This is a genomic window from Bdellovibrio sp. SBM16 (genome assembly GCF_056175625.1).
Genome location: NZ_JBJKJG010000008.1, coordinates 57,027 through 168,503 on the forward strand (window position 1 = coordinate 57,027; position 111,477 = coordinate 168,503).

Sequence of the window (111,477 nt, forward strand, 5' to 3'; positions counted from 1 at the left end):
TAATTTAAAATCCTTAGCGGTAAGGGTTTGGCCCGTGTAGTTTTGTCTGCGGGAATAGGATGAAACCGAGTGATATTGCACTCTTACAGGTGCTACTTCACCTAGGAGGCTAGAGAGAAAAGCCGGCTCTAAAGTGCCGGAAACCTCAGGGGAAAACGTGTCTTCCGACTCGTTTTCAGAGGTGATTTTCTCCAGAATTTCGGCAAAAGAAACGTCTCTCATAGAGACGTTATCGGGATAAATTCCCCGATTCCCGAGTAGAGAAAATGCTTTCTCCGACTGAAAATAATGAAAAAAAAGTGAAACTAGTTGTTTTTTTCTCTCGACAAAGGGTTTTTTCTAGACTTATGCTTAGGAACATCGACTTTGATATTAAGACGTAAAGCTCGAGTGAATGAGTCACAAAAGCTTTAAGTCATGATTTAAAAACAATGCCTTAACAATACCTTACGGAGGGATATAACATGGCAAAGAAAACAGCGAAAAAAGCTACAAAAAAAGCAGCTCCTAAAAAAGCTACAGCAAAAAAAGCTCCTGCGAAAAAAGCAGCTCCTAAAAAAGCAGCTTCTAAACGTAAACCAAACGCAGCTTTCATGAAAGCTTTAACTCCATCTTCTACTTTAGCAGCTATCGTAGGTGCTTCTGCATTACCTCGCACTGAAGTTGTTAAAAAATTATGGGCTTACATCAAAAAGAACGGCTTACAAGATTCAAAAAATCGCCGTAACATCAACGCTGACGAGAAACTTAAACCGATCTTCGGAAAAAACACAGTTTCTATGTTCGAAATGACTAAACTTGTTTCTAAACACTTAAAAGGTTAATTAGACCGACAAGTTAAGCATCTTAAGGCTGTAAAAGCTAAGAGCAAACAGGGTCAACCGCAGGGTTGGCCCTTTTTTTTGGCCTGTGGGGGCAGCTTAGGCTCAAATTGGAACTCTCACTGCGGCAACCCGGGGGCAAAATTTTCAAGCCCTTTGCCTATTTTCTCTCGGGGGAGTATAATTTTGCCCATGTCCAAATCTTCTCGTACTCCGGTTCCTATGACTCCGGCGGAAATTGAAAAAATGCGTATCGTCTGCAAAATGGCAGCGAAAGTTCTTAATTATACCGCAGGCAAAGTAAAACCCGGAATCACGACCCTCGAATTAGATAAGATAGCTCACGACTACACTGAAAAACTGGGCGGCACTTCGGCCTGTGTCGGCTACTACGGTTATCCGTTTGCGACCTGTATTTCGGTTAACGAAGTGGTGTGCCACGGAACTCCTTCGGATTACGTGATTAAAGAAGGGGATATTTTAAATATCGACGTCACGGTTAAAAAAGACGGCTTCTTTGGCGATACGTCTAAAACCGTCATGGTGGGCAAGGTTTCTAAAGAGGCTGCAGATCTTGTCGATGCGGCTTACAATGCCATGATGGTCGGTATTGAAGCGATTAAGCCCAACGGTTACACTGGTGACATCGGTTTTGAAACCAACAAGTACGTGCAACGCCGCGGATACTCGACAGTTAAAGAAATCGGCGGCCACGGTATCGGTAAGACGTTTCATATGGACCCGTTTGTCCCGGCCTTCGGTAAACGCGGTAAGGGCGAAAAAATCATCCCGTGGACTTGTTTTACGGTTGAGCCTATGGTGAATGAAGGTGTTGAGGATTTTGATGAGTACTCGATTCCGAATTCGGATATTAAGTACTACATTACTTCTGATAAAAAGTTATCAGCCCAGTTTGAACACACCGTGCTGATTACTGATACCGGTTACGAAATTTTAACGATTGAATAATTAAACCCATAAAAAGGAAAGAACCAATGCGCACACAAGCAACTTCTGTAAAAAACAAAACTGCCGCTCAAAAAGCAATCGCTGCAGCTGCCGCTAAAAACAAAACTCAAGCAAAAGGTAAAACCCCTAAAAAAACTGCGGGTCCAGATTACCGTGTTTGCAAAGAGGCGATGGAAAATCCAAAAGTGTTCGCAGAACTTGCTCGCTGGGGCCGCGAAGAAATTAAAATTGCTGAAAAAGAAATGCCAGGCTTGATGGCGTTAAGAAAAGAATTCGGAAAATCACAACCGTTAAAAGGTGCAAAAATCGCTGGCTGCTTACACATGACAATTCAAACAGCGGTGTTGATCGAAACCTTAACTCACTTAGGTGCTGAGGTTCGCTGGTCTTCGTGCAATATCTTTTCGACACAAGACCAGGCAGCCGTTGCCATTGCAGCGGCTGGTGTTCCGGTTTTTGCTTGGAAAGGTGAGACTGAAGCTGAATTTAACTGGTGTATCGAGCAAACTATCGAAGGATGGGGTAATGATGGTTACAACATGATCTTAGATGATGGTGGTGACTTAACAAACATGATGCACGAACCACGTTACGCGCATATGTTAAAAAAGATCATCGGTCTTTCTGAAGAAACAACGACCGGCGTTCATAATTTAGAAGTCATGCTTAAAAATAAAAAATTAAAAGTTCCGGCGATCAACGTAAATGACTCGGTAACGAAATCAAAATTCGACAACTTATACGGTTGCCGTGAATCTTTAACAGACGCCTTAAAACGCGCAACTGATGTGATGATGGCGGGTAAAGTTGCTGTTGTTGCTGGTTACGGCGATGTAGGTAAAGGTTCTGCATTTTCAATGCGTGGCCTGGGTGCGCGCGTGTTAGTTACTGAAGTTGACCCTATCTGTGCTTTACAGGCGGCGATGGAAGGTTTTCAGGTCGTTACGATGGAAGAAGCGGCTCCGATCGCTGATATTTTCGTAACAGCTACCGGCTGCTGCGATATCATCACTGAAAAACACTTTAACAAGATGAAAGACAACGCGATCGTTTGTAACATCGGTCACTTCGATATCGAAATCGATATGGCTTGGTTAAACAAAAACTCTAAGATCCGTGAAATCAAACCTCAAGTTGATGTTCATACACTTAAAAACGGTAACGAGATCGTGGTATTAGCTAAAGGCCGCTTAGTAAACCTAGGCTGCGCGACAGGACATCCGTCATTTGTAATGTCTAACTCATTTACTAACCAAGTATTGGCGCAAATCGAGTTATTCACGAACCGTGCAAAGTACAAAGAAGTGGCGATTTACCGTTTACCTAAACACTTAGATGAAAAAGTGGCGGCTCTTCACTTGGGTCAAATCGGTGTGAAGCTTTCTAAACTTACAGCGAAGCAAGCTAAATACTTACATTTAGACGAACAAGGACCATTTAAGCCGGAACACTACCGTTACTAGGAGTGTTCCCTCAGGCGAGAGGGATATTTATGATCGCTCAGATTTTCGTAGCCTTAGCAATTATGCCTTTAAGCGCACTGGTTTTCGGTGCGCTCTTTTTTCATAATAAAAATAAACTGATTCACATTCCGTCGTTTTTAGCTTTCGGGCTTTTAACGATGTACGTCGATATGCACTACTTCTACCGTGCATACGAAGTAACACTTGCAAACGGGCAGTGGGGGCCGGCGGCCGGCACAATGGGGCTGTTTTCGGTGTTAACTTCGCTGAACTCATTTGCGTTTGCCTTATTAGGTGCTGCGGTTTATTCACTGTTCAGTAAGTTTACCAAAAAGCAAGATACCTATGGGGCTATGTCATACACTAAAATCCTGGCCTGCTTTGTTTTGGCGGCCTCGACGGCGATCTACATGATCACTGACCACCACAAACAATCGGCAAGCCAGAAGATTATCGCCAAAGCATCGGGTCAATTAACACCGGAGCTTGCGAGTGAGTTGATTCAAATCGGGCAGGGGGCGAAAGATAAAACAATGATTCAGACGCTATTGATGAACCCGACTTGTCCAGAGGCGGTGTTAAAAGATTTCGCGCAAAAAGAAGAAGTGGTTTACCGTGCGACGGTGTTAAAAAACCCGAACGTGCCGCAGGAAATCGTCAATCAGCTGGCGACAGATAAAAACGAAGTCGTTCGTTACCATGTCGTGATCAATAAAAAAGTGACACTCGAGCTACTTGAACAGTTGGCGCAAGATCCGGCAAAAGACGTACGTAATAAGGCGCAGTCTGAGCTGGAGAACCGAAAAACTAATTAGGCTAAAACATAAAGAAATAATAAAAATAAAAAAAGGCTGTGCAAACACAGCCTTTTTTATTTGTCTTTTTAGATTAAATTCTTACTTATCCGTTTTGATCTGATCTAAGTAGTAACGTAATTCGCCGATGCTTTCGCGGATGTCGCCCAATGCACGGTGGGCATTTTGTTTACGGTACACTTTATCAAATTTGTTGTTAAAGATAATTTTCCAAGAGCTTACGTCTAACATACGGTAGTGCAGGCGCTCGGCAATTTTCGGAAAATACTTATCGACAAACAAACGGTCCTGAGTAATTGAGTTTCCGGCCATGATCGGCTTAAATTTTTTATCTTCTCGCCATTGCGGAAAATGACGGTCGATCATTGAAGTAATGTGAAATTCAACCGCATCTGGCTCCATACCGTTAGGTACAGCGGCCGTTAAACCCGATGCCCCGTGGTGTTCGGTATTCCAGGCATCCATTGCATCCAGGTACTTTTGCGGCTGTTTAACCACGGTCTCAAAAGACTCTAGTTCTTTAAAATCTAAGTCGGTGATGATGCAGGCGCATTCGATGACAACTTCTTTGTTAACATCAAGGCCGGTCATCTCCATGTCTAGCCATAAAAGCTTGGTGATTTTATCCAACATGATTATTTCTTTTCAGTTTTAGTTTCTTTGGGAAACTGAACTTTGTAATCACCGGCTGACTGAACCGCAGTCGTAATCGCTGCTTGGTCTAAAGTTTTACCTTCTTTTAGGCGAACCGAGATTTTGCCGAGTTGTTTTTTGCCATCAACTACAGTTACACCGCACGTCTCAAAGCTTTCAGCTAATTTTGTGTCAGCGCATACCGTTTTGCTGATCATTTTAGTGCAGGCAGCGCAGTGTACACCTTCAACCATTAAGTCTGTGGTCGCATCTGATTTTGCCGCTGTCGCAAGCGCCATTGTCGCAGTCAAAGAAATTAGAGTAAAAATTAGCTTTTTCATTGGGGTCTCCTCAGTAATTTTTATGAAAAATCCATTATGAACTAAAGTCAGCCCTCTGGGAAACGGGAAATTCTCCCCAAGGCATCAATATATTGCTATTTTATTACGCAGGCCAGAAAAAACAGTTTACTTTAAACCGCGTTTCCCAATATATTAACTCCACTACGAATTAATACTTAACGGAGTTGTAGTTAAGTTGGTTATAACGTCCGCCTGTCACGCGGAAGGCCGCGGGTTCGAGTCCCGTCAACTCCGCCATTTTTCTTCTTAAATAATTTCACATAATTACTGATCATTTTTGGCGTTTGTCTCAACGGGGCTAGAACTTTTTTTATAATTTTAAGTCTTCTTTGTTTAATCCAACAGTCATAACTGCGGCTAAAGAAGATAGTAGCGCGACCTCATCATTGAAAGTCATAATTTTTTTCAAACTTAACTGCACAGGTTCGGGTTTTAAATTAAATCCAAAAATTTCAAGTTCTTCGCCATCGCCGATCACACCACCAATTTTTTTAATTTGTGGTAGTAATGCTTTATTCTTTGAAAAATAAAAGATACGTCCTTTTTTAATGTCTGATTGGCCAGCCAGTTCAACGGCTGATCTGTCGTCAGCGTTAATGATAGTGTTCACATGAGGCCCGATATGTGAAAATAAATTTAAGTAATTTTTCTGGTTTTGGTCTGAATGTTCGCCAAGATTATTTACGACAATAACATCGGGTTCAAGTTTTTGAATTTGTTTTGAGCTTAGCTCTTCTTCTTTAATTATAAGAATAAATGGCTTACTTTCGGGAATTGTGAATCCTTCCTTCCAATTGTGAATTGGAATATCTTGTCCAGCATTTTTAAAATGCGATTGGATATATTTTGCTGTTTTTTGGTGACCGTTGTACCCAGTCACAGCGATAAATACTTGTCCGTATAAACTCATGATTGCTCTCCTTTGTTGAGCCTTAAGTGGCTCTGATTTTTTATTTAAGGAGATCAGAATTTCTTTAATTTGATTTTTTTGTGAATTTAGCTTTTCAACCTGAGAAGAAATTAAAATGAGTCGATTCCGCATAGATTCAGCGATTTGATCACTGCTCAGCTGAATGTCGATTTGTAGTAACGATTTAATCTCTGTAAGGGTAAAGCCTAGTTTTTTGAAATCATTCAGTCGTAAAGCTAATTCAACCTGATTGTCATGATAATAGCGGTAACCATTTTCACCACGAGCATGGGATTTGATAAGCTGCATTTTTTCGTAAAGTCGCAGTGCCTTGGCAGACATTCCAACTTTTTTAGAAAATTGACCTATGGTATTCCAATTCTTCATTCTGACCTCGAAAGTAGGATGGAGGTTGCCCTTGGGGCAAGGTCAAAAGGATTTAATTACGAATACAAGCCGATTTTATGAGCACCTATTGCGGCAATAGGTGCTAAACTCGTCCCATTGGGTCCGCCATTTTTCTTCTTAAATAATTTCAAATACTTAGATACGATTTTTTGGGTGACCCTCAACAGGTCTCGAATTTTTTATTTCGGGGGGCAAACAGTTCTAAGTCATATTGCTTTGTTAGTTTCTTCTGTAGAAAAGTCGGCTCAGTTTTTGTCAACCCAAGGAATTAAATGTGGTGATGCAGAAGTGTTTGAGTCGGAAGGAACAAAAGAAATTTATGTTGGTAATTATCACGATCAAAGCGGACTGTTACTTTTGCTAGAGCCAATCGGTGATGGTCCGTATAACAAAGCTATGAACAAACGAGGCCCATCTTTGCACCACATCGCTATTGATGTCTTAGATATACGGGAATTCTTAACTGAAGCCTAAAAAGTTGGTTAGCAGCTTCATCCAATAAGTAATTCAAAAACTGCATGATTATTTATTAAAGTTTACCGCTTATAGAAGTTCATGAGCGAAAAATTTTGTCTGATGAACCTGTTAAAATACCCGAAATACAATTCCCATCTCAATTTAAAGAGCAGGTTGCTCTTTATTGGGTTTTGGGCAATAGAGTATCTTATAAAGATGAATTAAACTTAGTTATGCGACGTGAAATCTAAATCTATGAAAAAGCTCAACAATCTTAGTCGTTTGATGCATCTTCTTTATATTGAATAACCCAACCGTTTGCTCAATTAAGTCTGGGTCAAATGGTGAAGTGTCAACTAACGCCATTGACCAATTCGGAAAAAGTCTCTCACTCGCCGATGCTGAATGAATCAAGGTCACTGAAGAGTGTCTTTTGTCATCACGAATTTTTTTGAATGTGGCTGCGACATTGAACATTTCACCTTCTAATATTTGTAGAAAAAATCCGTCACGGTAAATAAGCATCCCCGTAATATTATTTTCCTTATTATGTCTTGCCGCTCTATCAACAATCTTTCTAACTTCGTCCTCAGACATAAAATTTTGAGATCGACTAAAATAAACCAATTGATGAATTTCATTAGTTTCTAACATTCGGCACCTGTCCAATCTGAAAATTGTTCTAGGGGATTTAGCTATATATCTTCTAATGTAACCGAACTTTGCTTGCTGTCGCTATTTTTAATCAATTATTAATATTCAGTCTCGGAACGAGACTGATTTGTTTTTAAACATTAAGATTCAGGTATTTCAATAGGGATTTCGCATAGTGCCCTCCCCGAAACGCTTAAACCTAAACAACGAACGGGGAGGTGGGGAAATTAAAACAATAATATGCTTTCGATAACGCTAGTCTTCTTCAGAAAATTCAATAATGGCTTTTGCGACTGCTTCAGGTTGTTCTCTTTGCACAGATGAGCCACAATCGTCGATTTCGATGTAGTCAAAATCAGGACGCAGTTTTTTAAATAGATATGCAGTTGATAATTCGTTATCTGCAAAGGCTTCGTAATTACGGCCAAAAATATTCAACACTGGTATGAAGACACCCTCTGCAGATTCTACAAAGGGGCGGTAAAGTTGGCCGCCGACAAAGCTGATTGATAAATACTTCTGAGAAAAATTGTTTCTAAGTGCACGGTAATCATCCAAAAGTTTATCATTAACTAGTTCGTCATTGTAAAATGCAAATGGTAGAAAATATTTTAAAGAATTGTCTTGCAACAGGTTTTGGTAAAACACATCACTTGCAGTCTCGTCGTTGTAAAGCCGATCGTAAAGTTTTTGCTCGCGATCTGAAGGTGGTTCATTTAGCGATGTGACACCTGTTGGGCTAAGAAGCACAAGACGTCGTACTAAATCTGGTCTTTTACTTGCAACCTTCAATGCAGAAGCAGACAGAAGGGATTCACCTACTACTGTGGTTCTTTTTTGAATAATCTCAGTTATGAATGTTTCAATAAACAGATCAAAGTCTTCGATTTTGTAGCTGCGTTTTGGCTTCGAGCTTTCGCCAGCCCCCGGTAAATCAACAATGTATACGGCTCTTCCGGCCTTGTCTAAAAGTGGTAACAGCTCTCGAAAAGTACGATGGCTTGCTCCGCCATAAACGCCGTGCACGAGCAATATAGGCAGACCTTTTGTGCCTTCGACAGGTTTACGCACACGAATGTCGCCGAATTCAGATAAGGTAACGGTTTGATTAAGTAAAGAGTTTGAAGTCGCATCAGATGCGTAAGCCAGTAGTGGAGCCAATAGCATCAATAAAAGTAGTTTCATATTTTCTCCTTTAATACGGTTAGAAGACTACTCATACTGAATAATAAATTAAAGATCAAAAATAGTTCATGCATATATGAACTATTTTTGCATTGAGCCAGTTCTAGCAATTCAAAACAAACAAAAGCGGGTTTAAGTGTTTTTCTGTTCTCAATGAATGTTGGCTTTCTTTAGGCTAAAGAAGAATGTTGATCCTTGATCGATTGCAGACTCAACCCAAATGTTGCCTCCATGTAGTTCCAGATCCACTATGTTTTCCGCTAAGTTTTTTATACATAGTAAAAATTTCTTCTTTATATTTTGGATCAATACCGATGCCATTATCTTTAAGAGCAATGATAAAATTATCATCTTTTTCTTCATTAGAAATTTTAATGTGTGGAGGATTTGTACTTTTAAATTTTATCGAATTGGCGATAAATTTTGAAATGGTTCTGTTAATAAATCTTTGTCGCCCATAACCACGGGCAAACGGGCAGCCTCAATCGATGCCGAATTTGTCTTTATCGCGTCAGCTAAATTCATTTTAGTAAAATCTAAAATTTCGCTTAAATCTATGAGCTCAAGTTCTTTCTGATGTGTGGAAAGTTTAGCAAAAGATAATAAACTATCTATCAAGCTGCGCATTCTGGCCGATGCCCCTAGGCAGAGTTCAATGTATTGGACCTCATCTTTATTAGACCCATCTTTTAAAAGATTAAGAAAACCTGTAATCGTAGCTAGGGGTGATTTTAAATCATGGGCTGCAATCGCAGCAAAATGTTCAAGGGCTTGATTGCTTTGCTGAGTTTTAAGCAGAGCCTCTTCGACAGCATTTTTTTGAGTCATAGTAAACTCTGTGGCTGCCTGTGAAATTGATTCATCTAATATCCTATCGATTATGAATCTAACATCGTAGCCCAAAAGATATTCGTTTTGCAGTGAGCTGTTCAAGACTTCGCGCAGAATACTAAATTCTTTCAGGAGCTCAGGTAAAAGTACCCTGAAAAGCTGGCGCGATGCATGCCATGGTCTTTTGACATACCTGTCTCTTCTGATGGATTATAAATATAATAACCTTGCTCGACATATTTTGCTAATTCTTCTAAAAATTTATCTAATGAATTGATCAATGATTTAGATGTTTGTTGATTAGAATCTAAAATGTTTTCTCGAACTTGATCTACCCATTTTTCTTTGATCAACGCATGGTTGCGTCGGATATGTTCTGCTGCTTTTGCAAACTGTTCGGCTGATGTTTTGTCTTTGGCTGATTCGAGGTTGTTTACCAACATAAAAACTCCTTAACCTTATTGTTTTGCTCAATTTAGATTTACTGCAATAGAGGCGCCGCTGATGCGTGTTGTTCTATGGGGCTTTTCGGCTCAGATGCGCCGTAAACGATCTGAAATCGATTATAAAATAAATTATAAAAAATTAGGTAATTTGGCAAAAGTAGCTTACAGTAAAGACTCCACAGGTCACTTTCGATCAATCAGCATTCGGCTTTTTCTTCTTTAGCGACAATTAAGTTTCATAAGGAGAAAATATGAACAATAAATTATACGTTGGAAATCTATCATTTAACATGGACGAGCAAACATTGACTGAGCTATTCACAGCGTTTGGTTCTGTGCAAGCTATGCGAATCATTACAGATCGCGAATCAGGCCGTAGCAAAGGTTTTGCTTTTGTTGAAATGAGCACTGATGCTGAAGCTGAAAAAGCAATTGCATCATTAAATGGTTCTGAGCAAATGCAAAGAGCGATGACAGTGACCATTGCAAAACCGATGGAGCCGCGCCAATCGAATAATCGTGGTTTTAATAAAGGTAGCCGTTATTAATGGCTAAAGATGATTTATTAACCATTAAAGGTAAAATTCATGACTTGTCAGGTGGTGGCGTATATCACATCACCCTTGATAATGGTGTAAAAGTGCAAGGCCGCCTTTGTGGTAAAATGAAAAAATTTAACATCAAAGTCGTTGTCGGTGACTCTGTTGATGTCGGGTTGTCTCCGTACGACCCAACTCACGGTCTTATCACGCATCGACATAAGAATATTCGGTAATAGTGCGAAACCACCAACAGCTGTTTATTCAGTTACTGACTGATAAGAAATTGCCTGAAGGCAATCAAGAATTTCAGACAGAGTTACATGAAATCACAGCTGTTGAGTTGGCAAATTACTATGTCAAAATTGTTTTTCTGAGTACTGCTCTTAAATTTATTCAAGAGCAGTACTGGATAGCAAATAAAGACCGGTCAGAAGATCTGCATTTTGGCCAATTCGTAAAAAAGTTTTTTAAATCTGAGTTAAGCCCAATCTTATTCTTACATTCATATTTAGAGCAGTTAACCGTGCAAGAAATTGAAGATCTGCGCTTGCGGTCGTTAAGCTTGCAGCCGCTTTTAGTTGATTACATTAAGTCGACACAGACTGATATAAAGCTACTTCTATCCAATGCCTTGCGTTTGATTTCTGATTATTATGAATTCGAATATCAACTGCACATGAAAAAAAATGACGAAGGCTCGCATTTGGGTTTTTCGTTGTACCGAACATTTGATGTTCTCGACGAGTTGTTTAATTTAGATTTTAAACCTGAAAGAAAAAAAGAACTTGCGCCAAGCAATGAACGCCTTTTTTTCGGAAGCGGCGTCGCCGCTCAGTCAAGCTACATGACAATTTTGATGTTTTTAAAATATATCAAAATTAACTCGAAATCGAGTTTCGTTGATTTAGGATCCGGTTTTGGCCGTGTCGGAATGGTCGTAGGACTTTTGCGGCCGGATATTTCATTTAAGGGATACGAGTTTGTTGAAGATCGAGTCGCGATGGCTAATGCTTCTAGTGAGTACCTGCAAATCGATCTGAATGCCAATTTCTTTCACCAGGACTTATCAGCTGCAGATTTTAAGATTCCAGAGGCGGATGTTTATTATTTATATGATCCGTTTAATGCCGATACCTATACCCATGTTTTAGAACAGCTGAATGTTATAGGTAAACATCGAAAAATCACCGTGATTACCAAGGGAGATGCTCGTCAGCATTTCTTAAGTTTAACACAGCGGGGACAATGGTTACCCCCTCAGATCTTCGAATACGCAGATTTTTGTGTATTTCGTTCTTACGGAAAATAAGAAATTCATTCGACGCTTAAGTTTTATGCCTTTGTTCTAAGCCCAGGCTGTCAAATCCGTATTTTTTTCTTAATTTAATTCAAAAAATTAGTTTTAATAAGCGTCATGAAAAAAGTCATCTTTGCCTGTGTGCACAGTGCGGGTCGCTCGCAAATGTCAGCGGCATTTTTTAGAAAGTATGCAGATCCAGCAATTGTTACGGCGATCGCTGCCGGTACTGAACCTGCGGCCAGTGTGCATCCCGAGGTCGTGCACGTGATGGACGAAGTCGGGATAGATTTATCGAAGGCCAAACCTGTATTGCTGACTGAAGCATTGGCGCAAGAAGCCAGTTTACTGGTGACGATGGGGTGCGGAGAAAAGTGCCCTTATGTGCCAGGGCTTCGGCTTGTGGACTGGGCGCTTAAAGATCCCAAAGGGCAGGGGTTAGACAGTGTTAGAAGCATACGTGATGAAATTGAGGGCCTTGTTTTGCAGCTGATCAAAGCAAATGGCTGGGGCTAATCACTGTTCATGGTTCAGATATTTCTTACTTTTTTTAAACTGGGACTTACTTCCTTCGGCGGGCCGATCGCCCATATCGGTTTTTTTCATAACGAATTTGTTACCAGAAAAAAATGGCTGAACGAGCACGAGTACGCCGATTTAGTGGCTTTGTGTCAGTTTTTGCCCGGGCCAGCCAGTAGTCAGGTCGGCATGGCTATTGGTTATTACCGTGGTGGAATCTTAGGATCTGTCTTGGCCTGGTTGGCGTTTACGTTGCCATCGGCTTTGTTGTTAATTTTGTTTGCCTTAAGCATGACCTCGCTGGCCGGTGTATTGGGAAGTGATTGGCTGCACGGCTTAAAGATCGCAGCCGTTGCAGTTGTTGCCCAGGCAGTTTTTGAAATGGCCAAGAAATTCTGTGCGCGTACAAAGACTGCGTTAATCGCTTTCTTGTCAGCCTTAATCTGTCTGTACAGTCAAAATTTATGGGTGCAGATGGCTTTGATTTTTTTGGGCGCTCTTTTGGGTGTTCTGTTCTTACAGCCTGCTGGATCAGTGCCGCATCAGCCGCGGTCAAGCAAAGCTGATTACCGATTGAGTTCGACATTTTTAGTTTTGTTTTTTGTTGTTCTGCTTGGGCTTGCGATAGTAGCGCCAAGCTTTGTTTCATATGAATTACAGCTGGCCAATATCTTTTACCGGGCAGGGGCGTTGGTTTTTGGTGGTGGTCATGTTGTGCTGCCATTGCTGCAAACTTCATTAGTTGATACGGGCTTGATAACCAAAGAGGCCTTTGTCGCAGGTTACGGCGCGGCTCAGGCTGTGCCAGGTCCGTTATTTTCGTTGTCGGCTTATTTGGGTTATATGTGTGCACAGTGGAAGGGGGCAGCTGTTTCCTTATGCATGATCTTTTTACCATCGTTTTTTCTGGTCATCGGCATTTTGCCTTACTGGGAAAAAATCCGCTCGCACCGGCAAATGAAGACAGCTTTAGTAGGAATAAATGCCGTCGTGGTCGGTCTGCTGCTCGCTGCGCTTTATAATCCCGTCTGGACAGCGGCCATTTTCAGTTGGAAAGACTTTGTGTTGGCCTTGCTTGCGTTTGCACTTTTGGCTTTTAAAAAGGTGCCAAGTTATCTTATTGTAATCGCTTTAGCCGTGATAACGGCGATGCCTTTTTATTAAGCTATTGTAATAATATTGCTTACTAAATCCAATCAGATTCAGTTACGATTTTTTTGATGTTAAAACAGACTATTCGTTTTCTTTTATCCAGAATTGCAGAAGTTATTACTGTTGGGTTTCCGTTTTGTGGCTTTAAGATTTTAAGCGGCATTGTGATTCAGTCGCATGCAAACTCGGTTGTCAGCGGGGTCGGGTTCGTGCTCTTGGCTCTTGGCGCGGTGGATCTGCTGGTTAATCTGATCAATTTTGCAGCCTTAGTGTTCCTGCGCCGCCGATTACTAGAGACCTGCACGTTTGCGCTTATCCTTAAGCTGATCAGCAAAAACGCCTCACCAAACGGGCTGAATTTTCAGGACCTCGGCAACTCCGTAGATGTGCTCCTGTCGTTCGTATTGGTTGCCGTGATGATCGCCTTTGGCAAGCTTGCTTTGTTAAGCCCCCACGAGCTCTTTATCTGGAACCTGTGTGTGATCTTTAATGTCCTAGGCGCCGGTTTGAGCCGTTTCGGTCAGTCAATCAAGGCGCATCTGGGAGCATAGACTTTGCTCTCTGAGGGGCTGTTATTTTTTACAAAATGGCCATAGGCATTTGCGCAATTCCTTGATTGTAAGCTCAACTGGCTGCTATCTACTCGAGTATGCAAAGTTCAGTGTTCGCCTTTACATCTTTTATGGTTCTATCTAGTACAGCCTATGCCGGTAACTGCACCGCCCAGAATTTAGTTGGCGAATGGACAAGGCAAACTGAATTAGCGGCAGCACCCGATGCTAAATGCGGGGTAGCCCGTGAAGTAGAAAAAACGGTGTACAATTTTGTCTATAAGAACGGAAAAGTCTTAGGCAGTGGTTCGCGTGCGACCGCTAAAACTTTTCAGAAGAATTCGCCCTGTGCACCAAAAATTAGAACTTCTAAGTACCCGTATGTAGAGTTGTTCGCCAACGGCACCTTAAGCATCGTTTCTGAAAACGGGGCGCAGGCGATTTCGGAATGTCATGTGACTTCTGATCGTTCAAATCTCAAGATCGGTATTCATCTTTATCATAGAACGAAGTAAGTATTATTTCAGCGTTACTAAAAATAACGAAACCAGCGTGGTGCCGAAATACGTAAACATATTCGCCGAACCCTGAAAATCGTAAGTGATTCTTAAGCCAAATAGTAACAAGCCAAATAAAAACAGTGAGCCGATTAGTGCAAACGGTAAAAATGCAAAATTAAATGCCGAGGCGACAAAGGCAAAAGTTAAAAGAGCTTCTGCGGATGCGATCAACCAATAGCCGACCGAGGCCTTGCCCGGAAGTTTGTGGATGATCGTGTTTTCAAACTGTTTGCTAAACCAATCCGGAGTCGATAGGGTTTTCCATTTATCCAGAGCCGCAGTTCCGAATAATAACGTATAAATAAAAATGATTGCGTAGTTCAGTACGGTTTGAAATTCAAGCATGGGGTTTCCTTTGTTGCTGTTAGGATAATCTGATTCGTATTTTTTTGGCGAACATCTACACGGCGCACCAACAAGTCAGAGCGTGGTGTTTAAAAGTTTGACGAAAACCGTAAAACAAAAATCACCGTTTATCAGAAGCCGGTGTTATGATTAAAAGACTATGCTGCAAGAAACATGGATCACGTTTCCGCGACAGATTGTGCAAAGAATCAATGGACTGCTGGATCAGGCACGGCCTACGCAGCTTAAGGCCTTTCATCTTTATAAAATGTGTAAAACCGAAGAGCTCTGGGATAAATCATTTTCGGAATTTTCGTATCTATTAGACTGTTACTATCAGACCCATCCCGCCGAACGCAGTAAAAGCCAGTTCGATCAGTTTTTAAACCGCCCGATGGATTGGCGCAGTTATGAATCCGTGAGTTTAAATTTTTATACCGCTGATATCGGCTATACTGAAGTTCGTAATGTGGCCAGTTGGGCGCATCATATGCTGCGTTTGCATTACAAGCGCAGTGCCGAGTTTGCAAGTATTGATACCTTAACGAAGACTATCTTTGATCTGACCCACCCAGGCTATGGCGGTAAAGAACAAAACATCGATTTTGAAGATTTTTGTAATGCCTGGAAAGCTGCGGCCGATAAACTCTTCGGTAAAAAGTTTGAGGCCGAACACCAGGCGGTGATTGCAGAACTTCGCCAGTTAAATCACAAAATGGAAACTGCAGCCCTCGAAGGTCCGCGCCGGAGTATGCTGGACCGGATCTATTTAACCCAGACTGAAATCACCTGGGTCGAGCGCGTGCTTGAAGCGGTGACCAAACAATTAAAAATGCCAAAGTACCCGTTATCAAAAGGGCCGGATAAAACCCGACTGCTCGATCTACTAAAATGGCTCACACTCTGGGAAATCTCTAAAGACGTGCCGGCACCGGCAGTGCAGGCCAAGGTGATACGCCTGCGCGATCATATCCAGAATGACTGCGAAGAATTACTGGCGACCTGCAGACGGTAGTGGCATAAAACTATCAATGTGATGGAAATCAGGCTCGCTTCCTGTGTGCTTATGCGCTAGGTAATGGATCAAGCCGGATTTTTCTTTTAACACGGCGGTTAGGCTTACTTCGTATTTTTTCTGGGCGAAAAAGCCAGCAAGCATAATTTCTAAATTAGTTCCGTCCCAGGAAAAACTCTCGAGCGTATAATCATGACTGGCCGTGGGCGGTTGCGGATTACGGTAGCTGCTAAATACATACTGGTTCCAGGCAGGTAACAGCGAGAAATTAAATTCATGGTAGGATGTTTTTCCGACAGGACGTAAAAACAGTTCAAAACAGGTGTCATTCCACAGACCATCTACGCGCGCAATAGCCTCAGGATCTGCAGTAAAGGCCTGCGGAAGCGCGAGCAGGTTTTTCGGATCAAGAAGTTTGTAAGTTAATTTTAGCTTTGCGCCTATAAGTACAGCACTGCCGGTAAGGTCAAAATCAGTCGTCACATTGTTAAAAGAAATTAAAGCCTGCACCAGACTATGCTAATGGGTATTTTACCCCGTGGACAAGACGAAAAAGATAAAAAATGCATAAAAGCAAAATTGCTGCTGGAATTCCTTAAACCTTTACGCTATCACAGCTAGCAACTTTGAGGGGGTTGTGGTGTTTTCTAAGTTTGTATCTGCTGCAGCAGTTTTATTTTCAGTATTAGTTTTAAACTCTTGTTCGCCAGCGCAGAATTTTTCTCAAAAGTTTATCGCACCTGAACCAGTGGCCATCGTGAACGGTAAACCGGTATTAGCCTCTGACTTGTACGCGCGTCATACGGTTGCGGTTATGCCTGAAGGAGCTACGCCTTGCACCGGTGTGATCATTGCCCCGCATTTTATTTTATCGGCCGGGCACTGTGCAAAGTACTTTGCCGAGGGAAATATTTATTTCGGCCTAGTGGCTAAGAAAGACAAAGCTGTGGTGTACAAAGTTAAAAACGTAACTCCACACCCTAGATATTGTGATTCTTGTTTTTTCGCTGATACGGAGCCAGCAGATTTTAAAGATTATGCGATTGTCGAATTTGCGGAAGAATTACCTGCGGGCTTTGCGCCGGTTAAATTTGCTACGCACAATCAAATTAAAAAAGGCACGATCATGCACCTGGCTGGTTATGGCTTGGATGAAAACCGTAAAGTTGATTTCGTCATGAAAAAGACACAGGTGCCGGTGATAGCGGTCGGTGACTTTGAGTTTATGACCGACGAAACAAAATCAGGATCTTGTCAGGGAGATTCAGGCGGTCCGGCCTTTATCATGGTCGATGGCAAAATTTATCTGGCCGGCATCACCAGTCGTGGCGATGCGCTTTGTCGCGGGCATGGCTTATACGGCATCGCTTCGGTAGAAGCTGAGTGGCTTAAGTCGGTCGTGCTGAAGCAATAATTTTTGTAAATTACGCAATAAGTTAGATTTTATTTGCGTGAAAAATCCGATCCTTTCTTGCGCCTGTGGTTAAAAGATTTCACAATGTTTAAAACCACAAGAACTAAGAGAGGATTTTTCATGTTCAAACAATTAGGTTTATTAGCCAGTGCGGTGATGATTGCCGGCTGTGCCAGTTACAAAAAAGCAGAAACCCCTGCTCATCATTCTACACAAGCTACCCCAGTGCATGACGAAGCGGCGCATGCGGCAGTCAAATCAGCGACAACTAAAATGATCGCCAGACAAGGCTTAAAACTTAAAGGTCAAATCGGGCTTGAGCAGAAAGAAAGCGGCGTAAAACTTGTCGTCAGTTTTTCCGGCGTAGCCCCGGGGGCGCACGGCTTTCATATTCATGAAAAAGGTGATTGCTCAGCAGCGGATTTTACCAGTGCCGGTGGTCACTTTAATCCCAAAGGGCACAGCCATGGCGCTTTAAATGCACCAAACAGCCATGCCGGTGATCTTGGTAATTTAGATGTGCCTAAAAGCGGAAAAGTAAAAAAAGAAATCATGCTTGAGGGTGCGCATTTACACGACTTTATCGGTAAATCGGTGATCTTACATGAAAATGCTGATGACTACACGACACAACCAACCGGCAATGCCGGCGGCCGTATCGCTTGTGGTATTATCGAAGTTAAATAATTACTCAGTTGTATCTAAAATATCGCTGCCTTGCCAGTGCGGAATATCATTGGTTAGGCCTGCGAGCAGACTATCAAGGTAGGCTTCGGCTTCATCACGGCGTTCTGGATCGCTCACGCCGTGAGCTGTGGCGCGCCACTCTGGCGAAAGCGCAAGGCGGCTGCGTAAAGCTGTGATGAATAAATCAATATAGGTCGGTGCCGTGAAGGTAAAATTTAAAGCCATCGCTTCGCTTTGGGCTTCGGTTGAATGCCAGTAACCACGCGGAACAACTAATAACGAACCGGGTTTTAATTCAATGGTTTGCGCATTGGCAGGCATTACTTTAGGCAGATCATCTTCCAGATAACTATCTAACTCAGGATCAGGCTCACAACCCATGGTGTGACGGGTGAGTGGGTTGAGCACATGTTCGTTTGGCGCAAGCTTCCAGATTTTAGTGCCCTTGATCTGTAAGACAAAATTAATATTCTGATCAAAATGCGGGGCTGTGCCTTTGCCATCAGGAGTTGCGTAAATAAGGCAACGTGCATAGGTCTGGGTTGATAGGCCGAGATCGGCCCGGATTTTTTCTAACCAGTCCAGTAAAAGCGGGGAGATGCGCTGGGCTTCGTTAAAAAGTAAGCCCATGCCGTTTGCGAATAATTTTTTTGCATCCTGGGCATTGGTATCAACTGAACTTGCTTCATCACGCAGATCCGGCAGGTGTGCCTGAATTTTATAAGGCCAGCAAGTCAACAGCCGCTCAAGTGAGTTGACAAACTCGAGGGTGCGCAGTTCTTGTAAGGCGGCCTGCGGATGATGGACAACAAATGGTTTGTTTTGTTCAAACTGAGGTAAAAAGTCTGAAATCGCTGTCGGGTAAATAAGTGCGGCTAGGCCTGGTTTTGTCATAGACGCATAATGCGGTAAGTGCCTTTGTTTTGTCACCGGTTAACTCTGAGGTAGAATTCCTTTCAGGCTGTGTTAGGCTTAATCCATGAAATTTGTATTTATTATCACGCTGTTAGTCGGAGTAAACGTAAACGCGCAGTCGTTCGAGCCGGGGCTGTGGAAGTCAAAAGAGTTGCTTAATATCGCGGGCATTCCATTGCCTTCGAGCAGCGACGAAGAGTGTATTGATAAAACCCAGGCTAAGGATGCCAAAGCCACCATCGCAAAAGAACTTAAGCGCAAAGGCTGTTCGTTGGATAAGTGGTCGGTCGTTAAAAATGTTCTTGATGCCAAGATGACCTGTAAAAACAAAGACCTTGATGCCAGAGGTGAATTGCGTGGACCGTTTACGAAAACCAAGTATGACTTGACCGGCGAAGCGTACGGCACGTACAAGGGGGCAATCCCTGCGGTGGCAGAACTTAAACTAAGTGGTGAATGGGTTAAAGCCCATTGTAAGAAAAAGTAAGGCAGCAATTGAATCAGTCAGCGCATCCGTTTATTTCGTTTTCAGGAAAAATTCACTATATTCAAAATGACCGCGAGCTGGAAGCTGTGATGAGTGAGCTTTCATCTATAACCGCTTTTGGCTTTGATACTGAAACCCGTCCGGCTTTTAAAAAAGGAGAAGTGCACCAGGTGGCTTTGTTGCAGTTAGCGACTGAAACCGACGCCTATGTGGTGCGTCTGCACCGGATCAGCCAGTTTGCTGTCTTTAAAAGAATTTTTGAAAACCCACATGTGCTTAAAGTGGGATTGGCTATTCGTGATGATTTAAAGGCGTTACAAAAGAGGTTTCAGTTTACCCCGGAAAACTTCGTTGAGCTGCAAACACTGGCCAAAGAAAAAGGCCTGCAGAACTTTGGATTAAAAGGCATGACCGAAGAGGTTTTAGGCGCAACTATCACCAAAGGGCCTAAAACAACGAATTGGGAGGCGTCAGAGCTAACCGATAGGCAGATTCTCTATGCGGCCACCGATGCCTGGATCGGCCTTACCCTGTATAAGAAATTAATGTCGTAAAAGTTGCAAACCCGAGAGAAATAGCTACGAATTTTACGTCGTTGCGGTTACATTTTAGCCCTTATGAATACATTTCCTGAATTTGGCTTACTGCCATCGCTATTAAAGACCTTAAAAACCTTAAAAATTCATACTCCCACCGAGATCCAGCGTAACGCGATTCCGATGTTGATGTCGGGCCAGTCGGTTGTCGGTGTATCGGAAACCGGAAGTGGTAAAACCTTAACTTATGCACTTCCGATTTTACACTTGGTTAAAACTTTAGAAGAAGAGGGAAATCCTGCCGACGAGCCGGGTCGCCCGCGGGCGATCGTGCTGGTGCCATCACGTGATTTAGGTGAGCAGGTTTCAAAAGTTTTTAAAACCTTTACCCACGACACACGTGTTCGCGTGCGTCCGGTATTGGGTGGTACGACCTTTGAGCAAAGCCGCAGAAGTGTTGCCAGTGATTTTGAAATTTTACTGGCGACGCCGGGAAGACTGATTCAATTATTAGAAAAAAGTCTGGTCGATCTATCGGATGTTCGCCTGATCGTGTTTGACGAGGCTGACCAGATGTTAGATGACGGTTTTATCGGCGAGTCGAAAATGATCGTTAATGCCTGTGATGAAGATGTGCAATTAGCGCTATTCTCGGCAACGGTTTCGCAGGCGGTTCAGGATTTAATGAATGCTTTATTTAAAAAAGCAGAAGTGGTGCGCTCAAGTGGGGCCGGTAAAGTGGTAAAAACCCTGGTCACCAAAAACGAAACCGTGATCGATGGTCTTCGCTGGCCGATCTTTGAAAAACTGATCAAGCAAAAACCAGAAGGCGGAACGATTGTGTTTACCAACACGCGTGAGCAGTGTGACCGTCTGGCAAGAGAGATTGAAAAAGCCGGCTTTCAGTGTGTGGTCTACCGCGGAGAAATGGATAAAGGCCAGCGCCGCAATAATTTAAAAAGCTTCCGTAACGGTGAAGTTTCGCTTTTAATTTCAACTGACTTGGCTGCCCGTGGTTTAGATCTGGATTATGTCGGCCGTGTTATTAACTATCACTTACCGCAGGAAATGGCGAATTACCTACACCGTGTAGGCCGCACGGCCCGTGCCGGAAAATCAGGTTTAGTCGTAAACCTGGTCACTGAGCGTGATCTTGAATTGATCGCACGTCTTGAGGGTAAAGGTCAAAGTGCCAAAGATTTAAAAGCGCGTTTTAAAGATAAAGACGGTAAACGTTTGCACGTGGCTGAAGAGTTACGAAAACCTAAGCGGGTGAAAAAGCCTGAGGCAGGAAAACCGGCCGCAGGAAAGCCTGCTGCGGGTTTTAAAAAAAGCTCACGGCCAAAGTTTAAACCTAAGCCGTATACTCCTAAATAATTATTTTCGGACTGCCGTTTTTCTTAAAGCGGCCGCTTTGCGGTCAGATTCTTCTTCGCCATCGTAATCAACATCGGCTTCGTCATTAATCGATTTGTCTTCGATTATTTTTCCGGTCTTTAAGGCCTGCGCATGTAAGTCTTTATGGTAGGCATACACAATACCGCCATCGGCAAAAGTTGCATTAATACGCTTCATCAGCTCAGCTGATACTGCCGGGCATCCCCAGCTGCGGCCCAGTCGGCCTGTTTGTTTTAAAAAATTTGCTGACACGTATTTTGCCGAATGCATGACGATATCACGCTCTGCAGATTTATTATTTGATGGATCTAACCCATGTAAACGCAGCGATGCGCCATGACCACCACGGTAAACGCTACCGGCGATATACATCCCTAGAGAAGACATTTTTGAATTATTTATGTTTGAAAATTTTGTCGCAAAGCGCACGCCCGAACCTTTGCCGTGGGCCACGTGGTGTGAAGAAAATTGTCCGTTTTTTACATTCATGACGTAAAGCCTGCGTACATCAGATGGTTTAGAAAAGTCGATGATTGCGATCCAATCGCCATTGATAGATATACTCTTGGTGGTCATCACGTACTTTTTGCCTTGGCGTTCTTTCGAGGCCACTGTGACGTGAGAGTTTTGTTTTGCATTTAAATAATCATAAATTCTTTTTAACGGAACCGACGGAGCCCCTTTTTTAACAAAGCTGTTAAAGATGTTTTCGCCATTGGCTTTTAACGCATAATAGTCGGTGGCAAAGCTTTGTAAGCTAAAAAGTAGGGTAGTTAATAACACCAGTTTTTGCATATACGTTCCTTATGGGTAGGGTTCCAAGAACCTTTGTAGTTGCGAGAAGTGTTCCGGGCTCTAATCTGGCTTAAGCGAATAGAGATCAAGCAGATGTATAAAATCTAGACAGACAGACGCCGTCAGTCACTTTTTGTTAAGTTTTTTAAGTTGCAATAGGCTCTGAAAAAGGTACCGTTTATTTACAAAAATTAATCATTGGATGAGGGATTATATGACAAAAATGTTAGTTATTTCAGCTTTATTATTATCATCAGTTGCAGCTTCTGCGGTTCAAGTTCGTGGGAATGGTCGTTACTACACAAATGGTAACAGCATTATGACAATCAAAGATGCTTGCTCTTCAGCAGTGGCAGCGGCGAAGTTATCACTATCTGAAAAATGCACGATCTTAGGTGGTAAACTAAATTCTGAAGTTAAAATCACTCTAGATCCAGTAGCCTTGTCTTCGCAAAATTCTTGCACAGCTTTCGCTGAAGCAAACTGCGAATAGGCTATAGGATCGGTCGGTGTAAACATTTTTTGTGGTCATAAGGAGGGATTACCCCTAAGCTTTATCTATGACTGCAAATAATAATGCCCAATTAGTTCGTCGTATTTCTTTAGCTTCACTTATTTTTTACGGTATCGGAGATATCTTAGGTGCCGGCATTTATGGCCTTGTCGGTAAAGCAGCTGGTATAATGGGAAACGGCGTGTGGCTGGCTTTTTTAATCAGCGCCCTGGCTGCGATTTTTACCGGTCTAACTTATGCTTCGTTGGGATCACGTTATCCGCGCGCCGCCGGTATTGCATATATTCTTAAAAAATCTTTTGGTTCAAATTTTTTAGCCTATGTCTTTGGTATCATGGTGCTGTGCTCAGGATTGGTTTCAATGGCCACGGCAAGCCGGGCTTTTTCTGGTTATCTGACCGGCCTGGTTCCGGCGCTTTCCTTAAACCTGGGTATCTTGGTGTTTATGGGTCTACTTACTTTAGTGGTCATAAAAGGTATTAAAGAATCAATGTGGGCCAATATCGTCTGCACAACTATCGAATTATCGGGTTTATTACTCGTGGTCATAGTCGGTTTTTCGTTCATTGGAGATACCTCGTTATTTGATTTTACATCTGAAAAAAATCCGACCGGACAATTTCAGATGCCACTGTTTTTATCCGGTGCCATTTTAACTTTTTATTCGTTCATGGGTTTTGAAGATATCATGAATGTGGCCGAAGAAGTCGAAAACCCGCAGCGTAATTTGCCGATTGGTATCTTGGTTGCTGTTGCGGTGTCGTCGGTGATTTATATGTTAATCAGTGTCATTGCGGTATCAGTCATTCCTGCCGGAGTACTGGCAACGAGTTCACAGCCGTTGGTTGATGTGGTGGCTAAAGCTGCACCGTGGTTTCCGAGCAAAATTTTTAGTTTTATCTCGATGTTTGCCATTGCAAATACCGCGCTGTTAAATTTTATTATGGCCTCACGCCTGGTGTACGGGATGTCACGTGAGAATTTAATGCCTAAGTTTTTAGGTTATGTTTCGCCTAAAACCCATACGCCGATTTCTGCGATTTTTCTGTGTATCGGTGTCGTGTTGTTAATGGCCTTTACCGGCGAAATCGCCGTGCTGGCCAAATCATCAAGTCTTTTATTGCTTGCCGGATTTTTCATGATGAATTTAAGTTTAATCATTTTAAAGCGCCGTAAATCCGAAGAAAAAGGGCGTTTTGAAGTTCCGACACTGATTCCGGCTTTTGGCTGTCTGTTGGCCGCAAGCCTGGTTTTTTCGGCAACTTTTGAAGAGGCCCAGCGGGCAATGGGAGTGTTTGTTGTAGCCTGTATTTTATTTTTTATCCTGCGCCCTAAAGGCGATGCGATTGAAACTATGCAAGGGTAGTTTGCTACTGCTTACAGGTAAATTCGACAAAGTTATACATGGTCGTGCTTGGGCCTGAACCGCCAACCATAATCGCGCCATGGCCGATGCCAATGCCGGTGGCGACGCCGGTTGAGGTCGTGCTCTCGGCCCGGGCCTGGTACTCTTTGGTGATGGTGTATTCGCCGCCACAAAAGCTGGTGGCTTTCTTTTTTAGATCTTCGCGGTAATTGGCTTCTTTATCTGGTTTATCGGTGGGGTAGTAGCGAACGATTGCCTGCCTTACGGGAGAAGTGTCACGTCTGACAAATTCAACCGTATGTGAACATCCCGAGACTATGAATACTGATAAAATAAAAAAGCCATGCGTTTTCATGGCTTTTTAAAACAGCAAACTGTATTCCAGTCCGTTTGAGACGATATGCCCCAAAAAACCTAATCCTGCACGCAGTAGTAAGAAAAACCCTCGTCAGGTTGGTTTACTTCTGTGCGTGAGCGGACCGGTGAAGGGTTACGTAGTTGCGGGTGGTAGACATAGTCATTAGCCAGCGCCCACACAGCAGTATTAATGCTCACGCCACCGTTCCAGTCGCCGTAAGCGTCGATCATTTCTAGTTCTAAGCCGGTCGGTAAACGACCGCCTAACGTATCACATGCACGTTCTGCATTTTTTGGCGAAAAAGTTTTTTCCACTGAACCGTTCATTGCACCTAAAAGTGTTAATGTTTTTTTGCCAACCTTTAAAGTCGACGGAAATTTTGTGCGCTGAAAATCTTCAAACATACGCGAGGCGATCTGGCTCATCACCACGGCAGGTTGGCCGTGACCTACGTAAGAGATTTCTTCGCCGTCGCTTCCGATCATGTGTAAAGTGACCTGAATATCGCCCTGGCAGTTCGGGGCTAGGGCATAAGTTCCGTAGGCGATATAATCCAATTTATTTACCAAGGCTTGATCTAGATAACCATCACGTTGGCCGTTAGCTGCGGCACGCACCACACTCATCACGTCATTGACGCGGGTAAAACTTAAACGCTGAACGCGCGGGCGTAGGTTGCGGTAGTAATCACTCATATAAGATTTTAGTGTCGATTCTAAGGTGACTTCCATATATTTGTATTGGTTTGCGGCGGCCAGGTTTTGATCGTAGAGCTTATTAAAACCTACAAGCATAGGTAAAACTTCAGACCCTTTAGCACCTGCTTGCATCAGATCTTTGGCGTAGCCGACCATCCTGTTCATGTACTGGGTACGGGTCTGGCTGTAGGCGTCTTTGTAAACACAAAGGTCAGCACCGCGGATAAACGGGATCGTTGGCCAAACATTAACCTGTTCTTTTTTTACAATTGCTTGAGCTGAAAGAGCCGAAAATGTTAAGGCTGCCGTCAAAAATAAAGAATTCAGTTTCATAGAGTCCTCTTTTTAGGTTGGTCCACCGGCAAGGGTTATGCAATTTAATGGCTTACGGGAAATAGCCTATATTTTAGATAAAGTCTACGTCGTGTTGAAGGCTTAGGTATTTGCCATTTTAAGTCACTTAGGCAATGCTATAGGCCATCTTATGTCAGTAAAAAAACACTTAAAATATGATCCCCAGTTAGAACTGCCCAAGCCTTACCCCGGTGATAACCAGGGGGCGTTTTTATTATCTTCAACCCAGTTAGAAATGGTTTTGCTCAAATCGCATATCCACCACGAGCTTAATGCCGAAGTGTGGTTTGGTGCGGCGACGGCTGGGCCACCGGGGCATGTACACGGCGGCTGTCAGGCCGCTGTGTTAGACGAAGTGATGGGTTCAACCGGCTGGGCGCACGGCTACGGCGTCGTTGCGGCCAAGATCGATGTAGCCTTCATGGAAATGGTTCCGGTTTTGCGACAGTACTCGCTGCGCGGAAGGATCACCTCGATTGATAAACGTAAGATCTTTATCGAAGCTGAGCTTTTTGACGTAGATAAAGTTTACGCTAAATCTACGGGGCTATTTATTGTACTCACAAAAGAACAAATGCAAGTGTTGGGAACCAAAAATAAAACGTAAAACAACTAGTGGTTAGCTTTACGTTTTTCTAAATATTCGTCATAGGTGGTTTTATCATCAAAAATCACAGTCTCGTCGATTTCGATAATTTTATTGGCCACTGTCTGAACTAACTGATGATCGTGTGAAGTAAAAAGAATAGTGCCTTTGTAGCGCTCCATACCTTCATTGACGGCCGTGATACTTTCTAGGTCTAAATGGTTTGTCGGGCCATCGATAATTAATACGTTGGCACCTGATAACATCATCTTAGAAAACATACAGCGCGCTTTTTCGCCGCCGGATAAAACATTTGGCTTTTTTAACGCATCATTGCCGCCGAATAACATTTTACCCAAGTAACCGCGTAAGAATGTTTCGTCTTTGTCTTCTGAGTACTGGCGTAACCAGTTAACTAAGCTGTCTTCATCGCCCTGAAAATACTTGCTATTATCATTCGGGAAATAACTGGTGGTCGTTGTGATGCCCCAGTTGATTGTTCCTGAGTCAGCTTTTCTTTCGCCGGCTAAGATGTCGAATAAAATCGTTTTCGTTAAATCGTTGCGGCCGACAAAGGCCACTTTTTCGCCTTTGTTAATTCTAAAGCTTACATTTTTTAAAATTGTCTGGCCGTCTAACGAGTAATTAAGGTTTTCAACGGCTAACACGTCATTACCTAATTCACGCTTCATATCAAAACCGATAAACGGCACTTTGCGTGATGAAGCAGGCAAGTCGTTGAATTCCAATTTTTCTAACTGTTTAGAGCGCGAAGAGGCCTGACGTGATTTAGAAGCGTTGGCACTGAAGCGGGCGATAAACGCTTTAAGTTCTTCGGCTTTCTCGGCTGATTTTTTGTTTTGGTCAGCCAGTAGGCGCTGCTTTAACTCGCTCGATTGGCGCCAGAAATCGTAGTTGCCGCTGTAGCAGGTTATTTTGCCATAATCGATATCCGCCATGTGAGTGCAAACTTTGTTTAAAAAGTGACGGTCATGGGAAATCACGATCACCGTGTTTTCAAAGTTTAATAAAAAGTCTTCTAACCAGGCAATCGCGTAGATATCCAAGTGATTCGTCGGCTCATCCAGCAGTAAAATATCCGGTTTTCCCAACAGGGCCTGTGCTAAAAGTACTTTAACTTTTTCACCGCCGTTTAAGTCTTTCATTAAACGTTGGTGGTAAGAATCATCTAAATTTAAACCGGCTAACAATACACCAGCATCTGATTCAGCTTCCCAGCCGTTAAGTTCGCCGAACTCGGCTTCTAGTTCCGAAGCGCGTTCGCCGTCGGCATCAGAAAAATCAGGCTTGCTGTAAAGCTCTTCTTTTTCTTTCATGATTTTATAAAGGCGTGAGTTACCCATTAACACGGTGTTCATTACGGTAAATTCGTCATAGGCAAAGTGATCCTGCTTTAAAACCGACAGGCGGGCTTTCGGTGGAATGATCACTTCACCGGTGTTCGGTTCTAACTCTTTAGAGAGAATTTTTAAAAACGTTGATTTGCCGGCACCGTTGGCTCCGATTAAACCGTAGCAGTTACCCGGAGTGAATTTAACATTTACTTCATCAAATAATTTTTTGCCGCCAAAACGAAGGCTTACATTGCTTGTCGAAATCATTTTTGTTTAAACCCCAAAATATCAACATAGGTAATGCCGCGGGCAATGCCCGAAGATGGTCTTGCATTTTGACCTTTGATCTGGATTTTTCCGGCATTAAATAATTCTTTAAAAGCTGTGCGTGAGATTTCACGTAATGTCAGATTTTCGTTCTGGGCTTTGATGGCCTGAAGAAGAACCACATCTAAGCGGCCGGCAGGGCGCATAAGATCTAAAGTGATGCGGAACGAATTGGGTGGTTTGGGTGGTACATGGTCTGTCATGGAAAGATCTCCGTAAGCTCATCAATCATTTTTAGGAAAGCTGGATTTTGTTCGATAATGGTTAAATAATCAAATGCTAACGCATCAAGAACATTCGCATTGATGCCGTTTAGGCGTAAATAGAATTCAGTGGTGTTAAAGCGAAAGCCGGGACTTAGTTCAAACGCATTTTTGCTTAAGGCTTTAAGCGCTTTATGCTCGAAAGTTAATTTGCTAACTCGCAAAAACTGTTGGGGCGTGAAATGTTCGTTTAAAAAATTGCTATGCAGGTAAGCGAATAGCATAAACCGGCATATTTTTTTTAGTCCGACATCCTGGATCAGGTTTTTAAGATGGGTGCGGTCGTCAAAACGGGTAAAAAAAGAATTGGTCTCCAGAAAAGTCATGTGGGTTGCATCATGAGCTTCCGCGATGGCTAAGAATTCGCAGGTGTTGGCAAAGGATTCTTCAAGCAGCATGGCCGTAAGTTTCGTTTTTTGATCTTTGTTTGCGGCTAGTCCCAGACGGGAAGAAACAGTTCTGGCGATGGCATGGCAGGATTCATGAAAAACGTAGTTTGGTTTTAAATTGCCGCCGATATGGTCCCAGCTGATCTGTTGCGGAATTTTTTGATCCAGTTCCGATAAAATGCTGGTGTTATCCTGAAAGTAGATGGTTTTTGCTGCCAATAAGTTTTCTAATTGGCTCATCGGAAATGCCAGATAGGCCAACGTTGGGCTTGAGGAAAAATTAAAATCAAGGGTCTGAACCTTTTTACGTACAGCACCATAAACACTGTTGTTTAAAACCAAATAACCATCACCCAAACTCAAAAGAAGTCCGGAAGCTTTTGTGCTTTCATGTTTTTGCAAAAGGGCGGTTAATTTCATGATTTTCATGGGAGAATACGTCACAAATACTCATTGCACACGGGGCTTTTTTGGGTTTAGATTTTTTACACGGAGGAATTTAATATGAAACTCGTAATGGCCGTTTTCTTGCTTTTAAGCACATGGATGATCACTGAAAGCACTCTGGCAAGCGATGTAAAACTCAACGAGGCAGCTCCGGTTTTTAAAGTAAAAACTCATACCGGCGCCGAGTTTGATTTAAAGTCGCGCAAAGGCAAATGGACGATTTTGTATTTTTACCCGAAAGCGGGTACGCCGGGATGTACCAAACAGGCCTGCGCTTTCCGTGACAGTATCGGAAAAATCCGCGAGCTGGGTGCTGAAGTTTATGGCGTGAGCACTGACACCATTGAAGATCAGAAACTTTTTCATAAGGAACAGAAATTAAATTTTGATTTGTTGGCTGATACCGACGGAAAAGTAACCCAGGCTTATGGTTCGAAAATGCCATTGATGAACATGTCCAAACGTTGGACTTTTATCATTGATCCGGATTTAAAAATCAGAAATATCATGAAAGAAGTTGACCCTGCATTAGATTCAGAAAGAGTGGTTGCAGAACTCAGCAAATTAAAGAAAATCTCAAAGTAAAACGGCGAGACTCTCTTCAGTTTTAGCTAACTTTTTGCTTAAGGCGTACGTCTGGCACACCGATAAATATAGAGTGGAGTCGTCTGGTGCGTTAAGCTGTTTTATTCAAAAAACACTTGCGATAAGAAACCTATTGGTTCTTATCGCCCTGTCATTTTCTTTTACTTCATGTCACAAAGTTTTATTCGACCAGATGTCGTTAAAGTTACCGGTCGATATCGCCGGTATGCAGCCCTTGATTGTTTCCGGTAAGGTTGAGGGTGCACTGACCGGCCTAAACTCTAAAGTGTCTTCTAAAACTGTAGCCCAGTCCGTATCGGCACATTGTGATGTGGTGCAGGTTAAACTTTACCGATTACAAAACGATGGCAGCATCGATGCGACAGCGCCACTGGCTACGACGAGTGTTGATGATAAGGGTTATTACCTCTTTGACCTTAACGAGCTTAAAATTGACGATTCGGCCTCGACAGTGGGGCTAATAGTCAGAGCCGAAGACTGTACGGGAGCGTTTTTAAATCGTCCGATCACGGGCTATAACACCTCTCAACACATTGATGTTAAGTCGACAGTGATTTCGCAGATCGTAAATGCGGGTTCGTTGGTTAATAAACAACTTAACGAGGCACTGAAATCAGAAGTTGAGACTTTAATCAGTACGGTGACCGGTGCAACGAACGAAGACGTGATTGACTCTTTAACAAACTCGGCACAGCCGGCGGCGATCTTTACCCAGATTTTCGGAGCTTCGCCGGAAGTGATTAAAAATGTCAGACCGGAAGTGCAGTTTACCGTACCAGTAAATATTTTTAACGAACAACAAATTCATCCGTTAACAGTCAGTACATTTCATGTCGATCCGAATTATTCATTTGTTTACAAGTGGAAGTTAAACGGGGTGGTGCGGTCATCGGCTAAAACATGGCACTACACTCCGCACGCCAATGCAGCCGGAACACACCAGATTGATATTTATGTAGGTAAAGATGATGGCCTGGGCGAGATTGATTTAAGCAAACCTTATTACACAAAATCGTTCATGATTACGGTCGGCAATAACATCCAGCCGGTGGCGCCGAATTTGTCCATTGATGTATCAACACCATCACCGCGCACGACAAATTCGATTCAGTTAAATATTTCTACCGGTGTGAATATGGCTAATTGCGATAGCTTTTCACACATGGCGATCACGGAGTCAGCTACAGCTCCGGGGATTATGCAATTTAACATTGATTGCACGACCAGCGGAACCCAAACCCTGAATGTTAATTTTGACTCGACTGACGGAAACAAAGAATTGTACTTGTGGGCCATTGATGAACTCGGTGTGATTTCACTTTCAAAATCGGTAAGCTTTGTTCTGGATTCGCAAATGCCAAATGCTTCGATTAATTTGGCCGCTGGTGCAAAACGTGGTGGCAGTTCTGAGACAGTGACATACACTGTGTCTGATGCGACTACAGGCATTGCCAATGTGACATTACAATATGCTGTTGATGCCGGAAGTTATACAACGATAACCTCAATGGCTTCAGCTACTTCAGGAAATTATGAGTGGGCATTGCCACTGATAAATACAACCAGCGCAACAGTTAGACTTATAGCTACAGATGCTGCTGGACTATCGCGTACTGTGTATTCAGGTCAATTTGGTATTGATTCATTGGCGCCGACAGCTCCAGGTCTTATCTTAAATTCTGATGTTAATACGCAAAATGCAACTGTGCTGATGACTTTAGGCTCCTGTACCGATACCGAATCGGTGTTGATTACGGAAACAAACGTTAAACCACTGCATTCGGTAGCCGGCTGGCAAGCCTGCAACACCAATTCATCTGGAATTTCAACACTTGTAACCAGTAACGGCAGTCACACGCTGTATGCCTGGGCTAAAGATGCAGTAGGTAATGTGGCAAATTCAGCATACAGCGTACAAATGTTTTTAGATACGGAATCACCGATAGTAACGGCGGGACCTACGATTGTTAGCGCTGTGTCGGGTGGTACGTCTTCGGTTGCGATTACCTGGGCCGTATCAGATGCAAGTCAGGCAGCCATTCAGTTAGAAGCCTACGATGGATCTTCGTGGTCAACGCTGGCAACAAGCCAGACGAAAACCGGAAGCTTTAATTGGACATCGGTACCAATGGTTACAACTGACCAGGCCCGCCTGCGTTTAACGGCAGTGGATTTAGTCGGAAACTTCGTGCAACAACTATCGTCGAATTTTATTATTGATTCGACCGCACCGGTAGCAACTGCACTGGTTATTAACGGTGGTGTATCAAGTACCAATAATAAAAACGTATTAATTAACTTCAGTGCAAATGACGATATCGCCAACATTACGGCATTTTGCCTGCGTTACAATAATACCGCTCATCCTGCAGCTAATGATGCCTGCTGGACCACGCTTCAGGCGATCAGTGTTCCTGAGAGTAAAAACATCGTAATTAACAATTACCAGTTTCAGGTTGGTTCAGTTGTCGGTGAATACAATGTAACGGTCTGGTGGAAAAACACGGCGGGCTTAATCAGTTCTCTGTCTGGCCAAGGCACAGCCAATGTCGACTCATTTGTTGTCAATTTCACGCCGGACCCTCCGCCGAATTTATCAAATATTATTGCAGCAGGTTTTGACAGTTCAACGTCGCCTTTAGGGGTAAGTGATACCACTGTATTATACGGTGAGGATTTATACATTAAATGGACCATCGATGATAATTTAGCAATTCCCGCCGGCAATGTTTCTTTACAATATACGACTAATGACACAAGCTTTACGACGCTGGCAAGTGGTCTTAATAATGCCATTAATGGTGATTGTACAATTTCCGGTGCTGAAACCGGTTGTTATAAGTGGGTAGCGGCTTCGCCGACCAACAGTTATTACCGTATCCGCTTAGTTGTCACCGACGCTGTAGGTTCTATTGTGTTTGATGTTTCTAATCCATTAAATACCGGAAAAATTAAATTTTTATCAGGAAATACAAGTATCGGTATCGGCGGAGCTGCGACAAAAGCGGTGCTATTTTCACCGAACGAATCAAGCTATAATGATAATAATGATAATCAGGCTTTAGTGGTTACTAAAACCGGGTATGTTTTTTTTAGAAGTCAGGGGCGTGGATTAGTTTATGTGTCGCCACAAGATGGTATTATTCGTGATGTTGCCTTAGAGACTGGAACGACGTCTACCGGTGATGGTGGCAGTGTATTTGCAGCTACTTTCAGAGACATCCACCGTATGACGATTGACTACGACGACAATGTAATTGTCTGGGACTATAATAGAGTTAGAAAAATTAATACAAGTACCAATCCATGGACTATTTCAACTTTATTCGGGGGCGGTGCAGATTCTTCTGATGGTGCTGACGCTTTATCAGCAAGTATTTCGTCATCCTACAGTGACCAGATCACTGTTACTCCGAATGGCCGTATCTACTTTAATAAATCTAATCAGATCTGGTTCTATGATCCGTCGGATTCAAAAGTGAAGCTGCACATCACTATGACGGGGACGGGTACTGATGATATGGTGAGCTGGCGGGCAACGTTTGATAACGTGGCTTGTTCTGGTTCAAACGCGGCTTTTACTTTTACCAAGGCCGATTCACAAATAACTAAAATCATGCGCCGGATGAGTTCAAGCACAAGCGCCTCGTGTGGTTCAGCAGCGGCAAGTTATCCGTACTATAATACCAATTTTGATTTAACAACTGGTGTGGCGACAGCGCCACATCCCCCGCAAACAGTTTGGTCATCACATAAATTTACCGGACTTGATGGCAATATCTATGTGTTGAATCAGGGGCGCGGGTCGCTCAAAAAGTATAATGCAGCTACAAACACCTTTGATACCGTTCTTGGTAATGGTGTAAATGGCCGCTGTGAAGACGGAACGCCTGCTTTGTCATGTCCTGTAGTTGTGATGGCCGCTTTTGTCTCTGAGTTCGGACGAATTTATTTTGTCGATTTAGGAGTGATCAGAACGGTCGATAGCAGTGGTTTAGTGCAGACCATTGCCGGCCAGCCGCGTAACTTCGGTGTTGGTTTTAATCCAATCAGTGCCCGCTATTCACAAGTCGCCTTTTTTGAAAAAGCAGGTGACGATATTTATGTAAAGAATGAGCAAGAAAATATGCTTGTTAAGTTTTCCTTAACTGGCGGAAATTTAGTGCATGTTGCTGGTAATACCGAGCGTGGTACACCTGCTACAGCAGTTAGTGCGACCGCTACCAGAATGCCGAGCTGTAGTTGGGGCATGCCGTGTAGTTTTATCGTTGATAGTGTGAATAACCGCATTTATCACTATGCAGCCGCAAATGATATTTCGTATATCGATTTGGCGACTGGTGTATGGGTCTTGCAGGGAGACGATGTCGTGCAGGATTCAGCTACGCGCGTAAGTTATGTCGGTCTTAATGCCGGTGAATTACTAATCTACGCGCCAGCGCATCACGGTGTTTCTGGAGATAGAGTCACTGTCCGTTCGATTAATCAATCAAGCTTAGCCAATACTATCGTCTACGGTACGACCGCTATCTCCAACACCTTAAGCGGTACCGTTTGTGTTGGGGTAAGTTCTACGACGTGCACGATTGCCCATACGTCTTCGGATTCAGTTCAGACCCGCTATAAATACGACACTAACACCAGTAGCTGGCTGTTCACGATGCGTGGCAAGAACAGCCTGTACACGCTGCCAACTCTGGGCGGAGTAGTGAATTTATTTGAAACCATGGACAATAATTTTATCTCGTATGACTATTATAAGAATGGTGCAGATGAGTTTGTCTTTTACTGTTCGACGTCTGGCAATTTGTATAAACGCAATGTGGTCACCGACTCGGAAATTCAATTAACACTACCGATTTCAACAATGAGTTGTGCATCGAACTCATTGTTTTATGATTCCGGCCGTGATTCGCTGTTCTTTGTCTATAAGCAAAACAATATGTTCGGTATAGCTGAATACACAGATCCGTAAGTTTATTCTTTTAGATTTCCGTTTTGAATCGATTCCTGAATCATTTTTTGTGCGACTAACCACAGCTCCGGAAGCCCACCGTTGATCGGGGATTCACATTTTCCGATCACTTTATCGGCTTTGACACCGTGGTTTTTCCAGGAATAACCGCCGTTTAAGTAGTTTGAATACAGCGGTAAAAAACGGTCGATGGCAGAAACGTATTTTGCCTCAGGTGATTCGCCGGCTTCAAATTCATCCCAGATCGCTTTAAATTCAGTGGCAAGGGATTCTGGCAAAAGGCCGAATATGCGGTCACGGGCCAGGGCCTCTTTATCTTTTTTGCTCGATTGGTCGCCGTAGATAATCACATCGCCGGCGTCGATTTCGACCACGTCATGCAAAAGTGCCATTTTAACGGCTTTGTTAATATCAAGTTTTACCGGCGACATTTTTTCAAACACCAGAACTGTCATGGCTAAATGCCAGCTGTGTTCGGCGGTGTTTTCAACGCGGCCACCAGCATGAATCGGGGTGTTGCGGTCGATTAATTTTAGTCGGTCGATTTCTTTAATAAACGGAAGCAATGATTCGATACTCATGGTAACCACTTTTGTAATAGTTTGTTTAAGGCATTAATACTAACAGGTTTAGAAATATAATCATCCATACCAACGGCAAGACAGCGATCTTTATCACCGGATAATGCATTTGCGGTCATGGCAATAATCGGAACCTGCATTGGGATTTTCGTGTTTTTTCCGCTGCGGATAACAACGGTCGCCTCAAAGCCATCCATTTCCGGCATCTGGCAATCCATTAACACTAAATCATACGGAAATTGTTCCAATGCCTGCAGGGCTTCTAAGCCGTTACCGACGGTATCTACACGATGGCCGATTTTTTCCAGCATTGCGCGCGCTACTTTTTGATTTACGAAGTTATCTTCAACAACCAAAATGCGGCCGATTTTAAGACCTGTTTGTTCTTGTTCAAAGCTTTGCGCCTGAATGGCATGTTTATTCTGTGATTTATCAAGCGTGATTTCAAACCAGAAGGTAGAGCCTTTGTGTTCGGTGCTGTTTACGCCGATTTGACCGTGCATCAGTTCAACTAGGCGCTGACAGATCGATAAACCAAGCCCCGTACCGCCGAATTTACGGCTCATTGTAGAATCTGCCTGTGTGAACGGTTGGAATAATTTTTTTAAATTCTCATCCGAAATACCGATGCCGGAATCTTCGACTTCAAAACGCACTCCGATTTTATTTTCGTTGTTGCTGATAACACTACCACGGATAACTACTTCGCCTTCAGGAGTAAATTTGATGGCATTAGCGATTAAGTTTATTAAAATCTGTCGGATACGGCCCGGATCACCGATCACATTCTCAACTAAGCCTGGCTGTAAGATCGTGCGCAGGCCTAAACCCTTTTGCATCGCCGTTAAGTTCAAGGTTTTGGTCAGGTCGTGCACTAAACTGGAAATTTCAAAATCGATCTTTTCAAGCTCCATCTTTCCGGATTCGATTTTTGATAAATCTAAAATATCATTAACAATCGATAGTAAACTGTCGGCTGAGCTGCGGATGATATCAATATATTCACGCTGTTGCGGCGAGAGGTTGGTGTCCAACACCAAAGAAGACATGCCGATTACACCGTTGATCGGCGTTCGGATTTCGTGGCTCATATTGGCTAAAAAGTGACTCTTTAGTTCAGAGGCCTGTTTGGCTTCGCCGGCTGCTTTTTCCAGTTCGATATTCAGGTTTTTTAATTTCAATTCATCGTCTTTACGCTGGGTGATGTCTGAAATAAATGCGGTAAAAATATAGTGCTCATCGGATTTAAGCGGCGTAATCGATAACTCAACCGGAAATTCAACACCTGATTTTTTGAGTGCTGAAATTTCGAATTTTTTATTAAGAACAGGTCCATCGCCGGTGTCGGTAAAATGTTTAAGTCCTTGTTCATGTCTCTGGCGGTAGCGTTCAGGAATAATTAAATCCGACATTCTGCGGCCGACGGCTTCAGCTTTGCTCCAGCCAAAAATTTTCTCGGCCTGTGGATTCCACTCGGTTACTATGCCTGTATGATCCATGCCGACAATCGCATCAAAAGCAGACTCTAAAATCGCACGCACTTTGGCTTCGTTTTTGACTGCTGCTTCGGTACGTTCGATAACCCGTTGTTCAAGATTAAGGTTGGCTATGACCAGTTTATTTTCGGTTTCGGCCTGTAGGGTTTCGACCTTATCTAAGTTATGAGCCATTTTCCAGATGATAATAAAAAAGAAGACAACGCTTCCCATGACGCGGATTAAAACGCCGAAATTAGAATCTACTAATTGCAGCTGTTCTAGTTTGAGCTGAAAAAAGTTAACAAGTGGCGGAACCAGAATAGCGGTAAAAATCAGTAGTCGGGTTGTGCGTCCGGCGGTGGTAGTTGCGGTGATGATGCGCATGATGCCGGTTGTTTTACGAGCCAGTAAAAAGCCTGCAGTTAATATGATAAATACAATCGACGTATGCACGGCCATTTGTGTGTAATAAGCTGTGCCAAACGTGTAGGTTACTCCCATGAAATAGCCGATCAGGGCCTGAAACGAGATAAGAAAGGCAAAAAAGAACAGCGACAGGCCAAGACCTTTAAACTTTTCTTTGTGATTTAAGCAAAGAAAGACTCCTAGGGTGATCAGGATAAAATTGATCGCCGTAATCGGAGCCAGTCGCCCAGGCGGGAAACGGGCCCCTGCAGGAACCGGGTCAGGAAACAACAATTCGTCAATTCCGAAATTTAGATCAAAGAAATATTGCAGAAGCGTTGCAGCTCCAATGAGTAACGTAAAACTCGCGAAAATAATTGTCAGGCGTCGATGCCAGGTCGGGCGGATTAAGCGATCGTGATCAGCAAAGAAAAAAAGTGTCAGTGCCAGCGAAAACATACCGATGGCGGTATTGGCTTTCATGGAAATATAACCGGGAAGCACGCTTTTTAAGATCGAACTGTCGATGGCCCAGCCAATAAGTACCAGCGTTGAAATCAGGACCGAAGCGGCGACACAGATCCTGATAAAGGTAAAATTTTTGCGGAAAAACCCATCGTTCATACTCATCCGAATTTAGATGAGTTTTTCCGTAAGGTATAGGTTAAATTTTAGCCGTTACTTGATAATTGAGACCCAGGTGCCGGCAATGCCGTACTGGCGAACCAGACGGTTAAAAATTTTGCCGTTATCAGGGTGTAAACGCACACAGCCGTGTGAAGCTTTTTTGCCAAGTTTTTTAAAGTTAGATTCAACCGTACCGTGAATCGCGTAGCCACCGTGTAAAAACACGGCATACGGCATATTACCTAACCCTTTATAGTCGCCGCCCGGGTTGGCTTTAGAGGTATAAACATCGTAAATGCGGCCGTTCGGATGACCTTCCCAAAGCGGTGTTTCAGATTTTGGGGCACCGGTTGATACTAACCATGTGTGGGCTAAAGCACCACGAACATATAGATACATGCGCTGTTCGCTTTTTCTGACTTCGGCGTAAACCGGGCAGTCAAAACGCTGACAAGATCTTTCTAAGAAATCCGGCATAAGATAAGGAAGTTGTCCGGTTGCACGGATATATTCTTTATCCATCTCCTGAAGAATTTCTTCAATGTTTGGCGCTGATGGATCTAATTCCTCCACCTCTGCTGTTTGTTCTTCTGTCAGTTCAGTTGTTAGTTCAGTTTCTTGTTGAACAACTTCTTGCGCTTGTGCCTCACCGTAAATCAAAGCCACTGTTAAAAAAGCAGTGATCACAGCGAGAGTTTTTAAAATGTGTTTTTTCATAATCATCCCCTTAAGACGTGAGTCTTGTAAGATGAGTGAAGTTAAAAAGCAAAGACTTTAATACGGGCAGTGTCTGCAGCCGCTACCGCAACAGTAACCGCGTTTTAAATGGTAAGATTTTGAAAACACCATCAGTCCGTTGGTGTCAAAATAGTAATCTGCTTCTTCAGTTTCAGAGTTGCTATGTGCAGTTTCTTTGTTTGCAAATTCATTCAAACACTTAGCGCATAAACAGTCGTTGAATTCTGGTGGGATATTTTTAACCGTCGGTAGGCTGGTGCACCAACAAGGCGTTTTGTCCCCATCGGTTACACCGCAAAAAAACTCAGAATGGCACCGCTCACAAAACTTCTTCACTGGCTACTTCGCCGTGCGGCACGCACTGGTGGGTCCACTGACCAGATCTGTAGTAAGCGTAAGCATAAAACCAAATAAGTTCGGTTTTTTGTGCATCGATATTAATTTTATGAACAAAATCTTCCGGCACACTTCTGTTTACGGAATAACACCAGCCGTAAGCTTTCATTTCGCTGTCAGAAATTAAATCCATATCAGAACCTAAACCATGAATACTGACGATACCGTCGATATCACCGACAAAAGGAATTTTTGCAGCATTAAAAAAATCAATCGAGATCTGGCCCACGGTTTGTGGCAAGTTAGCCAGGTGTTCGCCAGCCGCTAAGACTTCGCCGTTTTTGCCGATCACTTTAAAACTAACCGCCTGGGCTAACTGGGTATAAAATAAAACGGCAAAAATTATTTTTAACATTATTGGCTGACCTTTAAGTACATTTTTACGTTGAAGGGAGCAACGATATTACCCATGTGGCCGCCGTAAGGGTATAAGAACAATCTTTCACCAAAGTTTTTACGTAACATCGGGATATCTTCGGGCTTAAGTAAAAAGTCATCCTGATTGGTAAAGACAAATACCCGCGGATCTTGGCGTAGGGCTTCCATCTGCGAATACAGGCTGGTGTCATAGGGAATGTTGCCGTGGGCATAGCTTGCCGGTAACGTCGGGATAACCCAAAGGTTCATATAATCTAAAAAGTTGTATGTGCGGGCTTCGGCTTCAAGCGCATTTAATTTAAATTTTGAAAACGGTGATTTTAAAACACGTGGTTTTACAAAGTGTGAGCCCACAATAATCCAGCGAAGAGATTCGCGGTACGTATCACCGATAATCCACTGGATATGGTTTGGCTTGATTTTTAGATCGTTGATCATTTTAAACAGTGCCTGTACCGGATCTTTAGCTGCGGTAATATCTCCGGCATGGGTGTAAATAGCACCCTTGATATGATTTTTCCAAGCCAGTGAAATGCCGCCACCCACGGTGTCGTTTAAATAATCCAGCTGCTGGATACCGTAAAGAACATCAATACCAGGATTAATTAATAATACTTTTTTAAATAACGGTTTAGCCTGTTTTTTATCAAGCGGTGCTAAAAAGCCGGCTAAGACGCCGCCATTAGAATAGCCGACTAAATTAATCGACGAGTATTTAAGGCCTTTTTTAGTTTTGGCGTAGTCTAAGATCCACTGCATGAATTTGTAATATTCGACGGAGTCGGTCGGCATAAAGCCGGGCACACCGGTTTCAGAAATAGCCTGTGTATATGACCATGACATATTGTTAGGTAAACAGATCACATGGTAGCCGGCTTTAGCATACACATCACCTAAGGCAGCAGAATTTGTCGAAGAGCTGTCGCCGCCAAGGCCGGCAATAATCATAACGAGCGGGGCTTCTTTTTTCTGTAGAAACGCCTGTAGGTTGATCTTTGGTTTTTGCAGCGGAAAATTCATCTTTAGACGTTCAGGGCGATAGGTTAACGTCCATTCATCATATTTTAGTTCTGATGGAGAGAAGGTAGACAGCACGGTGGCCATGTACGGATCTTTGCTTGGAAACGGGTATTGTTCTGGTGTCAGCTCTAAAGCTTGAGCTGTTTGTCCGAAACTTAAAAAAATAATAAATAAGCACGTGAGCCACGTACGTAACCCTGCTTGAAAAACACTTTGCGTTTTCATAATTCCCTGATTTCCTTTTTTAGAGCTGCTTTTCTAAGTAATCTTAGGCCTAAAGGGAACGAGAAAATCATAATTGTGACAAAATCTGTGTCTGGCTGCGAAATTGTTTCATATCTGAGGTAAGTAGAGGTAAAAAAACATCAGTGGAAAATGACCTGTTTGCAACCCAAGTTGATCCTGAATTACTGCCGTTGGCAGAACGTATTCGTCCTAAAACGTTTGACGAAGTTCTGGGGCAGGGACATGTGCTCTCGGGAAAGTCCGCCTTCTATCGCATCCTAAAAAGTGAGCAGTTGTTAAATCTGATCTTCTGGGGGCCACCGGGCACCGGTAAAACCAGCTTGGCCGTAAGCCTTGCTAAAAACTTAAAAGCGCATTTTATCCAGATGAACGCAGTCGATGCCGGCGTTAAAGACTTAAAAGCAGCCTGTGAAGCCGGACGTACCAGAAAACTTCAGTACCAGCAGCGAACTTTACTTTTTGTCGACGAGATTCATCGATTTAATAAATCCCAGCAGGATGTGCTGTTACCTTATGTTGAAAAAGGCGATGTCTATCTTATCGGGGCTACTACCGAGTACCCAAGCTATGAATTAAATAAAGCTCTTTTAAGCCGCTGTCAGGTGATTGAGTTCAGAAAGCTGACACCTGAGGCGTTAAGTAAAATTTTAGAAAAAGCCGCCAAAGAATTAAATATTACCACCGATGATTTATTCTTACCGGAAACTAAGGATTTATTAATCAACACCGCTGATGGTGATGCCCGCAGATTATTAAATATCACTGAGACGGTGATTAAGTTTTACAAAGTTAAAACCGATGAAGACCCGTTTCCGTTATCCGTCGAAGAACTTGAAAAACTGATGGGAAGAAAGATTATTCCCTACGACAAAAAATCTGATCAACATTACGACTGTATTTCAGCTTTTATTAAATCAATGCGTGGTTCAGACCCGGATGCGGCTCTTTATTACTGTGCGCGCATGCTTGAAGGCGGCGAAGACCCGGCCTTTATCGTGCGCCGGATGATTATTTTTGCCTCGGAAGATATCGGTAACGCCGACCCACGGGCCTTAACCATTGCCACGTCTTGTTTGCAGGCCGTTGAAGCGATCGGCATGCCTGAGGCCAGAATCAATATCGGCCAGGCCGTCACCTATTTGGCGAGCTGCCCGAAATCGAATAAAGCCTATCTGGCAATAAATGCAGCCATCGAATACGTGCAAAAAACCGGAACGCCTGAGCTTCCGGTGCACTTACGTTCAGCCTCTAAAGGTGAAGGGTATAAATACCCGCACAATCACCCAAAAGGTTGGGTTAAACAAAATTACTGGCCGCCGCAGGCTAAACCAGAAGTTTTTTACGAGCCTTCAGCGAGCGGTTTTGAAAAAAATATCTCTGAATATTTAAAATGGCTTAAAAGTGATAGCTGATTTTGATCTGCTTCGAGCAGAACCTGTTCTGAAGCGAAGCCAGCAAATATACCTTGTCTAATCGCCCCTAAAATCGCATAGTCAGTCAAACAAAACAAAAGGATAATTATAATGAAATCAATTACTGAATTTCCACTAGCTACATTACAAAAAGTTTTAGCCGCTAAAACGGCGCTAGTTGCTGAAGGCAAATCTGCTGAAGAAATTTCTGCAGCCATTGGTGAAACATTCAAATACGAAGGCGATAAAATTACTTACGCTTTAGCAGCCGCTGATTTAGCTGCGGGTAAAACAGCTGTTCGCCGCGTTTTAGTGGCCAGCTTTGCTGAAGGCGAAACCCCTAATCCTAAATTCCAAAATGTAGATGGCCATTTTTACTGTGTAGAATCATTTGATGCTAAACCTTACGTGGCTCCGGCTAAAACTGATGCGCGCGGTGGCGGTAAAAAAGGTGGACGTCGTGATGGTCCTAAAGGGTCGCCATGGGGCATGTCGCCAGAAGAACTTGCTCAAAAGAACAAACCAAAAACAGCTGCAAACTAATTAGTAAATAGCTGTTCGATCCGATCCCAAAGCTCCGTGCGCGGAGCTTCTATTTCAACAATCTTGTTTTCAAACGGGTGGGTGAATTTCAACTTCTTCGCCTTTAAACACAGCCCATTGATTTTTAATTCGTCTCTGAAAAAACGGTTATGATGGCTATCACCGTGTTCACGGTCGCCGACAATCGGGTGGGCCACGCGGTTCATATGACGTCTGATCTGGTGCCAGCGCCCGGTTTTAAGTTCAACGTGAAGTAAACTATAACGGCTCGTCGGAAACTTAGAATTCACAGAATAATTTAACTCAATTTTTTTGGTCGTGGAATACACCGTGTGCGCCTCAACCAGTTCGCCGGTTGAATCAAGCTCAAGCGGAAGTTTAATATCGCCGTGTTCTTCTCTAAACCAGCCACGCACCACTACATCATAGGCTTTTTGAATCAAATGCGCGCGCATCATTTTGTTCATCTCGGATGCGGCCTTGTTGTGTAAGGCAAAGATCACCAGCCCTTCGGTGGCAAAATCCAGGCGGTGAATCGGGTGAGCGATAATCTGGTGTTTGTCTTTAAGCCAGTGCAGGCAGGTTTTGCGCCCTACGGTTTTTCGCGCGATGCGGTCTTCGGGCGGGTGCACGTAAACGTGCGAAGGCTTCATCAGAACCAGCAGATCCTGGTCCTGATAGACAATCGAAGGCTCGACATCAAACTTATCATTCAGAGCCTTCGGTAGCGGTTGCATGAAATCGTAATTATAAACCTAAGAATTTGTTTAACTGGAAATTTTCTGGGCTATAGAAGCCAAGAAATAGCGAATTTAAATCGATGATTGAGTTATCGCCGTACTGGCAGATCAAAAAATCATTTGTCGTGTTTAGCACGCGCGCCGCTTTGATCTGGCCTGAGCACTCATAGATCCCGTTGCTGTACTCATCAAAAGCTGTCGGCATAACTTCTTTCGAGTTAAACAGCATAACATCTAAAGCACCAACATAAGATTTATCAAATTTGCAAAGTGCCCACTGGTCATTAACTCTTTCGCCTTTAGTTTCGACAACCGTAAATTGTCCGCCGGCTAATCTGCAGTTTCTGATCATTGGGTTTGAAGCTGACCAAGAGGTCGAAGCTAAAAGACAAAGAACGATCACTGTCGCGTAAGCGTATTTCATAGACACGAGCTCCTTAATTAATAGACTTAAGCGTCTATCGGATTTTGTCGCTCAAGTCCAAGTGATGCCAATTAATGCACTGAATTTTTACTTTTTTACAAGACTTTCGCGGCGTTTCACTTAAAAATAAGGCAATGATTAATAGAAAAGTACTCTCTTGGGCGTTATACGATTGGGCAAACAGCGTGTTTTACACCACCGTTATGGCTGGCTTTTTTCCGGTATTTTTTAAAAAATACTGGAACACCGAAGCCACCGTCAGTCAAAGCACCGAACGCTTGGGGTTTATTCTGGCAATTTCTGGTTTCTGCTTAGCAGTTTTATCTCCCTGGCTAGGGGTACTTTCAGATTACCGCCGCTCAAAGAAAAAATTCTTAGGCTTTTTTATGCTGATCGGCGCCTTAGCCTGTGGGGGGTTATTCTTTGTTCCACAAGGGGACTGGATGAGTGCCGCGGTATTATACGGTGTGGGTTTTTTCTGTGCGGCCGCCAGTGTGGTTTTTAACGATTCACTGCTAGTCGGTGTGACCACGCCGGATAAATTTGACCAGGTTTCTTCGTTTGGTTTTTCGCTGGGTTACTTAGGCGGAGGATTGCTTTTTTTGGTCAATGTGTTGATGTTTCAGAAGCCGGAATTTTTCGGTTTAAGCAGTGGCGCTGAAGGCGTGCGCTGGTCGTTTTTAACGGTGTCAGTGTGGTGGTTGGTGTTTTCGATCCCGACCTTTTTATTCACACCAGAGCCCGAGGCCATGCCAAGTAGTGAGTCGGCGTCTCAGCTTTTTGTAAAATCAATTCAGGAGTTAAATCGAACATTTCTTGAATTATTCAGGCAAAAAAACCTGTTTATTTTTATCGTTGCCTACTGGTTTTATATAGACGGGGTTTCCACCGTAATGTCGATGGCCGTGGATTTCGGAATTTCAATTGGCTTTGAGGCCGGTGATCTGATTAAGGCTTTATTACTGGTGCAATTTGTCGGATTTCCGGCGGCGTATTTTACCGGCTGGCTGGCGACTAAGTTTGGCAGTAAGTCGGTTATCACAGGCTGTTTACTGATCTATGTGTTTGTGGTGATGGGGGCTGCGGTGATGACCAAGCCAGAACATTTCTACGTCATGGCAGTGCTCATCGGGTTGGCCCAGGGCGGGGTGCAGGCCTTATCGCGTGCTCTGTTTGCTTATCTGATACCACCGGAAAAATCGGGCGAGTATTTCGGTTTTTTCAATCTGTTAGGTAAATTTGCTTCGGTGATGGGGCCATTACTGATGGCGCTGGCAGCCCGTGTGTTCGGGCATCCGCAAAAGACGATCTTAAGTCTGTTAATCTTGTTTGTCTTTGGGATTTTCTTTTTAAGCAAAGTTCAGGTTAAAAGAGCTACTTAGGGCCGACCTCTCGGTCGTCCTTTTGTTTGTTTTCGTCGTTATTGTGTTGGTGTTTTTGGATTTCTAGGGCTTTTTTGCCTGTGATGCCCACCCACTCGGGTAAAAAGATCGCAATTGCGATAAAAACCATCGTTACCAGTGCAAAAAATCCAATAAGTATCCAGATAATTTCCATATAACGACAATTATACATTGAATCTGTGACAGAAGTCTAAGTTTTTGGTATTTCACAGCCATGACTTATAAGATTCAAGACCACTATTTTAAAAAGGCTAAAGAGCAAAACTTTGTGGCTCGTTCGATTTTTAAACTTGAAGAGATTGATCAAAAATTCAAAATTATTTCTCCCGGTCAAAAGATCTTGGATCTGGGGGCGTCTCCTGGATCGTGGTCACAATACTGTTCGAAAAAGATTGGTCCAAACGGCCGACTGCTTGGCGCTGATTTAACTGAAATTCCAGAAAAACTGGCAAAAACCATGAGCAATGCCAAATTCATTCAGGCTGATCTGCGTGATGTCAACCTTGAGGAAATTTTTAAAGAGTATGGCTTTAATGAGCCGTTTGATGTGGTGTTGTCAGATATGGCGCCGAAAACGACGGGTATACGTATCACTGACCAGGCTCGTTCGTATGAACTTTGTGAAATCGCACTTAACGTGGCCCGTAAGTTTTTACGAAAAGACGGGCACTTTGTCTGTAAACTGTTTCACTCGGATGATTTTTCTAAACTTCGTGCTGAGATTCAAAAAGACTTTCAAAAATTCGAAGCTGTTAAGCCGGACTCTACCCGTAAGATTTCAAAAGAAATTTTTTTAGTGGGTCTTAAGAAAAAATAATGTCGGTTATTAACGTGGTCTTTGAAAATAACGACTTTATTGCCTGTGACAAACCGGCAGGGGTGTTAAGTGTGCCTGACCGCCATAAAAGTGATCGCCCTTGTTTAGGTCTGGAACTGCAAAAACAAAAGGGCATTCAGATTTTTCCGGTGCACCGTTTAGATCTTGAGGTCAGTGGCTTAATCCTGTTCGCAAAAAATTCGCGCGGCCACAAAGCTTCGCAAGATTGGTTTGCTAAAAAATTACTTCAAAAAAAATACAAAGCTTTAACTTTGGACCAGAGTTTTTCGCACTGGCCACAAAATATTCCGGCGGCACGCGAGAAGTTAGAATTAACTCAAAGGCAAGAGCTGAACTGGAAGATGAAGATCCTGCGCGGTAAACGCCGCTCGTTTGAATCCCCGCACGGCGACCCTGCGGAAACCAGGGCGATCTATCACGGTAAGCGTGGCGAGTTTAATGAGTGGGATATGTACCCGATCACCGGCCGTGCGCACCAGTTACGCTTAGAATTAAGCCGCCACGGATTTCCGATAGCCGGCGATCAACTGTATGGTTCAAAAGTTGTGCTTAACCACAGCCAGTGGCCGTTTGGGCCGCTAGCACTGCGTGCGGTTGAGATCACCTTTAATGAGCAAATTTGTAAAGATTTCGACTTTCCTTTCGTGCTTTCAGCTACTTATCTCTAAGTAAGAGTATTTCAGAAATGGCGGTGCCAATTATCGACCTAACGCAATGCGTTTTTCGGGCGAGAATTCTTTAATACGCCTGCAATTTTTACTTTTCAGATGGTTCCAATCTGGGTACAACCAGTTCGTCTCTGGAACCACTGGAGACCTTACACCCACGAAGGGGGTTAAAAATGAAAGCACTTATCAAGTTATCGTTAGCAGCAATGTCTTTCGCAGTCGTGATGGGATCACAAACTGTTAAAGCTGACGCCGATATCGAAAAAATCATCGGAAAAAATGATCTTATCGCGGTTAACGCTGAAGCCACTAATATTCCGGCTAAATTTAAATCGATGGTTAATGCCTTCGGTAAGCTAGGTATGGGCTGTACAGCAACCCACATCGGTGATGGTTATGTATTATCTGCAGGTCACTGTTTCTGGGCAGGGCATTCGCCGATTGAGAACCAAGACTGTTCGGGTGCCGAAAACGAAATCCAATGGGGCTACCGCGAAGGTAAAGAGCCGTACATGGTTTCTAAATGTGAAAAAATCATTATTGCGCAAAGAACCGAAAAAATGGATTACGCTTTATTAAAAGTCAGCCCGGTTCCTCCAGTGGCCGTAAAAGTCGATTTACAAAAACGCGCTAAAGTCGGCGAAAAAGTAACGATTTTTTCTCACCCGGATGAATTGCCATTACGCTGGTCGCAATCTTGCCGCATTCAGAAAGTTCAAGATGCCGATTTTGATCCGGCGTTAATCCACCACATCTGTGATACTAATCCAGGTTCATCTGGTGCAACGATCATCAATTACATCACCTTGCGTGTTGTTGGTATCCATGATGGCGGTCGTGCAGACGGTAACGGCGGTGGTTTAAACTACGGCACGTACATCTACGACACTCCACTGCGTAAGATTTTACAGAATATTTTCTATCCTAAGAAAAACTAAGAAGTCCGATGAAGAATTTATTTCGTTTATTGTCAGCGCTTTTACTGTGCGGTTGTATTCATGCAACGGCACAGGATTCAAAATTTAACGACAACTACCCGGATGCCTGGTGGGTTTATATCCCGCCAAGTGAACTAAAAAGCTGGGAAATTGGTCCGCAAGCCGCTGATCGCTCAAAGGGCGAAGTTATTCTTTCGAAACGTACCGAATTAGGTATTTTTTCTAATTTATCTGAAGCACATTTTGAACTTGATGGAATTCACTATGCCAGTGTTGAGGGGCTCTGGCAGGGGATGAAGTATCCGGAGGGGCCAAACGACGAGCGATTGAAAGATCCAAGCGTTGTATGGCCCTACACACGTGAGCAGGTTTATAAGATGTCGGGCTTTGAATCAAAGGCCGCCGGCGATGCAGCTAATGCCAATATGAAAAAGTTAGGTATTAAATGGATCACTTATAAAGGTAAAAAAGTAGAATACAAAACCGAAGCTGGTAAAATTGAGCATTACAATATTATCTACCGCGCTTCAGAACAAAAAGTATTACAAAATCCCGACATCAAAAATCTATTATTGCGCACCGGTAACTTAAAGATGTTGCCAGATCACACGCAACAGCCGAATCCAGATCCGGCGTATCTTTATTTTGATATCTTTATGAAGATCCGTAGCGGGCTTCAATCAAAAGCGGCGCAGTAGACTACTTGCGCCAGTTACAATTAAATGTTGGTTTAAACAAGCTCCGCGCTTTGCGGTAAAGGGCTAGTTTTTATCAATTTTTCTACATACTTACGTTTAATTTACCTAGCACTTAGTCACGAAAACTAGACCATTGCCTAGTTTAATAATGGAACCAGTAATTTTGCTTAAAATTTATAAACAAACGTACAATGCTAGATTCACAACAAACGGATTTGTTTAAACTCACAATGAGGGGAGAGTTTGTGCTAAAACCACTTAATTCATTAATCGTTACTACTGTGCTTGCAATTTCATCAATTGCTACTGCTGCACCAACATTAAATCAAAAGATCGTTGGCGGCGAAAACGCACTTAAAGGTGAAATTCCTTATATCGTTTCTTTACGTTCTAAGAGCTACGGTCACTTTTGCGGTGGATCGTTAATCGCTCAAAATTGGGTATTAACGGCGGCACACTGTGTACGTGGTGGTACTATCAATGAAATCTGGATTGGCGTATTAGACCAAAAAAATCCAGAAGGTGTTGAGAAAATCAAACCTGCAAAAATCATCGCTCACGAGAAATATTCTTCTTCTACTATGGATAACGATTTTGCGTTAATCAAATTAGCTGAGAATTCTTCTTACGCGCCAATCGCATTAAATGAGACAGAGATTGCTATCGACGATACGAATCCAGATGCAGCTCCAATGATGTCTTTGACTGCTGGTTGGGGTGCGACTCGTGAAGGTAGCTACACTCTACCTAACATGTTACAAAAAGTTATGGTTCCTCTAGTGAGCCAAGCGACTTGTAACGCTCCAACAGCTTACAAAGGTGATATCACTGAAACAATGATCTGCGCTGGTTACAAACAAGGCGGTAAAGATTCTTGCCAAGGTGATTCTGGTGGTCCGTTATCGATCATCAACGAAGACGGCACGCACACTTTAATTGGTGTTGTAAGCTGGGGTGAAGGTTGTGCGCGCGCTAACAAATACGGCGTTTACGCTAAAGTTAGCCACGCGGTTTCTTGGATCAAAGAAAAAATGGCAGCAACTACTGAAGAGTAGTTCGGTCTAAAAAGAACAGTTTTTTAAAACTACATTTAAATTAACGAAAAAAGCCGGGTCCTTCCGGCTTTTTTTATTTGCTCAGCCGTACGCCTCTGGCCAAACGGTGATTCACTGGAGTCTCATTCTGAGACAGTCTTAGCATTTCTTTATTGAGCGGTGTTTTACAGGTCTTCGTAGTTACGGTATTTCCACGCGAAGAGAGAAAGTGTGATAACGGTGAAGCTGATTGAGACAATTAATCCCCAGCCGTAGCCTTCGTCAGGGTGTTCGGCGTACATGATTCCGAAATATAAAACAAAGCACTTGGTGATCAGGGTGGGCACTAAGAATGAGCGCAAGAAGTCCTTCAGGATCGTTTTTGGGGGCAGTGGGGGTGGTGGGCTAACAGGCCGCTTGTGCTCGTCGTTCATGGGTCTATATATAGTCACTTCTTAACAGGGTGTAAAACAATTTTGCGGTTCGCATTTTTTTTACGCTGTCTCACGCTGAAACAGCAAAACCTAATAGTTAGGTCATCTCAACAACTTACGCGAAATATAAAAAGTTGGCCTTGAGGTTGCTTTAACTAAGTTTGAAAAGGAAGAAACAATTATGAAAACATTAGTAACACTTTTAAAAATAGCGTTTTTAGCCACAACATTATCTTTTGTAATGTCTTGTGATAAGAACAACAAACGTTCTAGTAACAATAACACGGCATATGCTTACGGTGCTGGTCTTTATACTTATGGTGCTAACGGCCAATGTATCAATAATCAAAACGGTCAGGTTGTTCCGGTAAATTACTGTCAACAGCAGTACAACAACGGTTATGGTTACGGCACACAACAGTGTAACGGTAATGCTAGCTTGTTCGTATTTGTTCGCGGCAACCAATACGCTTGCTCAATGGATTACACACAAATGCAAATCTTTTCTCAATACGGCGGCTGTTGGGTTAGTTGCGCACAAACTAATTGCTCGGGTCAAATCGCTTACCCAGGTGGTTCGCAAAGCCAACAACAAGGTTATCAGTGCTTATAATCGCTTAATTTAAGCGACACTGTTTCCTGAGATATTCCTTTTAGCTAATTTAATTCATAATTGATAAAGCTCTGTGTTTGTCGCACAGGGCTTTTTTTATTTTAGCGCTTTGATCTGGGTGCAGATGTTTTTGATCTGGCGCATGCAGGTTTGGCGGTCTTCAAGTTTTGTCTTGGCAGCCTTGTCAGCGATCGTTTGGTTAGGGCGTTCGCGCTTTTCTAAGGCGTAGGCGTAAATGTCACAGGTGCAGTCCTTATCGCAGGTAGCAGCGCGTTCGTTAAGGATCTTAAAATCACCTTCAGTTAACTTTGCGGTTTTTTCGTCAATTAAAATATGTAAGGCCTGGCTTTTTTCAGAGATCTGGGCCCCTGTGAGTTTGCAGGCTTTGTTTCCCGCGGTCGGTGTGGTTTGCTCGGCCAAAACGAGCAGGGCATTTGAAAGCTGGGCCAGAGACTGTAACGTTCTGGCCTGGCCGTTTAAAGAAAATAAAAAAATCGCAAGTAATGTGTATACAACCGTAAGTTTCATCTTACGGTGTATAGTATGGCTTACCGCGAGATTCTTCAATCAATTTATGAAGCGGTTCGATCTTGTACTTCGATTTTAAGTACTTGATCACCTTATCCGTCGCGATCACTGATTGCGGGTGGATATCGTGGAATAAAACGATACCGCGACCTAATGAATCAATTTGTTTTTTAGAACGCTGAAAGATTGACTCAGGGTTTTTATCTTGCCAGTCAAGAGTATCTACGTTCCAGGCAATGTGTAACATATTGTTCTTAGCGATCATTTGTCTGATGGTGCCACCCATCGGGCCGCAGGCACCATAAGGGCAGCGAAACATCGTTGGTTTTTCACCAACAACTTTAGCAAAGTCGGTTACGGCTCTGTTGATTTCTTTATCTAAGCCTGAAGCGCTTTGTTTTGGTAAGTTGGCATGGGTATACGAGTGTAATGCTCGTGAAAACAACGGGCTTTTCGTCTGTGGGATTGACGGGTACTTTAACACATTCTGGGTTTGCCAGAAGAACGTGCCATGCACGTTATTGTTGACTAATGCATCAAGCATGCCCTGCGTGTGTTTCGGTGCCGGGCCGTCATCAAATGTCATGGCCCATTTACCCATCGGGAAACGGTTACCGGTTACGTGACCTTTGCCATCGGCGCTTGGGTATAATTCATCTAAATTTTGCGGCGTACGTAAGTTGTTAAAGTCAGTCATGAAGTCTTGTTCAGACTGTTGTTCGCGGGTCTGTAAGTACTCAGACCATTCTTTTTCGATAAATGTATCTAAGTGCGTTTTTTTACGATTTGCCACTAACCATTTAGATCTCTTGAAAGCTTCAGCAGTCATTGCGGCAGACGGGTTGACGTAGTCTGCAAAAGACGGCACTTTAAATTTAGCTTTGGTTTTTTTGCCGGCCTGATTGAAGATCTGTTCAGGAGTGGCCTTGGCGCGCTCAGATTCAAATAAAAGATTTACGTCATTTAACTGGTTAGCTAGATTAATGATGGCTGATTTGTCGCCTTTTTTCCAGCCTTCATCAATCCATTTTTTAACGTTTGCCACGATCCAGCGGCTTGATTTCTGGTGCGGTGATTGATCTGCATTCGCATGGCGCAGAGCTAAGTGATATAGATCTAACATTTCATGGGCGTTACGCTCAGAAAACTCCCATGCGATTAAATTCTGAAAGCGGATTTTAGCAAACTCGTTTAAGTCATTTTGCGTAAGCTCTTCGCCGTTCATTTTTTTGTTGTAGATAACATCTAATTTCTCGTCAAAAGAAAACAGTAACTGCTGAGCTACATAGTAAAAAGATCTTTGGCGATCCAGATACTTCGCAAAGTTACGCGATTTTTCAGAGTCAGACTCCTGAGCCATTATACTTTCGAATAAACGCTCGTGCTGGTGCTCTTCGTGTTCCTGGTTAAATTGTGCAACTTCACGTTTATCTTCTTTTGGCGCAGTAGACTGGCAAGCGAAAGAAAAAAACAACGTTAGGCTCAAGATGAGTTTGCTTAGTCTCATTAAAAAGTCTCCCTTTACTGATTTTATAAAACATTCAGTGAACAGTGTTTTATCGGCCATTTTTCGGCCTGGCTAAATGAAACAATTCTGGCCTAAGTGACAGATTTGGTTACAGTTTTTAGTTTGGCGGGCGATATAAACAGTTATAAGTCTGGTCCTGTTCTTGTACCTAGGGGTTTTGTATGAAAACACACACTGTAAAAACATTATTCGCTTTTATCCTGATGACCTTCGTAGCCGGGGTGGCCAGTGCCCAGAAAAAGCTAAATCCTACGATCTATTTCGTGAAAACGATTGATCTGAATAAACAGGATTGTTCGTCAAAAAAAGCCCTGTATTCGACCACGGGCAAAGTGATTAAAAAGGTCTGTGCCTCGGATTACAAAACCTGTGTGATCGAAGGGACCTGTGCTCTCGTTGGACAAGATACAACGTTGATTAATTACGTGCAGGAAAAGCAGGGCGTATATCTTTTTAAAGAAGTTGAAGAGAAATGCCCATATGGTTATGGCGTTAAGAATATCTGCTTAGATCCGTATTACACGGTTGCGGCAGATCTAAATTTTCATAAGCCGGGTGATGTGATTTATGTGGATGAGATCAAGGGGACCAAACTTCCAAATGGTGAAGTGCACGATGGTTTCTTTATTATCCGTGATAAGGGTGGTGCTATAAAAGGGGCCAATCGATTTGATTTTTATACCGGTATGGTTCATTACAAAAACGAAGAAAATCCGTTCACACCGCTGGGATTTGCCAACGAAAAATCACAGTTTGCTTACCGTAAAGCCACGCCCGCAGAGGCCGCTTCTGTAAAAGAAAGACGTAATTATCCCGGTTTACCGCAATGAAAGAAAGAGCGCGCAAAAGCTACTGCGCGCCAGTATTGATTTCGATCGAACCTGGTTTTGACCAGTCTGAAACCTGTTCTTTATCTTCAGTCGATTCGGCCCGTACACGCCAGTAGTACTGGCCGGCTGGTAGGTTATCCTGAACTAAAAGTTTGTTCTTGTAGGTTGAATAAGATTTAAATAGTTTCGAAAATTCCTGATCTTTCGCGATTTCAACACGGAATTTATCCGTGACTTTGTTTTCAGGCGCAACCCATTTTAGCCAGATATATTTACCTAAACCTTTTTGAAAGAAAAACTGCAGGCTCGAGGCCGTTTTTTCAATCATCGGTGTTTTCATATCAAACAGACGGTTATAGATGATTTCACCGGTATTACTTGATGAGCTGATTTGCCTGTCTTGGGCATTGTAAGCTGTTACACGGTACTGGTATTGGCCCTGACCAGGAATTTTAATCGCGCTGGCCGGTTTTCTGGTCGTATATTTTTTCGCGTTCGAGAAATCGCCATCTTTGGTATCGACTTCAACAACGTATTTATCGGCATCAGGAACTTCTGTCCATTTAACGTTGAAATTTTTTGGTTGCCCAAGGTCTTTTGAGCTCTTGGCAATGTAATCGTAAACTTCTTTCGGCTCTTTGATGCGGATAGAAGGGTAGACAAACTCGATCTGGCCGACTTCCGAATATTCTGATTCTTTTTTGTTGTTACCTACCGATTTTAAGCGGTAGTAAAGCTGGTCCGAGCCCAGTGATTCAACTTTGTGGATTGAAGCCGGGGTGCGCACAACCGTCGGGTTCTTAAACTCAGGATCCGGCGATGTTTCTAGAATATATTCTTTAGCCAGCTCGGCTGACTGCCAGGAAGCTGCCGGCACTTTATCTTTATCAATTAAGATACGTGCTTTTTGACGTAATAATTTAGGTGGTAAAAGCGGCTTTTGTTCGGCTTCTACTTTCTTTTGCACTTCTTCAGGTTTCATTTCCTGAAGCTTGGCAATTTCAGGAGCAGGCAGTGATTCAAGTTTGACGATCGCTTCGTTGACGACCGGTTTTTCGATAAGTTTTACAATCGGAGGTGGTTCGATAACAAGCTCTTTGGTTTTTTCAACGACCTTATCGTTAACTTTAACTTCACCTTTTTTAGCTTTAACCTGGATCTTACCGCACTCAGAAGATTTACCGATCTCAAGATCAGCATCACCCTGGGCTTTGATGTCTACAGCTTTACCGCAATCATCTAAGACTAACTGGGTAGGTAAGTTCTGTGATTTGATCGAACCGTATTGAAGATTAAGTTTGATCTTGTTGTTTTCTGATTTGAACTTAATAAGTGAGTTGGCGCCGATGGTGATCGATTTGCCGTCCTCAAATGTGATCATGATCATTGAATCAGGTCCTACGAATAAACTGTCGCCTTCGACGATAGAGTCATCAGTGCGTGCGTTCTCCCAGAAAATGTTTTTAGTGCCGCGCAAACGAACATCCGATTCAACATTGGTTACGGTTGCGATGGTGTTTCCTGCAATTGAACGTCCGCCGATATTGAAGAATGAAAAATCAGTGTGTAGGGCGTAAAAACCGATAAGTAAACCGATCACGCAAACGTAAACAGTTATGGTGTCGTCAGTAAAGAATTTTTTAAACTTCTGAAATTTCATGTATATGTTATCGACACGAAACAGCCAAATCATAATAGCCCTTGGTCCAGTATTGACTAGATTTTTTCTTGTTTAGTCAGGACCTTAAAACAGCAATGGTCCAATTTGCGACAATACTGGACCATTTAAGGCCAAAAGATTTAATAATATTTTTAAAGTCCAATATATGAGGCTCCGAAAAGGTTAACGTGGAAGATAATGTTTTTTCTTTTTTTTCAGAGTACTACGATTCGATTCAGGATCCGGTGTGTATTTTCGATAACGAAGGTTTCGTTGCCTATTGTAACGAGGCATTCTCGGCATTAACCGGCACCTCACAGATCCGCTTTTTAAACAAGAAAACCACGGTGTTTAATTCTTTTATATCTATTGATGAAAAAGCCTTTGATCTGGCACGTACCGAAGAGTTCTGCGGGTTCAGCGGCGTAAGTATCTTAAAGTTTGAAACTAAAAAAGTATTGCGTGGCTTAGGGCAGTTTGCAATCCGCAAATTAGCAACGCCGCCGTATGAAAATCTGTTTCATTTAACTTTAAAGGATTTAACAGTAGAAGAAGATCTGGTTAAAACGTTCCGCTTTGAATTAGCTTCGCGTAATAAAAAAATCGACGAGATGAACCAGTTAGTCGAGATTTTTCAGAAGATCCGTTTATTGGATGAGCCAAGCCTTATCGTGAACGAATTCATGAATTACCAGTTATCTTTCTCGCAGTTTCTTGCAGCGGCAAAGCGTGTAAATAAGACTATGTCGGTTATTCACGGCGAGCAGGTTGAGCAAAAAGCCGGGTTTTCAGAAGTCTTAAAAGAAATTGAAAATCATTTGACGGCCAATGTTGTTTCTAAATATCAGACGCAGAAATCTGCGGTTAAAAACGGTGATAACAATTACTATTGGTCGATTGTTCCGTTTAAATTAGCTAATGATACTATGCATGCGATCTTTATTTTTGATTCTATGGATCAAATGAATAAATTCTCGCACCAATCAGCGATTATCTTAAGTGAGCAGCTGAATTTAATCTTAAATAACTTAACTTTAAAAGAACTTTCATACACTGATGGTTTAACTAAGCTTAAAAACAACCTTTATTTCCGTAATAAGATTGAAGAGGTTTGTTCAAGCAGTCAAAACGCGCAGCTGGTTCTTTTTGACGTGGATTTCTTTAAAAAGATCAATGATACCTACGGCCATCCAGGTGGTGATGCGGTGTTGATGTTCTTAGGTGAAAAAATCCCGGCTGTGATGCAAAAAGTTAATCCTGACTTCGCCGTATCTACTATTGCCCGTGTGGGTGGTGAAGAGTTTGCGATTGTAATCCCGGATAAAGACCAGGAGTTTGCGCAAATGTTCGCAGAGGCCTTCCGAGCAGAAATCGAAGCCTCGACGGTGATGTTTAATGAAATTGCGATTAAGTTTACAGTAAGTCTTGGCGTTTCTTCTTGGACGCCGAAGCACCAGTTTTCACCGGAGGCGGTGAAATTATTGTATAAAGCGGCCGATGATGCGCTTTACAATTCAAAACGCTCTGGACGTAACCGCGTTTCAGTCTTGAACGCAGCTTAATGTAACATAATGCCCGGTCTAGTCTATATTGATAAAAGCACGGGCATCTCGTACCGTATAAGGTAATGAATTCATCGATTAAACGAAAAATCATGTTACTGCTAAGTATCACCAGTCTTCTGTCATCAAGCGTTTTCTTGATTTATTCGATTAACGTTTTTGAAAAAGATAAAATTGCCTACATCTATGATTCTAACAGCGTTTACTTAGAAACGATTACCAATCAGTTTAAGAATGAATTAAAACTAGCTGCTGAGATTTCTAAAAAGTATCTAACCGAATACCAAAAAAACAAAGCTTTCAGATCGGGCGACAGTATTTTTCTTGATGAAGACTCTTTTGTTAAAGGTCTGTTTCTGGTCGATATCACAAGTGCAGCCGAACCCAAGCTGGTGGATAAGATTACCGTTAAATCCAATTTTACGTATAAATTAACCGACGATGTTGGTTTTTTAAAATCGATCCCGAGAACCCTCGCAGAATCCAAATCCATGTTCTTAGGCGGTGAGCTGGTTTATGTGAGTGATGTGGTTTATGACGAAACGGAAAAAATCGCCTTAGTTACGGTTTTTAAATCCGACGCGTTACAAAGCTTTTTTGAAACCGACAAAGCGTTCAGTTCGTTTTTGATGACCATAAACGGTGAAGTCTGGCGTCAGACAGGCAATTTACAATCCGGCTATTTAAAAGAAGAGTTTCCGGAATTGTTTACCCATCTTGATTCGATTAAAATGGGTACCAGTGAAATTAAATCTAAAACGCAGGAAGACTGGCTATTGTCTTCTTCAGGCCTAGGCGTAAATGATCTTTACCTGGTGACTTTAACCAATAAAAAAGAAGCCTTCGGGGTCTTAACTTACTTAATCAATAAGTCTTTAATCGTGTTCTTGATGGTTTTATCGGGGGTCGTTTTAGTCAGCCAGTTTGCTTCGACCTATGTAACCAAGCAGATTCTTACGCTTTCTGAAGCTGCTAAGCAGATCATCGGTGGTAACTTCAAAATTAATGTACCTGTAAAAGGCAATGACGAAATTTCGTTATTATCTGAGACTTTTAATAAGATGGCCGTTGAAATGGTAAAGCTTCTAGAGGACACCGCCCAGGGAGCTCGTTTAGAAGCAGAGCTTAAAACCGCCCAGGCCGTACAGCAAACGCTGTTTCCACCGGTTCACCAGAAATTTGAAAATGGTGAGATTCACGGTTCATACCAATCAGCTTCTGAATGCGGTGGCGATTGGTGGCATTACTTTGAAAACGAACAAAAGATCTGGTTCTGGATGGCGGATGCCACGGGACACGGAGCTCCGGCTGCCTTGATCACCAGTGCGATTAAGTCGGCGGTGGCGATGACAGAAAACTTAAAAATGGAACCGGAAGTGGCAATTGAGTTAGTGAATAAATCTATTTGCCAGGTTTCTAAGAGTAAAATGATGATGACCTGTTTTTTAGGGGTGATTGATAAGCCGACCAGAGTGATTCATTATGTGAATGCCTCACACGAAGCGCCGTTTATTTTAAGTAAGCGTACTGATTTAAAGAAAAAGGATCTTCGCTTTTTAGATAACTCTAAATGTAACCGTTTAGGTCAGTCGATGACTTCTGAATTTACTGTAGCCTCTGAGCAACTGGAGGCCGGCGACCGAATTTTCGTGTACACCGACGGTATTCCGGATATCCGCAATAAGAATGAAGAATCTCTGCAAGAGCGTGGTATGTTTAAAGTTGTCCTGGAAAATCATAATAAAGGTGTAAATGTTTCTGATTTTATCACGAATGTACATGCCCAGTTTGAGGCTTACCGTGAAAACACAGAGTTAATTGATGATGTCACGTTTTTTGCGGTGGATGTACAATGAGTAATATCTTCGCGTTAAGCCAGACCGATGCGCAAAAGCAGATCACCGATGTGTTTACATCTGCAGATAAGTTTTGCTTTTCACAAGGTGATGTAAACGATCAAAGCCGTTATATGGTCACCGATAACATGACTGCCGTTGATTGTTTAAGTTTAATCCGTGGCCGTCAGATCATGAGTGTCATGCAGAATTCAATCCAGTGTCTGTCAGACAAACTTAATTTTTTAAAATCGGTAGATTATAAGTCTGAAGATTTTTTTAATAAAGATTTGAGTCTTCTGGGTGCCGAAGTTGTGATTAAGCCATTTTCACAGACTGATGACCGTGGTGAAGTGATTGAAAATGCTTTTCTGCCGGCGGATTTAGATATTGATATGACAAAATACCAGTATCTGTACCAGGTAGCCGCCGAACTGGTAATGAATGCGCAGATCGATGCCCCGAAAATTTCGGGCAAAACCAATGTGCCCAAGTCGTTGCTGATTTGTGAGAAGAATAAAAACAAGGGTTTGGTAGCGCTTTCGGTCATAGACTATTACGGAAGTTTAGATTGTTATAAAATGTTAGAAAATATTTATGCCGCCCACAAAGACGGATTTCGAAATTCAATGTCGAAAAATTCGATTGGGGCCGGTTTAGGTTCGGCGATGATTTATGAGTATGTGGATTCGCTGATTATGGGAGTTATTCCGGATGTGATGTCGCGGGTGACGGCGATTCTGCCATACGGGGTATCGGAGAAAAAGATTAGTCAAATTCAAAAATCTATACACATTATCGAGGGATAAAAGATGTCAAAACTACAATTTTCACAAGCAAACGAAAACGGCAAAACAGTTCTTACTTTGAACGGACAGATTGATGAGACTTTTCCGCAGGAGCTACATGCTCTCAAACCTGCCGGTGACATGGTTATCAATCTTGATCAGGTGAAAATGATCAACTCATTAGGTATCCGTGAATGGATTAAATTTATGAGTTCAGTTTCAGCTGCAAAAATTGAATTTGTTAAATGCCCGAAAATTTTTATTGATCAGGTAAATATGGTTCAGGGTTTTATTACGCCGAACTGTAAAATTACCTCTTTTTACGTTCCGTACTTTAATGAAGACAGTAATGCGGAGAAAAATGTTCTGTATTCACAGGGTAAAGAATTCGGCGAAGGTTTTTTAAATGTTGCCGGCAGTGTAAAAGGTGAAGACGGTTCAGAATTAGAATTAGACGTCGTTGAACAAAAATACTTCAAATTTTTAAAGAATTGACAGCAATGAAAATTTTTGCAGTTTTACTTTCACTTGTGTTACCGCAGTTAGCTTTAGCAGATAAGCCAAAGCTTCCGTTTGTATTTTTAAACCAGTACTTCGAGTACGATGTCACTGAAGGAAAGATCCTAAGCATCGGTGGCCACAAGATTGATTGGAATGATGATTTTGCAAAAATCGTTGATGGAAAGTTATTAATTAAAAAACAGGAAATCCTGCTTGGCGGAACGCTGTGGAATATTACTGTTAAAAATCCACAGGGAAAAGCAGTCTTTGTTGTCAAAGATGCGGATTTAAATGCATTACGAACTTTTCCTATGCCCGCAAGTGCGACCGCAGCCATCATGACGGTGCCAGCTCCAGTAGAGGCTCCGGCTGAGGCCGTAAGCGGTGTTGCCGAAGTGCCGGCGCCACAGCCTGCGCCAGCACAGCCAGTGATTGCCGAAGGCACAACAGTCTGCTTATCAACCCGTAATAAGATTACCCAGTACCTGATGTGTAAAAGCCTGACTCCGGTAGCGGAGCCGGCACCTGACGCCGGTTATCCGGTGGTTCAGATCAGTAAGAAAAAAGTTAACCCTTATGGCCGCGTCATTTTAAACCAGCCACGCAAAAGTATTTTATTTGATGTGCAGCTGAACAAAATTGAATCGATTAAGTTAACGACCCGTAAGCGTTTGATTATACCGTCAACGGTTAAGAAAAACGTGGCCCGTAAAGATTATCAGATCAAATTTATCGATGTTGAACTGGATAACTACTCTTGGGAAACCAATGTTGGTTATGAACAAGAAGCATTTAAAATTCCGAATGACAGCTTAGTGACTGCTTATCAGGATTATTTTAATAAAGATAACAGCAATCAAGAGCTGGATTTAGTTTATTACGTTCCTCCGTATAAGCGCATGAAGATTAATAATATGTATTCGATCTCGCCATTTTTCGGTTTCTCTCGATTTGAGGGTAATACGCGTACAAAAAATGTTTCGATCTTATCTGAGTACGATATCTCACTTCGTACTTACATTATGAAGCAGATGCCGAAAGAAGAGAAGTGGAGATGGTTTACCAAGTACTTCCATTTCTGGACGGCTTCGGCCAACTTCAGATCGATTAAATATGTTTCGAATGTCAACAGCATAACCGTGGCAAATCCTCAGGGTTTTTTATATAACCTATCGGGCTCCGTAAACCGCGCCTTCAATGACCGTATCAGTTACGCATTTCGTGTGGCGATTGAGAAAAATACCGCAATCGATTACTCATCGAGCAGTTCGTCAGTTGTAAATATGAGCTCTGTCTTAAACAAAGAGTTTGGTGTGCAGGGCAGTTTGAATATGTATGACCGCGGCCGTTTTGTGAGTTTCTTGCATGCGGGTTATGCGTTGTTGCTTCCGACAGATATTTCCGGCAGCCAATCTAAAATGGGAACGCGTGCGTATTTCCGTACCGATCTGCACTATGCCGATGGCAACAAGCTCTATGGTATAGGGTTTCACTACAACTTGCGAGACCAACAGACGCAGCTGCAAAAACTGAAAGATCAGTCTTTCGATTATACGGCCAGCTATTCAGTCGCTTTCTAAAACCAGCCGAAGAGGCCTTTACTTTGGGGATAATCTTTAATGCGGGGATCCTGATCGGTTGCGCGCTTAAATGCGGCGGTGGCCTGACTGTCCTGTTTTTTTACTTTTAGTAATAAGTAATTCACGTAGTGATAATCGGCAGTGGTCATATCCTCAGGCAGAATATTTAAAAATTCTTTTTCTAAAGTGCCCATCGAGATCTGGGTGCCTTTAAATAACGATAAGCCTAAGTGCGCCCAGGCCGAGTACATCTGCAGGCAGGATACGCTGGAAATAGCATCTTTGTGGCGTTTGACCATGGCTAAAGCTTCGCTGTACTTTTCTGTGAGCAGTAAAGCCTTGATGGGTCTTACGTCTACAGTTTTTGGTACCGCGGCTTTTTTGTCGGCAGCAGGTTCTGAAGCCGGGGCCGCGTTTTTGATATTTCTGAAGTTGATTAACAGGTTTAAAACCTTTTTATCGATATCTAACTTAAACTCATTGGTAAGTGTCTCGGGCCCTAAAAACGATTTCTGCAGTTCTTCATAAATCGCCTGGATGTTGTTTGGATCCTGTTTGGTGATTAAGCTCAGTTGGTGAACCAGATCCATACCGGTTTTGTTCATGGTCAGTTTATAGATATGTTTGATTTTTAATTCGAAGTTGTCCGGTTCGCGTGATGGTTCGATCTTGATCCATTTTAGCAACATAAGAAAGTGCAGCGCTTTAAAAAGATTTTTATTATTTTCAAATAATAACGCTAAATCACTGATCTTTTGCGTATCAATGATCTCTAGAAAATTAGCATTAAATAAACTGAGTACCGAGTATTTCTGAACGTCGATCGGGCGGAACATGCTGAAATCCACGGTCACAACATAATTGTAATACTCAAGATAATGGGCGTTTAACCAGTCTGAAGAAAATTTACTGAGGATCCAGTCGTGCACAAGCAGGTTGAACTGTTCGACATTCAGTTCTGAAGATTTGACCTTGGTATCTGATTCTTTGATACGGATTGAAAACTGTTCTTCGCTGATCAGTTTGGATAAACGGGTTCGTGACTGGGTCAGCAGCACTGATCCGATTTGTTCTTTGTTGATGATTCCGCGTTGAACTAAATACGCACCGATTGGAATGCCGGTCTGTTCTTTTAACGCCTGTTCAAGCTGTTGTTGGGTAATAAGGCGGTGATTAACTAAAAGTGTACCGATACGGGTGTCGCTGTCTGATAATTCGATAAACTGAATTGCGCCTTCGTGAAAGACGACAGCATTAATCTGCCCAGCTTTACTTTCAAGCTCGACACGTCCGCTTAAGCCATACTTCTGAAACAGGGTAACTATGGCCGTGATATCATATCCGTAACAGGATTTTAGCTGGTTTAAGTCGCTGAAAATTTTTTGCCCGTTGGTCGTAGGAATAAACAGGTTTTGATAAAACCGTGAACGGGTCGAATTTAAATGATCATGACTCGAGTTTGTAGACATTCCCACTTACGATTTTAGTCTAATTTCGCTCTGGGCGAAAGCATAACCCGTGGGGTTGGCTTAAAGTCTAGGTTACTATGTTTCATAGAGACACAGTTTGCCCCGTTGTAGCTTGTTAGCTACAACTAACAGTATGTCAAAAGCACAGATGTACAAACAGGCGATTATCAAAGAAAACCTTAAACGCAACCCGCATTCGGAGATTGTCTACTTACAAAATGCGATCGATGAAAGCCAGAATGCCGATGAAATTCTTTTGGCGATGCGAACGGTGGCCTCGGCCCGCGGCTTTAAAAAGTTCGCCGAAGAGGCCGAGCTGAATCGCGAAAACCTGTATCGTGTGCTCTCAGAAAACGGCAATCCACGCCTGGATACGTTCTTAAAGTTAATTGACTTACTCGGATTTAAGTTGAGCCTTAAAGCCAAATAGTCTACTGCAATCTGCAATTTGTTTGTTATAAGCTACACACTATATTGCCACGTCTGTTGGGCCAAATACCCCAGCAGCACCTAAAGTATCATAAGGTCATCGCTTAGAGTCTGCACGTGTTTTGCTCGTTTAAACCGGTAACATGGAGGTTTATATGAATGCAAAAAACTTTGCGCTGGTCGGCGGTATCATCATGCTGGTTATCGGCGCGTTATCACTGATTCCGGCTTTTACCGGCGTCGCCTTTGGTTTGCCGATTTTAAAAATCGAAACCAGTTATGGCCTGTTTCTGGGGGTGTTTCCGTTTAACATCGTCAATAAAGCCTTACTGATCGGTCTTGGACTTTGGGGGATTGCCGCAGCCAGTGATCCCGTGATAAGCGTTCAGCGCTCGGTGAGTTACTCGCGCTGGGTTTTTATGATTACGGCAGTCTTTGTCGTACTGGGATTGTTTCCACAAACCAATACTCTGTTCGGTTATGTTCCGCTTTTTGGTGCCGGAATCTGGTTACATGCGCTCATGGCGTTAGCTGGCGGGGTCTTTGGTTATGCCGCAGCAAGTAGTTCAGCCAACCGAAGTGTTTAGATAAATGACGGCGCAAAACTGGAGCGAGGTAAAATTTTATTTTTCCGGGGATGGATATTTCTCTTCAGTGCTGGAGAGTATCCATCAGGCCGTGCATGAGGTGAGAGTTGAGATGTATATGTTCAACTTTGACGAGCTGGGAAAAAAAATCCTGCACAGCCTGACAGAAGCCCGCCGGCGCGGGGTTAAGGTTTTTTTATTGGTTGATGGCATCGGCTCAATCAGTTTTTTGGCGGATATTGATGCATACTGCCGCGCCAATGATATCAAATTCAAAATCTATCATCCGCTGCCGATTAGGTTAAATTTTTTACGTCGCTTTTCGTTGCAAGCCTTAACCTGGAAAAATATCCGGCTATTCTTTGTCATGTTTCGTAAAATTAATAACCGCGATCACCGGAAGATTTTTTTAATTGATCAAAAACTGGCTTTTGTCGGCAGCCAAAACGTTAATAAAGTGCACAGTGAGACCATTTCAAATCACAGGGCCTGGCGCGATACCGGTGTTGCTGTTCAGGGGCCACCGGTGCGGTTTCTTGTTAATTCCAGCCAGTTTGCCTGGGAGCGCGCGAGGCCCGACGGGCTGACCTATTCGTGGCGCTTTCAGTATGATGCTTTACGTTTGAGTGCGCGGCGTAAGCACCGTCTGGCGCGAATCAGAAAACTGATCCAGTCATTTAATGAAGCGAAGACCCGGATTTGGATTACGACAGCCTACTTTTTACCGAACCGAAAAACCATCAAGGCATTGGTGCGTGCGGCATGGAGAGGCGTTGATGTTGCTCTATGTTTGCCGGCCATCAGTGATATGCCTTTTATGAAGTGGACGGCGTGGTTGTTGTACGATCGTTTGCTGAAAGCCGGAGTTAAGATCTATGAATACCAGGGACGTATCCTGCATGCCAAATCGATGATCGTCGATCACTGGGGAACAGTCGGGTCGTACAATTTCAATCACCGGAGTTTAATCCATGACCTCGAAGTTGAAGTCGTAATTAATCGCCCCGAATGGCTGAAAGATCTTGAGCAGCAGTGGGACAGGGATATTGCCCAGTCCAGGTTAATTCGTCTGAACGATAAAGCCCATGCAAATATTTTTTTGCGGGCAATCGCAAACATTATTTATTGGTTTAGGTATTGGCTATGAAATTAAAAGTGATGACATATAACATTCATAAAGGCTTTACGACCGGCGGGGTCAAGTACGTCTTACGTAAAATCAAAGAGGCGTTGAGTACCACGGCAGCTGATGTCGTTCTGCTGCAGGAAGTGGTTGGTGAACATGCGAAGAGCGAAGAAAACAACTGGCCAACTGAAGGACAGTTCGAGTTTCTGGCCGACCAGTTATGGTCACATTACTCGTATGCAAAAAATGCGATCTTTTCCCAGTTTCACTACGGTAACGCCACATTAAGCCGCTTTCCGATCATTCAGGAGAAACATACCGTCATGACGACTAACCGATTTGAGCAGCGTGGCCTTCTTCACTGCGAGATTGAAATTCCGGATCTTAAACAGCAGATTCACCTCTATAATGTACATTTGGATCTGACCAGCCGGGGCCGTCGCCAGCAGTTTAATAAAATCGTTTCCCAGATTAAAGCGGATGTAAAAGAGGAAGAGCGCTTCATTATGGCCGGTGATTTTAACGATTGGACGGGAGAGCTAAATCAGATGTTCATCGAGCAGTTAGGTCTGGAAGAGGCGCATACTAAACTTCACACCAAGCCCGCCAGGTCATTTCCAAGTTTTTTTCCGGTGCTGACACTGGACCGGGTGTATTCCAAAAACATGAATATCATAAACTGTAAGCCAATGATCGGAAACCCGTGGAAGAAATTATCCGATCATATTCCGCTGATGGTTGAGTATGCCCTGTGATTACTGGGTAATCAGGCCCAGTACTGTTTTACGGTCGATAATTTTGTTGTTATCAACGCCGAAATCGTTGTCATTGATTACAGCCAGAGTGCTGTTGTCAATAATTGTTAAACCTTCGATTTTTTCGAATTCACTGTACCCGGATTGCACTAGATTTACCGCCAAGGATTTTGCGGCAGGCGTGACTTTAGCTAATAACTCTTTTGCGCTATAAGTTTCTGGATCACGTTCAAGTGGTGATTTTACCAGATTGGTCGCAGCCTTTAAATCGACTTTATAAATTAAATGCACGCTGTTCGGCCCGACGTCACCATTTTGTTCGATCACGTAAAACTCATTTTCATTAATCATGGTCAGATCACCGATTTTATCGACTTTGCGGTGGGTAAGAGGGTAGAGGTATTCAGCTTCATACATTCTGCTGCTGGTGTTAAATACGCCGATACGAACCACCGAAAACTCTTTGTCTTTATGGGCATTGGGCACTTTTAGCGGGCTTTGAGCCATAAAAAATATTTTGCCATGACTGTATCCAATGGCTTCAAAGCCGCGATTAAAGCCACGGTGTGAATACGCGTTGGGAATTTCGTTCTTCTTGAGCGGGGCTCCGGCTTTCACGGCTGGAAAAATTCGGCTTAATAACTTTCCTTTTGTGTCAAATTCCAACAGTGAGGGGTAATATTCTTCGCCGACCCAGAAGTGATTTTTACTGTCAATGGCCATCGATTCTGAATCAACACCATGGTTGTCGGTCTCAAGGCTTGTGCCAATCAGATCAGTTGCGTGTTCAACTTTGGCGGTGGCTTCTTTGGGCGGCAGGCCCTGCATCGGTTTTCCGTCTGAGTTGGTAAAAGCTATGGTTTTAACAATAGATACTTTGTTTTCTTTTGCGCTATATTTTAATTGAATAAAGCTTGGGGTAAAATTCCGACTAAAAAATCCGCGCATCACTTTTTTGTCGCGTTTAAATTCAGGGCCGTTGGGGCCGCGATCTGTCAGTGTCCAGAAGAGTAAATCGCCGTTTTTTTCTTTTTTGATAAACGTTAAACCGGAAAAACCGCCCCATTTAAAGTTAAATCCCTCAATTGCATCAAGCTGAACCGGTGCTGTCGTAAGCTTAGCCTGAGGCGCATCCGGCAGGGTTATTTTTTTCGATTCGCTCTGGCAGGCAAAAACTGAGGTGGCAGCAATAAATAAAATAGTTTTTTTCATGTTAGCCAGTATTCAGTATTTTACATGCGGAGACAATGGCGCGATGCGCAGCAAGAGCTTTAAACTGTTCTGCAGTGTTGATTTGTGAATCGGCGTAAGAATATTCTTAAACGTAAGGAAATAATTTTTATGATCTTAGCGATTCTATCAGCGACAGCTTTAACTACGTCTTTACCCGACTACAAAACAGAGTTACTTGCACGTACCAACGGCGGAAGCACCTATAACCTGCCTCAGTACGCGATGGTCAATAGCGCTTCGCCAAGTATCAACGATGCCGGTGAAGTGGCGTTTACGGTTGCCTCCGCAGGAATGAGTCAAGCTGGCGATCACAGTCAGCAGTCAGCCATCTGGCTAAAGAAACGTAAAGAAATGGATGGTCGTGTTGTCTATTTTTCCCCGCCAGAGAAAATGCTCAGTGATTCGAAAATGCTAGAGCGTGGAGATGTGTTGTTTAGTCAGTATGATGAACTATCGAGTGATGGTTTGTTTGTATTTGCGGCCAGCACGCAGAGTACCCAAAATGTGTTGGCGACCAAGAACACGAGAGCGGTAAATTACCCGCAGGCGATCGGCGGGTCGTATGTTTTTCGCTCAACCGATCCCGAAAACAACAGAAGTTTTATCGAGTCACGTGGTGATGAAATTTTTCAGGTGGCAACTGAAGACGAAGGGTATTCATATTTATTCGGGCCACAGGTTAACGAGCGTTCACAGTGGGTATTTAAAGCCCGCTTAGGCGAGAAACATAATTACGCCGAAGACGCCAAAGACCAGATCATTCTGTTAACCCCGCATTTTACAGCCCTAGGCGAAAAGTCTTACCAGAAAACAGTCGTGGCCCACGATTCTGATAGCGATGCACTTTCGCCGTATAAATCGTTTGATAATAGTCCGGCAATTGCTGATACCGGCTTTGTGGTATTTACCGCTCAGCTAAAAGATCGTACCCGAATGATTGTTGCCGTAAAGGATGGAATTCATTTTCCGGTCGTGCGTGAAGGTGAAAACGATATTTCACAGCTTGAAGTGTTTTCGCCGCAGATTAACGATCATGGTTTTGTCGTCTTTCGTGCGAAGGATAAAAAGGGCTTACGCGGAATTTACCTAGCCAATCCTTTTTCGCTTTCGCCGCAGGTAAAGCGTCTGTTAGGTGAAGGCGATGCCATTTTAACCGACCAGGGAATGGGAGCAATCTTGCGCCGAGACGGCTTTCCGGGATTTGGCGGCAATGTTGATATTAATAATCATAACGAAATCGTCGTATCTACGGTGGTTGCGACAGAAAACCAGAAATGGATTTTTGGGACAGCCATCTATAAGTTACACCCGCTCTAGTTCGTACAGCCTTCTTTGGTTGGGGTAAATCGTCCCAGTCTGTTTTTTGCAAAGGTGCAAGTCTTTGTAGAAAACAAAGGAGAAGACTATGAAAACAATCACTAAACTATCTGTATTAACCTGCCTGTTTGCAGCAACGGCGGCTTTTGCCGAAGGCGGCAGCTACGGTTCATCAACTACGCCGGCCTCAGCAACCATGATTAAAGAAACAACCATGAAGCAGGATCTGATGATGTTTAAGCAGGAAATGGCAATGAAGCTTGAAGGTGCGGAATCAGAAATTATGGCGTTGAAAGAAAAAGCCAAAGTGAAAGGTTCAAAGGTCAAACAGACAACCATTGCAGACTTAGAAAAAACCAAAATGAAAATTAAATCTGACTTAGATGCCCTTGATAAATCAACCGAGAGCACCTGGAAGAACATGAAAACAAAAATCGCTACAGCGATGGATGAGTTAAACGCAAAAACTCAAAAAGCGCTGCGTGAATAAACCTTAAGCCGGCGTGAGTTTATCGAGTTCCATCTTACGTAACGTCGGCGACCAGTATGCAATCAGGGCTACGGTGAGTAAACACATCGCGGCCCCGAAATACACTGAAGGCACTGTGCCCAACAGTTTTGCTGCAATACCTGATTCAACCTCGCCCAGTTCGTTTGATGAGCCGATAAAAATAGAATTTACCGCTGATATTTTTCCGCGCATATGATCAGGGGACGAAAGCTGCACCGCAGTTGAGCGTATCATCATGCTGATGCTGTCAAAGCCTCCGCTGAGTGCCAGCGCTGCCAGTGAAATCCAGAAGGTTGTACTCATGGCAAAAAATAAAATACACAAACCAAAACCCGTGACAGCGGTAAATAACCAGGTGCCGGAATGCCCGCGCAGCGGTTTTCGCGCCAAATAAAGACTCATGATGGTAGCACCTACCGCCGGGGCTGCGCGCAGCGCACCTAATCCTTTTGGGCCGACCATTAATATTTCATTGGCAAAAATTGGAAGCAGGGCCGTTACGCCGCCAAACAATACCGACACCATATCTAACGAAAGCGCCGGAAATAAAATCGGGTGTTTTAACACAAATCTGGTGCCGGATAATAATTCGTCTTTGATGTTGGCGTGGTGTGGTCTTGAATCTGGCGGGGCCACGTCTTTTTTTATCAGCAGCATCGCCGCGCCGGCGATCACCAGTAATAAGCATACTAAACTTGAGGAAACAATAGCTCCGAAGAATCCGAAGATAAAGCCCCCGGCCGCAGGGCCTGCGATTCGCGCAATTTGCATGGCTGAGGTGCTGGTCGCGGTGGCCTGCATCAGCTGCGCGCGTTCAACCAGACGGGGAACGGTGGCAAAAATGGCAGGTTGGGAAAACGCCCGCGCAAGGCCGGTAAGAAAAGCAGCGAAGTAAAGCATGCCGGCCTGTTCAAAAATTGAAAGTTTTGCGGCAAAGATATGTTCGATCAGAACAACAACTCCTGAGATAAAGCTTACCATAATAACACTGCGGTAAACTTTTAGCGGGCGCATACGGTCAACTAAATAACCGGCGTAAAGAGCAAGGCCGATCGCCGGCACGGCTTCAGTTAAGCCGATTAAGCCTAATGATAACGGGTCTTTTAATAAATCGTAAATTCGCCAGCCGAGAACAACGGCCTGCATTTGAACGGCGAAGGTAAAGAAAAATCGGGCGGTAATCAGTTTTTTAAAATCGCTCGGAAGACTGCCAAAGCTCGATGTGCTCATGTTGGGATGTGCTTGCATAAAAAAATTCTCTATTCGCGGTTTAAGGCTTCAAGCAGCTCAACTTCAAAGATCAGGTTAGAATTAGCGGGGATACGCGGTTTTACCTGGTCGCCATACCCCAAATGCGCAGGCACAAAAATGCGGCGGCGTCCGCCGACTTTCATGCCGAGCATGCCGAGGTAAAATCCCTGAATCAGTTTTTTTGAGCTGAGGACGATTTCAAGCGGGCGACCGTGGTCATATGATGAATCAAATTTAGAACCGTCTTCCAGGGTGCCGGTGTAGTTATAGGTAATTAACGCACCTTTGGCGGCGGCAGCGCCGGTACCTATTGTCAGATCAGTGATGGTAACTTCACAAGTTTTTTCCATTTAAACTTAACTTAAGCAAGTTAAGCACTTAAAGACAAGGAAACAATTTTTGCGATTAGTTCGTCGTACTCCACGCCGGATTTTTTAGCCGATAAGGCGTAATCTTCTTTTTTGGCGATTGATGGATTTGGATTAGCTTCGATAAAATAAATCTCATCACCCCGGATGCGTAAATCAATACGGCCAAAACCCTGAATACCCAGCAGGCGGTAGATCTTTTTACAGACGTCGTTAAGTTTTTTCTGCACAGGTTCAGGAAAAGACTTGGCCCAGTCAGAATCGATACCCCATTTTTTACGGTACGACTGATCCCATTTTGATTTGTAGGTGGCAAATTTCGGTTCATCTTCGCCTTTGGCTTTGAAGAATAATTCACGTGGCGGAAACACCTTTAGATTTTCGTTGCCGAGAATTGAAACATAAACTTCGCGGCCATCGATAAATTCTTCGATGATCGCATCAGCATCCAGTGAGTTGTGAATAAACTTAACACGCGCAAGGGCTTCTTTTTCGTCTTTAACAAACGAACTTTGTGAAATACCTTCTGAAGATTCCAGGTCAAGCGGCTTGATAAAAGCCGGGAAGGGAAAGTTTTTTAACGACTGTATGGCGCGGCCTTTTTTAGCCACCACAAACTTTGGGATATTGATTTTATGATAATCTAAGATAGCTTTGGTTAAACCCTTATCTTTACATAACTGTAAACTCATCGGACCGGCACCGGTAAAAGGGACGCCCATTAACTGCATCAGTGCAGTTAGATTCGGTTCAAAATCACGTTTGCCGCTGAAGGCTTCAGACATATTAAAAACTAAATCAGGTTTTTGTTCGCGCACGATTTTTAAGAAAGGTTCGATGTCGTCGTGGATGCCAAACGGGATCACGTTGTGGCCAAGTCTGATCAAGGTGTTTTTTACGTCTTTCTCAGTTTTCCAATCGGGCGTGTTCCAGTAATCAGAGTACTGTTCGGGAGCCAGCTTTAATGATAAATCAAATAAAAGTACGATCTTAAGTGATTTCATATGTTACGCCTCTCTTTTAAACTTTCCAGTGAATAAATAATTCTTAACCAGACTCGTAAGAAAGCTTGCTACTTCCATGGTAGTCTGGATTTCATTTTTTCCCAGCCTTAAATGCAGTTGTGCGCAGCGATCAGTTAAACGTTTAACTAGTGCGTCGATGGTAAATTTGCGCTCATGCGTCGCCCAAGCGACCGTGGCGACAATAGCTTTCTTATGGCGCTTCATGAACCTGCGCGCCGAAAACTCTGATTTTAACGCTGCGTCTCCATTAAATATTTTTTTAAGGTCGGTGTCGTAAAAATCCGGATATTCATCAGCATTTTCTCTGCGGCGTTTTTGATAATATTTTTCTAAAGTTGAAGTCAGGTTGGCTACATTACTTGGTACACGGCCTTTTTCAGCCGTGTTTTTAAGTTTAACACTCTCTTTGGCAAGAGTTTCCATGTAATTTAATTTTTTCAAGGCCCCGGGCCATTTGCTGTATTCTTTTTTCCAGTCGATATTTGGCGATAACCATACCGCAAAAGTTTCGGCAAAATCTTCATCCGGGTGGGCCTGGGCATACCAGCGTTGCAGATGTTTAACATAGCCTTTAGAAAATGGCTGCGGGCGGTAGGTTTCAGGCGCGTAGTCTTTATCGGGTGAGCCAAACACCTGGCTCCATTTTTTTCGTTTCGAGAATTTATAACAATGATCAAAACAATGTCCGGCTTCATGGCGTAACAGCTTCATGAAATAGTCCGGATCTCCTCCTTCAACCTCTAACATCTGTGATTTTTCCAACTGTTTAAGGCGGGTATTAGCCAGGTAAAAGGGAACGGCGATCGCATTCATACCTTCGGGCGAAAACCATTCATCACCGAAAAATATCTGCGGGCGAAAGGTCAGACCTTTTGCCTCAAGCTCAGCATAGAGTTGATTGATATAATTTTGAATTTCGGTTTCAGAAATATTGAGCGCGATATTTTTAAAACGCAGTTTTAAAATATCCGAATCAGATAGCTCAGCTAATTCTTCAGCCTTATAAGTCTTCGATGACATACGTAGACTTATCGGCCAGTCTCACTTTGATATTGAGCACTGTGGCAATGAACAGGTCTATGGTCTTACCGACAGTCCAGTTCGGGCTGGGCTAAACCTGCCTGAGAATCAGGACTTGAGAGGGAAATAGTCATTCTCTAACATACATCAAATAGGGGAAAATTATGCTGTTGCACAAATCAATCTTAGCTGCTGTGGTGACCACCTTAACTTGTACTTTTGTTTTTGCCGCAGACCGGGGGCAGGGGCGCTTGTTTTTGGGGTCGACGCAGATTAGTCCCAAACAGGCTAACGATGCTTTGGATACAACGGGGATGGCTAAGCTGGATATGCATAACCAGTTGGGTCTTGAGATCACTTTGCCGCTACTTAAATTTGCGCAAGCAGGATTTCGCTACACGCATCGCCCGACCAGAGAAGAAGAGGCTACGGCAAACGATACTACAGACTATTACACCGAACTGAACCAGCAGGTTTTTGCCGGGGTGCTGCGGGCTCCGCTGGTCAATCGGGATGTGTTCAAGTTTGATGTGGTGATTGGAGCTGGCCTGACAAGTACCGAGCTCAAATTAAAAAGCGCAGGCCTAGAGGGCTCGTTAGATAAAAAAGGCTATTCTTCGCCGATGGCTTTGGCCGGTTTATCGTTTGCTGTTGGTTACAAAAAGTTTTATTTTGTAATTGAGGGTGGATACGAACACAACAAAGTTTTAGGTTTAAAAGAGTCAAACATCACCAGTACAGTGAAAGAGCTGGATCTATCGGGTAGTTATCTGACTGTTGGATTATTGTTTGATGATGTTCCCGTTTTTACCAAATAATTTTATAGACGGTGTCCGCAGGCTTTGCAAAACTTTGCATCGACATCATGATCTTGCAGCAGGCACTGCGGGCAAGCTTGTGTCGAAATTTTTTGATGAGCTGAAGCGCGGGCGATTTCAGTGGTTACGATACCCGTCGGAATCGCAATAATCGCATAGCCGGCAATCATAATTGCCGAGGCTAAAATCTGCCCCAGGGGGGTACGCGGGGCAATATCGCCGTAGCCAACCGTTGTCATCGTAACAATAGCCCAATAGATCGAAACCGGAATACTGGTAAAACCATTTTCCGGGCCTTCGATCACATACATTAAACTTCCGACGGTCACCACTGTAGCCAAAATAAATGTTAAAAACACCGTGATTTTATGGCGGCTCGAGCGTAAAGCTGTGGCCAGCATATCGGCTTCGCCCAAGTATAGGCCCAGTTTAAAAATACGAAACACACGTAAAAGTCTGAAAATACGTATCGCCTGCAGCATCTGGGCACCGGGAAAAAATAAACTTAAGTACGTCGGTAAGATTGATAGTAAATCAATGACACCGAAAAAACTAAAGACGTATTTTGCCGGCTTATTTACTACGTACATACGTAAAAAGTATTCTATCGAGAAGATAATGGTAAAAAACCATTCGGCCAAATACAGTTCTTTACCAAAGGCGGCATTGATGGATTCAACGCTATCTAAGCTTACCAGAATCACGCTGCAGACAATAATCCAGATCAGTGACACATCGAAAGCTTTTCCCTCAGGTGTGTCGGCTTCAAAAATAATTTCATGTAAACGTTGGCGAAACTTTTGTTGCATGACTTGATCACAGCACATGAAAATAAAAAAGGGAAGGCGAACCTTCCCTTAGATTAAATAAATTTTTAAGCTGAATTTTAGTAGCCGCTGATATTTCCGACCAAGCCCAGTCCGACAGGTGTTATTGCGCCATTTGACTCTACCTTTAAGCGCACTGCCGTTGTAGGTTGGTTGGCCGGTGTATATGTTGAATAGATATAGCTACCCGAATCACTGGCATGCACCCCAACTGTAGAGATGCTGCGAAAGCCAGTGGCTACATCATTGTATTCGCGGGCTGCAATTTGGTCAAAGGTACCGTTGCTGAGAAGTTTTATCTTTTTTAAACCACCGTGAGTCGAGCCATTAATATAACCGGTTACATAAAGATTATTGACCGGGTCAATGGCCGGCTGTGCTGTCAGGAATGTGCCGGAATCAACATAAGGATCTTCAGACTGTAATTCACCTGAAATATTTAAGGTAAATCTCTGAATCGATTTTAAATCATCTGTGGCGTATAAGTGCGTTCCGGCCGGATGCATCGCCAAGAATAATCCGTTACCTAAAGCTAATCCTACCTGCGGAGGGTTACTGTGCAGGCTCATTGAGTAATCTGCCTGGAATGTTAAGCCTCCGTGATTGGAGTCAAACTGACTATGACGGATTTTTGCATCTTTGTAGAGGATGTATATGTTGTTGCCTGATGTGGCGATATCGCGCACAACATGCTCTGTGTGGTAAAATACTGAAGATGAGGATGCATTTGAAAGTGAGCAGTTACCCGGATTTACTTCGTACTTCATGACAAACTGATTTAATGGGTCTTGGTTGTTCAGGGCAAATAAGAATTTTCCGTCTGATGAGATAACCATATTAACCACGCCAGAAAGTCCGCCGACAGAACTTACTTGGGTTAATTCTCCGTGTGCAGATTTGTTGATTGAAAAAGATTTTACGTTACTGCCTGAATAGCCAAAAGCGCAGTCAGCCGACGGGTGAAATAAGAGCCGGCTATTAACATCAGAACTGATTTCTTTACCGAGAAAAATGGGCTCACCGGTGACGACATCTACTGAATAGGCTCTGATATACGAGCCAGTAGTCGCATAAAGCACATGTGAGCCCGGATTAACCACGTTAATGGAAATTACGCGGTTGGCGCTGCCCGCAGTATTCGAGGCTGTAACTGTGTATGAAGCTGCTGCTGTCATCGTCGTTGGCCTACCGGTGATATGACCGGTTGTCGTATCTAAAGATAATCCTGCAGGGAGTGCGGGGGTTACCGAATAGCTCGTGACCTGGCCACCGCCGGTTACAATCGGGGTGTTTGCCGTGATCGATGCGCCAACGGTATAGCGAGTAGTTAAATACACATAACTTAAACTTGCCGGCGGCGAGTTAGCAACGGCGATCGAGATCTGTTTGGTTGTGCTGCCGACAATGTTGCTAGCGGTGATTGTGTAGTTAGCCGAAGACTGAATTGTCGTCGGGGTGCCGGTGATCTCACCGGTTGTGGTATTTAAACTTAAGCCCGCCGGTAAAGCCGGGGAAACACTGTAACTTGAAACATTACCGCCTGAAGCCGTCGGAGTATTCGTTGTGATTGCATAGCCAACCGGATAGGTCGCATTTTCGTTTGCATAGGTTAAGTTCGTTGGCGCGCCTTCAATAACTTCAATTGTGAGTTCGGCGTTTAATTCTGAACCAGCCGAAAAATAGTAAGTCGTCGGTCCTCTGGCTACAGTGGGTGTCCCGGAAAGTGTTCCGGTAAAAAAATCAAAGTCTAGACCGATCTCCTGAATGCTCGGGGAGTTGCCGCAGTTCGAACAACTAAAAAATGTGATATCTTGTGGCCCTTCGTAGCTCATCGTTAAGGTCGTCATCGGTTGACCCACAATTAAGACAAGGTTTTTAGACGGGCCAAGTCGCATATCTGAGTACTCGAAGGAATTATCAACAGGAGTGCCGGCCTGACTGCTAAAACCAAAATTGACGACAGCAGTCACGACACCTTCGTTATTTGGTTTATCGGCTGTGAACGTGTAGTTTTGATTTTTCCAGTTGCCGTAGACGCTATAGTTGGTGGTCGCTGTTCCGGAAATCTCGCCTGTTGCGGCATTCAGGGATAAACCGTAGGGAAGAGACGGTGTGACTTTGAAGTTAGTTAGGGAAGCTCCCGTAATGTTGGTAACAGGCGTAGCCCCAGCCCAGGCTTCGCCGGTCTTGTAGGTGCCGCTCACCGTCGGGTAAGCTAAGGTTACGTAGTCGTAAATATTCGATGGTGGTGCTGATCCGCCAGCATCGGTACTTGGTTGTGTGGTGGCTTCTTCTTTTTTCTTTTCAAAACAGCCGGTTAAGACAAGGGTTGTTGCAAATAATAAGACAGGAAATAACTTACCAAGTAGTGGCTTCATCTGATCTGCTCCAGTGGCGAAAAGTTAAAAAAATAACTCTTTGTTTTCGGAAAAAAACACACAGTAATTTAATAATATTTAGGGGGTGTTTGTCTCAGAGTGAAAACCTGAGGTCCAGTAAAACAGTTTTATTATGAGACGGCTTTAGAAACTGATTTGCTTTCACGAAGAGTAGCGACATGAAAACCACTGATTTAACAAAATTTACTGTCGTTGTTCTTTCTGCCTACATCGCTGCCTGTGGCTTGAAAGTGATTAATCCCGAAGATGAAAAAAACAAAGGCACTATGGCCGTTGACTGGTCGTCGGGCCAAGTTGTGTCCACCTACACCTGTAAGTTGGTGGGCGTGGGTAAGACCTATCGGGCGGTGGGTAAATCAGAAGCTGAAGCCAGTAAAGAGGTTATTGCCCGCTGTAAAGACGGAACCCTTATCAGTGTATGCAATCCGGATAAAGTGAAGTGCTGGAAAAATTAATAGCCTTTGACAGAAGTTCGTTTTTTCTGCATCTTGGCTGACTATAACAAAGGAAAAATCATGCCTGTATTTATCGCGAAAGTAATGCTCCAAGATGTAACTAAAGAAGAAATCTATACCGAATTAGATAAAGCATTGGCGGATGAAGAAGGTTACCCTTATATCACCGACAGCGATGACCGCATTTTCGCCTTACCGCCGGATGAATACGAATTCGACACGGATTTAAATGCGAATCAGTTGTTACAGATCATAAAAAACGTGTGCACGAACATCGAAAAAAAACACAAACTTAAAAAAACGCCGATCGTCGTAGTTGAAGCCAAAACTATTCAGTACGCCAATCTTGAAGAATTGCACGACGAAGACTTCGCCGATTAAATTTAATGGCACTGCCTTCAAAACTTTACCGTTTTAAAATTGAACTGTCCGATTTAGATAAGGCGCTATACGATTCTTTGGATTTTCGTGTGGCCCAGCATCCGTCTGAAAGTTTAACGTATTTACTGACGCGTGTGTTTGCGTACGCTTTAAGTTTTGAAGACGGCTTAGAGTTTTCAGCTGAAGGTTTGCATAATCCGGATGAACCTGCAATGACGGTGAAAAACCCGATGGGTAGAGTTAAAGTTTGGGTTGAAATCGGAAATCCCTCAGCCAAGCGGCTGCATAAGGCTGCCAAAGCCGCAGATACCGTTAAAGTTTACACGTACAAAGACCCGCAGGTGCTGATCAATGAATTAAATTCTGAAGATGTGTATCGTAAGAACGAGCTCGAAATTTTTTCGCTGCCGGCAATTTTTTTCGATCAGCTGGAAAAAACCATCAACAAAGAAAATCGCTGGACTGTGATCAATAATGACGGCGTATTAATGGTAAACGGTGAGGGCTTTGACCTGCAATGTGAGATCAAGCGTCATCGGACATCTGCCCCAATCTAAGTGGCATGCCGTTCGCTGCGTAAGCCAAACGATGGCTAACCAGCAAAATATTCAATCGGATAAAATCGTATACGGGCTATTTGAAACCAGGGCTGCGCTTGAAAACGCAGTAGGGCGCTTAAAAGCTGAAGGTTTTTTAAGTTCAGATATCTCAGCTTTATGGCCGGCAGCGGAAGGTTCACGCGAATTTACACCGGAGGCTGCTAGCGATGCACCCGAAGGCGATTTCTTAGGTGGGGCCCTTGGCTGGCTTGCGGGTATCGGGGCTTTAACCATACCGGGCTTAGGCCCGTTTGTAGCGGCCGGACCAATCCTTGCGACCCTAGGTAACGGGGCAATCAGCAGCCAGCTGGGTGGTATTGCCTCAGCTCTTACGGCGATCGGTGTACCTGAGTTTGAGGCTATTCGCTTTGAAAACTCAGTCAGTGGCGGCTGCTTGCTGCTTTCGGTGCATGCCGGTCAGGCTGACTGGGATACCATCGCTTTGGACATTTTTCGTGAGTGTGGCGCGCATGATATCGCTACCACCGAAAGTACCCATGAGTCATTGTTGGCAAAACAAAGAGGCCCAGCCCCCGAAAAACGCTTCTAAAAATTCAGTTAAATTTTTGCACTTAAATTCCCATAGGTCTTTATATCCTTTAAGGCCTGATAGCGTCTGTCTACCTAATTGACAGTCTTTTCACTTTTACCTGCTAACTGTGTTTTTTCGCACAGTAGGGAAATTCGGTGTTACTTTCTTGGTCTGTTAAAACCCAAACCCAAAAAACAAGTAATTCCCTATGGAGGATTTGTGAAAAACACGATGATCAATTTAACCAAAACCCTTGGTTTAGGTGCGGCCCTGGTGTTAAACTTCTCGGTTCAAGAAGCACAGGCGCAAAAAGCAAAGCCTAAATATGTCGTAATCCAGAATATCGCTACAGAAAAAACGCGCGTGTACGAACTGTGCTACACGGCTCCGGGTTGCCCTCATAAAATGGTTTTTGAAACGGTGATGTTAGCCGGTAAACGTAATGAACCAAACCAACAGACAATTCTTGGTACCTATCGTATCTCGCAATGGGTAAAATTCTATCAGGATAATGCTAAGAACTATCCATCATGGTATGACCCAGCTTTACCTATGCCACCAGAACCAGATAAAGGGGCTACGAAGTGGTTTAAAGATAAGTACATGCCAAACGGTGGTGAGATGCGCGGAGCTTTCGGCTGGTACGCAGCCCACGTAGAGCCAAATGCTTTCGGTCAATGGATGCACGGAACGATTGGCTGGGGTTCGGATGAAGATAAATTCATCAACCGCGCGAAAAAAGGTTTCTTCTCTATCTTTGCTGACTTACGATCGCACGGCTGTACTCGTCACGAAAACAGAGCAATCGCGTACTTACATTACTTAGTGCCGGCTGGTACACCGCTTATCAAAGTTTACGCAGCAGAGGTTGCGGATGACCCAAGTTTATCGCGTTATGCTGATCAAAAAGCGCAGTTGATCTGGAACTTTGCCTTAACTCGTGACCAAGTACGTTCAAGCAAAGCAGCTTCGATCGAGTATTCGGTAACGATGGGCCGTATTGCCCGCGGTGAGATCAAGCAAGAAGATATCTTAGAGACAGGGTCTTATATCGTTGACCGTATCCCGACCGTAAACGGTTTTACCGGTAAATCGGCTAAATCTGGTTTATCTGGTGATGTTTATGAAATCGGTCAGGGTAACTTTCGCGGTACTTATTCAGTAGATACCGGTCGTTTAACAAACTATGTGCACCCGAAACAACTAAACGTTGGCGGTGATCAAAGTATGCTTTCGTTGCCTGATATCGTTAAAAATAAATAGTTTCTAAATTTTAGAACTGTATAAAATAAAAAGCGTCGGACTAAGACTCCGGCGCTTTTTGTTTTTTACGGTAAACAAAGTTTGCGGTTTATCAATTCGCTCTCAATAAATTAACGCTTCTTTTGCACACCATGTTGCGATCTTGTCAAAACTTACGGACAAAGAAAACTTTGTCCCAGGAAAAATTCGGACAAAGTTTTGTCTGTCCATAAATCAAAACCAGCACCCTGTTTTTGCGTATACAAACTTCTAAAGTCTTGCGAAACATCAGCCATCAAAATTTTAAAACAAAAAGCATAAGACTTAAAGGGAGTTATTATGAACAAATTTATCGCGATCATCGCGTTATTAGCTAGCACTACGGCTTCGGCATATACAGCCTCAACTTCTTGGGAAACTTTGGAAAATGATCCAAGAATCCAAATCGACGCACCTACAGTCTTCATGGGTCATGCTATTGATTATATGTTTACCTGTGTTGACGGTGCTAACTTACGCACGATCAAACCGGTAAAACAGTGTGAAACTGTCTACGTTGGTAAAAACCAATCTAAAGAAGTTTGCAAAGGCGAAAAATTCTTATCAACCCCGATCAACTACACACGCAACTCTTGGGATTGTAAATATGTCGGTGGCGGTAGCAACGGTAAACACGTTTGCGAAGACAAAGTGATCTCTGGCACATATCCGTTAACTGTTATGGCTAAAGTTTCTAAAGTTATGGGCGGAAAAAATGACCGCGTAGAATTCTTATTTAACAAAGCTTACACAGTACAAAACTGTCGTTAATTTTTAACAAAAAACCAAACAACAAACACTAATAACAAAAAGGGAGTTATTATGAACAAATTGATCGCAACTATCGCTTTATTCGTGGGCTTTACAGCACAAGCTTACACAGCAGCAACTTCTTGGGAGACATTACAAAACGATCCAAGAATCCAAATCGACGCACCTACAGTATTTATGGGCCACGCTGTTGACTACATGTTTACATGTAAAGACGGTAACAACTTACGTACGATCAAGCCGGTAAAACAATGTGAAACTATCTACATTGGCAAGAACCAATCTAAAGAAGTTTGCAAAGGCTCAAAATACTTATCAACTCCGATCAACTACACGCGCACTTCTTGGGATTGCAATTACGTAGGTGGCGGTCAGAATTCACGTCGTGAATGTGAAGATAAAGTGATCTCTGGCACATACCCATTAACTGTTATGGTTAAAGTTTCGAAAGTTATGGGTGGCAAAAATGACCGTGTAGAGTTTTTATTTAACAAAGCTTTCACAGTACAAAACTGCCAATAATTATAGGTATTTTGCTTAAATAGTAAACGCTCTGGGCCACCCCTCGGTCTCAGGGCGTTTTCTCGTTGTGATTTACAGGTGTTTACGATACTGAAAAACCAGAAAAACAAGGTGAATAGTGGAAGTTAACTTCGAACGCAATTCGATGGCTACGGATATTTCTATCTCTGATCAAGTATCACGGGATATCGAAGCTTATTTGGCGCGTTTTAAAGACCCGAAAAAGGGTTTAAACATGCTGGCCACCAAGTCTCAGATCCACGTAAAAACCCTTAACCGTTTACGCGAAAAAATTCATACGCCGGTCTATTCAACTTTATACAAACTTTATTCGTGCCTGTTAGATTGCCGCATTATCAATGATCTGATCGAAAAAGCTCCGCCGGTGATCAGTGAACGCCTTAAAAGTTCTGACCCACAGTTAAAATCTTCTCCGTTAAACCGTTTTCATTTTGATATCGAAAACGACATGCAAAAAGACCCATGTTTTTCCGAGCTTTATGTTCTGGCAGAAACACGACCCTTTAGCACGAGCTATGTCGAACAACGATTCGGTTCGTACGGGATGGAAGTGCTTAAAAAAATGATCGATCAAAAAGTTATCCGTTCGCTAGGTAACGGTTTATTCGGCCAGGGCGAGGTCCGATCGACGTTTTCAGGTGAAACGATCAAGTCAGTCGGTGTTAGGTTAACCGAGCGTTTTTTAAAGCCGGGTAATGCCGATCTGTATTACGGTAACTACATGTCGATTTATTTCGAATCGGTTAGCGAAGAAACTTACAAAGAGTGGCTTAAAATCGAAGAGCAAGCTTTTAAAGACCGTATAAAATTATTAGAAAATCCAGATGCTAAAGGCAGTATTCCGGTATTTGCGTTTAGTGCAATCGATACTCTGACGGAGAATGACCAATGAGATTGTTAATCGCTATTTTTATCACGACCTTTATTCTAGCATTCAGTGCCCAGCCAGTTCAGGCCGGTGGTGGTTCAGCAGGCGGCGGTAAAAATGGCGGTGGCTCTGCCGGCGGCGGTTCCCGCTAAGCCCAATTTTAGGCAGATCTTTGCCATAAACTTCTTTATCTTTTAGGTTGATATGATATATTCAGTAAATAAATATATATTTGTCCCGAAAAAGGTATGGCATGGGAATAAATCGTTGGATTCAATCAATTAACAGTGAAACGCTTGAAAATATTTTAGTCGACATTCTAGTTTCTGACGGCACAACTTATTCGGGATACATCAATGCTGTCGCCTTACAGGAAAATAATGAGATTTTAATGCTGACCAGTCGTCCAGCGAAAGCCGGCGTTTTTGTCTCAAAGAAAATCGCCAAAAAAGAAATCATTGGCTTTAATTTTTCAACACTCGCAAGAGCAAACTTCGGAGTGCATAAGATCCGCATTGATGAAATAGATTCGGACATAAAGTTTCAACATGTCGTTCATGATGAGCAGTACTTTGTGCTATCCGGTAAAATGGATTGTAAGGATAAATTCGTTGGCGAGTGTCTGTCGTACTTAAAGAAATTAAGCCATGATCTGCCAGCCAATGAAATCTTCGTACTGACGCTGTTTGGTAGCACGAGCTACTATGGTAACGTCGATCAGTCGATTTTAGATGCTAAAATCCGGCAGTTTCTCGGCACCTAAAGTAATGATTTGCTTCCTGAAATCAAATAAGGGAAGCTGAACTGGCTATAGCGAGAAAGAGTTTATGGCCAGTAAAATTGCAACACTGCAACAGTCGAAAAAACAAATTGTCGGAAATGCGGAACGCGACGCGTGATGGACAGTCTACGTGAGTACATCATTCTTTTTCTGGCATTCTGTTCTGAACTTATTGGAACGCTGAGTGGTGTTAGCTCGTCGTCTTTATTTGTTCCGATAGCGGTTATCTTTGAATCGATCCAGACAACATTGTTTCTTACCGCTTGTCTGCATGTTATCGGAAATTTTTCCCGCATATACCTCTACTGGAAATATATTAACTGGCGACTGACCTTGAGATTCGGTATACCAGCTATTGTGCTTGCCGGAATAGGGGCTCAATATTCGGATGCCATTCCTAAAGTTTATTTCTCATTTCTCTTAGGTGTATTTTTAATTTCCATGTCTGTGCTGTTTTTAAAAGTAGATCAATGGAAATATTTTTCTAGCCGCTGGGGTGCCTATGTTGGCGGGGGACTTTCGGGGTTATTAACCGGAGCGTTAGGATCCGGTGGTGCCATCAGGTCGTTAGCTTTGACTAATTTTAGCCTTAGCCCGTTAGCTTTTACCGCGACATCGACGGTCATTGACTTGGGCGGTGATATATTGCGTTTACAGATCTATTTTTCCAAAGGTTATGCTGATAAAAAATATTATATCTTCATCCCGGTACTGATGGTGTCGGCTTTTGCAGCCAACTGGATCGCCATAAAGTTGCTGGCTAAAATCAAAAAAGAAAGATTCAGAAAAATCGTCTTGGCTTTTGTTTTTATAACTGGAGTAATTTCGATACTTGTTTCTGTTTTCGGGGGGCACAATGTCGCTTGAGTTAAAATTTTTAGGAGCAGCTGGAACCGTGACCGGCTCAAAATACCTGTTAAACCACAACGGAAAAAAAATTCTTATTGATTGTGGCTTGTTTCAAGGCTTAAAGGCTCTGCGGTTAAAAAACTGGGAAGATCTGGAAGTAAATGCTTCTGACATTGAAGCTATCATTCTAACTCATGCGCATCTTGATCATTCTGGATACATACCCCGGTTAATCAAAAATGGCTTTCGGGGTAAAATCTATTGCAGCCATGCAACCAAAGATCTTTGCCGCATACTGCTTCCGGATGCGGGATATCTGATGGAAGAAGAAGCTGAATACCGCAACCGAACCAAGAGCACCAAACATAGCCCGGCTTTACCGCTGTACACCTTAAAAGAGGCAGAAGCATCGCTTAAGTATTTTGAAGGCGTTTCGTTTAACGAAAAAGTTGATTTGGGTTCAGATTTAAGTTTTGAGTTCTACTACGCCGGTCATATTTTAGGGGCCGCGTCGGTTGTTATTTCGGTTGGCGGTAAAAAGCTCGGGTTTTCGGGCGACATCGGGCGTCTGCAGGATGATATGTTCAGAGCACCTGCACCTTTACCACACGTTGATTATCTGATCACGGAGTCAACCTATGGCAATCGCCTGCATAAGGATTTGAGTGTCTATGAGGAGCTGGCAAAAATCATTAATGAAACGGTTGAGCGTAAAGGTGTAATTATTATTCCTGCTTTTGCGGTCGGGCGAGCCCAGGCATTGATGTATATGGTCTGGAAGTTGTTAAGTCAGAATAAGATTCCGGATATTCCCATGTATTTAAACAGTCCTATGGCCACGAACGTCAATGAACTGTTAAAGAAATATAGAGATTTGCATAAGTTAACCCCCGAAGAGTCGGTCTTTGTCTGCCGTGTTGTTAAGTACGTAAATTCGGTGGAGGATTCAATCGCCTTAAACGAAAGAAAAGGACCGATGTTAATAATTTCGGCCAGCGGCATGTTAAGCGGCGGCCGGGTTTTACATCATTTAAAAGCGTTTGCTTCCGATCCGCGTAATACCATTGTTTTGGCAGGTTACCAGGCTGCCGGCACGCGCGGTGAGGCCTTAGAACACGGGGCCCGCGAAGTTAAAGTTCACGGTGAATACATCGAGGTGCGTGCCCAGGTTAAAGTACTAGAGAATGTTTCAGCACACGCCGATTACAGCGAGATATTGACTTGGCTGGGGCAATCAAAAATGCATCCTGAAAAAGTTTTTATCACGCACGGAGAGCCCGCAGCCGCCGATGAACTTAGACGCAGGCTGAATGAAAAATTCGGCTGGGACTGTGTTGTGCCAGAACCCTATCAAAGTGTGAGGTTGGGTTAGCAGTAAATTAACAGCGGGGAAGTTTGTCTCGTTTTGGTGTGGCATGCTATTGGCAACATCAATGCTTTATGGAAACTAAAGCTATTAACTCGGTTATTGTGGCCATTGATTTTTCAGTCTATTCAAAACTGGTCGTTAAAGAGGCGCAAACTCTGGCCCGTGAAATGAATCTTCCGATTAAATACGTTCACGTTTTTGATTATTTTCAGACACTCGGAGATACGATCCAGCAATTCGAAATAAGTGCCAGGAAAAAGCTGATAAAAACCTATAAACTGAGTGCCGATGCCGATATCGTGCTTCGTTTGGGTGATCCCGCCCAGCAGATCATCGATGTGGCCCAGCAGTCAGGTGGTCAGCCTTTGATTGTCATTGGCTATAAAGGTTACAGTCGAATAAGCCGTTTTTTTCTTGGCAGTACGGCCGAGCAAATCGCAGCGGTATCGCCTTTTCCGGTATGGGTTCACCGCGGCCGGCGAACGGTTATTCCTAAAAAAGTGTTAGTGCCATCGGATTTTTCTCTACATTCTGATTCAGCTTTGTCACATGTTAAACACTTTGAAGATAAATTAAAGGCACAGATTGAACTTTTTCATGTTATCCCGCAGGCTATACCGATTTTAGATTTTCCTGGCTATGCTGAACTCAATAAGAATCTACAAAAAGAAGATGATAAAATTTATGAATCTTTTAAAAAGCGGCATCCGCAGATCAGTGCCGTTCGCAGTCAGGGCGCGATTTTAGAAAAAATCGGTAAGCGGGCGAAGAAGTTTAACTTAATCGCGCTTGCTCCGAGTGAAAAGTCAAACATAGTTCCGCTTTTGGGTCGAACGACAACAAAACTTCTGCGTTCCGGCGATAAGCCGATATTGATTTGTCCTTAGTGGACAAATTTTCAGAGGAGAGATTTGATGAAACCAAATCATGGAGTCATTAAGGAAATAAAAGAAGCGGATGCTTATAGTATTCTGGCAAAAAATCACTTTGCCCATTTGGCCTGTCATGTGAAAGATGATCTTTATCTTGTTCCGATCAGCTACGCTTTTGAAGGCGGATATATTTACTCACACGCGCAAAACGGTAAAAAAATTCAGATGATGCGTGATAACCATAAGGTGTGTGTGCAGGTCGAAGAAGTCGACGACTTCTTTCACTGGAAAAGTGTCATCGCCTGGGGTGAATATGAAGAGTTAAAAGGTCAAGAAGCAGAGTCGGCCATGCGTAGTTTGGTGCGCAGTATGTCTGCCGGTGGGCCGCGCAGGTCAGATCTGGAAATATATTTTGAATCTCAGCTCGAGGCTGCGATCATTTACCGGATTAAAGTAAAGCGCATAACGGGCCGTTATGAGAATGAACATATCAGCGCAGAGCCGGAATTGTCGCTTTAGCCATTGCGAGCCTTTGCGTGACTAAATAAATAACTTGCTTACAAAATAACAATACTTTATTCTTGATTTAAGGCTCTCTCAAAAGCCTGGTAAAACAACTCTCAAAGGAGGCCGGTATGTACAATCTAAACCTTAACAAGAGCCTTCTTGTAGTTTTAGTCTAATTATACACTTCAATCTACATTTTAGGGCTCTTAAGTCGTTATTTAAATTTTATTAATTAACTTTAGGAGTAATAATGTTTAATTCTGAAAAAGAATTTTTGCATCTTTATGGCTGGAATGATTTTTTTCAAAATCAGTTAAGCCAAACGGAAGCTTTTTTGCTTCCCGCGCGCGTAATCTGTGAAGAGCGTAATCTTTACCGCGTGCAAATAAATCTACAACAGAGTCTCTGGGCCACAGTGCGCGGTAAAATGCAGTTCGATGCCGCCGGTCGGGCTGATTATCCGGCGGTCGGTGATTGGGTAATGGTCGAATTGCCACCGCAGTCTGACCGGGCTGTGATCCATCAGGTGCTGGCGCGTAAGTCGGTGATTCAACGTAAGCAAATCGGAATTGGTTCTGATGTGCAGATCCTGTCGAGTAATATCGACTATGCGTTTATTACCTCATCAGTAAATGCCGATTTAAACTTTCGCCGTATCGAAAGATATTTGGCGGTGATCTGGGATTCAGGCTGCGTACCGGTAATCCTGTTAACCAAAGCAGATCTGGCTGAAGATATCGCAAGTATTTTGGCTGCGACCGAACTTGAGTTTCCGGGAGTTGCAGTACATGCCATCAGCCAGAATGACTTTAGCAAAGATGATGTCTTTTCGCGCTATTTAAAAAACGGGGCGACAGCGGTAGTGGTGGGTTCTTCAGGTGTTGGTAAATCGACGTTGGTTAATTTTTTAATTAACGAAGAAAAAATTAAAACTCAAGGCTCGCGTGAGCATGATGATAAAGGCCGGCATACGACGACGTCGCGCAATTTGTATGTTAGTCGGTACGGGGGGCTGATTATTGATACACCGGGAATGCGTGAGTTACAGCTATCTGATCATGCTGAAGGGGTAAGTCAGCAGTTTTCAGATATTGAAGAGCTTATGCAGAACTGCAGATTCAATGATTGTCAGCATCAGGGCGATCGCGGCTGCGCAGTTGAAGCTGCTTTAGAACACGGAAAGCTTGCTCGTGAACGCTGGCAAAGTTATGTCAAACTGCAGGCTGAAGTGCGTTTTGCAATCCGCAAACAGGATAAGGCTGCGGCCGCAGCCGAGAAAAAGCTTTGGAAGCAGCGCTCGGTGATGGCGCGTGAGCGGGTAAAGCAAAAGCGCGGCGAACATGACTGGTAAAAGACAAAAGAAAAAAAAGAAAGAACCCCTGGATGCATGATCCGGGGGTTCTTAAATATAACGATACTTGACGCGAATTACTCAATTGGGTGCACGTAGCATACGCCATTTAAGCGGCCTGCGCGGACATCCAGGGTTGACTCGTATGTACCACTTGTTGCCAAGGCCCCTTGCGGGTGAATTTCAACGGCAGGGAAGGCCGCAGTTTTAGGGGCGATGCGTTCGCCGACAGTTTCTGAATGCACCCAAGCGCTGTTGTTGTAGATGGTCTGTGAATCACAGCCAACGCCGAGCACGACATTTTTATAGGTAGTAAGTACGCCTACACCAACCGGCTTGTAGATAGCACTTGCGTAACAAAATTTCGGGCCACCGTTTTCAATTAAACTATGGCTTTCACTGCGGTAGCGGCAATCTACACGCATGGTGTGCGGTTTGTAGCAGATATTATCCTGGCCTGGATCATCCTTATCATCATCATCTTCGTTTCTTACGTCTTGATCATCTTTATCACCTTTGTCATCATCGCAATCTTGATGTTGATCATGGTTGCCATCTTGATCGTCTTGGTCATCATGATCCTGATCGTCGTTTTCGGTTTGTAAATAGAGTGATGAATTCGGAATAAACGGATTTCCTTGCAGCGGATTCGCTGCGAAACCTGAAGTCGTCAAGGTACTTAAAAGTACGCCTAGTGTGATTGCCAATTTTGAATTGATGTTTAATGTCATCGGTTTTCCCTTCTGTATTCTTTTTTTGTTGTTCCCACGGATTGTGTGACTTTCCGGTTGAGAGCAATCCGCATACCTAAAGCTTTGTTCTGGTTGTCCTTATAGTTGTAAAAACATTGCCGGGTAATGACAGTTTTTTTAAGGGACATTAGTTCACTTTTAACATCGGGCAAGAGGTGTAGGCTGCATGCCTGCTCTGGAATGCAAATTGCTGTAATGTCACGGGTCTAAAAAAGGATGTATGTATGAAACATTGTATTAAGATAATTTTTTCAGTTTTTTTCATTGCAGGAATTGCCGCTTGTAGCAAAGGCAAAAATTCGACGGCATTAACCAATGCAGCTCCTCCCGAAGTTAAAAGCGGCAACAACCAACCTGCTTCGCAGCAGCCGCCGGTGCCATCCATTGATATTTTAGACAGTAAGGTAAGTATTAATGATAACTATGAGCTACAGGTCTATGCTAATGGCAATTGGCACAAATTTAAAACGCCACTGCCAAAGGCTGATTTAACGCAGCAAGAATTTACTATGCGAACGTCGTCAGTTCTAAATGCAAAGCTTAAATGTCTGGATAGTCACTGCAGTAAGTCAGAAATCAATGTTGATTCGGCGTCCAGTCAGCACCAGCTACATATCGAACAGTTAAAAGTGGTTCCAGTCGGCGGCGAGTTTTTGTTGAACTGTGAAGTCCCGATGTTTTTTCCTTACGAGTTTGATACTGTTATCGGCGATAACCCGCGATTTAAAAAAGAATTAATAGCTTTTGCCAATACGGATAAGTTAGAAATCACCTATGCCCAGATCAAAAAAGCGCCCAAAAACCAAGAAGCAGCAGTCAGTGTCAGCGAGCGCGTGCAATTCAGATTTAAAACGTCTAATAAAAATTTACTGACTGTAGATACGCCATCTGTTGAACCCCAGAACACATCCGTTCTGACGTTGCGCCCGCATCACCGTTTCTTAAAAAAGGTATCGGTGAATTCGATCGGAACCCGTTCAGCGATAAACTTTGACTGGGTAAAATTTCATTTTCCGTTTAATCAGCGAGAAGAAATTTGTTATCACATGGCAGTGATTCCGCAGGTGCTGTGAAAATTATTTTTCGATCTGGGTTAGGTTTCGCGGTGAATTTACATCGGCCGGGATAATTTCAAAATAATAGCGTGAGATTTCAGATCCTATGCTGGTTTCAACCGTAATCATCCATTCACCGGGCTGATAGTTTGCTTTAGTGCTGTAACCGCGAAAACCTTCTTTACGGCCGCCTTGAATATTGAGCGGAACTTTATCGGTTGAAACCCAGTCACCGTTTTTATTTTTCATATGCCAGTGAAGATAGATCTGATCAGAGATGCGGGCCGGGGAGTAGATCTGGGCAAAGAAATAAACTTTATCGCCAGGAAGAGCGTTAAACTCTTTATCTGAGTCGTGCCAGAATTTCCAGGTTTTTTCATAAGATAAAATAAATTTGCCGTCGCGTTTTTCTAAATGATGATACACGCCCTGGGCTTTTACACTTAACGGCACGGGTGGAATCCAGCCAAACAGATAGAATACAAAAAACAAACCTAAAACCGCAGCATAAGGGGCGGCCAGGATTTTTTGCAGTAAGCGGCGTTCAAAGAGGTAACTTTGTAAAGCCTTAAGCTGAACGAACAAAACCCCGATGGTGCTAAGAATTGATAGTGTGAACGGTAACCAGCCGACATAGCCGATGATTAGAGGATAGATCACCGAGAAAAACGAAAACAGGCAAATCGCATAAAAAGCCACTTTAAGCGAGACCTTGCCGGTTTTGGCCAAGGACAGTTCATTAAGTAAAATCATTCCGACCAGTAAACTTAAGAAAATAAAACTACTTAAGATCGACGCACTTTTTATATAGAACAGTGAATAGACGCTAAGTAAAGACCCTAAAAGAAAATGCATGGTAAAATCACGGTATGACCACAGCTTCTGCATCGATTCGCGCGGGCGCCACTTGTGCAGGCGAAACAGCAGCTCATAGTGAATCAACGTCGCTACCACCAACAGATAAGCCGCCTGCTGTAATATTGAAAACAAATCATCCGGCTCCGGAATAAACAAAATATCAAATAAAAAACCGCCGACAAAAAACGCAATATCGAGCTTGGTTTCGTGCTTATTGATAAAGTCGGTGGTTTTAACTTTTAGGCTCATGTTGCTTTTAGCGTAAACTAATTGCCAGAAGGCTGCAATTGCCTTCTAATAGAACAATTATCTTACAACCAGGAGTTTGCCATGAAAGTAAAAATGTTTATCTGTGCTGCAGTTTTATTGTTTGCAGGTGTTGGGGCCCAGGCTCAAAAGCACCGTCACGAGGCGAAGGGTCATGTGCACGGAGCCGGTAAGTTATCGGTGACATTTGATCAAGCCAAAGGCCGCGTTGAATTAGAGGTGCCGGCTGAAAGTATTTTAGGATTTGAGCATGCGCCAAAAACTGAAAAGCAAAAAAAGTCTTACGATGAATCAATCACAGCGTTAGAATCTGGGATCGCAAAGCATATCGCGTTTGATGAGAATCTAAACTGCCAGTTTGCCAAAGACTTTATCGGGCTTGAAAAAGATGAGTCAGGAAAACCAAGTAAACATGCCGATTACTTAGCAACGTTTAACGTAACCTGCGAAAAAAATCCGCTAGGCAGCAAAGTTAAAATTGATTTCTCGTCGTATAAAAGAATTGAAAAACTGGAAATCACGGTCTTAGCAGACAACGTTGTTAAAACCGTGACAACAAAGAAAAAGCCAGTTGAGCTGGATTTATCACAGAAATAAAAGCGCTATTTTTATTTAGAGCTTATAGTTTCTTTTTGTTCTTGGATGACATCCCATTTGCCGCGGGCATCAACCAAAAGTAAACACTCAGACGGCGGTGCACACTGAGTCGTGTGACGCTCTTTATTTTTAAGTGAATAAAATGAACCGGTGTTAAGGCGGTGTTCAACACCGTTTAAAGTCACAACCAAAGTGCCGGCCAGAACGGTCACATGGCTATCGGCGGTGTGGTGATGCAGCGGGACTGATACGCCTGCATTAAACTTGTGAAACGCATGGTGATTGCCTTTAGCCGGATCACCTTCTACCACCGCCATTGAAATACCCGGTACGGGGCTCGCTTCCCATTTTAAATTTTTAGCCTCCATAAATACCGATTGCATTTTGGCCGCTTGAGCCACGGTCGACATGGCAATTACGCTCACAGAATATGTAAATAATGATTTAAAGGTCATAATGAAAAATCCTTTCGTTATGACCTTCGTTGTTCAAAATGCTGACCACGCTCTTTGCGGGGCAAAGAGTCTCTGTTTAAGATTAAATTAATATAAAATAAAAAAACCCGATTGTTTACAATCGGGTTTAGTAAAGCTAAAATTTGGCGTTCCCAAGGGGATTTGAACCCCTGTATCCTCCGTGAAAGGGAGGTGTCCTAGGCCACTAGACGATGGGAACGTACGGGTGAAAAAAAGTGGTGATCCGCGATGGATTTGAACCATCGACCCCTTCATTAAAAGTGAAGTGCTCTACCAGCTGAGCTAGCGGATCATACGTTAAATCGAGATGCCAATTTCTATCAAGATGTCTGGACTGTCAAACTGATTTTTTAAAAATATTTTGATGCCCAGAAGTTGTTCAAAAGACTCAGGTTTTTGGCGAAAAATGAGTCTTTTGAGAGAGGGAACTCTAGTCTTTGTATAAAGGTTTAACCCATAAAGTTTGTTCGCGGTCAGGTCCGACCGAAATAATGTCGATCGGGGTGCCTAATTGCTTTTGTACGTAGTTAATGTACGCCGTAGCTTTTACCGGTAAATCCTGCAGGGTTTTAACCTTGGTCAGATCTTCTTTCCAGCCAGGGATATACTCAATCACCGGCTCGAGCTTGGCCACAAGCTCAGTCGAAGTCGGAAACTCATTGATCACTTCGCCGTTAAGCTTATAGGCCGTTACAACGCCGATCTTATCTAAAGACGAAAGCACGTCTAACTTCATCATCGCTAAGCTATTAATGCCGTTTAAGCGGATCGCATACTTAAGCGCAACAAGGTCTAACCAGCCACAGCGGCGGGCGCGGCCTGTGGTTGAGCCGAATTCATGACCCTCTTTTTGGATTTGGGCGCCGATTTCGTCTTTTAACTCAGACGGGAACGGGCCAGAGCCCACGCGAGTGCAGTACGCTTTAAATACGCCGACGATTTTCGATAAATGGTGTGGGCCAAGGCCTGCCGAGATAGAACCAGAGCCAGAAAGGGTGCTTGAGCTGGTCACAAACGGGTAAGTGCCATGATTAATATCTAATAGGGTTCCTTGGGCGCCTTCGAATAATAATTTTTTATTGGTCTTAAGTTTTTGCGACACGAACAGCGACACATCCGTTAAGCGGTATTCACGTAATACTTCGATCGCAGGTTTGATCTGCTCTAATACGTCAGCCGCAGATATTTCCGGAGCGTCGTATAGATTTTTAAGTAAGACATTTTTTTCTGTGATCGCAAATTCGATTTTTTCCAGAAGGTTATTCGAATCAAATAGATCAGACATAATCAATGCACGACGTGCGGCGCGGTCTTCATAAGCCGGGCCGATGCCTTTGCCGGTTGTCCCGATTTTACCCTCAGATAACGCTTTTTCGCGCGCTTGATCTAAAGCTTTGTGATACGGAAGTAACACTGTCGCATTATCAGCGATTAATAATTGCGAAGCTGTCAGCGGAAGACCCGTAGCTTTTAACTTTCTGATTTCTTCGGCTAAACCGATCACATCAATTACAACCCCTGAGGCGATCACGCAGGTTTTATCTGAATGCAGGATGCCCGATGGGATTAAATGTAAAACTGTTTTCTGGCCGTTTACGACCAGGGTGTGGCCGGCATTTGAGCCGCCCTGAAAACGCACGACCGTATCTGCATGTGATGCAAATACATCGACGAGTTTACCTTTTCCTTCATCGCCCCACTGAGCGCCAATTACCACAACTGCTGACATACTTTTCCTTTAGTCATTAAACATCATGACTCCCCAGTTATTTTTAAACGGGAGCGTATTTTGAGTTTTATTAGTTTTTAAAAAATCAATACAAAGCGAGCAGGCTTCCATTGAAGCTTTTGCAAACGCTTCTTCGGTTAATGCACCGATATGCTGGGTTAAAACCACTTTTGTGGATTTTAACAATTTCGATTCACGCGTGAGCGGTTCTTTGGAGAACACATCCAAGCCGGCAGCGCGCACGGTGCCGTTTTCTAACGCTTCAAAGAGATCATCTTCGTTAACCACCGAACCGCGCGAGGCATTGATGATGACTACATCTTTATTGGTGTACTCAAAATGCGAGCGGTTCATCATGTTTTTAGTCTCCGGGGTTAACGGTACATGAAAGGTGATGATATCTGATTGTTTTAATAATTCTTCGTAACTTGAGCGTTCTAAATTAAATTTGGCAAACGCTTCATCTTCGCAGTACGGATCAAACGCCACCACATTCATCCCGAAGGCTTTGGCAAAGGCTGCAACTTTTTGTCCGATGCGGCCAAGCCCTACGATACCAAGGGTTCTGCCAAATAATTCAAAACCCTGTAGTTTTTCGCGTTCCCACAGGCCCGCTTTAATCTGTTTGTGCGAATCAAAAAACGGGCGATGGGTGTTTAGTATTAGGCCCCAGGTCAATTCTGCCGCAGACACCGCATTGGCGTCCGGGGTAAACATCACGTGAATATTTTTTTCCTGCGTGGCCTGCAGATCAATATGATCAAACCCGCTGGTGCAGGTGATGATTAACTTTAAGTGAGGGGCTTGCGCCAACAGCTCGCGGGTAATCTTGGTTTTAGAGCGGATGATTAAGCCCGTAGCCTGACTTAAGTGATCGCCCAGATCAGTAAGTGCTGACAGTTTTACGACGTCACACAGGCCCGAGTTTTTCAGCGTAACCTGGGCATCGAGTGCAAATTTTTCGGTGATCACGATGTATGGCTTCATTACGGATGTTCCTTTAGCCAAAGCAGGGAGTGATCAGAAATGGTGTGAAAATCTAAGTTCATACCGAAGTCGTTTAAGCCTGCAACCAGGCGTTCGGTCGTTTGGTGTAAATCAACATCGGTAATGTAACCCATGTGACCTAAGCGGATGATTTTACCTTTTAACTGGTCCTGTCCGCCCATGACGGTCAGGTTGTAGGATTTTTCCAAGTGTTCACGAAATTTTGCGCCGTCAAAATCAGCGGGGAGCGAAAGGGCTGTGACTGAATCACTTGGATTTTTTGAGTAAATTTCTAGCCCTAAAATTTTAGCCATCGCCCGGGTGTACTGGGCACGGCGCTGAATAGTTTTAAACAGTCCTGCTAAGCCCTGTGATTTAATATCCTGTAAAACAAACTCAAGAGCGCGGATCAGGGCCACATTTGATGAAAAAAAAGTTTCGCCTTTATCGTTAGCCGCTAACTCTCTGCGCACATCGAAATAATATCTCGGTGTCGGGTTAGTTTTGATTTTATCCCACGCTTTTTGCGAAAACGAAATTAAGCTTAGGCCGGTAGGTAACATAATCGCTTTTTGCGAGCCCGCAACTAAGCCATCGATCTGCCATTCATCCATCGGTAGCGGCATTGCGCCCAATGCGGTAATGGCATCAACTAAAAACAAAGCTTTGCTTTTGGCCACGACTGCGGCGATTTCTTTAACCGGGTGTACGGTTGCGGTCGATGTTTCGCAGGCCTGGGTCATTACGATTTCGGTGTCGGGATGTTCTTTTAAAAACATTTCGACATCAGCGGCATTCACCGCTGAGCCCCACGGTACCTCAAGTTTGTGGACCTGGGCTCCGAAAATCTGCGCCATTTCAGCCCAGCGTTCGCCGAATTTTCCAGAAACTATGGCCAGCACCTTGGCCTGTGGGCGGATCACGTTAATTAACAAAGCTTCCATGCCGCCGGAGCCGGTTGATGATAAAATAAAAACTTTTTCTTTAGTTACGAACAGCGATTTTAACTCGTGTAAAACAGTTTTTAAGATGCGGTCGAATTCGGGTGTGCGGTGATGAATCATCGGTAACGATAATATTCTTTGCACTTCGGGATGGAGTTGGACAGGCCCCGGTGCTAAAAGTAAGGATTTCGATGTATCAATTGACATTGTCGGCCTTTCCGCGGTTTGATTACAGCAATGAAAACTCACTTTGTCGAAGCTTTCTATCGTATGCCAAGCCGCCTGACGGCTGCTGTCATAATCCTTTCTTTGACCGGATTTTTTAGCTCTTGCGCTTACAAACTTAGCAGCAAAGTCGACACCTTACCGCAGAATGTGCGCGTGATTTATGCTCCTTTGTTTAAAAATGTTTCTACAGAACCGGGTTTAGAAGTTTATTTTACCAATTCTTTAAAACGCGAGCTTTTAAACTCAAAAGCTGTGCGCATGGTCGATGGTGAAAACGAGTCTGACGCGGTTTTATATGGCACAGTGACAGCGGTTGAAATCGTTTCTGAAGAAGGGGCGATCGAAGCCAAGGACACCCAGTTTTTACCGAAGAATACGATTTTATCTACGACCACTAAAATTACGGTTACAGTTAACATAAGATTACAGCGCAAAAATTCTTCAGAGGTTCTGTGGAGCAGTGAATTTAAGCAGAGCAGAAACTATACACCGCCACAGCTGACTTTGCCAGTCATTAACTCGGCAAACAACCTTTACAATCTCTCAGCTCGCAGGCAGACTCTTGAGACTTTATCAGAAGAAATGATGCAACTTGCGTTCGACCGCCTGGTAGATAATTTTTAATAATGGCAGTAATAGTTAATGGCAGTCATAGATCAGAATAAATTTTATAAAGACCTTGAATCGGGAAATGTTTCTCCGGTTTATTTTATCTTCGGCGATGAGCCGTTTCTGATCGATCAGTGTGTGAACCGTTTTAAATACGGTTTGCTAGACGAAAACTCTTTTGATTTTAATTATTCGCTTTTTTATGCTTCTGATGCCGACGTGCAAACGATTAAAGACAATGTTGAAACATTGCCGGTTTTTGCGAAGCAGCGTGTGGTGATTTTAAAAAACGCCCAGGAACTTAAAGATTCTGAGTGGAACGAGCTGGAATCTTTGTTTAAAAATCCGGTCGATTCAACGGTTTTTGTGCTGTTTGCCGACAAGATCGATAAACGTAAAAAGCATTTTAAGAATTTGATCGACACCGCTGCAGCCTTAGAATTTAAAAAGCCGTACGATAACGAAATCCCGCGCTGGATTAATTACTATGCCTCGCAGTTTGAATTAAAACTTACCCAGGCCGCGGTTCACCGTTTGCACCGACTGGTGGGAAATAATTTATCTGAGATCTACGCGCAGTTAGAAAAAATCAAAGTGTACTTAGACGGGGCAACCCAGGTCGATGTTGATCACATCAACGCGGTGGTTTCAAACTCCAGAGAAGAAAATGTTTTTGATTTTACCAAAGCCGTTGGTCAGAAAGACCGTGTGCGGGCTCTAGAGCAAATCGTTAATCTGTTGGACCAGGGGCAAAGCGAGATCGGTATCGTTAATCTGTTAGCCCGCCATATGCGAATCTTACTGACCGTCAGAACCGGTATGGATCAGGGGATCGGCGGGACCAAACTTGCAAACCTGGCCAATGTGTCGCCGTATTTTATTGAAGAGTACTGCGCACAAGCTAAAGGTTGGCCAGTGAAAAAACTGGAAGATTCATTGGTGTTGTTGGGTGAGACAGATAAAGCTTTAAAATCTTCGCCGCTATCTTCACATATCTGGTTAGAAAATTTAGTTCTAAAGAGCTGTTCGATGTAGCCACCGTAAGGTTTGGCTAACTTTTAGTCGGCAGACGCCAATTTGGTCAAGAATCTCAGAATAATCCGTTTTAAATAAGTTATATTGCTTGTGGCCTGTAAAAATGGCCCAAATTGTTGGTTTATTTAGTGCAAGTAAGCGCCGTATGCGTTTTGCTTTGCTCACGTTTATTCTAATTTTTTGCCACGGATTGATGGGGTGTGGAGATCATCTTCAATCTGATCAGCTTATCGTTGGCGGAAAAGTTTTATCCTATTCAGATAAAATCGCTGATTACATCGTTCATATCTCATCAACAGATCTTATGGGGTATAACCAGGTTTGTACCGGAATTTTTGTAGGCGATAATGCGATCTTAACGGCAGCCCACTGTAATAAAGGAAGTATTTCGGTAACTTTTAGAACTTCTGAATATAAAACCGATGGCGAAGTCACTAATCTGACCATCGTGGCAACAAGACCTGTTAAGGTTCCGGACGGTGTGCGTGATGATTTAGTTATGTTAATTTTTTCAGAGCCTTTTCCGCGAATGGCAAAGATGGCTGAATTTTCGAGTTTTGATAAAATAGTCCCGCTAACTGAAATCTATGTGGCCGGCTATGGTTTGGCAAATACCGATAAAAGCGATTTAAAAAACAATTTAGCTTATGATGATAAGCCTAGGTACAAAGCTATCTCTTTTACACATGTTATTAATGAGAGCGGTTATTTTTTAATCGACCAGGCTAAAGCTTCGGGCGGTGTCTGTGAAGGTGACTCGGGTGGGCCGGCCTTTTTCTTAGATCCAAGGACTAAAAAAATGCAGGTGATCGGCATTGCCTCAGCGATTGGCCGTAATTGTGAAGATAAATCATATTTTATTAAAACCGATTTTTTAAGTTTATATTTAAACCACGAGGTTATTAAATGAAGCACGTCCTATCTACCATAGTGTTGTTTTTGGCAATCACCTTATTCACCCAGGCTAACGCGTATGAGTTTCCGGCCACAGGCATGGATGAGTCGCAGATTGAAGAACTAATTAACTCGGGCCAACTGACGGAAGAGCAGGAAGGTCAGCTTCTTGATTATTTAGAATCAGGTGTTTCCAACGCCGGACCTTTGCAGGACATTGATGCTGAAGCTGTTGCGAAATTTGAAAAATACTTACTTGAGCGCGGTGCTGATCAGAACTGGAACGATATCGCCGGTGGGGTCGCCCTTCGCGATCTGCAGGATGCTTCTGTTAGCCAGGTAGTAGGCAAGGGGCAGTGGGCCTTTGATTTCATTTTTATTGATAAAAAAGGAACCCGCCATTTCTTATCTTCGCTCAATGTGAATCAAGCTATCCGTCCGGCGTCGACCTTAAAGATTTTTACCGCTTGGGCAGCTTATCGCCGAAGCTCATATCCTACCAGCACGATGGGGCACATGTTAAAATGGAGCAGCAACATCGAAGCTGATGCCGCTTTGAGAACTGTGGCTGACAAAGAGAAAAGTTTTAAAATTCCGGCGGGCAGTTATTTAAATAGTATCATTGGTTATGGCATGTATATGCAGGGCCGTAAGTACACAATTGATGCTAAAGTTGCAAAAGGTGCCGCAATAATGATGAAAGACTACTCTGGTCTGGCTGATAGCAATAAGTTTCACCCGGTAAACGGCAGCGGTTTGCAGGACACAGCCAGAGATAAAGAAGTTCATAAAAACAAAGTTACTGCTCGCTTACAAACCAGCTTACTTTATAGCATCTTAACCTCTGGTAAATACGATAAGTTTAAAGTGTTATTGGCACAACCGGGTAGCTCAGGCACTTTAAGAAGAAACTTCAAAGTATTAAGAACTAAGGCTAAGATCTACGCTAAAACCGGTACTCTTGGTAACTCAAAATCACTAGCCGGCTTCGTTGAGCTTCCACAGGGTACTATTTTATTTTCGGCGATCGGTGATGATTTAAGAGGTGTGGGTTCGCCGGCAGAGGCTCTGTCAGGCCCGATTGAAAATTTAGTGTATTTAAACTCGAAATACATCATGGAAAACTTTAAATAATTTAATCGCTTACAGTTAATTTTATGAAGTTATAACAGCCAGCGCGATCAGCCTGGCTGTTTTGCGTTTTTAGAGCGACAAATTACTGGTGACCGTGTGCGCGTGAGTGTAAAGCGTTTAGGCAAAAAATCAGCTTCAGGTCGAATATAACAGATCTCAAACTGGAACAATTCTCGCTATGAAACATCTCGGAAGAGGTGTCTTTATGAAATTATCATTAGCCGTATTAACTCTTGTTTTAATTGGTTTTTCTACGCAGCCCGCAGCCGCCGTAATGTCATTTGAAGGCCAGGTTGTAAATGTTGTTCCTGATGAAGAAGGAATGAATGTCATGATGAAGGGTCGCGGCGGTGACTATAAATCTATGTATATCCCTCGTTCTAATTCGAATACCGGTGTCACCCAAAAAGCCATCGATGCTTTACGCTCTAAACGCAACATCAAATTAAGCCTGTAGAAAGTTGAGATAAAGACTATGAAATCGATCAAATTTGCTCCATTTATCTTAGGTATGGTTTTCAGTGCGCAGGCGATCGCACAGGTTAATATGGGTGCAGCGCAAGCTAACGTTCAGGCGCAGCAGGCCGAAGCGCAAGGCGAAATCATCACGCCACTATGGCAACCACCGACGCCGTTAACAACACAAGTCTTGGTCAACCGATCGAATCCGGTGCTGATGAACCATGTGATTTTAAATAAAATCACAGAGCTTTTGATGTTGGCTGAATTAGAAGGTATGCAAAAAGACTGGTTTGTTAACGACCAACAGGCCAACTATTTAAACTCTTTAGCCCAGGCCAATGATTTTAACCAATTGCGTACGCAAGCGGGCCTTATCGGAAAGAATATTTTAACAGCCTTAAACCGCGGTTACGTTACCCCGGACCGTATCGGCGAGAAAGCCAACGTAAAAACTAAAAAAGTTGATACGGCGCTGATGACAAACGAATTAACTAAATACGGTAACAATGTGATTACGGCTTTAGATTTGTTTAACACTTTCCGCCCGAAGAACTCGATCTATGCGCGTACTCTTTCGATGTACCGTAAGATCACTAAGATGAAACAAAATAACCAGATCATGGCGGTTCCGTTAAAACTTACGACTATCAAACCGGGGGTAAAAGACCCGGCGACAGTGTTATTTGCGCGTCAGCGTTTATCGATGTTTGGCTATGAGAATGATGTTTATAACCAGAACTACACCGAAGATTTAAAAATTGCGATCGAAGAGCTGCAGGAAAATAACTTATTAGGCCGTGACGGTGTGATCGGTAAAGACTCTTTTGGTTTATTAAATACGCCGATTGACCAGATTATTACCCGTTTAAAAATCAACTTAGACCGTTCTCGTTGGTTACCGGATAATTTACAGCCTGAGTACGTGCATATTAACTTAGCCGGCCAGCGTTTGTTCTATTACAAAGATAATTTAATTACGTTAAACTTCAGAACTGCGGCAGGCCGTGTTGAACGCCCGACACCGATCATGTTTGATGCGATCAACCACATGCGTTTAAATCCGACCTGGACTGTACCGCGCACCATCTATTTTAAAGATAAGGGACCGTTGTTTGCAACTGCGGCCGGTCAACAGCATGCGCGCGATGCCGGTTACCACTTTTTTGATTTACGTACGAGTCCTCCGACAGAAGTGTTAGTTGAACAAATTGACTGGGCGACTGAAACTTCAAAAGAGCGTTTTGAATCAGGTGCCGGTATGAACTACCGTATTGTTCAGTATCCAGACGGCGATAAAAATGCTTTAGGTTGGATCAAGTTTCCGTTACTTAGAAATTCGTTAAATATCTATATGCACGATACCAACGACCGCGCGACGGTATTTCCTAAGCGAAACCGTTTTGTGTCTTCGGGTTGTATCCGTATGGAAAAACCGTTTGATTTAGCTGAAAAATTATTGGCTGGCCAGGTCGATCCGATGACCGGGTATCCGGTTCACACCGTAGATACTTTAAAGGCTGAAACTCTTGGTTTATTCCCGCGTGCAACCGCTGAATCAAAACGTGATCTTGGCCGTACAGTACCGGTTTACGTATTATACGAAACAACTCAGATCAATGACCGCGGTCAAATGACCTTAGTTGCTGACCCGTATGGCGTTGATATGGATATGTACAACTTAATGATGGGTATTGCTCCGGCCGTGCTTGGTGCGAACAGCTTATAAAAAACGTTATTCCAAGACCGTCAAATTGAGAAAATAAAAAAGCCAAGGCTTATCACCTTGGCTTTTTTTAATTTTTACTTTTGAAAGTTAAGACTATCTTTCAGAGATAGGCTTAACTTGGCGCTGAGGAGCACCGATGTACTCAGATAATGGACGGATGATACGGTTATTTGCCGCTTGCTCCATGATGTGAGCTGACCAGCCCGTAGTACGAGCCATGACGAAGATCGGTGTAAAGAAATCGATTTCAAAACCCATCATGTAATAAGCAGGACCAGCCGGGAAGTCTAAGTTAGGGTAGATTTTCTTTTTTTCTACCATTACTTTTTCAAGACTAGCGTACATCTGCATCCACTTTTGTTCGCCAGTTACATCAGCCATAACCTGTGCGTATTTTTTCATGGTTGGAACGCGTGAATCACCAGATTTGTAAACACGGTGACCAAAGCCCATCACTTTACGCTTGTTTGCTAATGCATCTAACATCCACTGTTCAGCTTTAGCCGGATCAGCGATTTCGATCATCATATGCATAACCATTTCATTGGCACCGCCGTGTAAAGGCCCTTTTAAAGCGCCGATACCAGCAGTAGTTGCCGAGTAGATGTCTGATTGAGTTGAAGTCACAACGCGAGCTGTGAAAGTCGACGCGTTGAATGAGTGCTCAGCGTATAAAATTAAAGAGACATCAAAAGCTTTTACAACTTTTGCATCTGGCACCTTGCCAAAGCACATGTGAAAGAAGTTTTCAGCGATTGATAAAGAAGGATTCGGTGGGATGAAATCTAACCCTTTTTTGAAACGGTAATCAGCAGCCACCATTGTAGGGATCTTGGCAAGTAAACGGATCGCCTTATCCATGTTTGTTGCAGGCGATGCATCCCAGATTCTTTCATCTTCACAACCTAAGAACGAAACGCCGGTGCGGATAGAGTCCATTGGGTGGCACTTTTTAGGTAAGGCTTTGATCACGTTTAAATTATCTTTAGAGATATCACGTAATGATTTTTCTTTTGCCGAGAACTCAGCTAATTGAGCTTTATTTGGAAGTTCGCCGTTATACATCAAGTATGCGACTTCTTCGAAAGAGCAGTTTTCAGCTAAATCTTGTACTGGGTATCCACGGTAAACTAATGAGTTTGTTTCAGCATTTACTTTAGATACAGATGATGTATCCATAACAACGCCTTCAAGACCTTTTTTAACATTCATTTTTTCTGGTTCAGCTACGTAGTCGGGATTGATATATTCAGCCATTTACTTTTTCTCTCTTTCTCTTCTTTATATTTCTATTGGTTGCTATTTAATTTAAAATTAAAAATCGATTGGTCAAACGCATTGTAGGCTTCGTAATTGGTAAGATCGTACAATTGTTGACGAGTTTGCATTAACGAAACAGCTTCTTCTTGCGAACCAGTTTTTTTAATAATGTCTAAGCCGCGTTCAGTGTTACCCATGGCCAGTCGTAAAGTTGTAACCGGGTAGATCACCAAGTTGTAACCTAGGTTTTCTAATTCAGTTTTAGTATATAATTTACCTTTACCGAATTCAGTCATATTTGCTAACAGCGGTACACTGATAGCCTTTCTCATCGCTTCGAATTCTTTTTCGTTTTGCATAGCTTCAGGAAAAATCATCTCGGCACCGGCATCAACATAGGCTTTAGCACGGTCGATGGCTTTATCTAAACCTTCAGAAGCGCGTGAATCTGTACGCGCAATAATTAAGAAATTCGGATCTAAAGTTTTACCTCGAACGGCAGCTTTGATTTTTTTAATCATCTGTGAAGATTCAACCACAGATTTGTTATCTAAGTGGCCGCAGCGTTTTGGGTTTTCTTGATCTTCAAGATGGCAACCCGCAAGGCCCATTTCAATAAATTCCTGGATCGTGCGAGTTACATTCATGGGTTCGCCCCAACCCGTATCAGCATCAATGATCGATGGTAATTTTGTTGTACGGGCGATTTGGCGACCGCGGTTGGCCACTTCTGTTAAAGTGGTCAAACCGATGTCCGGGTAACCTAAGTCGTTTGAAAGAACTGATCCTGAGATGTAAACACCATCAAAACCTTTTTGTTCGATCATCATACTCACCAGCGGCGAAAATGATCCCGGAAATTGTAAAAGCTTTCCGGTTTTTAGTTGATCACGAAAATTCTTTCTTTTTTCAGCCGCTGTAAGAGTAGGAAACATCATACTAGAAGATACCTTTTTGGTCGCGTTTGTTGTTGATTAATTTGTCGATCGGGATTTGCACGTTTAACTGTTGCACTTCAGCTGCAGTTAACTCCGGTAAGCGCTCACATAAAGAGATGAAGCGGTTACGCTCTTCTTTCGTGATGATATCAGCAGTTAAAATGTCGAACTTACGGATGTAGTCAGCACGTTTAAATGGTTTGGCTCCTGCTGGATGCGCGTTGGCCACACCTAATTCATCAACGATTTTTGTACCGTCGTTCATAGTGATTTCAACTCGGCCACCGAACATTTTTTTATTCGGATCTTGTTCGTGGTAAGCAGCAGTCCATTTCGGATCTTCAAGAGTTGAAATTTTGTGCCATAAACGAACTGTATCAGGGCGGTTAGCACGCTCTGGCGTGTAGCTGTCTACGTGGTGCCAAGTGCCGTCTTGTAAAGCGACAGCGAAGATGTACATGATCGAGTGGTCTAAAGTTTCACGAGAAGCTTTAGGATCCATTTTTTGCGGGTCGTTTGCACCGGTACCGATAACGTAGTGAGTGTGGTGAGACGTGTGGATCACGATTGATTTTACATCTTCGAAGTTAGTGATTTTAGCTTTCATACGTGAAGCTAAATCAATTAACGCCTGAGACTGGTATTCAGCAGAGTGTTCTTTCGTGTAAGTTTCTAAGATAGCACGTTTTTCTTCGCCAACTTCTGGAAGTGGTACAGTGTATTTGCCGTCTTTGCCATCTAACATGTAGGCGATGACTGAGTCTTCACCTTCGTAAATCGGTGATGGCGCACCTTCGCCGCGCATTGTGCGATCTACAGCTTCAATTGCTAATTTTCCGGCGTGTGCAGGAGCGTATGCTTTCCAAGAAGAGATTTCACCTTTACGTGATTGGCGAGTAGTGAATGAAACGTGAACCGCTTGTTGGATAGCCTGGTAAACGTTTTCAGTAGGTAAAGCTAAAAGTGTACCGATACCGCCGGCAGCTGCAGGAGCTAAATGGGCGATATGATCTTTTTTGTGTTTGTGTAAGCAGATACCTTTAACAAGGTCGACGTGCAATTCGTAAGCTGCAACGATGCCTTTTAATAATTCTTTACCGTTTTTACCGGTTTGTTGAGCCACCGCTAAAATTGGTGGAATGTTATCCGCAGGGTGCGAGTAGTCGGCCGCTAAGAAAGTGTCATGGTAGTCTAATTCACGAACGGCCGTGCCATTGGCCCATGCAGCCCATTCGCAAGAAAATTTTTGGTCATTCGGCATACCAAATACTGTAGCGCCACCAGCACGAGGGTGAGCTAATGCCATAGCACGCGCTGAAGCTACCGGGTGACGGTTCGCCGCTGCGATCGCAACAGATGCATTGTCGATGATACGGTTAATAACCATGTCGATAACATCTTCTTTGATTGGAGCGTTATCAGTACAGATTTCGGCCATTTTCCAAGCTAATTGGTCGCGGCGTTCAAGTTTTTCTTTAGACGGGTAAACACGTACATTGTGTTGACGCATGTGTAGGTCTCCTTGCGTGCCTGAGGCACGACTTCTCCTGTTAATTTTCAGTCGTTTAACAACCCTGAAAACGTAACTTAGAAGACGCCTACTGACAAATGAAAAGCCCCTTCTGACTCATAGCTCTTTCTGTCTAGCTTGCGGGCATATTCTAAATTAAGCGGGCCCACCGGCGTGTTGTAGCGTAAGCCTACGCCAGCAGCATCGCGGTAGCGGTCCTCGAAAGCGACATGATCAACAATGACTTCACCGCCGTCATAAAATACCGCGCCCATAAAGTTTTCCGAGCTAAAAAGCGGAAAGCGAAGCTCTGATTTGATCAATTGGTAAACTGAATAATTCTCTAAATGATAGTTGGCTGCCAGCTGGCGATTGGTGGTCGGGAAATATTCGCTTGATTCAAAACCACGGATGGTCGATCTACCGCCTAAAATAAAACCTTTTTTATCAAATGGCACACCGAATTCAAGGTTGCCTATAGTTTTAACATATCCGGCACGGTACGAATTAACCCACACCAAGCCTTTTTCTTCCCAGAGCGGGGTGTATAGCGTGAACTGGCCGCTCGCCCGATAGAATGGGTCGACATTGTGGTTACCCCAGAAGTCTGACGAGTATTCAAGGGTTAAACGGGTCCAGTGGCCATCTTGCGGGTTTAAAATATTATCGCGGTAATCAATATCAATGGTCGGACCGATTGTGCCGATCACCATGTCTTGGCGACTGTAGCCGTTGGCGATTTCGTCCTCTTTGGTGATCCCTTGGTCGACGTAGTTTGAAATATTCGGTAACTCAAAAATTCCGGTAATATGTGAAGTGAAATCCTGTTCAAAAGAAAAAACTGTCTGATTGGTGATTGTCGATTTACGAATACTGAAATCAGAAATTTCTCTTGCTGTCGTGTAATTTACACGAAAGCGTACACGTGAGTCGAATAAATACGGTTCAACATAACCGGCGGTGGCTTTGTACTCAACAAAGTTCGTGATATTCGGATTGTACTTAGCCTCGCCACGTAATGAAACCCCGCGGCCCCAGCCGCCTAAGTTACGGTAAGCAATACCCATGAAACCGTGTAAGGTCAGATTATTTTCGTTGGTCACGCCGGCGCCGGCGGTAAACACACCGGGTTTACGTTCATTAACGCGTACAACGATGGTGCGATCCTGCACATCGGTGTTGGCCTCAAGCGTGTAAATATCGATGGTCGAAAAATGCCCGGTACGCTGTAGCCGGGTGGTCGACTCTTCCAGTTTTGTCGGCGTCAGCAGTTCGCCCACTTTAAAATCCAACTCTGTCAGAATCAGTTTGGCGTGGGTCATGTCGTTACCTTCGATTAAGATCGAACCTACACGGATCTGTGGGCCTTCAAAGATGTCGATTTGAAGAGAGGCCTCAGTGAGGCTGTCAGAATACTGAATCAGATTTTTATTTTCTGACAGGAGTTTGGATTCAATAAAGCCGTTTTCTGCGTAAAAGTTTTTTAGATCTGCTAAGGCCGTTTCTAATTCGATTAAGCTTAGTTTTTTTCCTGGTTGTAAATTAAGAACTTCGATGATTTTTTCATTCGAGAAAAACTTATTTCCGGTGATGGTGATTTTATCGATGGTGGCCTGTGGGCCTTCATCAACCTGTAAAACGATAATGGCTTTGTTTGAACGTTTATTTTCGGTGCCGACCTGAATGCGGGAAAGTTTGGCATTCACAAAACCTTCGTTCTGCAGGTAGGTGATCAGGTTTTTTGCCGCCTGCTCGATATCGGCCTGGATCAAAATTCCTTCCTGGGTTTTGCTGGAAGATAATTTATCAAATGTTTTTACGTAAAATTTTTCCGGGCGCGACAGGTTTCCGATGACAGAGATTTTATCGATCCTAACTTTCGGGCCCTCGCTGATGTTTAATGTCAGGATCGTTAGGTCTTTTTCTTTACGCTCGTAATACGGCACTTCGCAATGGGCAAAGCCTTCAGAGAGATAATGCAGGCGGATTTTTTCGGCCAGATCAGAGCCAAAATTAGGTTCGGCAGTAAAGTATTCATCTAGTTTCAGAACCTCATTAAGCAGCACCGGTCTGTTAATTGACAGTTCTTCTGCATCTTTTCTTGTGTACTGCTGGCCTACGATTTCAACTTTATATTTTGGCTGGGCAATCAGTTTAAAGTTTAAGCGGGTGCGTTGTTCATCGGCACTGAAGGTGATCGACGGTGATGGGATATTAACCATAAAATAGCCCATCGAGTTCAGAGATTTTCTTAAACTGCGGTTGACGATTTTTAAGTTTTCATCAGAGAGAATTTTACCGATCCCGTTCCAGGCAAAGTCGCGTTCAATGATTAAAGTCTCTTCCGCCGGCAAACCTTCTATTTTAATTTCGGAGATTCGGGTAATTTTACCTAAATTTAAATCGACGTTCAGTTCGCGGTTTGTCGTGCCCTTGTTAACAAGGCGGGTGGTGATAATCGCGCGGCGGTAACCGATATTTTTAAAATAACCGGTAAGGCGTTCGATCCCGGCGCTGACTTTGTTTTCGTCCTGGGCATCGCCAAGACTTACCGCGAAGATTTCCTGGGCTTCTTCGTCATCGATTTCTTCAAGACCGTTGAAACGGATCTGTTCAACTTTTGAGTTCAGGGTTCCGACCAGATATAACTCGTTGTTTTTTTCGACAATTTTTAATGCCGTAAAGTTTAACTCACGGTGCACATCTTTAAGCAACTGCGAAAGCTCTTCGGCTGTAAACGATTTTTGCAGTAATGCCGGATATTTTTTGGTCAGTGGAGTGATGATATCCGGCGGCCAATCCTTTAAATTAAAAGCCGGATAGGTCTGCGCCATCGCAGGTAAAGTCAAAGCAAGAAAAATAAAAAAGCTTAATAATCGCATTATTTAAATTCCTTCTTATACTCGACATCGATGCCGTAATTGCCACTGTCATTCTGGTTTTGAATCACGCCGGTTTCATTTTCTTCGGTCTGATTCTGATAGTTTAGATTCAGAGAGAAATCCGGGTGGAACAACCATTGCAATTTTACTTCATTACTTTGTTGTGATCCAGTCAACGGTTTAGAGTATGAAGCATTTACTTTTTTCGATAACTTTTTGCTCACGACGACTTTCGGTACGGCGATATTTTTGGTCGAATCCACCGAAGGGGCAATCTGCACATTCAAGCCCAGTTTTTCCTGGATCTGTTTATTGAATTTTGACTGATTGGTGATGGTCGCAAGCACTTCAAGACCGGTTTGTTTTTGTTGGGTATCAGAGCTTAAGTTCTGGTCCTGGCTTGAAGAGGTAAATCCAAGCGCCAGTAACGAGAAGATATCGTTTTCACTTAATGGCGGTTGTGATGTTGGTTTAATAGATAGAGTTTTGGCCTGACCCGAAATCAGAAGGTTAATGTCGTAATCAGAAACACGAGAGCTCGCGTTGATGAAAATCTCTGGATTGATGTCCGGAGTTTTTTGTTCGCCCGGGTTAAAAATAACAAATCCGGTCTGGATATCAAACGGCTTATCTTTAAAAAACAGTTTACTTACGTTGGGTACAATATCAACTCGGCCGGTGATAATCGGAATCTCAGGAGATCCGGTAATGCGTAGCTCGCCGGTAGCTGTACCTTCTAAGATTGAATTTTTAATAATAATGCCTTTATGAAACTTAGGGTTTATATCGAGCAATAAAGTTGGGCTTTGCTGGTTTAGCTGCTGCGGCGGCAGATAACGGCTCGGGGCCAGCGTTAACTTCACATCCTGGGCGCCGCCGGTAAACTCTTTGGTCACTAAACCCTGATCAATGGTGTAATCAATTTTTAAAGTGTAAGGAAGCCACTGGCCAGAAAGTTTAACTTTAACTAAACCCGAAGTCTGCATCTGTGGCGGAAATTCTAAGTCAACACGCGTACTTTCAGCCTGGATATTCACATCAATATTTTTAGGTCCGAGAAAGTTAACATAGCCATAACCTGTGATCGGCGACTGATTAAGCTGGGCATTTACGCTTGAAACAATCAATTTCGACTGTGAAAAATCAAGATCTGCATTGATTTCTTTGATCGGGTACGGAAAGCCCTTTAACTGCACTAAGCCGTTTTTAAGCGAGCCATCGCCGGCCAGCGATAATTTGTGCGCGTTTAAATTTACACCGAAATCAAATTCAAGCTGGCCGTTTAAATTTTCTAAAAACGGCACAAGAAACTGTAACGGGCGCAGCAAAATTTTACCATTGAGGTTTAAGACGCCTCCTTGTTTGGTGATATCAAGGCTCTGATCTGAACCGCGCAACGAGATCATTGAAAGTGATTTTAATCCTGAATCAAAAACAATCTCGCTTGGCTTCTGCAGTTTTAAGGTTTGGTTGCTTCGTTGCAGTAAAAAATTATTCAGCTTAACCAGACCTTTTAAACGTGAAAAATCCATCGCCGGCGAGCGTAAATCGATTTCTGCGGTCAGTAAGGCCGAAGTGTCGACAGCCGGCGGCGGGATACTTATGAGCGGAAGAAAATTGAGCGGATTTAAATCCCGTAACTGGGCCTTGATATGAAATTCATGCTTTTCGTTAAATGGAATCTGCACCAAAGCCTGCGCCTGACGGCCGAAGACCTGTCCGTTAAAGCTTAAGAAATTGCGGTTAATGACAATATCGCCTTGACTTGAAAGCAGCGACTGGCCTTCGATAGTAAAATCACGTAAAGCCGCCTGACCCTGAATCTGGATTTTGTCGATGGTATCAACAACTTTTCCATTTACAGCCAGTAAGCCTGTTGATTTCGGAAGGAGTCGGATAAAGTGATCGACTTCTTCGACCCGTAGGTTCTGTGAAGTGATATCCAGGTTGAAGCGCGGCTCCGTGCTCTGGGTATTGATATGGCCGCCAACAATGACCTGGCCGGATGGTTTCATTAAAACAACGCGGTCAAAATTTATTTTTTCACCTGTTGCATTTAAGTTGGCCTGTAGCGTACTGAACGACTCATCCGCAATGGCACCGCGATTAAGTTCGGCCTGTAACTGGTATTTAAGTTTCCAGAAATTAAACGGGCCAGAAAAAGACATATTGCCTTTACCCTGGCCGGTCAGGGTAAACGGTAAATAGAAGCGGTCTTTTAAAATTGCAATAACGCTTTTGCCGTAAAGCCGCGGAAGCGAGACCTGACCTTGAACAGTTGAATTTTTAAAATTTAAATCAAGATCACCGCTGTATAGCGTTTGTTCGACCTCGCCACCGATGTTTTTTAAAAACATCGCGCCGTCTTTATAGCTTAAATCTGCGGTCAGGTTTCCTAAGTGAAACTTGTCGATTTCAAAGTTTTTACCGGTCAGTTTTGAATTGATCACGCCCCGGTCAGAGGTGCCATTTGCTGTAAGTTCGCCAGAGATCTGACCTTTTAAATTCAGGTTCGCCAGATTATCAATATGGCCAAGTTCGAAATTGCCGGCTTTAAATTTCATATCAAAGCCTGATTCAAAGCCGACTTTACCGGTTGAGGTAAATTCTGAGGTATTAATTTTGGCATTGGCTTCATAGCTAACACCAGACGCGGTAAAGTTAACTTTACCGCCGACCAGCGCTTTTTTAACCTGGACGATATCGGTCACATCAATGTCTTCAGCAATAATTTTAGTATCACATTGGGCTTCAAACGGCATGAGCTGGCCGTTACAGTTACCTAAAACCGAAGCATTAAAATCTGCCGGAATGTTTTTTAACTCTAAAGATGCGAATAACTTCTGTAGGTTGAACTGGCTGACCTGAACCTTACTTTTAAACTTATATGGTTTTTCCTGGGCGAATTCGACATCTGAAAGGCTGGCAAGCCCCGAAGGGTGGTTGAGCTGGATCTGGTCAAATGCCACCGAATTGTTTTTTAAATTCATTTTGATGTTGGCGTTACCGAATTTGATAAAATCAAACTGTAAATTTTCTGTTTGCAGCGTGATGCTGCCGGAGTTCTGGCTAAAACCTACCCCCTGAACCTGACCGTTGAATTTTAACTGACCTAAAATTTGCGGCAGACGTTTGTTTGATGTATCAAAGAAGTAATAAAATGGTTTAAGGTTTTCAAAAATCAGGGTGCCGGTGGTTTTTACGCTGAACTCCGGCTTGATCAGGACGTAACGAAAGTTATTAACCACGCCGCTGGTTGTGACGGCTGAGTTTTCCACCCGGGCAGTCAGTTTATAAATATCCAGTTTGTTCTCAAATAACTCAGCCTGTCCACCGATGCGGATCGTGGCGCCGGTTATTTTTGAAATATTCTTCGTGATGAATTCGTGTTCTGAATCAGATATTGATGCGACCAAACTTTTTTTAAAATTGGTCACGGTTAACAGGTTAAGAGCAGATTTTAACTGGGCTTTCTGGCTCTGAATGTCAAAAGTTAAGCGGGTGTCGTTGATAACGATTTTTTCTAATGGAATTTTTGGCAACAACTTAAACAGCGGCTTTAAGTCGATTTCTTTATTATCGCTTTTAGGTGTTAGGTTTAAAATCGTTTCATTAAGATGAATTTTTGCATCTTCCAGGCGCAGGTAAGAAACATTGAGCTGGCCGATCAGCAAATTAAACGGGTCAATCTGCACGCGCACCGAAGGAACCGTGACCGTGTTGCTGGCATCTTTGTTTAACGTGACACTGACTTCTTTGGCATAGGCCTGAAGTTTCATTAACGAAAAGTCAATCTGGCCAATTTCAACATGCACCAAGTCCTGCATGGTGTTGATTTTCGGAACCTGAGTCTTGGCGGTTCGTAATATCCAGGGTTTAACAGTGGTGGTCCACAATAACCCAAGTAGCAAGAGCGAAACTGCCGGAGCCAGGGCAAGGGTGATTTTAGTAGAATTCTTCACGACTTCCACTCCACCAGCAAGGCTTCAGCCGAGCGGTAATAAGGCACA

General features: G+C 43.3%; 119 protein-coding genes and 3 tRNA genes (2 of these 122 running past the window's edge). 69 read left to right on the forward strand and 53 right to left on the reverse strand.

Annotation, left to right across the window (positions count from 1 at the left end; genetic code table 11):
- Positions 1-222: the start of a hypothetical protein gene (locus AC04MM_RS09695; RefSeq protein ID WP_475380153.1), read on the reverse strand. It extends 246 nt beyond the left edge of the window; 222 of the gene's 468 nt are visible here — the first part of the coding sequence; the start codon lies at positions 220-222; its stop codon lies beyond the left edge, outside the window.
- A 242-nt stretch (positions 223-464) separates the two neighbouring features.
- On the opposite strand from AC04MM_RS09695, the gene AC04MM_RS09700 reads away from it, so the two are divergent.
- The 4 genes from AC04MM_RS09700 to AC04MM_RS09715 all read left to right on the forward strand — a co-directional run bounded on the left by AC04MM_RS09700 (position 465) and on the right by AC04MM_RS09715 (position 4,068).
- On the forward strand, positions 465-824 hold the full coding sequence (locus AC04MM_RS09700; RefSeq protein ID WP_475380154.1) for an SWIB/MDM2 domain-containing protein: 360 nt from the start codon (positions 465-467) through the stop codon (positions 822-824).
- Positions 825-1,013: 189 nt separating this feature from the next.
- On the forward strand, positions 1,014-1,790 hold the full coding sequence (gene map, locus AC04MM_RS09705) for a type I methionyl aminopeptidase (RefSeq protein WP_475380155.1): 777 nt from the start codon (positions 1,014-1,016) through the stop codon (positions 1,788-1,790).
- Positions 1,791-1,960: 170 nt separating this feature from the next.
- Positions 1,961-3,253, forward strand: a complete 1,293-nt coding sequence (ahcY, locus tag AC04MM_RS09710) for an adenosylhomocysteinase (RefSeq protein WP_475380302.1) — start codon at positions 1,961-1,963, stop codon at positions 3,251-3,253.
- Between the two features lie 29 nt (positions 3,254-3,282).
- Positions 3,283-4,068: a hypothetical protein gene (locus tag AC04MM_RS09715; protein ID WP_475380156.1), complete on the forward strand. Its 786-nt coding sequence runs from the start codon at positions 3,283-3,285 to the stop codon at positions 4,066-4,068.
- A gap of 81 nt (positions 4,069-4,149) precedes the next feature.
- Here AC04MM_RS09715 and orn read toward each other — a convergent pair whose 3' ends face one another.
- Both orn and AC04MM_RS09725 read right to left on the reverse strand, forming a co-directional pair.
- A complete protein-coding gene (gene orn / locus AC04MM_RS09720; RefSeq protein WP_475380157.1) occupies positions 4,150-4,701 on the reverse strand; it encodes an oligoribonuclease in 552 nt (183 codons plus the stop codon).
- A gap of 2 nt (positions 4,702-4,703) precedes the next feature.
- Positions 4,704-5,042 carry a hypothetical protein gene (locus tag AC04MM_RS09725; RefSeq protein ID WP_475380158.1) on the reverse strand — a complete coding sequence of 113 codons (339 nt, stop codon included), beginning with the start codon at positions 5,040-5,042 and terminating at the stop codon, positions 4,704-4,706.
- A gap of 181 nt (positions 5,043-5,223) precedes the next feature.
- Between AC04MM_RS09725 and AC04MM_RS09730 the strand changes: the two genes are divergently transcribed.
- A tRNA-Asp gene (locus tag AC04MM_RS09730) sits at positions 5,224-5,300 on the forward strand.
- Between the two features lie 73 nt (positions 5,301-5,373).
- Here the strand turns inward: AC04MM_RS09730 and AC04MM_RS09735 are convergent.
- On the reverse strand, positions 5,374-6,360 hold the full coding sequence (locus AC04MM_RS09735; RefSeq protein ID WP_475380159.1) for a MerR family transcriptional regulator: 987 nt from the start codon (positions 6,358-6,360) through the stop codon (positions 5,374-5,376).
- A gap of 117 nt (positions 6,361-6,477) precedes the next feature.
- On the opposite strand from AC04MM_RS09735, the gene AC04MM_RS09740 reads away from it, so the two are divergent.
- Positions 6,478-6,855, forward strand: a complete 378-nt coding sequence (locus AC04MM_RS09740) for a VOC family protein (protein ID WP_475380160.1) — start codon at positions 6,478-6,480, stop codon at positions 6,853-6,855.
- 213 nt (positions 6,856-7,068) lie between these two features.
- Here the strand turns inward: AC04MM_RS09740 and AC04MM_RS09745 are convergent, their stop codons facing one another.
- The 5 genes from AC04MM_RS09745 to AC04MM_RS09765 all read right to left on the reverse strand — a co-directional run bounded on the left by AC04MM_RS09745 (position 7,069) and on the right by AC04MM_RS09765 (position 9,950).
- A complete protein-coding gene (locus AC04MM_RS09745) occupies positions 7,069-7,491 on the reverse strand; it encodes a BLUF domain-containing protein (protein ID WP_475380161.1) in 423 nt (140 codons plus the stop codon).
- Between the two features lie 255 nt (positions 7,492-7,746).
- Positions 7,747-8,676 carry an alpha/beta fold hydrolase gene (locus tag AC04MM_RS09750; protein ID WP_475380162.1) on the reverse strand — a complete coding sequence of 310 codons (930 nt, stop codon included), beginning with the start codon at positions 8,674-8,676 and terminating at the stop codon, positions 7,747-7,749.
- A 211-nt stretch (positions 8,677-8,887) separates the two neighbouring features.
- Positions 8,888-9,118 carry an ATP-binding protein gene (locus tag AC04MM_RS09755; protein ID WP_475380303.1) on the reverse strand — a complete coding sequence of 77 codons (231 nt, stop codon included), beginning with the start codon at positions 9,116-9,118 and terminating at the stop codon, positions 8,888-8,890.
- Positions 9,079-9,504, reverse strand: a complete 426-nt coding sequence (locus AC04MM_RS09760) for a sensor histidine kinase (RefSeq protein WP_475380163.1) — start codon at positions 9,502-9,504, stop codon at positions 9,079-9,081. Before AC04MM_RS09760 ends, AC04MM_RS09755 begins: the two co-directional genes overlap by 40 nt.
- A 131-nt stretch (positions 9,505-9,635) precedes the next feature.
- Complete coding sequence (locus AC04MM_RS09765) at positions 9,636-9,950, reverse strand: hypothetical protein (RefSeq protein ID WP_475380164.1); 315 nt, start codon at positions 9,948-9,950, stop codon at positions 9,636-9,638.
- 254 nt (positions 9,951-10,204) lie between these two features.
- Between AC04MM_RS09765 and AC04MM_RS09770 the strand changes: the two genes are divergently transcribed.
- The 7 genes from AC04MM_RS09770 to AC04MM_RS09800 all read left to right on the forward strand — a co-directional run bounded on the left by AC04MM_RS09770 (position 10,205) and on the right by AC04MM_RS09800 (position 14,529).
- Positions 10,205-10,501, forward strand: a complete 297-nt coding sequence (locus AC04MM_RS09770) for an RNA recognition motif domain-containing protein (protein WP_475380165.1) — start codon at positions 10,205-10,207, stop codon at positions 10,499-10,501.
- Positions 10,501-10,728 carry a translation initiation factor IF-1 gene (gene infA, locus AC04MM_RS09775; RefSeq protein ID WP_475380166.1) on the forward strand — a complete coding sequence of 76 codons (228 nt, stop codon included), beginning with the start codon at positions 10,501-10,503 and terminating at the stop codon, positions 10,726-10,728. Before AC04MM_RS09770 ends, infA begins: the two co-directional genes overlap by 1 nt.
- Positions 10,729-10,730: 2 nt before the next feature.
- Positions 10,731-11,804, forward strand: coding sequence for a hypothetical protein (locus tag AC04MM_RS09780; RefSeq protein WP_475380167.1), 1,074 nt, complete (start codon positions 10,731-10,733; stop codon positions 11,802-11,804).
- A 105-nt stretch (positions 11,805-11,909) separates the two neighbouring features.
- A complete protein-coding gene (locus AC04MM_RS09785; RefSeq protein WP_475380168.1) occupies positions 11,910-12,308 on the forward strand; it encodes an arsenate reductase/protein-tyrosine-phosphatase family protein in 399 nt (132 codons plus the stop codon).
- A 9-nt stretch (positions 12,309-12,317) separates the two neighbouring features.
- A complete protein-coding gene (gene chrA / locus AC04MM_RS09790) occupies positions 12,318-13,475 on the forward strand; it encodes a chromate efflux transporter (RefSeq protein WP_475380169.1) in 1,158 nt (385 codons plus the stop codon).
- A gap of 56 nt (positions 13,476-13,531) precedes the next feature.
- Positions 13,532-14,014 (forward strand): hypothetical protein, encoded by a 483-nt coding sequence (locus tag AC04MM_RS09795; RefSeq protein WP_475380170.1) that lies wholly within the window; start codon positions 13,532-13,534, stop codon positions 14,012-14,014.
- A 131-nt stretch (positions 14,015-14,145) separates the two neighbouring features.
- Complete coding sequence (locus AC04MM_RS09800; RefSeq protein WP_475380171.1) at positions 14,146-14,529, forward strand: hypothetical protein; 384 nt, start codon at positions 14,146-14,148, stop codon at positions 14,527-14,529.
- 3 nt (positions 14,530-14,532) lie between these two features.
- Here the strand turns inward: AC04MM_RS09800 and AC04MM_RS09805 are convergent, their stop codons facing one another.
- Positions 14,533-14,919: a hypothetical protein gene (locus AC04MM_RS09805; protein WP_475380172.1), complete on the reverse strand. Its 387-nt coding sequence runs from the start codon at positions 14,917-14,919 to the stop codon at positions 14,533-14,535.
- A 160-nt stretch (positions 14,920-15,079) separates the two neighbouring features.
- Here AC04MM_RS09805 and AC04MM_RS09810 point away from each other — a divergent pair, with 160 nt between their 5' ends.
- A complete protein-coding gene (locus AC04MM_RS09810) occupies positions 15,080-15,934 on the forward strand; it encodes a hypothetical protein (RefSeq protein WP_475380173.1) in 855 nt (284 codons plus the stop codon).
- Here the strand turns inward: AC04MM_RS09810 and AC04MM_RS09815 are convergent.
- Positions 15,911-16,444 (reverse strand): DOMON domain-containing protein, encoded by a 534-nt coding sequence (locus AC04MM_RS09815; protein ID WP_475380174.1) that lies wholly within the window; start codon positions 16,442-16,444, stop codon positions 15,911-15,913. The two genes, AC04MM_RS09810 and AC04MM_RS09815, sit on opposite strands and share 24 nt — an antisense overlap.
- 130 nt (positions 16,445-16,574) lie before the next feature.
- Between AC04MM_RS09815 and AC04MM_RS09820 the strand changes: the two genes are divergently transcribed.
- Entirely contained in the window at positions 16,575-17,348 is a 774-nt protein-coding gene (locus tag AC04MM_RS09820) for a S1 family peptidase (protein WP_475380175.1), read from the forward strand.
- Positions 17,349-17,468: 120 nt separating this feature from the next.
- Positions 17,469-18,035, forward strand: a complete 567-nt coding sequence (locus AC04MM_RS09825; protein WP_475380176.1) for a superoxide dismutase family protein — start codon at positions 17,469-17,471, stop codon at positions 18,033-18,035.
- On the opposite strand, the gene AC04MM_RS09830 is transcribed toward AC04MM_RS09825, so the two are convergent.
- Entirely contained in the window at positions 18,036-18,929 is an 894-nt protein-coding gene (locus AC04MM_RS09830; RefSeq protein WP_475380177.1) for a JmjC domain-containing protein, read from the reverse strand.
- A gap of 85 nt (positions 18,930-19,014) precedes the next feature.
- Between AC04MM_RS09830 and AC04MM_RS09835 the strand changes: the two genes are divergently transcribed.
- The 3 genes from AC04MM_RS09835 (at position 19,015) to AC04MM_RS09845 (ending at position 21,350) form a co-directional block, all read left to right on the forward strand.
- The gene (locus tag AC04MM_RS09835) at positions 19,015-19,437 is read left to right on the forward strand and encodes a DUF3617 domain-containing protein (RefSeq protein ID WP_475380178.1); all 423 of its coding nucleotides are present in this window, start codon (positions 19,015-19,017) and stop codon (positions 19,435-19,437) included.
- A gap of 8 nt (positions 19,438-19,445) precedes the next feature.
- Complete coding sequence (locus AC04MM_RS09840) at positions 19,446-19,991, forward strand: 3'-5' exonuclease (RefSeq protein ID WP_475380179.1); 546 nt, start codon at positions 19,446-19,448, stop codon at positions 19,989-19,991.
- Positions 19,992-20,054: 63 nt separating this feature from the next.
- Positions 20,055-21,350: a DEAD/DEAH box helicase gene (locus tag AC04MM_RS09845; protein WP_475380180.1), complete on the forward strand. Its 1,296-nt coding sequence runs from the start codon at positions 20,055-20,057 to the stop codon at positions 21,348-21,350.
- On the opposite strand, the gene AC04MM_RS09850 is transcribed toward AC04MM_RS09845, so the two are convergent.
- Entirely contained in the window at positions 21,351-22,166 is an 816-nt protein-coding gene (locus AC04MM_RS09850; protein ID WP_475380181.1) for a murein L,D-transpeptidase catalytic domain family protein, read from the reverse strand.
- 214 nt (positions 22,167-22,380) lie between these two features.
- On the opposite strand from AC04MM_RS09850, the gene AC04MM_RS09855 reads away from it, so the two are divergent.
- Both AC04MM_RS09855 and AC04MM_RS09860 read left to right on the forward strand, forming a co-directional pair.
- Positions 22,381-22,659 (forward strand): hypothetical protein, encoded by a 279-nt coding sequence (locus AC04MM_RS09855; RefSeq protein WP_475380182.1) that lies wholly within the window; start codon positions 22,381-22,383, stop codon positions 22,657-22,659.
- A gap of 67 nt (positions 22,660-22,726) precedes the next feature.
- Positions 22,727-24,046 carry an APC family permease gene (locus tag AC04MM_RS09860; RefSeq protein WP_475380183.1) on the forward strand — a complete coding sequence of 440 codons (1,320 nt, stop codon included), beginning with the start codon at positions 22,727-22,729 and terminating at the stop codon, positions 24,044-24,046.
- Between the two features lie 4 nt (positions 24,047-24,050).
- Here the strand turns inward: AC04MM_RS09860 and AC04MM_RS09865 are convergent, their stop codons facing one another.
- Positions 24,051-24,401, reverse strand: a complete 351-nt coding sequence (locus tag AC04MM_RS09865) for a hypothetical protein (RefSeq protein ID WP_475380184.1) — start codon at positions 24,399-24,401, stop codon at positions 24,051-24,053.
- Between the two features lie 59 nt (positions 24,402-24,460).
- Positions 24,461-25,435 (reverse strand): hypothetical protein, encoded by a 975-nt coding sequence (locus AC04MM_RS09870; protein WP_475380185.1) that lies wholly within the window; start codon positions 25,433-25,435, stop codon positions 24,461-24,463.
- Between the two features lie 151 nt (positions 25,436-25,586).
- Between AC04MM_RS09870 and AC04MM_RS09875 the strand changes: the two genes are divergently transcribed.
- Positions 25,587-26,063, forward strand: coding sequence for a PaaI family thioesterase (locus AC04MM_RS09875; protein ID WP_475380186.1), 477 nt, complete (start codon positions 25,587-25,589; stop codon positions 26,061-26,063).
- Positions 26,064-26,068: 5 nt separating this feature from the next.
- Here AC04MM_RS09875 and AC04MM_RS09880 read toward each other — a convergent pair whose 3' ends face one another.
- From AC04MM_RS09880 to AC04MM_RS09890, 3 genes are read right to left on the reverse strand one after another with little or no spacing between them, the layout of a single operon-like run.
- Positions 26,069-27,664, reverse strand: a complete 1,596-nt coding sequence (locus AC04MM_RS09880; protein WP_475380187.1) for an ABC-F family ATP-binding cassette domain-containing protein — start codon at positions 27,662-27,664, stop codon at positions 26,069-26,071.
- Entirely contained in the window at positions 27,661-27,927 is a 267-nt protein-coding gene (locus AC04MM_RS09885) for a hypothetical protein (RefSeq protein ID WP_475380188.1), read from the reverse strand. Before AC04MM_RS09885 ends, AC04MM_RS09880 begins: the two co-directional genes overlap by 4 nt.
- Positions 27,924-28,805 carry a hypothetical protein gene (locus AC04MM_RS09890; RefSeq protein ID WP_475380189.1) on the reverse strand — a complete coding sequence of 294 codons (882 nt, stop codon included), beginning with the start codon at positions 28,803-28,805 and terminating at the stop codon, positions 27,924-27,926. Before AC04MM_RS09890 ends, AC04MM_RS09885 begins: the two co-directional genes overlap by 4 nt.
- 75 nt (positions 28,806-28,880) lie before the next feature.
- Between AC04MM_RS09890 and AC04MM_RS09895 the strand changes: the two genes are divergently transcribed.
- Both AC04MM_RS09895 and AC04MM_RS09900 read left to right on the forward strand, forming a co-directional pair.
- Positions 28,881-29,408, forward strand: a complete 528-nt coding sequence (locus AC04MM_RS09895; RefSeq protein ID WP_475380190.1) for a peroxiredoxin — start codon at positions 28,881-28,883, stop codon at positions 29,406-29,408.
- Between the two features lie 193 nt (positions 29,409-29,601).
- Positions 29,602-34,404 (forward strand): hypothetical protein, encoded by a 4,803-nt coding sequence (locus tag AC04MM_RS09900; RefSeq protein WP_475380191.1) that lies wholly within the window; start codon positions 29,602-29,604, stop codon positions 34,402-34,404.
- A gap of 2 nt (positions 34,405-34,406) precedes the next feature.
- Here AC04MM_RS09900 and AC04MM_RS09905 read toward each other — a convergent pair whose 3' ends face one another.
- From AC04MM_RS09905 to AC04MM_RS09930, 6 genes are read right to left on the reverse strand one after another with little or no spacing between them, the layout of a single operon-like run.
- Positions 34,407-34,985: an HD domain-containing protein gene (locus AC04MM_RS09905; RefSeq protein WP_475380192.1), complete on the reverse strand. Its 579-nt coding sequence runs from the start codon at positions 34,983-34,985 to the stop codon at positions 34,407-34,409.
- A complete protein-coding gene (locus AC04MM_RS09910; RefSeq protein WP_475380193.1) occupies positions 34,982-37,492 on the reverse strand; it encodes a hybrid sensor histidine kinase/response regulator in 2,511 nt (836 codons plus the stop codon). The genes AC04MM_RS09905 and AC04MM_RS09910 overlap by 4 nt, the downstream gene beginning before the upstream one ends.
- Before the next feature lie 54 nt (positions 37,493-37,546).
- Entirely contained in the window at positions 37,547-38,212 is a 666-nt protein-coding gene (locus AC04MM_RS09915) for a L,D-transpeptidase (protein WP_475380194.1), read from the reverse strand.
- Between the two features lie 57 nt (positions 38,213-38,269).
- Complete coding sequence (locus AC04MM_RS09920) at positions 38,270-38,569, reverse strand: cysteine-rich CWC family protein (RefSeq protein ID WP_475380195.1); 300 nt, start codon at positions 38,567-38,569, stop codon at positions 38,270-38,272.
- Complete coding sequence (locus AC04MM_RS09925; protein ID WP_475380196.1) at positions 38,553-38,984, reverse strand: DUF4430 domain-containing protein; 432 nt, start codon at positions 38,982-38,984, stop codon at positions 38,553-38,555. The genes AC04MM_RS09920 and AC04MM_RS09925 overlap by 17 nt, the downstream gene beginning before the upstream one ends.
- Positions 38,984-40,252, reverse strand: a complete 1,269-nt coding sequence (locus AC04MM_RS09930; protein WP_475380197.1) for an alpha/beta hydrolase family protein — start codon at positions 40,250-40,252, stop codon at positions 38,984-38,986. Before AC04MM_RS09930 ends, AC04MM_RS09925 begins: the two co-directional genes overlap by 1 nt.
- A 143-nt stretch (positions 40,253-40,395) precedes the next feature.
- On the opposite strand from AC04MM_RS09930, the gene AC04MM_RS09935 reads away from it, so the two are divergent.
- Both AC04MM_RS09935 and AC04MM_RS09940 read left to right on the forward strand, forming a co-directional pair.
- Positions 40,396-41,685 (forward strand): replication-associated recombination protein A, encoded by a 1,290-nt coding sequence (locus tag AC04MM_RS09935; RefSeq protein WP_475380198.1) that lies wholly within the window; start codon positions 40,396-40,398, stop codon positions 41,683-41,685.
- 111 nt (positions 41,686-41,796) lie between these two features.
- Complete coding sequence (locus tag AC04MM_RS09940; protein ID WP_475380199.1) at positions 41,797-42,228, forward strand: hypothetical protein; 432 nt, start codon at positions 41,797-41,799, stop codon at positions 42,226-42,228.
- Here AC04MM_RS09940 and AC04MM_RS09945 read toward each other — a convergent pair.
- Both AC04MM_RS09945 and AC04MM_RS09950 read right to left on the reverse strand, forming a co-directional pair.
- Positions 42,225-42,965 carry a pseudouridine synthase gene (locus AC04MM_RS09945; RefSeq protein WP_475380200.1) on the reverse strand — a complete coding sequence of 247 codons (741 nt, stop codon included), beginning with the start codon at positions 42,963-42,965 and terminating at the stop codon, positions 42,225-42,227. The two genes, AC04MM_RS09940 and AC04MM_RS09945, sit on opposite strands and share 4 nt — an antisense overlap.
- Before the next feature lie 10 nt (positions 42,966-42,975).
- Positions 42,976-43,392, reverse strand: a complete 417-nt coding sequence (locus tag AC04MM_RS09950) for a hypothetical protein (protein WP_475380201.1) — start codon at positions 43,390-43,392, stop codon at positions 42,976-42,978.
- 134 nt (positions 43,393-43,526) lie between these two features.
- Here AC04MM_RS09950 and AC04MM_RS09955 point away from each other — a divergent pair, with 134 nt between their 5' ends.
- On the forward strand, positions 43,527-44,774 hold the full coding sequence (locus AC04MM_RS09955) for an MFS transporter (protein WP_475380202.1): 1,248 nt from the start codon (positions 43,527-43,529) through the stop codon (positions 44,772-44,774).
- Here AC04MM_RS09955 and AC04MM_RS09960 read toward each other — a convergent pair.
- A complete protein-coding gene (locus AC04MM_RS09960) occupies positions 44,767-44,967 on the reverse strand; it encodes a hypothetical protein (RefSeq protein WP_475380203.1) in 201 nt (66 codons plus the stop codon). The genes AC04MM_RS09955 and AC04MM_RS09960 overlap by 8 nt on opposite strands.
- Before the next feature lie 42 nt (positions 44,968-45,009).
- On the opposite strand from AC04MM_RS09960, the gene AC04MM_RS09965 reads away from it, so the two are divergent.
- The 5 genes from AC04MM_RS09965 to AC04MM_RS09985 all read left to right on the forward strand — a co-directional run bounded on the left by AC04MM_RS09965 (position 45,010) and on the right by AC04MM_RS09985 (position 48,992).
- Positions 45,010-45,612 carry an RlmE family RNA methyltransferase gene (locus AC04MM_RS09965; protein WP_475380204.1) on the forward strand — a complete coding sequence of 201 codons (603 nt, stop codon included), beginning with the start codon at positions 45,010-45,012 and terminating at the stop codon, positions 45,610-45,612.
- Positions 45,612-46,301: a pseudouridine synthase gene (locus AC04MM_RS09970; RefSeq protein ID WP_475380205.1), complete on the forward strand. Its 690-nt coding sequence runs from the start codon at positions 45,612-45,614 to the stop codon at positions 46,299-46,301. The genes AC04MM_RS09965 and AC04MM_RS09970 overlap by 1 nt, the downstream gene beginning before the upstream one ends.
- A 173-nt stretch (positions 46,302-46,474) precedes the next feature.
- Positions 46,475-47,239: a trypsin-like serine peptidase gene (locus AC04MM_RS09975; protein WP_475380206.1), complete on the forward strand. Its 765-nt coding sequence runs from the start codon at positions 46,475-46,477 to the stop codon at positions 47,237-47,239.
- Positions 47,240-47,247: 8 nt separating this feature from the next.
- Entirely contained in the window at positions 47,248-47,937 is a 690-nt protein-coding gene (locus AC04MM_RS09980) for an NADAR family protein (protein ID WP_475380207.1), read from the forward strand.
- A 245-nt stretch (positions 47,938-48,182) separates the two neighbouring features.
- The gene (locus AC04MM_RS09985) at positions 48,183-48,992 is read left to right on the forward strand and encodes a S1 family serine peptidase (RefSeq protein WP_475380208.1); all 810 of its coding nucleotides are present in this window, start codon (positions 48,183-48,185) and stop codon (positions 48,990-48,992) included.
- Between the two features lie 164 nt (positions 48,993-49,156).
- On the opposite strand, the gene AC04MM_RS09990 is transcribed toward AC04MM_RS09985, so the two are convergent.
- The gene (locus AC04MM_RS09990) at positions 49,157-49,333 is read right to left on the reverse strand and encodes a hypothetical protein (protein ID WP_475380209.1); all 177 of its coding nucleotides are present in this window, start codon (positions 49,331-49,333) and stop codon (positions 49,157-49,159) included.
- Positions 49,334-49,586: 253 nt separating this feature from the next.
- Between AC04MM_RS09990 and AC04MM_RS09995 the strand changes: the two genes are divergently transcribed.
- Positions 49,587-50,018: a hypothetical protein gene (locus tag AC04MM_RS09995; RefSeq protein WP_475380210.1), complete on the forward strand. Its 432-nt coding sequence runs from the start codon at positions 49,587-49,589 to the stop codon at positions 50,016-50,018.
- 96 nt (positions 50,019-50,114) lie between these two features.
- Here AC04MM_RS09995 and AC04MM_RS10000 read toward each other — a convergent pair whose 3' ends face one another.
- Entirely contained in the window at positions 50,115-50,546 is a 432-nt protein-coding gene (locus AC04MM_RS10000) for a hypothetical protein (RefSeq protein WP_475380211.1), read from the reverse strand.
- 1 nt (position 50,547) lies between these two features.
- A complete protein-coding gene (locus tag AC04MM_RS10005) occupies positions 50,548-52,053 on the reverse strand; it encodes a polysaccharide deacetylase family protein (RefSeq protein ID WP_475380212.1) in 1,506 nt (501 codons plus the stop codon).
- A 182-nt stretch (positions 52,054-52,235) separates the two neighbouring features.
- Here AC04MM_RS10005 and AC04MM_RS10010 point away from each other — a divergent pair, with 182 nt between their 5' ends.
- On the forward strand, positions 52,236-52,904 hold the full coding sequence (locus tag AC04MM_RS10010) for a 3D domain-containing protein (RefSeq protein WP_475380213.1): 669 nt from the start codon (positions 52,236-52,238) through the stop codon (positions 52,902-52,904).
- A 19-nt stretch (positions 52,905-52,923) separates the two neighbouring features.
- On the opposite strand, the gene AC04MM_RS10015 is transcribed toward AC04MM_RS10010, so the two are convergent.
- Positions 52,924-54,564: a FecR family protein gene (locus AC04MM_RS10015; protein WP_475380214.1), complete on the reverse strand. Its 1,641-nt coding sequence runs from the start codon at positions 54,562-54,564 to the stop codon at positions 52,924-52,926.
- A 188-nt stretch (positions 54,565-54,752) separates the two neighbouring features.
- On the opposite strand from AC04MM_RS10015, the gene AC04MM_RS10020 reads away from it, so the two are divergent.
- The 5 genes from AC04MM_RS10020 (at position 54,753) to AC04MM_RS10040 (ending at position 60,830) form a co-directional block, all read left to right on the forward strand.
- The gene (locus tag AC04MM_RS10020; protein ID WP_475380215.1) at positions 54,753-56,126 is read left to right on the forward strand and encodes a GGDEF domain-containing protein; all 1,374 of its coding nucleotides are present in this window, start codon (positions 54,753-54,755) and stop codon (positions 56,124-56,126) included.
- 92 nt (positions 56,127-56,218) lie between these two features.
- Positions 56,219-57,982, forward strand: a complete 1,764-nt coding sequence (locus AC04MM_RS10025; RefSeq protein ID WP_475380216.1) for a SpoIIE family protein phosphatase — start codon at positions 56,219-56,221, stop codon at positions 57,980-57,982.
- Entirely contained in the window at positions 57,979-58,770 is a 792-nt protein-coding gene (locus tag AC04MM_RS10030) for a hypothetical protein (protein ID WP_475380217.1), read from the forward strand. The genes AC04MM_RS10025 and AC04MM_RS10030 overlap by 4 nt, the downstream gene beginning before the upstream one ends.
- Positions 58,771-58,773: 3 nt before the next feature.
- Positions 58,774-59,244 (forward strand): hypothetical protein, encoded by a 471-nt coding sequence (locus AC04MM_RS10035; RefSeq protein WP_475380218.1) that lies wholly within the window; start codon positions 58,774-58,776, stop codon positions 59,242-59,244.
- 5 nt (positions 59,245-59,249) lie between these two features.
- Positions 59,250-60,830 carry a hypothetical protein gene (locus tag AC04MM_RS10040; protein ID WP_475380219.1) on the forward strand — a complete coding sequence of 527 codons (1,581 nt, stop codon included), beginning with the start codon at positions 59,250-59,252 and terminating at the stop codon, positions 60,828-60,830.
- On the opposite strand, the gene AC04MM_RS10045 is transcribed toward AC04MM_RS10040, so the two are convergent.
- The gene (locus tag AC04MM_RS10045; protein WP_475380220.1) at positions 60,827-62,299 is read right to left on the reverse strand and encodes a hypothetical protein; all 1,473 of its coding nucleotides are present in this window, start codon (positions 62,297-62,299) and stop codon (positions 60,827-60,829) included. The genes AC04MM_RS10040 and AC04MM_RS10045 overlap by 4 nt on opposite strands.
- A 133-nt stretch (positions 62,300-62,432) precedes the next feature.
- On the opposite strand from AC04MM_RS10045, the gene AC04MM_RS10050 reads away from it, so the two are divergent.
- The 4 genes from AC04MM_RS10050 to AC04MM_RS10065 all read left to right on the forward strand — a co-directional run bounded on the left by AC04MM_RS10050 (position 62,433) and on the right by AC04MM_RS10065 (position 65,196).
- Positions 62,433-62,729, forward strand: a complete 297-nt coding sequence (locus AC04MM_RS10050; RefSeq protein ID WP_475380221.1) for an addiction module antidote protein — start codon at positions 62,433-62,435, stop codon at positions 62,727-62,729.
- Positions 62,730-62,883: 154 nt separating this feature from the next.
- Complete coding sequence (locus AC04MM_RS10055; RefSeq protein ID WP_475380222.1) at positions 62,884-63,315, forward strand: DUF4383 domain-containing protein; 432 nt, start codon at positions 62,884-62,886, stop codon at positions 63,313-63,315.
- Positions 63,316-63,319: 4 nt separating this feature from the next.
- Positions 63,320-64,462 (forward strand): phospholipase D-like domain-containing protein, encoded by a 1,143-nt coding sequence (locus AC04MM_RS10060; RefSeq protein ID WP_475380223.1) that lies wholly within the window; start codon positions 63,320-63,322, stop codon positions 64,460-64,462.
- Positions 64,459-65,196, forward strand: a complete 738-nt coding sequence (locus AC04MM_RS10065) for an endonuclease/exonuclease/phosphatase family protein (RefSeq protein ID WP_475380224.1) — start codon at positions 64,459-64,461, stop codon at positions 65,194-65,196. The genes AC04MM_RS10060 and AC04MM_RS10065 overlap by 4 nt, the downstream gene beginning before the upstream one ends.
- On the opposite strand, the gene AC04MM_RS10070 is transcribed toward AC04MM_RS10065, so the two are convergent.
- Positions 65,197-66,408 (reverse strand): esterase-like activity of phytase family protein, encoded by a 1,212-nt coding sequence (locus AC04MM_RS10070; RefSeq protein WP_475380225.1) that lies wholly within the window; start codon positions 66,406-66,408, stop codon positions 65,197-65,199. It lies immediately after the preceding gene.
- Positions 66,409-66,537: 129 nt separating this feature from the next.
- On the opposite strand from AC04MM_RS10070, the gene AC04MM_RS10075 reads away from it, so the two are divergent.
- A complete protein-coding gene (locus tag AC04MM_RS10075; RefSeq protein ID WP_475380226.1) occupies positions 66,538-67,746 on the forward strand; it encodes a hypothetical protein in 1,209 nt (402 codons plus the stop codon).
- Between the two features lie 88 nt (positions 67,747-67,834).
- Positions 67,835-68,236, forward strand: coding sequence for a hypothetical protein (locus AC04MM_RS10080; protein WP_475380227.1), 402 nt, complete (start codon positions 67,835-67,837; stop codon positions 68,234-68,236).
- 3 nt (positions 68,237-68,239) lie between these two features.
- On the opposite strand, the gene AC04MM_RS10085 is transcribed toward AC04MM_RS10080, so the two are convergent.
- From AC04MM_RS10085 to AC04MM_RS10100, 4 genes are read right to left on the reverse strand one after another with little or no spacing between them, the layout of a single operon-like run.
- A complete protein-coding gene (locus tag AC04MM_RS10085; protein WP_475380228.1) occupies positions 68,240-69,505 on the reverse strand; it encodes an MFS transporter in 1,266 nt (421 codons plus the stop codon).
- A gap of 11 nt (positions 69,506-69,516) precedes the next feature.
- Complete coding sequence (locus AC04MM_RS10090; protein ID WP_475380229.1) at positions 69,517-69,858, reverse strand: FKBP-type peptidyl-prolyl cis-trans isomerase; 342 nt, start codon at positions 69,856-69,858, stop codon at positions 69,517-69,519.
- Between the two features lie 20 nt (positions 69,859-69,878).
- Positions 69,879-70,880 (reverse strand): D-alanine--D-alanine ligase family protein, encoded by a 1,002-nt coding sequence (locus AC04MM_RS10095; protein ID WP_475380230.1) that lies wholly within the window; start codon positions 70,878-70,880, stop codon positions 69,879-69,881.
- 3 nt (positions 70,881-70,883) lie between these two features.
- Positions 70,884-71,921, reverse strand: a complete 1,038-nt coding sequence (locus AC04MM_RS10100; RefSeq protein ID WP_475380231.1) for a putative zinc-binding metallopeptidase — start codon at positions 71,919-71,921, stop codon at positions 70,884-70,886.
- Between the two features lie 164 nt (positions 71,922-72,085).
- Here AC04MM_RS10100 and AC04MM_RS10105 point away from each other — a divergent pair, with 164 nt between their 5' ends.
- The gene (locus AC04MM_RS10105) at positions 72,086-72,739 is read left to right on the forward strand and encodes a hypothetical protein (RefSeq protein ID WP_475380232.1); all 654 of its coding nucleotides are present in this window, start codon (positions 72,086-72,088) and stop codon (positions 72,737-72,739) included.
- A gap of 2 nt (positions 72,740-72,741) precedes the next feature.
- Here AC04MM_RS10105 and AC04MM_RS10110 read toward each other — a convergent pair whose 3' ends face one another.
- Both AC04MM_RS10110 and AC04MM_RS10115 read right to left on the reverse strand, forming a co-directional pair.
- Positions 72,742-73,548 carry an ion transporter gene (locus AC04MM_RS10110; protein WP_475380233.1) on the reverse strand — a complete coding sequence of 269 codons (807 nt, stop codon included), beginning with the start codon at positions 73,546-73,548 and terminating at the stop codon, positions 72,742-72,744.
- A gap of 77 nt (positions 73,549-73,625) precedes the next feature.
- Positions 73,626-75,944 (reverse strand): putative Ig domain-containing protein, encoded by a 2,319-nt coding sequence (locus tag AC04MM_RS10115; RefSeq protein ID WP_475380234.1) that lies wholly within the window; start codon positions 75,942-75,944, stop codon positions 73,626-73,628.
- 179 nt (positions 75,945-76,123) lie between these two features.
- Between AC04MM_RS10115 and AC04MM_RS10120 the strand changes: the two genes are divergently transcribed.
- The 15 genes from AC04MM_RS10120 (at position 76,124) to rsgA (ending at position 87,124) form a co-directional block, all read left to right on the forward strand.
- On the forward strand, positions 76,124-76,420 hold the full coding sequence (locus tag AC04MM_RS10120) for a hypothetical protein (RefSeq protein ID WP_475380235.1): 297 nt from the start codon (positions 76,124-76,126) through the stop codon (positions 76,418-76,420).
- A 60-nt stretch (positions 76,421-76,480) separates the two neighbouring features.
- A complete protein-coding gene (locus tag AC04MM_RS10125) occupies positions 76,481-76,801 on the forward strand; it encodes a hypothetical protein (protein ID WP_475380236.1) in 321 nt (106 codons plus the stop codon).
- A gap of 5 nt (positions 76,802-76,806) precedes the next feature.
- Positions 76,807-77,358 carry a YaeQ family protein gene (locus AC04MM_RS10130; protein WP_475380237.1) on the forward strand — a complete coding sequence of 184 codons (552 nt, stop codon included), beginning with the start codon at positions 76,807-76,809 and terminating at the stop codon, positions 77,356-77,358.
- A 31-nt stretch (positions 77,359-77,389) separates the two neighbouring features.
- Positions 77,390-77,950, forward strand: a complete 561-nt coding sequence (locus AC04MM_RS10135) for a DUF3341 domain-containing protein (protein WP_475380238.1) — start codon at positions 77,390-77,392, stop codon at positions 77,948-77,950.
- Positions 77,951-78,151: 201 nt separating this feature from the next.
- Entirely contained in the window at positions 78,152-79,195 is a 1,044-nt protein-coding gene (locus AC04MM_RS10140; protein ID WP_475380239.1) for a L,D-transpeptidase, read from the forward strand.
- Positions 79,196-79,513: 318 nt separating this feature from the next.
- Positions 79,514-79,984 carry a hypothetical protein gene (locus AC04MM_RS10145; RefSeq protein WP_475380240.1) on the forward strand — a complete coding sequence of 157 codons (471 nt, stop codon included), beginning with the start codon at positions 79,514-79,516 and terminating at the stop codon, positions 79,982-79,984.
- Positions 79,985-80,035: 51 nt separating this feature from the next.
- Positions 80,036-80,506 (forward strand): hypothetical protein, encoded by a 471-nt coding sequence (locus tag AC04MM_RS10150; RefSeq protein WP_475380241.1) that lies wholly within the window; start codon positions 80,036-80,038, stop codon positions 80,504-80,506.
- A gap of 118 nt (positions 80,507-80,624) precedes the next feature.
- The gene (locus AC04MM_RS10155; protein WP_475380242.1) at positions 80,625-81,419 is read left to right on the forward strand and encodes a hypothetical protein; all 795 of its coding nucleotides are present in this window, start codon (positions 80,625-80,627) and stop codon (positions 81,417-81,419) included.
- Positions 81,416-81,547, forward strand: a complete 132-nt coding sequence (locus AC04MM_RS10160) for a hypothetical protein (protein ID WP_475380243.1) — start codon at positions 81,416-81,418, stop codon at positions 81,545-81,547. Before AC04MM_RS10155 ends, AC04MM_RS10160 begins: the two co-directional genes overlap by 4 nt.
- A 101-nt stretch (positions 81,548-81,648) precedes the next feature.
- Positions 81,649-82,158, forward strand: coding sequence for a hypothetical protein (locus tag AC04MM_RS10165; protein WP_475380244.1), 510 nt, complete (start codon positions 81,649-81,651; stop codon positions 82,156-82,158).
- A gap of 135 nt (positions 82,159-82,293) precedes the next feature.
- Positions 82,294-83,043 (forward strand): sulfite exporter TauE/SafE family protein, encoded by a 750-nt coding sequence (locus tag AC04MM_RS10170; RefSeq protein ID WP_475380304.1) that lies wholly within the window; start codon positions 82,294-82,296, stop codon positions 83,041-83,043.
- Positions 83,033-84,397, forward strand: a complete 1,365-nt coding sequence (locus AC04MM_RS10175; protein ID WP_475380245.1) for an MBL fold metallo-hydrolase RNA specificity domain-containing protein — start codon at positions 83,033-83,035, stop codon at positions 84,395-84,397. The genes AC04MM_RS10170 and AC04MM_RS10175 overlap by 11 nt, the downstream gene beginning before the upstream one ends.
- A 68-nt stretch (positions 84,398-84,465) precedes the next feature.
- Positions 84,466-85,281 carry a universal stress protein gene (locus AC04MM_RS10180; protein WP_475380246.1) on the forward strand — a complete coding sequence of 272 codons (816 nt, stop codon included), beginning with the start codon at positions 84,466-84,468 and terminating at the stop codon, positions 85,279-85,281.
- A gap of 27 nt (positions 85,282-85,308) precedes the next feature.
- A complete protein-coding gene (locus AC04MM_RS10185) occupies positions 85,309-85,785 on the forward strand; it encodes a pyridoxamine 5'-phosphate oxidase family protein (RefSeq protein WP_475380247.1) in 477 nt (158 codons plus the stop codon).
- Between the two features lie 238 nt (positions 85,786-86,023).
- On the forward strand, positions 86,024-87,124 hold the full coding sequence (rsgA, locus tag AC04MM_RS10190; RefSeq protein WP_475380248.1) for a ribosome small subunit-dependent GTPase A: 1,101 nt from the start codon (positions 86,024-86,026) through the stop codon (positions 87,122-87,124).
- Between the two features lie 77 nt (positions 87,125-87,201).
- Here rsgA and AC04MM_RS10195 read toward each other — a convergent pair whose 3' ends face one another.
- Positions 87,202-87,855, reverse strand: coding sequence for a hypothetical protein (locus AC04MM_RS10195; RefSeq protein ID WP_475380249.1), 654 nt, complete (start codon positions 87,853-87,855; stop codon positions 87,202-87,204).
- 245 nt (positions 87,856-88,100) lie between these two features.
- Here AC04MM_RS10195 and AC04MM_RS10200 point away from each other — a divergent pair, with 245 nt between their 5' ends.
- Positions 88,101-88,949, forward strand: coding sequence for a hypothetical protein (locus AC04MM_RS10200; RefSeq protein WP_475380250.1), 849 nt, complete (start codon positions 88,101-88,103; stop codon positions 88,947-88,949).
- Between the two features lie 3 nt (positions 88,950-88,952).
- Here AC04MM_RS10200 and AC04MM_RS10205 read toward each other — a convergent pair whose 3' ends face one another.
- Positions 88,953-90,038, reverse strand: coding sequence for a DUF2914 domain-containing protein (locus AC04MM_RS10205; RefSeq protein ID WP_475380251.1), 1,086 nt, complete (start codon positions 90,036-90,038; stop codon positions 88,953-88,955).
- An 81-nt stretch (positions 90,039-90,119) separates the two neighbouring features.
- Here AC04MM_RS10205 and AC04MM_RS10210 point away from each other — a divergent pair, with 81 nt between their 5' ends.
- Positions 90,120-90,653, forward strand: a complete 534-nt coding sequence (locus AC04MM_RS10210; RefSeq protein WP_475380252.1) for a ZrgA family zinc uptake protein — start codon at positions 90,120-90,122, stop codon at positions 90,651-90,653.
- Between the two features lie 11 nt (positions 90,654-90,664).
- Here AC04MM_RS10210 and AC04MM_RS10215 read toward each other — a convergent pair whose 3' ends face one another.
- The 6 genes from AC04MM_RS10215 to AC04MM_RS10240 all read right to left on the reverse strand — a co-directional run bounded on the left by AC04MM_RS10215 (position 90,665) and on the right by AC04MM_RS10240 (position 94,996).
- A complete protein-coding gene (locus AC04MM_RS10215) occupies positions 90,665-91,108 on the reverse strand; it encodes a cupin domain-containing protein (RefSeq protein ID WP_475380253.1) in 444 nt (147 codons plus the stop codon).
- A gap of 144 nt (positions 91,109-91,252) precedes the next feature.
- A tRNA-Glu gene (locus AC04MM_RS10220) sits at positions 91,253-91,328 on the reverse strand.
- A gap of 17 nt (positions 91,329-91,345) precedes the next feature.
- Positions 91,346-91,421, reverse strand: a tRNA-Lys gene (locus AC04MM_RS10225).
- Positions 91,422-91,559: 138 nt separating this feature from the next.
- On the reverse strand, positions 91,560-92,858 hold the full coding sequence (locus AC04MM_RS10230) for an adenylosuccinate synthase (RefSeq protein WP_475380254.1): 1,299 nt from the start codon (positions 92,856-92,858) through the stop codon (positions 91,560-91,562).
- 9 nt (positions 92,859-92,867) lie between these two features.
- A complete protein-coding gene (locus tag AC04MM_RS10235; RefSeq protein WP_475380255.1) occupies positions 92,868-93,845 on the reverse strand; it encodes a hydroxyacid dehydrogenase in 978 nt (325 codons plus the stop codon).
- A complete protein-coding gene (locus tag AC04MM_RS10240; protein ID WP_475380256.1) occupies positions 93,845-94,996 on the reverse strand; it encodes a pyridoxal-phosphate-dependent aminotransferase family protein in 1,152 nt (383 codons plus the stop codon). Before AC04MM_RS10240 ends, AC04MM_RS10235 begins: the two co-directional genes overlap by 1 nt.
- A 30-nt stretch (positions 94,997-95,026) precedes the next feature.
- Between AC04MM_RS10240 and lptE the strand changes: the two genes are divergently transcribed.
- The 6 genes from lptE to AC04MM_RS10270 all read left to right on the forward strand — a co-directional run bounded on the left by lptE (position 95,027) and on the right by AC04MM_RS10270 (position 100,877).
- A complete protein-coding gene (lptE, locus tag AC04MM_RS10245; RefSeq protein WP_475380257.1) occupies positions 95,027-95,641 on the forward strand; it encodes an LPS assembly lipoprotein LptE in 615 nt (204 codons plus the stop codon).
- A gap of 18 nt (positions 95,642-95,659) precedes the next feature.
- Complete coding sequence (gene holA / locus AC04MM_RS10250) at positions 95,660-96,661, forward strand: DNA polymerase III subunit delta (RefSeq protein ID WP_475380258.1); 1,002 nt, start codon at positions 95,660-95,662, stop codon at positions 96,659-96,661.
- A 103-nt stretch (positions 96,662-96,764) separates the two neighbouring features.
- Positions 96,765-97,571, forward strand: coding sequence for a trypsin-like serine protease (locus tag AC04MM_RS10255; RefSeq protein WP_475380259.1), 807 nt, complete (start codon positions 96,765-96,767; stop codon positions 97,569-97,571).
- Positions 97,568-98,689 carry a D-alanyl-D-alanine carboxypeptidase gene (locus AC04MM_RS10260; RefSeq protein ID WP_475380260.1) on the forward strand — a complete coding sequence of 374 codons (1,122 nt, stop codon included), beginning with the start codon at positions 97,568-97,570 and terminating at the stop codon, positions 98,687-98,689. The genes AC04MM_RS10255 and AC04MM_RS10260 overlap by 4 nt, the downstream gene beginning before the upstream one ends.
- Before the next feature lie 205 nt (positions 98,690-98,894).
- Positions 98,895-99,146: a hypothetical protein gene (locus AC04MM_RS10265; protein WP_475380261.1), complete on the forward strand. Its 252-nt coding sequence runs from the start codon at positions 98,895-98,897 to the stop codon at positions 99,144-99,146.
- A gap of 18 nt (positions 99,147-99,164) precedes the next feature.
- Complete coding sequence (locus AC04MM_RS10270) at positions 99,165-100,877, forward strand: L,D-transpeptidase family protein (RefSeq protein WP_475380262.1); 1,713 nt, start codon at positions 99,165-99,167, stop codon at positions 100,875-100,877.
- Between the two features lie 93 nt (positions 100,878-100,970).
- Here the strand turns inward: AC04MM_RS10270 and AC04MM_RS10275 are convergent, their stop codons facing one another.
- The 6 genes from AC04MM_RS10275 to AC04MM_RS10300 form a co-directional block, all read right to left on the reverse strand.
- Positions 100,971-102,134, reverse strand: coding sequence for a bifunctional 2-methylcitrate synthase/citrate synthase (locus AC04MM_RS10275; protein ID WP_475380263.1), 1,164 nt, complete (start codon positions 102,132-102,134; stop codon positions 100,971-100,973).
- A 32-nt stretch (positions 102,135-102,166) separates the two neighbouring features.
- Complete coding sequence (gene prpB, locus AC04MM_RS10280; RefSeq protein WP_475380264.1) at positions 102,167-103,075, reverse strand: methylisocitrate lyase; 909 nt, start codon at positions 103,073-103,075, stop codon at positions 102,167-102,169.
- Position 103,076: 1 nt separating this feature from the next.
- Positions 103,077-104,585: an MmgE/PrpD family protein gene (locus AC04MM_RS10285; RefSeq protein WP_475380265.1), complete on the reverse strand. Its 1,509-nt coding sequence runs from the start codon at positions 104,583-104,585 to the stop codon at positions 103,077-103,079.
- Between the two features lie 77 nt (positions 104,586-104,662).
- Positions 104,663-107,467 (reverse strand): BamA/OMP85 family outer membrane protein, encoded by a 2,805-nt coding sequence (locus AC04MM_RS10290; protein ID WP_475380266.1) that lies wholly within the window; start codon positions 107,465-107,467, stop codon positions 104,663-104,665.
- Complete coding sequence (locus tag AC04MM_RS10295) at positions 107,467-111,429, reverse strand: translocation/assembly module TamB domain-containing protein (RefSeq protein WP_475380267.1); 3,963 nt, start codon at positions 111,427-111,429, stop codon at positions 107,467-107,469. The genes AC04MM_RS10290 and AC04MM_RS10295 overlap by 1 nt, the downstream gene beginning before the upstream one ends.
- A protein-coding gene (locus AC04MM_RS10300; protein ID WP_475380268.1) for a tetratricopeptide repeat protein crosses the window boundary here: on the reverse strand, positions 111,426-111,477 show its 3' portion. The gene runs 1,013 nt beyond the window's last position; only the last 52 of its 1,065 coding nucleotides appear in the window; its start codon lies beyond the right edge, outside the window; the stop codon is at positions 111,426-111,428. Before AC04MM_RS10300 ends, AC04MM_RS10295 begins: the two co-directional genes overlap by 4 nt.

What these genes read in the sequence shown, in the direction of transcription:
- AC04MM_RS10215 (WP_475380253.1), bottom strand. Translation starts at nt 91,108, where the DNA reads ATGACCTTTAAATCATTATTTACATATTCTGTGAGCGTAATTGCCATG.
- AC04MM_RS10150 (WP_475380241.1), top strand. Translation starts at nt 80,036, where the DNA reads ATGAACAAATTGATCGCAACTATCGCTTTATTCGTGGGCTTTACAGCA.
- AC04MM_RS10230 (WP_475380254.1), bottom strand. Translation starts at nt 92,858, where the DNA reads ATGTCAGCAGTTGTGGTAATTGGCGCTCAGTGGGGCGATGAAGGAAAA.
- AC04MM_RS09955 (WP_475380202.1), top strand. Translation starts at nt 43,527, where the DNA reads ATGATTAATAGAAAAGTACTCTCTTGGGCGTTATACGATTGGGCAAAC.
- AC04MM_RS09925 (WP_475380196.1), bottom strand. Translation starts at nt 38,984, where the DNA reads ATGTTAAAAATAATTTTTGCCGTTTTATTTTATACCCAGTTAGCCCAG.
- AC04MM_RS09810 (WP_475380173.1), top strand. Translation starts at nt 15,080, where the DNA reads ATGCTGCAAGAAACATGGATCACGTTTCCGCGACAGATTGTGCAAAGA.
- AC04MM_RS10200 (WP_475380250.1), top strand. Translation starts at nt 88,101, where the DNA reads ATGAAACATTGTATTAAGATAATTTTTTCAGTTTTTTTCATTGCAGGA.
- AC04MM_RS09700 (WP_475380154.1), top strand. Translation starts at nt 465, where the DNA reads ATGGCAAAGAAAACAGCGAAAAAAGCTACAAAAAAAGCAGCTCCTAAA.
- AC04MM_RS09760 (WP_475380163.1), bottom strand. Translation starts at nt 9,504, where the DNA reads ATGACTCAAAAAAATGCTGTCGAAGAGGCTCTGCTTAAAACTCAGCAA.
- AC04MM_RS10105 (WP_475380232.1), top strand. Translation starts at nt 72,086, where the DNA reads ATGCTGTTGCACAAATCAATCTTAGCTGCTGTGGTGACCACCTTAACT.
- AC04MM_RS10115 (WP_475380234.1), bottom strand. Translation starts at nt 75,944, where the DNA reads ATGAAGCCACTACTTGGTAAGTTATTTCCTGTCTTATTATTTGCAACA.
- AC04MM_RS10090 (WP_475380229.1), bottom strand. Translation starts at nt 69,858, where the DNA reads ATGGAAAAAACTTGTGAAGTTACCATCACTGATCTGACAATAGGTACC.
- AC04MM_RS10240 (WP_475380256.1), bottom strand. Translation starts at nt 94,996, where the DNA reads ATGTCAATTGATACATCGAAATCCTTACTTTTAGCACCGGGGCCTGTC.
- AC04MM_RS10110 (WP_475380233.1), bottom strand. Translation starts at nt 73,548, where the DNA reads ATGCAACAAAAGTTTCGCCAACGTTTACATGAAATTATTTTTGAAGCC.
- AC04MM_RS09885 (WP_475380188.1), bottom strand. Translation starts at nt 27,927, where the DNA reads ATGACAGACCATGTACCACCCAAACCACCCAATTCGTTCCGCATCACT.
- AC04MM_RS10000 (WP_475380211.1), bottom strand. Translation starts at nt 50,546, where the DNA reads ATGAAACTTACGGTTGTATACACATTACTTGCGATTTTTTTATTTTCT.
- AC04MM_RS10265 (WP_475380261.1), top strand. Translation starts at nt 98,895, where the DNA reads ATGAAATTATCATTAGCCGTATTAACTCTTGTTTTAATTGGTTTTTCT.
- AC04MM_RS10135 (WP_475380238.1), top strand. Translation starts at nt 77,390, where the DNA reads ATGGCTAACCAGCAAAATATTCAATCGGATAAAATCGTATACGGGCTA.
- holA (WP_475380258.1), top strand. Translation starts at nt 95,660, where the DNA reads ATGGCAGTCATAGATCAGAATAAATTTTATAAAGACCTTGAATCGGGA.
- AC04MM_RS09945 (WP_475380200.1), bottom strand. Translation starts at nt 42,965, where the DNA reads ATGCAACCGCTACCGAAGGCTCTGAATGATAAGTTTGATGTCGAGCCT.
- AC04MM_RS09940 (WP_475380199.1), top strand. Translation starts at nt 41,797, where the DNA reads ATGAAATCAATTACTGAATTTCCACTAGCTACATTACAAAAAGTTTTA.
- AC04MM_RS09835 (WP_475380178.1), top strand. Translation starts at nt 19,015, where the DNA reads ATGAAATTTGTATTTATTATCACGCTGTTAGTCGGAGTAAACGTAAAC.
- AC04MM_RS10080 (WP_475380227.1), top strand. Translation starts at nt 67,835, where the DNA reads ATGAAAACAATCACTAAACTATCTGTATTAACCTGCCTGTTTGCAGCA.
- AC04MM_RS10085 (WP_475380228.1), bottom strand. Translation starts at nt 69,505, where the DNA reads ATGCAAGCACATCCCAACATGAGCACATCGAGCTTTGGCAGTCTTCCG.
- AC04MM_RS09735 (WP_475380159.1), bottom strand. Translation starts at nt 6,360, where the DNA reads ATGAAGAATTGGAATACCATAGGTCAATTTTCTAAAAAAGTTGGAATG.
- AC04MM_RS10055 (WP_475380222.1), top strand. Translation starts at nt 62,884, where the DNA reads ATGAATGCAAAAAACTTTGCGCTGGTCGGCGGTATCATCATGCTGGTT.
- AC04MM_RS10025 (WP_475380216.1), top strand. Translation starts at nt 56,219, where the DNA reads ATGTTACTGCTAAGTATCACCAGTCTTCTGTCATCAAGCGTTTTCTTG.
- AC04MM_RS10005 (WP_475380212.1), bottom strand. Translation starts at nt 52,053, where the DNA reads ATGAGACTAAGCAAACTCATCTTGAGCCTAACGTTGTTTTTTTCTTTC.
- AC04MM_RS10170 (WP_475380304.1), top strand. Translation starts at nt 82,294, where the DNA reads ATGGACAGTCTACGTGAGTACATCATTCTTTTTCTGGCATTCTGTTCT.
- AC04MM_RS10010 (WP_475380213.1), top strand. Translation starts at nt 52,236, where the DNA reads ATGAAAACACACACTGTAAAAACATTATTCGCTTTTATCCTGATGACC.
- AC04MM_RS09805 (WP_475380172.1), bottom strand. Translation starts at nt 14,919, where the DNA reads ATGCTTGAATTTCAAACCGTACTGAACTACGCAATCATTTTTATTTAT.
- AC04MM_RS10260 (WP_475380260.1), top strand. Translation starts at nt 97,568, where the DNA reads ATGAAGCACGTCCTATCTACCATAGTGTTGTTTTTGGCAATCACCTTA.
- prpB (WP_475380264.1), bottom strand. Translation starts at nt 103,075, where the DNA reads ATGATGTTTCCTACTCTTACAGCGGCTGAAAAAAGAAAGAATTTTCGT.
- infA (WP_475380166.1), top strand. Translation starts at nt 10,501, where the DNA reads ATGGCTAAAGATGATTTATTAACCATTAAAGGTAAAATTCATGACTTG.
- AC04MM_RS09855 (WP_475380182.1), top strand. Translation starts at nt 22,381, where the DNA reads ATGACAAAAATGTTAGTTATTTCAGCTTTATTATTATCATCAGTTGCA.
- AC04MM_RS09980 (WP_475380207.1), top strand. Translation starts at nt 47,248, where the DNA reads ATGAAGAATTTATTTCGTTTATTGTCAGCGCTTTTACTGTGCGGTTGT.
- AC04MM_RS09960 (WP_475380203.1), bottom strand. Translation starts at nt 44,967, where the DNA reads ATGTATAATTGTCGTTATATGGAAATTATCTGGATACTTATTGGATTT.
- AC04MM_RS09895 (WP_475380190.1), top strand. Translation starts at nt 28,881, where the DNA reads ATGAAACTCGTAATGGCCGTTTTCTTGCTTTTAAGCACATGGATGATC.
- AC04MM_RS09965 (WP_475380204.1), top strand. Translation starts at nt 45,010, where the DNA reads ATGACTTATAAGATTCAAGACCACTATTTTAAAAAGGCTAAAGAGCAA.
- AC04MM_RS09725 (WP_475380158.1), bottom strand. Translation starts at nt 5,042, where the DNA reads ATGAAAAAGCTAATTTTTACTCTAATTTCTTTGACTGCGACAATGGCG.
- AC04MM_RS10270 (WP_475380262.1), top strand. Translation starts at nt 99,165, where the DNA reads ATGAAATCGATCAAATTTGCTCCATTTATCTTAGGTATGGTTTTCAGT.
- AC04MM_RS09785 (WP_475380168.1), top strand. Translation starts at nt 11,910, where the DNA reads ATGAAAAAAGTCATCTTTGCCTGTGTGCACAGTGCGGGTCGCTCGCAA.
- AC04MM_RS10100 (WP_475380231.1), bottom strand. Translation starts at nt 71,921, where the DNA reads ATGTCATCGAAGACTTATAAGGCTGAAGAATTAGCTGAGCTATCTGAT.
- AC04MM_RS09890 (WP_475380189.1), bottom strand. Translation starts at nt 28,805, where the DNA reads ATGAAAATCATGAAATTAACCGCCCTTTTGCAAAAACATGAAAGCACA.
- AC04MM_RS09800 (WP_475380171.1), top strand. Translation starts at nt 14,146, where the DNA reads ATGGTTCTATCTAGTACAGCCTATGCCGGTAACTGCACCGCCCAGAAT.
- AC04MM_RS09905 (WP_475380192.1), bottom strand. Translation starts at nt 34,985, where the DNA reads ATGAGTATCGAATCATTGCTTCCGTTTATTAAAGAAATCGACCGACTA.
- orn (WP_475380157.1), bottom strand. Translation starts at nt 4,701, where the DNA reads ATGTTGGATAAAATCACCAAGCTTTTATGGCTAGACATGGAGATGACC.
- AC04MM_RS10060 (WP_475380223.1), top strand. Translation starts at nt 63,320, where the DNA reads ATGACGGCGCAAAACTGGAGCGAGGTAAAATTTTATTTTTCCGGGGAT.
- AC04MM_RS10195 (WP_475380249.1), bottom strand. Translation starts at nt 87,855, where the DNA reads ATGACATTAAACATCAATTCAAAATTGGCAATCACACTAGGCGTACTT.
- map (WP_475380155.1), top strand. Translation starts at nt 1,014, where the DNA reads ATGTCCAAATCTTCTCGTACTCCGGTTCCTATGACTCCGGCGGAAATT.
- AC04MM_RS10045 (WP_475380220.1), bottom strand. Translation starts at nt 62,299, where the DNA reads ATGTCTACAAACTCGAGTCATGATCATTTAAATTCGACCCGTTCACGG.
- AC04MM_RS09930 (WP_475380197.1), bottom strand. Translation starts at nt 40,252, where the DNA reads ATGAAAACGCAAAGTGTTTTTCAAGCAGGGTTACGTACGTGGCTCACG.
- AC04MM_RS10035 (WP_475380218.1), top strand. Translation starts at nt 58,774, where the DNA reads ATGTCAAAACTACAATTTTCACAAGCAAACGAAAACGGCAAAACAGTT.
- AC04MM_RS09715 (WP_475380156.1), top strand. Translation starts at nt 3,283, where the DNA reads ATGATCGCTCAGATTTTCGTAGCCTTAGCAATTATGCCTTTAAGCGCA.
- AC04MM_RS10275 (WP_475380263.1), bottom strand. Translation starts at nt 102,134, where the DNA reads ATGGCTGAATATATCAATCCCGACTACGTAGCTGAACCAGAAAAAATG.
- AC04MM_RS10175 (WP_475380245.1), top strand. Translation starts at nt 83,033, where the DNA reads ATGTCGCTTGAGTTAAAATTTTTAGGAGCAGCTGGAACCGTGACCGGC.
- AC04MM_RS10235 (WP_475380255.1), bottom strand. Translation starts at nt 93,845, where the DNA reads ATGAAGCCATACATCGTGATCACCGAAAAATTTGCACTCGATGCCCAG.
- AC04MM_RS09975 (WP_475380206.1), top strand. Translation starts at nt 46,475, where the DNA reads ATGAAAGCACTTATCAAGTTATCGTTAGCAGCAATGTCTTTCGCAGTC.
- AC04MM_RS09830 (WP_475380177.1), bottom strand. Translation starts at nt 18,929, where the DNA reads ATGACAAAACCAGGCCTAGCCGCACTTATTTACCCGACAGCGATTTCA.
- AC04MM_RS10205 (WP_475380251.1), bottom strand. Translation starts at nt 90,038, where the DNA reads ATGAGCCTAAAAGTTAAAACCACCGACTTTATCAATAAGCACGAAACC.
- AC04MM_RS09850 (WP_475380181.1), bottom strand. Translation starts at nt 22,166, where the DNA reads ATGCAAAAACTGGTGTTATTAACTACCCTACTTTTTAGCTTACAAAGC.
- AC04MM_RS09745 (WP_475380161.1), bottom strand. Translation starts at nt 7,491, where the DNA reads ATGTTAGAAACTAATGAAATTCATCAATTGGTTTATTTTAGTCGATCT.
- AC04MM_RS10120 (WP_475380235.1), top strand. Translation starts at nt 76,124, where the DNA reads ATGAAAACCACTGATTTAACAAAATTTACTGTCGTTGTTCTTTCTGCC.
- AC04MM_RS10015 (WP_475380214.1), bottom strand. Translation starts at nt 54,564, where the DNA reads ATGAAATTTCAGAAGTTTAAAAAATTCTTTACTGACGACACCATAACT.
- AC04MM_RS09900 (WP_475380191.1), top strand. Translation starts at nt 29,602, where the DNA reads ATGTCGTTAAAGTTACCGGTCGATATCGCCGGTATGCAGCCCTTGATT.
- AC04MM_RS09845 (WP_475380180.1), top strand. Translation starts at nt 20,055, where the DNA reads ATGAATACATTTCCTGAATTTGGCTTACTGCCATCGCTATTAAAGACC.
- AC04MM_RS10075 (WP_475380226.1), top strand. Translation starts at nt 66,538, where the DNA reads ATGATCTTAGCGATTCTATCAGCGACAGCTTTAACTACGTCTTTACCC.
- lptE (WP_475380257.1), top strand. Translation starts at nt 95,027, where the DNA reads ATGAAAACTCACTTTGTCGAAGCTTTCTATCGTATGCCAAGCCGCCTG.
- AC04MM_RS10050 (WP_475380221.1), top strand. Translation starts at nt 62,433, where the DNA reads ATGTCAAAAGCACAGATGTACAAACAGGCGATTATCAAAGAAAACCTT.
- ahcY (WP_475380302.1), top strand. Translation starts at nt 1,961, where the DNA reads ATGGAAAATCCAAAAGTGTTCGCAGAACTTGCTCGCTGGGGCCGCGAA.
- AC04MM_RS10160 (WP_475380243.1), top strand. Translation starts at nt 81,416, where the DNA reads ATGAGATTGTTAATCGCTATTTTTATCACGACCTTTATTCTAGCATTC.
- AC04MM_RS10165 (WP_475380244.1), top strand. Translation starts at nt 81,649, where the DNA reads ATGGGAATAAATCGTTGGATTCAATCAATTAACAGTGAAACGCTTGAA.
- rsgA (WP_475380248.1), top strand. Translation starts at nt 86,024, where the DNA reads ATGTTTAATTCTGAAAAAGAATTTTTGCATCTTTATGGCTGGAATGAT.
- AC04MM_RS10290 (WP_475380266.1), bottom strand. Translation starts at nt 107,467, where the DNA reads ATGCGATTATTAAGCTTTTTTATTTTTCTTGCTTTGACTTTACCTGCG.
- AC04MM_RS10030 (WP_475380217.1), top strand. Translation starts at nt 57,979, where the DNA reads ATGAGTAATATCTTCGCGTTAAGCCAGACCGATGCGCAAAAGCAGATC.
- AC04MM_RS09770 (WP_475380165.1), top strand. Translation starts at nt 10,205, where the DNA reads ATGAACAATAAATTATACGTTGGAAATCTATCATTTAACATGGACGAG.
- AC04MM_RS10125 (WP_475380236.1), top strand. Translation starts at nt 76,481, where the DNA reads ATGCCTGTATTTATCGCGAAAGTAATGCTCCAAGATGTAACTAAAGAA.
- AC04MM_RS10185 (WP_475380247.1), top strand. Translation starts at nt 85,309, where the DNA reads ATGAAACCAAATCATGGAGTCATTAAGGAAATAAAAGAAGCGGATGCT.
- AC04MM_RS10285 (WP_475380265.1), bottom strand. Translation starts at nt 104,585, where the DNA reads ATGCGTCAACACAATGTACGTGTTTACCCGTCTAAAGAAAAACTTGAA.
- AC04MM_RS09875 (WP_475380186.1), top strand. Translation starts at nt 25,587, where the DNA reads ATGTCAGTAAAAAAACACTTAAAATATGATCCCCAGTTAGAACTGCCC.
- AC04MM_RS09795 (WP_475380170.1), top strand. Translation starts at nt 13,532, where the DNA reads ATGTTAAAACAGACTATTCGTTTTCTTTTATCCAGAATTGCAGAAGTT.
- AC04MM_RS09870 (WP_475380185.1), bottom strand. Translation starts at nt 25,435, where the DNA reads ATGAAACTGAATTCTTTATTTTTGACGGCAGCCTTAACATTTTCGGCT.
- AC04MM_RS10210 (WP_475380252.1), top strand. Translation starts at nt 90,120, where the DNA reads ATGAAAGTAAAAATGTTTATCTGTGCTGCAGTTTTATTGTTTGCAGGT.
- AC04MM_RS09765 (WP_475380164.1), bottom strand. Translation starts at nt 9,950, where the DNA reads ATGTTGGTAAACAACCTCGAATCAGCCAAAGACAAAACATCAGCCGAA.
- AC04MM_RS09880 (WP_475380187.1), bottom strand. Translation starts at nt 27,664, where the DNA reads ATGATTTCGACAAGCAATGTAAGCCTTCGTTTTGGCGGCAAAAAATTA.
- AC04MM_RS09910 (WP_475380193.1), bottom strand. Translation starts at nt 37,492, where the DNA reads ATGAACGATGGGTTTTTCCGCAAAAATTTTACCTTTATCAGGATCTGT.
- AC04MM_RS10095 (WP_475380230.1), bottom strand. Translation starts at nt 70,880, where the DNA reads ATGAAATCACTTAAGATCGTACTTTTATTTGATTTATCATTAAAGCTG.
- AC04MM_RS09865 (WP_475380184.1), bottom strand. Translation starts at nt 24,401, where the DNA reads ATGAAAACGCATGGCTTTTTTATTTTATCAGTATTCATAGTCTCGGGA.
- AC04MM_RS09750 (WP_475380162.1), bottom strand. Translation starts at nt 8,676, where the DNA reads ATGAAACTACTTTTATTGATGCTATTGGCTCCACTACTGGCTTACGCA.
- AC04MM_RS10070 (WP_475380225.1), bottom strand. Translation starts at nt 66,408, where the DNA reads ATGAAAAAAACTATTTTATTTATTGCTGCCACCTCAGTTTTTGCCTGC.
- AC04MM_RS10040 (WP_475380219.1), top strand. Translation starts at nt 59,250, where the DNA reads ATGAAAATTTTTGCAGTTTTACTTTCACTTGTGTTACCGCAGTTAGCT.
- chrA (WP_475380169.1), top strand. Translation starts at nt 12,318, where the DNA reads ATGGTTCAGATATTTCTTACTTTTTTTAAACTGGGACTTACTTCCTTC.
- AC04MM_RS10180 (WP_475380246.1), top strand. Translation starts at nt 84,466, where the DNA reads ATGGAAACTAAAGCTATTAACTCGGTTATTGTGGCCATTGATTTTTCA.
- AC04MM_RS09970 (WP_475380205.1), top strand. Translation starts at nt 45,612, where the DNA reads ATGTCGGTTATTAACGTGGTCTTTGAAAATAACGACTTTATTGCCTGT.
- AC04MM_RS09825 (WP_475380176.1), top strand. Translation starts at nt 17,469, where the DNA reads ATGTTCAAACAATTAGGTTTATTAGCCAGTGCGGTGATGATTGCCGGC.
- AC04MM_RS09860 (WP_475380183.1), top strand. Translation starts at nt 22,727, where the DNA reads ATGACTGCAAATAATAATGCCCAATTAGTTCGTCGTATTTCTTTAGCT.
- AC04MM_RS10130 (WP_475380237.1), top strand. Translation starts at nt 76,807, where the DNA reads ATGGCACTGCCTTCAAAACTTTACCGTTTTAAAATTGAACTGTCCGAT.
- AC04MM_RS09995 (WP_475380210.1), top strand. Translation starts at nt 49,587, where the DNA reads ATGAAAACATTAGTAACACTTTTAAAAATAGCGTTTTTAGCCACAACA.
- AC04MM_RS09915 (WP_475380194.1), bottom strand. Translation starts at nt 38,212, where the DNA reads ATGAAAAAACACATTTTAAAAACTCTCGCTGTGATCACTGCTTTTTTA.
- AC04MM_RS10255 (WP_475380259.1), top strand. Translation starts at nt 96,765, where the DNA reads ATGGCCCAAATTGTTGGTTTATTTAGTGCAAGTAAGCGCCGTATGCGT.
- AC04MM_RS09950 (WP_475380201.1), bottom strand. Translation starts at nt 43,392, where the DNA reads ATGAAATACGCTTACGCGACAGTGATCGTTCTTTGTCTTTTAGCTTCG.
- AC04MM_RS10065 (WP_475380224.1), top strand. Translation starts at nt 64,459, where the DNA reads ATGAAATTAAAAGTGATGACATATAACATTCATAAAGGCTTTACGACC.
- AC04MM_RS10145 (WP_475380240.1), top strand. Translation starts at nt 79,514, where the DNA reads ATGAACAAATTTATCGCGATCATCGCGTTATTAGCTAGCACTACGGCT.